Source organism: Psychrobacillus sp. FJAT-21963 (assembly GCF_001420585.1).
Taxonomy (GTDB): domain Bacteria; phylum Bacillota; class Bacilli; order Bacillales_A; family Planococcaceae; genus Psychrobacillus.
In genome coordinates, this window is sequence record NZ_LJIY01000001.1 from 416,654 (window position 1) to 515,790 (window position 99,137).

The window sequence follows — 99,137 nt, forward strand, 5'->3', positions numbered from 1 at the left end:
TGAATAGTAACAACATCGTTAAATTATTATTTTTTAGGTAATATTAATTAAAAAGGAATCATTGATAATGGTTCAAATTACATGATATACTTCTTTTGTAAAGGGGTGGAAATATTGAGAGAAATAAGTGGACTTAAAAAGTACAAATTCTATCTTGTTTTTCAAGGTGGAAAAGAGTTAGCTTTTGAAACAAATACAGATATTAGAACTGCAAAAAGAGAATTTGTTAACGGGAATATTTTTGTTACTACTGAAAATAAATACACAATCAATATTTCCCAGTTAAAAAGCTTAAAAGTTAAAATTCTGCAATAAAAATAAAGAAAAAGCATTTCATTCATAAAGGAATGAAATGCTTTTTTATTTTCTCGTAACTATCCTTCACTTCTCAATGCATTTTTTAGGACTTTTCCGCTTGCATTTCTAGGAAGACTATCGATTATAACTACTTCTGCAGGTAATTTAAATTTTGCCAGTAGTTTTGAACTAAAAGATAAAACATCTTCTTCCGTTAATGTTTGACCTTGTTTTATTACAACGAAAGCTTTTGGTACCTCACCATAAATCTTATGGGGCACCCCCACTACTGCTGCTTCAAGAACTTCGGGAATTTGATATAACACTTCTTCTACTTCTACAGGATATACATTTTCCCCTCCTCGAATGATCATGTCTTTTTTACGATCTACTATATAAAGTAACCCATCCTCATCAAATCTACCTAAGTCTCCACTATATAACCATCCATTTTGTATCGCTTGTCTGGTTTCCTCTTCATTTTTTAAATATCCCTTCATAACTTGTGGACCCTTTACTACAATTTCCCCAACTTGGCCGACAGGGAGCTGTTCGCCAAATTCATTCACTACTTGCACCTCTGTCTGAGGTAATGCCTCTCCAACTGAGCCAACCTTATCTAAAGCAAAATGGTCTTTCAAGGTGGTAGCAGCGGGAGAGTTTTCTGTTTGCCCATAAAGGTTTTGCACCTTGACATTAGGATAGAACGATTTCACTTTTCGAACGAGCTCATACGGCATTGGGGCAGCTCCATATGTAAAGAGTCGTAGATGAGGAAGCTCTAATTCAGACATTTTAGGTGTATTCAATAAAATCATATACATCGCCGGTACCCCAAAGAAAATAGTTATTTCTTCTTTCTCCATTGTATGGAGTGCTTTCTCAGGTGAGAAAGCTTCTTCAATGACAATAGTCCCGCCTGCATAAATGACAGGAATACAGAAAACATGACTAGCTGCACAATGAAATAAAGGAGTAACAATTTGAACACGATCACTGTCCTTATACCCTACCGCTTCGCCCCAAATCTCTGCTGCCGCTTTTACATTAGCAGCTGTCAACATAACCCCTTTTGGTTTTCCGGTTGTTCCTGACGTATAAAAAATAACTGTCGTATCCTCTGGATGAATAGGCGTATCATTAAATGGAATGGTTTCATTCATTAAAACAGCTTGTAAACTATCATCTTCTCCAACTCTTAAATAATCTTCAAATTGTTCAAACGTATCTTTAATTTCCTCTAAAACAGAATTGAAAGAAACATCATATATAAGTACCCTTGCTTCGGAATGTTTAAAAATATAATCCACCTCTGGAGCGGTTAGCTTCGTATTCACTGGCAATACTGTAAATCCCCCAAGCTGACATGCATAGTAACAAGTTAAAAAGTAATCGGAGTTATTCAAATAAACAGCTATAATGTCCTCTTTTTTATATCCCTTTTCTTGAAAATACCCTGCTAAACGCTTAGCCTGTTCAAAAAACTTTGCATATGTCGTTTCTCTTCCTTCAAACTTCGTAATTACTTTTTCAGGCTGATTTAAAGCATGTAGTGCCAACTTTTCAGAAACAAACATCTCCCAAACCCCTTTGTCGTGTAATGTGAAACGCGTAATAATTATCTGAAAATTAAATCATTTAAAACTATTATACTTCCAACAATGTAAAAATAAAAGTATGGAGATCGAGCCTTTGTTGCAGGAGTACTACAGGTGCCTGGCACCCGTAATACTCCTGCAACATAAAAAAGCCCCAAATATTTTAGTTATTTTGGGGCCGTTTTTTCTATTCTATTTACTTTTCGTTCTTTTTATCTTTCTTCTCTTTTAATAGAAGTTTTTTATTTAGCACATCTGCTTTTAACTCATATACTGCCACGGTGCCCGATACTTCATGGGTAGCAGCAAGAAGTGCGTTTCCTGTTGGACTTTTTTCTGCGGATATAAAACGAAGTCCCTCAGGTGAAACATCCCCTTTAATATCTTCACTGTAATCTCTGCTTGAAATCAGACGAACAAATTCTGGTTCAAACGGATTGGATAAGTCATACACCATGATACCACTCACACGCTCCAAAGCAATAAAGGCATATTTCGTCCCATTCACTTCACCACTTACTACAGTTTCCGGTTCTGGCCCTTTTGCAGAGCTTCGTTTATCGTATGCAATTTCTTCATTATCTGTATTAAATACTTCCGGCATAGCTTTTGCTGTTATTTTTTCAAATTCATTTCCACTATCATATACAAGTTCCATCGATTCAGCGTCGAAAATAGAGAAACTCCTTCCACCAAATGAATATAATGCCTCGTATGTTCCATCAGCTGCTAATCCATTTTCCATCGTGACTTTTGTTTTTTTCATGTCATTTAAAAGCCCATCTTCTACCATTTTATCTAACTCTTCTTGCGTAAATCCAGCATAATTTTCAGCTCTTATTTTTATCTTATCTGCGATGTCACCAATTTCAGCTTCCTCGGAGTATGCCTCATAGTCTCTTGCATCTCCTTCATTCGGCGTTAATATATATGTTTTTCCTCCTGAAGTAAAAGTATCAATCGCATCAGGCATATATAAACCTAGTAGTGGCAGTCGCTCAATGACTGTTTTTCCATCACGCTTACCATCAAGTTCATTTTCAGTAGCAGAATGATCCTTCACCCCAAGTCCCTTCACGTGAAGAATTTTTCCTTCTACTAAATCTACAGTTGCAATTGCATTATTCTCTTGCATCGAAATATAAGCAAGTTTACTTTCTTCAGATACCGTCACATATTCCGGCTCTAACTGTTGCATAGTCGTTCCTTTTGAACTAACTCGCACCTTGTCATCTAGTTGTACACCTTGGAAAGATAACGTATTTGCCTTAAATTTATCTGCTGTCATCGTAACATCTATTATGGAAACCGTTCCTTCTGGATCCACTTTATAATCTGTACTTGGCTCTCCTTCATTCGCAACAATCGCTTTCGATCCATCAGGTGTGAAAGTCACCATGTCAGGTAAAGAACCAACTTGCACTTTATTTAAATATTTACCATCCTTGGTAATAAAAACGATGTACCCTGGATCGGTTTTCGGATTAGCCACAGCCGAAATCGCAACTAAATCTTTCGTAGGATGTGCTGCAATGCTTGTAATATCATCTACATTCTTAATTCCAAAATCTTTTAAAAGAATACGCTTCTCTAATTTTAACTCTGTATACTTTTCTGACTTGAGTGATTTAAAAGAAAGAATATCAATGCCTGATTTTGCACCATTCGTTACGAAAGCCTTTTTCGAGGATTCATCATAAGCTAAGATTTCCGTACCACCAATTCCAGATTCACTATCATATTGACCAATCTGGGAAATCTTTAAATTATCCGCTCGATACTCAAAATAAGGACTTTGATCTTTCGCTAATACATTATAAGACTGACTTCCTGCCAATAAAATACTTGCTGCCGTAACTCCAGTAATTAACTTTGTTTTAAAGTTCAACATTCATTCCCCCTAAATAATTTTTCTTTTAGAGATTCATTGTAACCACCTACTATTAATCTAGCGTTAATAAATTGTGTTATTTCTGTATGCAAAACAATTTCTGGTGCCAGGCACCCGTAATATACCTGTAATACTCCATAACAAAAAGTCTTGAACTTGGTAAGCACATGAAAAAACGCACTTTCATCATAGGATCTCTATGACAATAGTGCGTTCTTATTAGCTATTATTTTTGAATGCCAGAAAAATATATATCTACTAGAACTTTTGCAAGATCATCTGGGGTACTACGACCAGTTAATATCTCATGGAGAGTTAACCTTTCAATAGATCCTACAAGGCTCTCTGCTACTATGTTCATCGGATAATTTTGAGAAAAATATCCTAGTTTCTTTTCTGCTTCCAAATTTCCCGTCACATGTTTGACCATATTCATTTTCAACTCCCTGGCTGACTCAGCTTCATAAAAACCAATTTGGGTCAACATAGGATTTTCGGAGAAAAAGGTAAGCATATTGATTAAACCGGACTGTATTTCTTTTTTTAATGAACTATCTTCTATGTTTTCCTCTAAGAGGCTTTCGGATGTTAAAATTCTAAGCTGTTTTTGAAAGGATTCTATAATTTCCTGAAAAATAGCTTCTTTACTTTTAAAATACAAATAAAAAGTAGGCTGAGTGACTTTTGCTTCTTTTACAATTTCACTTATTTTCGTATCATGGTAACCATACTCAGCAAACTGCTCAATTGCTATATCAAGGAGTAAGCGTTTAGTAACTGCCCCATCAGAATCTACTTTTCGACCTCTTGCCATACAAAAAACACCTCGACTTACATCTCTTTTTCACATACTCATCTTTTAAGTATATAAGACTCTAACAAAATCGTAAATTCTTTTACTACAATAATTTACGAAGATCGAATTAGTTTTGAATTGTTAAGATATTGTTACTGGTGCCAGGCACCAGTAACAAATTTTCAATAATTCCTCACTCCCAGATAAATTGAAGAAAAGCTCTGGCATTTTATTGACCAGAGCTTTTTCATTTTTGCTTTATTTATTTGTATCAGGTCGATCATTTGTTGGAGGAAGATCGTCATAAGGATACAAATCATCGGTAGATGGAATGTTATACCCCGTATCTCCAGGCTCCACTCCGTTGTTGTTTGAATTTCCAATCCCGCTATCATTTACTGGATTAACTTCATCTACATGTGGTCTTGTTCCTTTTAGACTCTTTTCAGCCTGTGTACGTCCTTTGAAATTCTCTTTGAATGATTCTTTCATTGTTTCTTTTTGTACTTTATAATTTTCCTTCGTTACTTCCGCGTTTTCTAAACTTCTTTCCATTTTACTTAAGTATCGAGCAGCATGCTCTCGTCCGCCGAGGCCAAAAGCTAGACCAAAAGCCAACGCCACGCCACCTAATATTAAGATAAACGCTGAGTTAATAATAGAAGCAGCAATTCCTAATTGATCTAAAGCCATGAAGAATGCAAATGCTAAGATAGCATATTTTGCAACATAGCGTAAGAAATGCGGTGTTCCTGATGCATGTTTCATTAAACTTCCAACAAGTTTTTCAACTAGGTTCGCTAACCAAAATCCTACCGCTAAAATTATTATTGCAGCGATAACGGATGGCAAATAAGCGAAAATACCAGTAGCTAAAACAACCATAAAGTCTAGCTCTAATAACTGAAGTGCTTCCACAACAAACAATAAGATTATCACTACTTGAACGACTGTTCCAAGCAATGCTGCAAATGAAGGAGCAGCTCCCGAAGTCGAATTGAATCCCATTTTACCAAAGATTGAATTTACGCCAAGTTTTTCAAGCAATGAAACGACAATATCCTTCACCCATCTTGCGGCTACAATACCAACTAAAATTAGCAATATTGCAATCGCAATCTTAGGAAGCATTGCCATAATGTCGTTTAACATAGCAACTGCCGGTTCTGAAATTCCGTCTATATCTAAAATATCCAATGCAGAAATAGTAACAGGAATCATAATTAAAACAAATGCAATAATTCCTACAACTTTTGAAACGCTCGTCCCTTCAAAGAATGATGAAAGCTTCAGCTTATGAGCTAAACGATCGGCACCTGCGGATTGTAAAAACTTCTCTATTAAATTACTAACAAGTTTCGCAACAAACCAACCAATCGCAAAAATGATAGCAGCAGATATTAACTTAGGAATAAAGTGAAAGAAACTAGCAACCATTCCTTCAAAAGGTCCGCTCAATCCATCTATTCCAAGAGCACTTAATACAGCAGGAATAAATAGCAAGAAAATTAGATAGTATGCAACATTAGCTGCCGTATCTGTCCATTTTGCTTGGTCTTCCTCTTTCGCTTTTACTCCCGTCTTTTCAACATACTTATTTAAATTAAGCTTGTTGCCAGCAGCTTTAATAACTTTTTTCACAACTGTTGCTAACACCCAAGCAAATAATAAAATCAATCCAGCTTTCAAAATATTCAAGAAAGCTCCTGTTAAACCTGAATACATCGAAACAAATGGTGTCGCAATAGAATTCAAGTTCAAAATATTAAAGAATAAAACAAATGCTAACAATAAAACGATAATAAAAACTACTTTACTTATTACCTTTTCAACTGTCCACTTGGATTTTGTATTACCGAGTTTTTCATTGACATGAAACTTTCGCAATACTTTATATGTCACATTTTCTAAAAATTTTGCTATAAAAAAACCAATTAGTAATACCAATAAAGCTAATAAAAGCTCAGGTAAAAATGAAAGAGTACTTCTCCAATAAAAATCATCGTCAAATCTCATATAACCTGTCATCTCCTTTTTTATACATCATTCATAATTCATCACAATATTTAGCTACCCTTGTAAATTATTGTTTAAACTTCGGAAAAAAAGGCTAAACACGATGTAATAAATAAAAGGGAGTGTAAACAAGATGGATAATATTCAAGGAAAAGTACAGGAAGAAATGAATAACGTTAACCCTGAAAAGAAAGAAGAAATCTTATCAAGTTTTTCAACCTTTAAATCTTATTTAGGAGACAAAGTGGCAAAAGGAGAAAGCCTTGGTCTTAGTGAAGAACAATTAGCAAAGACAGCCGAAATGGTTGCGAATTACTTAGCCAACAATGAAGAACCAAGAAATAGAGAAGAGAATCTATTAAAAGAATTATGGAAATCTGGAAATCAAGAACAACAACACGGACTAGCTCATATGCTAGTGAATATGGTAAAACAATAATAAAAAATCCAGTCCCTCCTAAAAAGAGAGACTGGATTTTTTATTGTCCATTTTTGATACTATCAATTGCATGTTTCACGCTACCGTATGTATGAAAGGAAGTAAAGTCTATACCTCCATGGACAACAGCCATTGATATTTGAGGACGCATTCCAGTTAACATTAAATTAATTCCAAGTAAATCTAGTACGTTATGAATAACAAAAATATTCTGAGCAACTTCCTTATCAATTGTAAGAATTCCTGAAAAATCGATAATTAAATGCTCGACGTCTAAACTTGGAATGGTAGGCACAACATGATTTAATAAATGCTGTACCCTCGGGTAATCCAACACTCCAATTAAAGGTAATACGGCAATTCCTTTTTGAATTGGAACAATAGGTGCGGACAGTTTATTTATTTCTTTTTGTCGCTCATGCATTAAATCATCTCGGTATGTCTCATAAGCTAAAAGAGTTTCGGTTAGACTAACATCCATTAAATAACAAATCCGATTATTGATCATCGCCACTTCTTTAGTTGCCAATCCATGATCAATGGATATTTGAGTAATATAGTCTAAATACAATAAACGATTTTTAGCATAAGGCTTAATAAGTGTTGAAAAACGACCAAAAGCAGCTGCTTGTTGTTCTCCTGAGTTTTTACTCCACTTAATTAACTCCTCAGCTGCCTTTTCATCCGACTCTTTAAAAGATTTTGCTAATAACACTAAAAACTCAACATTTTGTTGTATAGACTGTTCCAGCAGCTCATCTGATATTTCAAATTCGACATTTTTAAGCGCCATATCCGTAATCTCACGAATAATCTTCTCCGCATTATCAATTAAGTATTGTTCTACCTTCAATATGGCTTCCATACTCCTACACTTCCCTAAATAGTTTCCACTGCTTTTGTTAATTCTTTGCTAGTAATTTTGCGATGAGAAGCATGCCAAACCGCTTTCCCATCCCGAATCAAAAATGCTTGAGGAGATTCATGACGAATACCTAAATCACTTTCAATTCCATTCGACACTTCTCTACTTTCAATCACTTTTACTAAATACGTATCAATCGGTGAATCAAAAGAATTGAACTCTCCATATGCAAATGCACTTATTGGACAAGTCGTGCTATGCTTAAAAAGCAGAAATGGCTTTTCATTGGAATTCTGCAAAAGCTCCTCCCATTCATTTACCGAAACAACCTCTTTATAAGTCGACATCAAACTCATCCTCCTAAAAAAATTATAATATATTCCCCACTATATATCCTATTATAACGCATTAAGACAAAAACACTCATACAAATCTTACTTACTAAAATTCTACATCGGTTATTTCAAACTTATATTTCCACAAGATTTCCTGCTTATTTTCAAGGTTTGTTTCTTCTTTTTTTCTTCTTTTTTTCTTCTTTTTTTCTTCTTTTTTTCTTCTTTTTTTCTTCTTTTTTTCTTCTTTTGTTTTTCTTTGTTTCTGGTGCCAGGCACCCGTAACACTTTTGTAACATTGGCTTTTGTCATGATCATACTGTTTATATTCAATTAATATTGGATATTTATTAGTAAGGGCTTTTAAAGTTCTGAGAGGAGAGTTTATTTATCAGATGAAGAAATACTCTTTAACAACAACGACATTTTTGACGGCGACACTTTTACTTGGAGCTTGTGGAACGAACAATAATGAGGAAAGAGTGGAAGAAAAAACACCTAATGGTACAGTATCCAACCCGCAACAAGATGAAACTGTAAATCAATTACAGACCGATGAGAATTCTCAAAAAGAAATAAGCTTTCAATATTTTAATTTAAATATAGGCACGACTGAAAACGAAAATATCATACATGCAGAAGTTGATATAAAAGATTCGAAAGCAGATGCCATATATAAAAATATACTTGCTTCTACAGATTTAAAAGGTGATGCTGCTTATGCATTGTTAGAGCCTATTTTTGTAGAGTTGGAGCTAACAAAAGACATGAGAGAGGAAGAAGTAATCAATCGCGTCACAGAACAATTTGGAATAAACGAATTCACCAATTTTGAATTAGAAATTGAATTTAAAGATGGAGACAATAAAAAGTACTCAAAATCAGTAGAATAACAAAAAAAACAAAAAGAGCATGAATCCGTATAGTTAGAATCATGCTCTTTCTTTGTGACAAAGTGGTTACTGGTGCCAGGCACCCGTAATAATACTGAAACAAAAAAACCTCACAAGCCTATAGACTTATGAGGTCCTTACTTATCGACGTATTCCTTTTCGCTCATCACGTTCATTTTCAAGTTTTGCACAAAGTAAACCATAAGCTGTTCCTAACAGAGCACCGGCTGCAACTTCCACAGGTTGATGCCCGAGAAGTTCATTCAATTCCTCTTCCCGTTGAATGTATTCGAAACTTGGAAAGTTCCCCGATAAAGTTGCTATATTATCTTCCAAATCATTTACCAACTGTGCAATTTCTCCGGTATGTCTTCTTATACCTTGTGCATCGTACATTACGATAACACCGAACACAACTGCAAGAGCAGTTTCCGTATGGCGTGTTCCTTTATTCGCAGCAACATAAGCAGCTAGTGCGGATACCCCTGCAGAGTGAGAACTTGGCATTCCACCGGTCGTTAATGCTTGCTTCAAATCCCATTTACCAGTTAGTTTTTTGTGTGTTAATATTTTTAATCCTTGCGCAATTCCTATCGCGGATAACGCAGTTATTATTCCTTTATTCATTTTCGTCATGAGCTACCTCCAACATAGATCGTGATAATATGTATTTTCTTCATTACGATACCCTATTAAGTAAAAAATAATCGAAAAATAGACAAAAAAAGTTTTTATCCTTTCAATATTACCGGTGAAAATACATAATCCCCTTTTTCTACTGGATTACCTATTTCAATCGGAACCCTCTCTGAAAAAATCGGACCATCCACAACGATTGTATGAAACTCTCCATTTTCTCCACACGAATCAAAACCGGCAGCTTCCAACTCTTTCACAATTTCTTTAGTAAAGCGTGATCCGACGTAGTTTGCAGGCATCATCTTTGTATTTACTACCACAATATAAGCCTCGAAGTTAGCATCCAACAATTCTTTCACAATCGATTTACGTTGCTCCTGCCATAAAGGATGTACAGCAACTATATCTGATTTTGCACATGTTTTCTGCACCCATTCCAAATGCCCTTCTAAATCAATGTCACCGAATACTCCATGTGTAATTCCTTCGGATCGACATTCATTCATTGCCTCGATAAAGCGTTCCTCATACGAATTCCAACTTGCCCCTTTTATTAAGAAAGGCACACCTAGACGATTTGCTTGGGCTTGTACCACCTCATAAGGTAGCGCATGCGATTTAGAAATCTCTCCATCCTCTTCAAACATCGTTAGTATCTTTTTCGGAACCATCCCGCTTTTTAATGCCCGATAAAAAGCCATCGCAGAATCCTTCCCACCACTCCAAGAAGAAACAAACGAAACATTTTTCATGTTAATCTCCACCCTTTGAATAAATAAGATTTCAACTTCTGAATAAAAACCCAACCAATAACGTATAATTCAACACCAATTTCCGCATAATAAAACTGTAAAATCACTTGGCTAAATATGGAAGGAAGAATATAAAAAACTATGAATCAAAAGAATATGTATTATACAAACAATACACTAATCACAGCGTCCATCTATTTATTAGTATTAGCCATACTTGATTCCATTTTCACCGACTACGGCATTAGAAACAAACATATATCAGAAGCAAATCCACTAATGAAACTCTTATACGATACTAGTATTGTTGGTATTGTTGGATTTTATTTCATAAAAATTTCTCTTCCTCTTCTATTAATATACATTATGACTAAAGTGCAACCCAAAAGATATATCCAACTTTTATTAGTCGTAGCTCTTCTCATCTATAGTGGTGTCTTATTCCAACATTTTTTCTGGATATCAATGCTTGTCTAAATATTACAGAGTTGTTACTGGTGCCAGGCACCAGTAACAACTCTGTAACAGTAATTACTATCTTTTCTTCGCTTTTCGTTCTTCTTGTTCCCAGCGTTTCAATGAAGGGAAAGGATCATACGCCCATTCAATTCGGCCGTTGAACTTGTAAATACCATAGTGTAAATGGGGTGGAAATTTTCCAGAGGTCCATTTTTTCCCGTATCCGGTACTTCCAACGTATCCAATTATAGTGCCGGGTTCAAGGATATCGCCTTCCTTAATCCCTTTATTATAATTTGCTAAATGGGCATAATAATGATAGTTGTTGTGCATATCACGAATACCAATTCTCCACCCACCATAATCATTCCAGCCCATCGTTTCCACCATTCCATACGTTGTTGATTTAACTGGAACGCCATGAGATGCAAACAGGTCGGTACCTTCATGCATTCTTCGGCCACCCCAACCTCGCCTATCCCCCCATGTACTTCGATAGCTATAATTATATTGAAGCGCCAAAGGGAAGGCATTTTTATCTAAATTGATTGTTTCAAACTCTTCATAAATTTTTGCAATTGTAAGAATTTGTCTAACGGTTTCATCCTTATGGTAATAATCCTTCAATGCTCGTTTAAAATCTTTTTCCGAAGGTCCGTATTCGCTTAAGTGCTCAGACATTGTGTACATCACATCATCATCATTTTTTCGATCCGCATACCCGTCTTTATTGCCATCCGCCCCGTTTCCTTCAAATAAAACAATAGAGGTCATGTCAATATCGTCTTTTTGAGGATTGAGTATACCTGTCCAATAATTATCCGAAAACTGAATAGCCACAATGCCATCTCGTTCAGGAATATCGTTCCTAACTTGTTGAATGTTTCGTTCATATTGATCGACTGCTGCTAAATAGTACCATGGCAACGTTAAACTCGAGTACTTTATATAGTAATCCATGCGCATTTCTAATATTTGCTCTCGTGTCGGCTCTTCAGCAGCCATAGCAACGGAGGAATTAAGAAAGAAAAATGCACATAAGGAGCTCATGAGAGTAATCAAACGCCACATTTGCAAAAAAACCTCCTTTTTTAATACTCCATCTAGCTTCCCCAATTTGAAAACATTCATGACTAAAAAATATTACCTTTCCTACAATTAAATAATTATTAACTTCGCGAGCATAATAAAAACGACTGCTCCAAAACAGTCGTTTCCCTCGAGAGTTATTTAACACATGCTTCTATAAATGCTCTAAAAATAGAAGCGGATGTCATGTCATTTTTCAATAATAAACATTCAGGATGCCATTGGACCCCAAGGACAAACTGGTGACTTTTACTTTCAAATGCTTCTATAATCCCATCACTTGAAACAGCACTAACCTCAAATCCAGTTGGGACCATGCGGTTTGCCTGATGATGGAAGCTATTTACTTTAAACTCTTCCGATTGTGTAATTTCATGTAATAAGGAATTCTTCGTCACTTGCACATAATGAGAAGCATGCCAACGAGGTGCTTTTTGATCATGCTGCAAAAGCTTACTCTCCGTTTGCGAATAAATATCTTGATACATATCTCCACCAACTGCAATATTTAAAATTTGAGCACCACGGCAAATCCCAAATATCGGCTTATCTAGAGCAAGCATTTTTTCAATAATAGCTATTTCAAAAGCATCTCTTTCCGGAGTAATACTTCCAAGACCTTCAAAAGGCTCTTCCCCAAACAAAGTCGGGTCAATATCTCCTCCTCCCGTCAAAAGTAAACCATCCAACTTTTCAACAATGGAATCAATCCCGTCACCGATTAGATTCGGTAAAACAAACGGAACCCCACCAAAAGCAACAACCGCTTCAATATTGTCCATAGAAACAGTAATAGCTTCCTCTTTCAAACTAGAAGAAACACCAATAATCGGTTTCACAAAAATCCCCCTATGCCATTTTTCTCTCATTCACTTAACCCATCGCCCGTTATATGACAGTAGTATTTCTGGTGCCAGGCACCCGTAATAATATTGTCATAAATCATTTATCCGTTTGTTTCTTCCATAATGTCATTGGATTTCTAAATTCTTCTGGAAGTGTCATATGTTCCATTACAAAAGTGCGTTCTTTTTCTGTTTTCTGCAAATCCTCATAAATGATTGCTGATTTACCAAGCCCCACAGCTTTAGCCTCTTCTAGTGTTGCACAATAATATGCTTTATCTAAGCCTGCAAAGTTCATTGCTGCAAAACACATAGGACAAGGCATACCACTTGCATACATTGTAAAACCAGACAAATCATTTGTTTGTAACTGCTCTTGGGCACGGCGAATTGCAAGTAGCTCTGCGTGTCCGCTCACATCATGATTGATATGTAATTCATTTACACCTTCGCTTATTATTTCTCCATCTTTCACAAGCACGGCTCCAAATGGCTGTCCACCGTTTTCCACGTTCTCAACCGCAAGCTCCACTGCTCTCTTCATAAACTGATCCATCCGATTGTCTCCCCCCTTTTGAAGCAATTTTAGCACAATTCAAGGCGCATACGGTAGTTAATAAAAAATGGCGATATAACCCCAATATATGGAGTTTCTATACTAATAATGAAGACCATTTACATGTCAAATCCTAGAAATTCGGTATCCAAAGGCCATAATAAAAAGCCAAGAACTAAACGAATTCTAAAAGATCCGCCGTTCTTGGCTTAATAATTTATATTATTCTGCGTTACGCATTTCGTCTAATACACGATTTACACGTTTTTCTAACATTTTCATGCCGCTTCCGCCTGCTTGAAAATGACGAAGTTGTCCATCTTTGTCGAAGACATAATAAGCTGGTACGTATTGATTTTCAAACGTGTCTGTAAGCTTCATTTCGCTATCAACAAAAATAGGTTGTGTAATATTGTGTTCTGCTGCTACTTTTTTAATTTCATCCAAATCCACGTCTTTTTCAGAACGAGGCATGTGTACAGCAACAACATTTAGTTCGTCTTTATATTGATCACGAAATTCGTTTACATTCGGCATTGCTTCCTTACATAATCCACAACTAATTGACCAAAAGTGAACCAAAGTTGGCTTTTCACCGACTAATTCGCTAGTGGAGACTTCTCCATTTAACCATGTAGTAGCACCTGTAAGTTCAGGCATTGGTGTACGTAATTTCATTTACAGTTCCTCCGTTACATAATTAGTCAAATTCTCCTTGGGGCATTTCTTGCAAAATACAAAATCTGTGACACCCACCGGAGGCTTTAATCTTTATCAGTAATTACAACTACTTAATAAGATTAAAGTGTTTTTTGACCTGGACGCCAGTTTGCTGGGCAAAGACCGCCAGTTTGAAGAGCTTGTAATACACGAAGTGTTTCATCTACGTCACGGCCAATGTTGTTGTGGTTTACTACTTGATATTGAAGTTCACCTTCTGGGTTGATGATGAATAGACCACGAAGTGCTACTCCTTCTTCTTCAATTAGTACGCCATATTCACGAGCAACTTGATGGTTGGGATCTGCTGCAAGTGGATATTTTAAATCACCTAAACCGTTGTCTTCACGAGCTGTGTTGATCCAAGCTAAATGCGTGTGAATTGTATCTGTTGAAACTCCGATAACTTCTGCATCTAAATCTTGGAATTCATCGTAACGATCTGACATTGCTGTAATTTCAGTCGGACAAACAAAAGTAAAGTCCATTGGATAAAAGAATAATACTGTCCATTTATCTTCTTTCATAATCTCTTCTAAGTTTACTTTTCCAAAAGATTTGTCCGCCATTACTGCATCCATTGTAAATTTTGGTGCTTGTTTACCTACCATACGTTCTGCCATGTAAATCCCTCCAAAGTGTTATTTATATAAATTTACTCACGCATTAAAGGATAGCAAAATATCCCTTCCAAATCAATTTTTCGCACTCACAATTTGTCGAAACAAATATTTTTTTGTCTTCTATGTGACTATTTATAAAGAGGAAAAATGTTATTCCAACAGTATTTCCTGGGGAATAACATTTTAATTTGTCAAAAATGAAGTTATTAAAAACTATTTAAAAATCGAAATTAATTAAACAAGTGAACCACCATTTTTACTATAATTCACAATTCCTTCCGCACTTCTATAAGCAAGTGCAGCTACTGTTCCTGTAGGATTATAACCACCATTATGAGGAAAGTTTCCTGCCCCGACTACGAATAAATTCTCTGCGTCCCAATGTTGTAGATACGAATTCACTACACTATCCTCTGGGCTACTTCCCATAATTGTTCCACCAGTATTATGAGTAGTTTGGTAACCTACAATATCGTAGTCCGTAATTGGCTTTTTAATATCTACCGTTTTAGCACCCATTTCCTTCATAATATTGGAGCATACCTCAGATAAATGTTTATGCAGAGCACGATCTTGATCCGTAAAATTATAGGTCATTTGAAGAAGCGGTACGCCATAAGCATCCTTATAAGTACTATCCAATGAAAGGTAATTCTCTTTATGAGGCATGGATGCACCTTGTCCCCCAATTCCTAATGTACGTGTGTAATTATAGATAGAATTCTTTTTAAATTCTGCTCCCCATGTAGGTGTATCAACTTGTATCGGGTTTGTTTCAATCGGTCTATATCCCGTCTGTGTGATGGAAATACTTCCGCCATGTATAAAGTCTAAATCACTATGGTCAAAGTTGTCCCCGTTGAAATCATCGATCGTCATACCAAGTGCCCCTGCACCCATGAAAACATTCATTTGTTCTTCAAAATAACCAGTTGCTCCAGGAAGTATTTGGTAGCAATAGTTTTTCCCAAGTGTTCCTCTTCCTGTATCAGGATTATATTGTTCCCCTATATTAGAAACCATCAGAAGTTTCGCGTTATTCATAACATAACTAGCCAACACAACTACTTCTGCTTCTTGAATAAATTCTTCCCCAGATAGAGTATCAATATATTTAACACCAGTTACTTTATTTCCATTTTTCATAACTTCCACTACATTTGCATGAAATCTCTCTTCAAAATTACCAGTTTTTCTAGCAGTCGGAATAACCGTTATTTCAGGTGACGTCTTAGCGCCATATTCACATCCGAATCTTTCACAGAAACCACAATATTGACATGCATTAATAACTTCGCCATCAGGATTAGTATAAGCTTCAGACAAATTTGCAGATGGTAACATAAAAGGAGTATAACCGAGTTTTTTAGTTGCCCCTTCAAACTTTTTCAATATAGGTGTTTTCTTCATAGGTGGAGTTGGGAACTGCTGAGCTCTTTTCCCCCAGAAAGGATTTGTATCTTCTCCAGAAATTCCAGCTGTTTGTTCATATTTATAAAAATACGGCTCTAAATCGTCATAGGTAACTCCCCAATCTTGCAGGAGATAATCTTTAGACAATTTATTTGGACCATATTTTTGATCTGTCATTGTTTTAATTTGGAAATCATAAGGATAAAATCTCCATGTATGGCCATTCCAGTGCGTTCCAGAACCTCCTAGTCCTTCACCAAGTAAAAAAGAACTTAATTGACGCATTGGCAATGCAGGCATTTTTCGGTTATTCCGAATGGTGATAGTTTCTTTGGATAAGTCTTGCATCAATTCATAGCGAAGGGCATATCGATATTCATCATGAATTCTCAGGTAGTCTTCAGTCCCTCGTGATCTGCCTCTCTCTAAACCAATAACTTTTAATCCGGCTTTAGCACATTCAGCAGCAATGATACCACCAGTCCATCCTAAGCCAACTACAATTACATCTACTTTTGGTAACGTTTTAGCCATAAATAGTACCCCTCTTCTCTCCTACATTTCGCCAAGTGACATTGGCTCAATTTTTTGGAATTTATCACTTTCAATTAATTGAATATAAGCCATCTGATGACCAGGGAATTGTTTCATTCTCCAACCATCCATGTTATTATTTCCACCGTACATAGGATCTGCATAAGCACCTTCCAAGGTAGCAGATCTTAGCAAACGAAAGAAAAATGCTGAAGTTGTTCCAGCCATAGGGATTTCATCATTTTGAAAAGCAGTTAAAATTTCATCCATTTGCTCGCCTTCTAAACTAGAAAACCCATTTTCAAATCTTTTATTCGCCTCAGCTTCTAACAATGTAATTCCTTGCCTAAAAATTGCACCTCGTGTTAAACGACTTTGATACCCTTGCGTAGCCGCTCCCACTGCAAATGGACCGTGCATATATTCCCTCGAATTACTTCCATACTGCCCTGCTAATTGATTGTCAATAAAATAAGGTACACCTAACTCAATTGCCCCTGGTCCTAAATCATCTTTAGGAAAAATACGCTCCGTCGCATTAGACAGCACCTGGAAATCACGAGTATTTTGAAAGAATTGCATTCCTCGCGGTGTTGCCATTACATGATTTTCCTTGCCTGCATTGGAAACATCCTGGTCATTCTTATCCATATTAAAGCCAACTAATCCACCAATGAGCCCCCCACCGATTAAAGCCCCAGTAGCAACTCCTGTCGTTTTTAAAAAGTCTCTTCTTGTAATGTTTTTCTTTCCTTCTGACATACTCATAGTCTCCTTAAAAATAATGATTTGGAATTTTTCTTCTATACCAAAGCATTGACAATTCTAACCAAACTCAATCATCCAAGCTAAATTTTTCTTATCTTTTTCTTATCTTTTTCTTTCTACGCGTAAGAATGAATTGTTATAGGGTTGTTACTGGTGCCAGGCACCAGTAACAACCCTGTAACAAACAGTAGAAAAAACTCGAATATCTCCTTCAAAATTCCCATAGAATAGTAAATCTGCTGTGTTTGGGAGGAATCTAATGGGGTATTACGTGAGAGTAGAAAAAGGTGTGAATGTTTTTGTGGAGGATGTTAACCCGACAGGAAGAAAAACAATTGTGTTCATCCACGGCTGGCCCGCAAATCATCAAATGTTTGAATATCAGTTCAATCAGCTTCCAGCTATGGGGTATAGGTGCATTGGAATCGACTTGAGGGGGTTCGGTAAATCGAGCAAACCATGGGAAAGTTATTCGTACGATCGTATGGCGAATGATATTCGGATAGTTATTGATACCCTGGACCTCGAGGATATTTCATTAGCGGGGCATTCGATGGGAGGTGCCATTTCGATACGATATATGGCTCTTCACGGTGGACATAAAGTGGCAAAGCTTGCACTGATTGGAGCTGCTGCACCTGTTTTTACAAGACGCTCCGATTTCCCGTATGGAATAACTGTTGAAGAAGTAAATAAATTAATAGAAGAAACTTACGAAGATAGACCAAAAATGTTAAGTGATTTTGGAGATACCTTTTTCGCCCGTTATTTGACAAAAGACTTTATCAACTGGTTCCATGGACTTGGTTTAATGGCATCTGGAAATGCAACCGCAAAATGTTTAGTTTCTCTACGAGATGAAGACCTACGTAATGATTTGCCTTTAATACAAGTTCCCACCGCTATTTTGCATGGTAAACAAGATAAAATATGCCCTTATGTTTTAGGAGAATTATTGCATCAAAGTATTAGCAATTCCGTTTTGATTCCTTTTGAATATAGTGGTCACGGATTGTTTTATTGCGAGGTTGAGAAGTTTAATCAGGAGTTAAAGCGGTTTATTGGATAAAGTCTACATAACAAAATATTTTCTACTTATTCTGATATGATAAAAAGCATCCCAAAACAATTTAAATGTTTTGAGATGCTTTGTTAAAACTATGCTTACATCGGTGGTGGAATCGTTAATGTAGCCTTTCCATTTGTTTCATAATCTGAGGCAAGGTTCACACTATTATAATTTGCATTAACAAAAAAGGTAACTGACAACATCAAAATAAACAAAATTAATTTTTTCATCCATTTTCCCCTTTATCAATATATTGAACTGCCTTTTCAAATTTCCCTTCTCTTTTGTAATAATTCGCCAGTATAGAAGAGTAATGTTCTTTTGCTCCTATTAACACTGCAAGTTTTGAAGTGGATGGCAATATTTTATTTTCCAGAAGGTCCATTGCTTTTACTTCTTGATCACTTAGTAATAGTAAATAAAATGTTGCGAATAAACGAAAATGTACAACTCTCATTTGCGTCGCTTCCGCTTTTAACAATTCAAAGCTATCTTTGCTATCCTCCCACAGTCCTAATTTATATTCCGTATAAGCCAAATTATATAAACTTAACAGATAGAAATCAGTATCCTTTGACATAAGTGATACGCTTTTTTTAAAATATGCAAGGGCTATAGAGTGATTTGCCATGCTATCATGAAGATCGCCTATATTGTTGTATATATGTGGTAACAATTCAATCTGATTGAACATTTCTGCATTTCTAAGTAGATGACTATATATTTCAAGTGCCTCATCATAAAGTTCCGCACGAGAGTAATTAATTGCTAGCATCATCATTACATGTAGAATCCTTTTTAAATTGTATTCTTCATAATAAGACTCCAAAGACTTTTTTCCATAAAAAATTGCTTGACTATGCTGATGTAAATGACCCTTTACTAAGCCTAAATGGTAGTAAAACTCACCTTCTAAATGGCTAATTCGATTATCCGCCTGCACTAAGCGAGTTAACAGTTCATCTCCTTCTTCGTATCTCCCTCTTAAGACTAAAAATAGCGCCTTAAAATAAGTAAATAAATACTCTTCATGTTGGGAAAAATTCTGCTTTTGTGCCTGCAACCACTTTGACTGTTCTGCTGCCTTATTAAAATCACGAATAAACACATAGTATCTTAATCTATACAGTTCATACACATAAGCGTAGTCAGTAAATACTATAATATCCACATAGTTTTCTAATTGATTAAATGCTTCTGTAATTTTGTCTTTCTCATAAAACTGAATATGATCTAAAAACTCTTTAAGCAAATGTCGAATATTCTGCTCGCTTTTTTCCACATCCTGCAAGTTAATCTCCAAGCGTTCTAGCAACAATCGTAGCGTTTCTTTGTTTGCATCCTTCGCATTATTCTCTATTTTACTGAGATGAGGAATTGAACAAATCCCCATCGCTAGCTCCCTCTGCGTTATTCCCTTTTTCGTTCGGTGATACTTAATCAATGAGCCAATTTGCACAATCTCAACTCCTAAACTTTCAGTCTACTATCATTATATAATAATCGAAATTTTCCCAATAAACAAAAGGTATATTATGTGATAGTTTAAAAGTGTACTAAAAAACAAACCGAAAAGGAGTCAAGAAGAATGAGAAAAGTGAAAATGCTCGTACTAAGTGCACTAATTGTAGGGACTTTATCTGCACCAATTCAAGTTGCAGGCGCTACACCACCTAGTGAAGACAAAAACTCCTCGGAAACATTCCGCGTTTACGTGGAAGCAAACAACAAAACAACGAAATCTACTTTAAAAGGACAGTATGAAGCACGCTGGGAATTGACAGAGAACGGATTCTCTACAGATATGAATCAAAAACAATTTGAAGCATTGCAAAAGAATAAAAATGTGACGGTAACGAAAGTGGATATCGTAACATTGGATACGGATGTACGTGCATCCGAATTTGAAGCACTTGCAGGAGAATACCCAACTCAACAAGTACCATGGGGTATTAAAGCAATTTACAATAATAGCAATCTTACTACCACTTCTGGTGGACAAGGTATCAATATTGCAGTTCTAGACTCGGGAGTAAACACTAGCCATTATGACTTAGTTAACACAGTTGAACAATGTAAAGACTTTACAGGTTCTACCCCTCTAGTAAATGGTAGCTGTACCGATGGAAATGGTCACGGTACCCATGTAGCTGGTACTGCATTAGCAGATGGTGGTAGTGACAAAGCAGGTATTTATGGAGTAGCTCCTGAAGCTGACCTATGGGCATACAAGGTCCTTGGAGCAAATGGTTCTGGCTATTCCGATGATATCGCTGCGGCTATTCAACACACAGCAGATCAAGCAGTGGCAACAGGTACAAAAACTGTTATCAATATGTCTCTAGGCTCTTCAGTAAGCAATAGCTTAATTACTAACGCTGTAAACTATGCATACGGCAAAGGCGTGCTTATCGTTGCAGCAGCTGGAAATTCTGGACCAGCTCAAGGCTCCATTGGTTATCCAGGTGCACTTGTAAATGCAATAGCAGTTGCGGCACTTGAAAATCGTCAGCAAAACGGAACATACCGTGTAGCAGACTTTTCATCTCGTGGATACAGTTCTACTGATGGTGACTATGTCATCCAACAAGGTGATATTGAAATCTCTTCACCAGGGGCTTCCATTTATTCTACTTGGAATAATGGTGGCTATAACACAATTAGTGGTACATCCATGGCAACTCCTCACGTTGCTGGGCTAGCTGCTAAAGTTTGGGCTCAAAATCCAACTTGGTCCAATACACAACTTCGTACAAATCTACAAAACCGTGCTAAAGCAGTTGATATTAAAGGTGGAATCGGCGCAACAACTGGCGATGATTACGCTTCCGGTTTTGGGTTTGCTCGTGTGCAATAAAAGATTTACTTAAATAACCCCCCCTCCCTCCACTTTACCGAAGTGGAGGGTTAATTATTTTACCACCTTCATTAAATCCTCTACTAAATCAGGTAAATACTTCTTCAACTCTCTAAATTCAAACCTTAATTCTTTTGCCTTTTCATTGCTTATTAACCAAGTCTCCGAAATATTGTATGGAGAAATAGTATCTTCATTATCAGTAGAAATTATTTTCGCAGCAGCTTTTGCCTTTTCTTCTATTATATAAATCATCTCTTGTAGTTTAACGCTCCCATTGGAAGTTGCATTTATCGGCCCAGTAAAATCAGAAAGACCGATCCAAGCTAGAAATTGTCCAGCTTCCTCTTCCGATATAAAATCCATTGCAGCTTCTAAATTCACCAGATGAATTTCCTCTTGATTGACTACTTTCTCCACATAGAATTTAAGTCGTTCTGTATAATCATTCACACCAATAACTATTGGAAACCTGACAGCCACGACGGGGAAAGGAGCCTTTTGAAATAACACCGCTTCCGCCTGGCGTTTTCCTTCATTATAAGTAAAGTCTTCTTTAGGACCAATTACAATAGGATGCTCGGTTGGAATAAAATCCTCTTCTACATATCCAGTTTCTGCATTCCCTATGTCATATACAGATTTAGAAGAAGTGAAAACATATTTCTTCGTATTATCCTTGAAAACTTCTATAGCAGCCAATGCCTCCTGTGAGGAATAACAGATTTGGTCAAAAACTATGTCCCAAGTCTCTTTATCTAGAAGTTGTTTAAATTCTTTCAGGTTCAATCGATCCACAATGATTCTATTCACTCTAGTTGAAAATGAATCTTCTGTTTTCCCTCTTGTCGCTATCGTAACCTCAAACCCTTTTTCTAATAATGCTTCTACTAAATGCACCCCAAAAAATCGTGTGCCTCCTAAAACTAAAGCCTTTTTCAACTTTTCATCCCCTTATCGTATTCTACTATCAATTATATTATACTAATTTGCTTGGTATTACTGTAACAACTAAATTGGTCTCGGTTATCTCTAAATTAGTCTCGCTGTCTACCATTTTAATCTTGGTTATTACATTTTTGGTCTCAGTTTCAATGTAATTAGTATCCAAGTCACAATATATGTAAATTAATTTCCTGATTTAATTAGATTCTTCCCCCTTGAATTTTCAATTCTATTAAATTATTTTATAAACTAATCATTTTGACTAGCTCTCTTTTTAAATAAACCATAAGTTACTGTATGCCAACTTTGGTAAATCTATTAAAATCTTTCACAACCCATGAACTACCAAAAAGAGCTGTACCCAGAGTCGATCCGCTAACCGACTCTGGGACAGCCCCTTTTTTATTACTAGGATCGCTTCCATCTTACCTATGATTTTCTTATGACAACAGATTATGTTACAGGATTGTTACTGGTGCCAGGCACCAGTAACAAATCCTTTTATTAAAGGTGAAATTAAAATAGCTCTGAATACAATTTACGTTCCCATTCATCCACACGATAGAAGTGTTTGTTCCACTCTTCCTCTTTTACTTTGATGAACTCTTGCCAGATTGGTCGTCCAATTCTATCTGCCAATACAGTATCCTTAGACAGATGGTCTAGAGCTTCTTTCAAATTACGCGGAATCCATTCAATGCCTAGTGCTTCAAGTTCCTGTTCGGATAAAGATCCGGCATCTTTCTCTAATGGAGCACCTGGATCCATTCTTTGTTGAATCCCATGTAAGCCTGCAGCGATAAGTGCGGCAGATAATAGGTATGGGTTACATGTGCCATCTGCTCCACGGTATTCAAATCTTCTCTCTCTTCGTGGTTCTAAAACACGAACGAGAACAGAGCGATTTCCAGCACCATAGCATACATGTGCAGGCGCCCATGATCCTGGAACCATACGTTTATAGGAATTCATCGTCGGTGCCCCAATAGCAGCTAACGATTTCCCATGATGCAAAATTCCTCCCATGAAATGATACGCTTTTTCTGAAAGTGCTAATCCTCTTTCGTCATTCAAATCCTTGAATAAATTCTTTGCTCCATCAAACAGACTAATATGTATATGTAGTCCGCTTCCCGCTAAATCGTTAAATGGCTTAGGAGCAAGCGTCCCGACCATACCCATGTCTCTTGCCAAATGTTTGAACAATTGCTTAAACGTAACCTGATCATCTGTTGCTTTTAAACATTCGTCATATTTCAAGTTAATCTCCACTTGTCCCGGTCCAAATTCACTAGACATTTGTTCCGTTTCCACTCCCATTTTGGCCATTGTTTCAATAAATTTTTGTGTAAACTCTTCTTGAATATCTAAACCGTCGGAAGAAAAACATGCACTGCTATCAGCAGGTATTAAACTTCCATTTTCTTCTTTTAATAAGTACGCTTCTTGCTCATACACCATAAACAATTTTCCGCCTAATACTTCCTCAGCTTCTTTTAATAATTTTTTCAGAACTCCTCGAGGGCAACCTTCCCATGGATTTCCGTTTTCATCTACTAAATCACAAAACATTCTTGCTGTTTTTCGGCGGTGTGGTAAAACGACGAACGTATCAGGGTCAGGTATTGCAAAAAAGTCACCATCATTCGGTCCATACATTGGATTTGGAACATACGTATCAAACATAGTAAAGTCCATGATCGCTGCACTAAAATTCACACCATCTTCCATGGCACTTTTAACGCTTGCTTTATTTATCGTGCGAGCTCTTGTTACGCCAGTATAGTCTAAAAACTCAATGCGAATATATTCAATGCCTTCTTTTTCAATTCTATCAAGTACTTCTTCTCTAGTTGTCACTTTATTCATCACTCCATAAACCAATTTTTCATCTAATATTCTTTAATAATTTTATAGCAAAATTAACATAAAGATTTACCCCTGTAGCTAAAACCTTATCGTCAAAGTGAAATTTAGGATGGTGTAGATCATAGGAAATTTCATTTTCTTTTTTAATTCCTAACCGAAAATACAAACTTGGAACAGCCTCAGAGAAATAACCAAAATCATCTGCTCCCATGGAAGGATCTTTTAATTCAAATACATTTTCAACCCCAAGTAATTGCGTTGCCAATTCTTCAAACTCTTTTGTGATAAAACGATCATTTTCAATCGGTGGTGCACCAAAAATAAAATTCACTTCCACTTTTGCATTCCACTGAGCTTCAGCAACTTTACATACTTTCTCTATTTCCGTTCTTAGCTTTTTTCTTACATCTGGTTGTAATGCTCGCACAGTACCTTCTAAAACCACTGTATCTGCTACAACATTACTTGCTTCTCCACCAGTTATTTTCCCAACATGTATAACCATAGGATGTACGGGATTAAAGCTTTTGGCAGTAATAGTCTGGAGATTTTGGATCAATTGGGCAGAAATTGCAATTGCATCCACTGCTTGATGAGGTCTAGCACTATGACCTCCTTGCCCCTTGATAATGATTTTAAAATCATCACAAGAAGCAGTAATACTTCCTTCTTTTATTCCAACTGCTCCAAAAGGAATATACGGCCAAACATGTAATCCTACTACGGCTTTAATAGTAGGATTTGCCAATACTCCTTTTTCAATTAGAGCTAAAGCTGCTCCATCGGCCTCTTCTCCAGGTTGGAAAATACATCGGACCGTGCCATTTAGAAGCTCCTTATGCTTATCCAATTCATAAACTGCTCCCAGTAAAATGGCTGTATGACCGTCATGACCGCAAGCATGCATAATATGATTTTTTTTTGAAATAAAATCTACATCTGATTCTTCGTTAATTGGCAATGCATCAATATCTGCTCTTAACCCAATTGCAGGACCATCACTTAATCCGACAATATCGACATAAATGCCTGTCTCCCCAATTGTTTGATAAGAAATTCCCCAGTCATCTAGCACACTACGAATATATTCCGAGGTTTCAAACTCTTGAAAAGACAATTCTGGATATTGATGCAAATGTCTACGTATTTTAATAATTTCATCACTTATATCAGTTAAAATTGGTTGATTCATTTGAAACTTCCTTTTCTTTCTTATCTTTAAAGGCATTTTTATTAAAAATAATANTTAATAGTATTTAAAAATATTACTAGCCTCCAAAACACATTAAATGATTTAAAAGAAGCAAATAACCAAATACGACTATTTCATAGTATTTTAGATAAAGTGGAGGAAGGAGTCTGTTTTATTGATAACAATCAAAAAGTAATTTTTTATAACAAAAAGATGGGAGAGCTAGATTCTAGAGAACCTTCGGGGGTAAGAGAAGAACTCTATGGATCGGTGTTTCAAAAGGCAAATTTTAAAGTGGACCCTCTGCTAAACTCTTTAGTGAAAGAAAGAAAAATAATACAAAATGAGTCTTTTTTTTCGAATAGCGGCAAAAAATACACTGTAAACAAAACGAGTGAGCCTCTTTTATTGGGAAACAAAAAAATAGGTGCATTATCCATTGTCCGTGACTTGTCAAAAACAGAAACAATCATTAGTGACATGGTTCAAATGAAATTTGAAGGAAACAATACACTAGCTATAAAAGAAGAAAAGAAAATACTCTCTGCACCTTCACTTACAAGTAAAAATAAAACAATGTTAAAAATTTTTAATGATATAGAAAGCGCTTCCAGTTCTACAACGAATGTACTCATATACGGGGAAAAAGGTGTCGGAAAAAATTTTGTCTCAAGTCACATAACGAATAAAGTTATAACAAAGAATACACCTTTCTTTAACTTGAATTGTGGTGCAATACCCAGTAATTTATTGGAAAAAACATTATTTGGAGATAGTAACTCTAAAGGATTATTAGAACTTGCAAATGGTGGAACTATTTTATTGGACGAGGTAAATACTATCGATGTTTCAGTGCAAGAGAAACTATTAAGAGTATTACGTGACAATAAATTAATTATAGGAAATGGCATTTCCGAGATACCAATTCAGATTCGTTTTATTTCTTTAATGAACGAAAAACCCGAGGTAGCCCTTAAGAATAATCACTTGTTAGAGGAAATGTTTTATATATTAGCCGGAGTTTCAATGAGAGTTCCCAGCCTTCGTGAAAGAAAAGAGGATATTCCATTACTAATCGAATACTTCCTAAAAAAGCAATTTATGCTCAATGAGAATTTTTCCTATAACATCTCAGAAGAAGCTCTTGAAATCTTATTAAAATATAATTTCCCAGGCAATGTAAGACAGTTAGAATACATCATTGAAGGTGCTATTGCTCTATTAGATAACAGTACAGTCATTTCTGCTGATCATTTGCCAAGCTATATATCGAAAGAGCAAGTCACATATAACGAAGTGGATTTCCCTAGAGACTATCTTCCTTCTTCCCTATCTTTAACAGAGCAAGTAGAAGCTTTTGAGAAAGAGATAATAGCTAACACATTAGCAAGTGCTAATTTTCATATTACAAATGCCGCTGAAATGCTGGGTATTACAAGGCAAAGTCTAAACTATAAAATAAAAAAATATGAAATTACCATTACGCGAGGAGAGAGTTAGAATGAATCAAAAAGAGTTACTAAAAAAAGATAAAGAGCTTATCTCAGAAGGTTTAAAGCTTCGTTTCTTTCCTCTTACAGTAAAAGAGGCAAAAGGTTGTTACATAACGGATATTAATGATCAGCGATACCTAGATTTAACAGCTGGCTGGGCAGTAGCAAACGTTGGTTATGGAAGAGAATCTATCGCTAAAATTATTCACGATCAATATATAAAGCTCTCCTTTACGACACAATTAAGTGCTCCAAGCGAAACAATGATTCAATTAGCGGATAAACTTGTCGAGATTGTTCCAGGTAATTTCGAGAAAAAGGTATGGTTCGGACACTCTGGTTCTGATGCAAATGACTTAATTAGTAAATTTCTCCCTGTTGCTACTGATCGAAATAAAATCATTTCGTTTATCGGTTCGTATCACGGCCAAACGATGGGTGCTTCTTCTCTTTCGGGACATAGTGCGCAATCAAAATTTGAAGGTAGAGGAAATGTAGTAAAAATCCCTTACCCAAATGTATATAGACCTTTCAGCGGAATAAGTGAAAATCTAACTGACCAAACAATGCATTTCTTAGAAGAAGTATTTACAACTATTTGCCCTGCTGAAGATACTGCAGGTGTCATTATAGAAGCTATACAAAGTGATGGAGGAATGATTCTTCCACCCGAACAATTTTTAAATGCACTCCGTAACATCTGTGACCAACATGGAATTTATCTGATAGTGGATGAGGTAAAGGTTGGTATGGGGCGTACAGGAAAATGGTTTTCATTTGAGCACTCCAGTATTGTTCCAGACGCAGTCGTATTAGGCAAGTCACTGGGGGCAGGACTTCCAATCAGTGCGGTAGTTGGTCGAAAAGAAATTTTAGACACGGTTGCAGCTGGTCACATGTTTACAACAAGCGGAAACCCGATTTCTACTTCTGCAGCGATTGAAAACATCCAAATCATCGAGGAGGAAAACTTGCTAGAAAACGCAGAAAAACAAGGCGTTCTGTTCTTAAATGGCTTAAATAAACTAAAAGAGAAATACGAATGCATTGGAGATGTGCGAGGTAAGGGGCTTTCCATTGGTGTGGAAATTGTAACTGACAGAGACTCTAAAAAACCAGACGCAGTAAAAACTGCAGCTCTTTGTTACCATTGCTATGAAATTGGACTACTAATCTATAATGTAGGAATTTACGGAAATGTGTTAGAAATAACACCTCCACTTACAATAACGACCGCAGAAGTGAAGGAAGCATTAAGATTATTAGATAAAGCGTTCCATAATATTGAAAACGGGAACTTCCAATATGAAAAACTCAAAGAATACGCTGGCTGGGGATAAACAGTAGAATGTATGACAGGAGTGTTACTGGTGCCTGGCACCAGTAACACTCCTGTCACATTTAATCAAATCTTTATATTGTTAGGAAGCTTTTTGAGTGTTGGTGGATACTGATTTTTTCCAGATGAGGTTAGCCCATTCTGGGTGATCAATGAACGGATTACGGTTACCTTGCCATTTTTCAATGACATTGTTTCTATTTCTCTCGAATTCATCTACTGGATCTAACTCATTCCACTCTAATAAAACGGATAGCTTGCCATGAAACGGAATACTTCCATTATCTACCTTATCGTTTAACTCTAGGTCCACTTTATCGCCTTGTTCATAACGTGTCGCCATATAGAATAGAATACGCGCAACGTCACCTTTTACTCGATCTGGTGGTTCGAATGAATTTGAATCCTTATAACATCCGTTACAACCACTAACAGGGCTTCCACCATTATCAAAATCTAAGTTTCCTCTAGAACTATTCACTTGTACGTCAGTTGGGCGTAAATGGTGGATATCCGTTCCTGGACCCATACTTGTTCCAAAACCTCCGTGTGATTGGGCCCAAGTATGTTCTCGGTTCCATTGACCAACGTTACCACCATTACTATTTTTAGAACGTGAGATTCCGGAATAAAACAAAATGACATTGTTTGGATTTTGAGGATCCTCGTCAGTTTCACGAAGTGCTTCCCATGCTTTATCATAAGATATTTGAGTATGGTCATCTATAATCTCATGAAGTGCTGCTTTTAAAGATAGCCCTTCTTTACCGAATGCATCTTTATAATATATATCAAGTGGTGTTTCTCCTTGTGAATCCGTTTTAAATGTTACTGTAAAGCTCAATGTAGTAGTATTTTTCCCATCACTTGCAGTAACCCCTACAATGTGGCTTCCTTCAGCAAGATTTAGTTTTAACGTATTATTTTCTATTGTTCCTTTAGTAGAAGTATAAGTAAGTTCTTCATTTTCTGGATCCGAGAAATGATTCGTTAATAAAATGGATAAAGTTTCTCCAGTTTTCATAGTAGAGTTAGGAATAGTTTTTTTTACAATTGGTGCATTGTTTTCACTAGGCAAAGAAGGAACCACAATGGGTTCCCCTTTTGTATTTGTGTATGAAACTGTCTCTGCACTTGCTTCGTTTAAATATTCTATTTCTTGGATATTTTCTGCTCCACGGATTTCCTTAACGTTTTTACCATCTATAATGACTTTTTGCACTTTCGTTCCTTTAAAATCAACGATAGCTCCAGCTTGAGAAGGCTTTAATGTTACAGTTGTATTTTCAAACCCAACTCCTGTAAATTCTGCATAAGTTGCACCATTAAAAAATACACCATCTATAATTTGTGAATCGCCATCCAATGCTATGGACACACTTGGTTTACCGATAGTTAATTTTTTTGTATGAAGCTTCTTAAAATTATATGTTTTTTCAGCTGTAATTGGAGTTACAACTTCGTCATCAGCTAATAAATCAATTTGTACCATAACTGGATCATGGTCACTGGCACGTCCAGCCATATCAGTAAAGTCTGCATTAATATGAAGAATATCAATTTTAGTTTTATTTTCTAAATTCTTCGTAACTAAAATATGATCTAATACTTGTGAGTTACCTTGATACAAATACGTGTAGCGATCAGAAGTATCCACTTTATTAATCATATTCGTCATTAATGCACCTTCATGAATTTTAAGGGTTTCTGAGAATTGGTAATCGTTAAAGTCACCTAGCGAAACAATATTTGCATCTGGATTTTTAGTTTTAATATCTTCTACAAAGTTATAAACGACATTTGCAATTTTATGACGTTGTATTTCACTATCGTAAACTGGTGGTTGAATTGCTCCAAATAAAGGTGTATCGCCAGATTTAGAGTTCCAGTGGTTAGCAATAACGATTACACTCTCACCTTTGAAGTCAAATTGAGCCGCTAAAGGTTTACGACTGCTTGTGAAAGCCTCATTAGTAGGATCAATACGACCTGGATTATGCGTTAACTTACCATTTTCGTAACCAACCGCAATAGTAGCAGTTCCCGCAGAAATACCTTCAGTAAGTTTTACACGCTCCGGATTGTAAAGGAACCCAACACGAATATTTGCATTTGGTGCTCCACCGTCTTGATTGTTGACTGGGTCGATGTTTACATACTTGTAATCAACACCGCCAGCAGCTTTAATAGCAGCTATTAATCTTTCATAGCTTTGATTTGCTTTTGAGTCACCAGAACCCTCCCCGTTATTATCTTGAACTTCCGTTACACCAATAATATCAGGATTTTTCATATCGTGAGCAAAGGCTCTTGCTAGTTTATTCGCTTTGTCATTAGATGTTTCGCTCGTGTTATTCGAGAAATTTTCTAAGTTATAAGAAGCAATTGTTAACTTATCTTCCTCTTTTTCAATAATAGTTCTTTCAGGTGTTGAGGTACCTTTTGTATGAGCTTTTTTCATTTCGTCTAAAGAAACATAGATTTTAAAGTTTTGGAATGAATAACCAACAATCCCCGTAATTTTCCCTTTAAATTTATCGCCAGTTGCTACTTCAAAATCACGACCAGGTCCATTTGGTTCTAATCGGAATTGTATGCGATTTGGATTTTGGTTCCCCTCTTCATACAATACTCCGCCATGAAGTGAATTTGTTGGAGCATTTTCCAGTACGGTAATCAAGTCGCCATGCTCTTGAGGTGCAACAGCTTTCACATTACCTACTTCTACTCGCATTCCTTCAATGCTTTCCCAGAAATCAATTGCATCAACAGTTGGATTGAAAACGGAAAGATTATCACTATCAATTTTCTCTAATGACATTTTTGCCTTATCGATAATGATTGGAGTTGGTAATGCTAAACCACTTTGTTTCACTACAACTTTACCACCTTGATCATTACGAACGTTGATTTGCGTAGTTTTCAAATCAGTTTGTTGACGATCCGCATAACCATCATAAGCGTATTCATCAACCTTACCAGTAACAGATACCAAATCTCCTGCTTGAATTGGCCAAGCATTATTTCCACTGTAAAGTATAATTGCTTCAGAAGTGTTTGGATTATTATCTGCAAATTCATCAGGAGTTTGAACCGTATAATAATTTGCATTTCCTAATTTAAATGAATAGGTTACGATTCCCTCAATTCCCTCAACTGTTTGATCATCAAATTCGGAAGTATGCCCTTCTCCTTGAATATCGTGGATTTCCAATTTACCAGTAACAGTATAGTTAAATGTTGAAACCTCACTTAAAGTACCATCTTGCCCTTTCACAATTGCCTTCAGTATTTTGTTTTCTTTAATTTCAATTGGATTAACATATTTAGTACTAGCAACTGTTGGTTCAGTGCCATCCAATGTGTAATAAATTTCTGCATTAGCAGTAGAAGTTGATAAAGTTACAGTAGTTCCACCAATAAATGTCCCACTTCCTGGAGTGGCAATCGCTGGTTTTAATGTGGAACTGTCTACTATAATATCTTGAATCGAACGAGGAATAATTTGATATGCTGTATCAAATTGCTGCACGATTCCTATAATTGATTCATACGTATTTCCAACTTTTAATCCTAAATCTCCTCTTTCATCACGAATAACAAAATTTACAGTTCCATCGGTAGCAGTATAGTTATTATTAGAATCTACAGCAGTTAATGTAACATTTTTTGCTTGAACTAGAAGTGATTCGTTTTCTTCTTTCACATCTGCACCTGTTACAACTTTTGGTGCTGGTACGCCAACATTACCTTTGTTTTCAACTACTGTTGCACTTTCTAATTGCAGCAACCCACGAAATTCTGCTAATGTACCAGAAAGAGTTACTTCTTCACCTGCTTTTATTGTAAGACTTGTAGGACGTACAGCAATTCCTCCTGTAGCATCTTGTACAGAAATAGAATTTTTCAAATTAGCAGCTACAATTCCCTTAATTGATACTTCTGAACCTAATGTAGCTGAGCGAGCATCTGCAATTGAAAGAATGTTTGATTCGCCAATCACAGTATAAGCAAATTCTGCTATTGGACTATTTTCAAATCCCTCTTTTACCGCAATAGCTTTAATTGTCATGTTTTTATCGATGACAATTGGAGACTCATATTCATTACTTGAAGTAGTAGGCTCTGTTCCATCAGTGGTATAGTGGATAACAGCTCCCTCGGTTTTTGTAGATAATGTAATTTCAGTACCTGTTGCAACACTAGAAGCTGGAATTGATGGTGTAACTGCTTCTACTTTGTTTTCGTCCGGAGTTGTTCCACCGTTATCCATTGTGTGAGAACCTAAATTCGAAGAATCATCTTTTGGAAGTGACGCCCATTCAGCCGATGCAGAAAAGGAATCATTTATTATTTTATCGCCATTTGTAATGTTACTATTTCGAACTAATGTAATATCTGATCCAAAATTGCTTCTTTGTCCAACTTGGCCAAAGGAATCGACAACTTCACCTGATTTTCTTAATACAAGAGCATCATCACCACTAAAATTTATAACGCTAATATTTTCTAAATTTCCTTTGCTTTTAATATCACTATTTGCATCTTTGTGATATAAAACATATGTCTTCTCATTTTCCAATGCACCTGATAATTTTAATGTAGCGGTAGCTGCCGAAGCACCATTTGAATAAAGCTCGAGTGAATAATCGCTTAAGTTAATAGATGTACCTGTGCCGTTATAAATTTCAATCGCTTTATTAAAACTACTTCCCTCAATATACTCCGAAATAATTAAATCTGTAGCATTTGTTGCAGCAATAGTAGTTGATGGAAACGCTGGTAAGACTAGACCTGCTATTAAACTAGCAGATAAAAAAGCATTTAAGGGTTTTTTCCAAGTACTTTTCCTCATCTATATAATTCTCCTTTTATATTAGCGATTTTTGTAATCCATTTGGAAAGCCGAATCTATAGAATCATTTCCCCGTCTACTGTTAAATCTTCTAAGTCAAAGTTTATTCCTTCTATCCCTGAGAGGTCTACATTTCCAGTAACCTTTACGTTTGAAATAGATAATGTTTCTTTTGGAGTACCAATTAATATTAAATTGCCATTTATGATTGCATTTTCTAGTTTCTCGGCATCTGTAACAATTACGGTAACGTCACCTTCATAAACTTTTGGTGTTTCTACTGTTCCAGAGAAATCTTCAGCAGCAATCGGTTCTTTAACTTGACCAGCAACATCTACAATTCGTCCTTCAGTTTCAGTAGGTATTTTATCTAAGGATTTCAAATGATCTCTAAAGTTTTCCCAATCGGAAAGGCCAAGGTCATTTACTTTACCAGCATCGTAGAGTTTTTTGAAAACTGTGTAATTGTCTCCACCTTGTGCTGTAAAGTAGTTAGTTGCAACTGTGTAAGTTTCATTATCTTGAATTTCAACATATTCACCTTTACTTTTTTCATAAGAAATCGACACAACACGTTGTCCTTTTGACTTAGATGAATCGAATTCTACTTTTGCTCCTGCTACATGTAAGAAGCCACCATTTTCTAATGGATATACACCAAAACTAGTTTCAAATGCTTCTTTTAATTCAGCACCTGTAATCTGCATAGTTGATAATGTATTACCAAAAGGCAGTACTATTATTACTTCACCAACCGTAATTGGACCTGCACCAATTTCTGAGCGAATTCCCCCACCGTTTTGGAATGCCATTATTACTTCAGGATTAAGTGATTTAGCTTTTGCCAACATACCATCTGCAATAAGGTTTCCTAAAACAGTTTCATTTTTGCGTACACTTGGTTTTGTATTATCCCCATTTGTACGCGGATTTTCTAAAACTTTATCTGTCGATACACCAATTTCAGTTTTAGCTACTTTATCTACTTGTGGTTTGTACTTTCCAAGGATTGTTTTAGCCTCTGGGTCCTCTGCTAATTTTCCGACCTCAATCAGTTTTCCATTTTGACTAATAATTTTACCTTTATTATCAAATTCCACATTAAGCGTTCCTAAGAAATCCCCTTGAGAAGACGCTTGAACAATAATTGTTTTGTCTTTCGCAGCACCCTTCTCATCTTTATCTACAACAACTGGAGCAGCCAATTTTGTATGACTATGTCCACCAATAATGACATCAATTCCATTAACATGAGCAGCCAATGATAGATCATTATCCACTTCAGGATTGTCATCGTATCCGATATGAGTCACAGCTACAATTTTGTTCACTCCCATTTTTTCAAATGCTTTAACAGCTTTTTCTGCCTCTTCAATATAGTCTGTAAAAGTTACTTTTCCAGGGCTTGAAAGACCTTTTGTTTCAGCAGTAGTTAAACCGAAGAAACCAACTTTTTGCCCTTTTATTTCTTTAACAATTCCATTGTAAATTTTTCCATCTTCAGGCTTACTTGATATCAAATCACTGAACAATCCTTTGAATTTATCATCTGCTGAAAAATCTGCATTTGTACTAACAAATGAGAACTCAGCTCCTTTAATGAATTCTGCTAATGCTTGATGTCCTTCTGGTGTAGAACCAAGATCGAACTCATGGTTACCAAATGTCATCAAGTCATAGCCTGCGAGATTCATAAACTCTAAATCTGCTTGACCCTTATACTCGTTAAAATAAAGTGTTCCGGAGAAAACATCTCCTGCATCTATAAGAAGTGCATTCGGTTTCTGCTTACGAAATTCTTTTATCGCTGTAATTCGTTTTGTAGCAGTTTCCACTTTTGCGTGGGTATCATTAGTATGCATTAATGACAATTCAAAGTTAGAACCGTTGTTTCCACCGCCATTATTGCCTCCACCATTATTACTTCCGCCATTGTTTCCAGTAGGAGGAGTAGGTTTAATTTCTTCTCCAGCTTTTTTTGCGACTTCTTCCACTTTCTCTAATAACTCTTTAACAATTGGTAGATTACTAGTTGATGGCAATCTATCTTGTAGTGCTCTAATAGATTCTAAAACCTTTGTAGCTTCGGCTTGTTTTCCATCAGCTAATAATTTTTCTGCTTCTTGTACTTTCATATAGATAGTTACAGGAACCATGAGCTGATCACGCTTTAAATTTGCAGGTTCTTTATATTGTTCTAGCAATAGATCTCTAGCAGCTTTTCCAGAGAAGCGATATAGAATTACTGTGCGACTTTTCAACTGAACAGATAACTTATGATATAGTTTTTCTACTTTCGCCCAATCTTTTTCTGACTCTGCCTTCTTAATTTCATCCATTATGGGATTCAGATACTTGTCCACGTAATTGTAAGCATCAATGTAAGGAATAATTCCTTTTGTAATTCTTTCATTATATAAATCATTTAAATCTTTTAATAAAGCATCCTTATTTTTATCCTTAGACTTTACAACTGCATTTTTAGCTTTTTGATAATTCTCTTTAGCTGTATTCAATGCTTGATACAGTTCTTCACTTGTAGGAATCTTCCCATTCTGAGATGGTACTACGTAAGCATAAGCAGCCTCTTTCATATCTTTTCTTGCCTGGTCCACCAATTCTTGTAACGTGCTATTTGCATAGCCAACGTTTGTAGAAGTTAATAGGGATGTAGCAAGAACTGTAGCTATTACAGACTTTTTAATCGTATTTTTTTTCATAGTTTCCCTCCTACTGGTATTTGTAAATCTTATTCATAGAAATTTAAAATAGTACAGAACTTCTTAAAGATAGTTAAATTAAATATTAAGTACAATCTTAATATTGTTAAAAATTAGTAAACCAATCTTTGAAATTGTATAAACTAAGGAAATTTTATAGGATTTTTAGCACAAAAAAAGTGCTACTCTACTGGATTTTCAACAGTAGAATAGCACTTTTCATTATTAGTAATTATTTACAAACGCTTCATAACCAAAATAGACAGATAGTAGAGATAATGCAGCAAAAACTAGATACTCTATCTTTCCACCGGTTCTAGTCGTAAGTGGGAAACGAATTGTTACTTTCAAAGGAAACAATAGCTTGATCCCATTTTTAGTTGCCATATCCAAAATATAATGACTAACCATTCCAACTAATATCCCTGCTGTCACCGACTCGTTTTTCATGAATGTTGTTAATAAAACCCCTATTAGAATTAAAAATAACAAACTATGCGTAAAAGATCGATGCCCAAAGATTGTATTGATAACCTTTGAAACGATTGGAAGCTTCCGACCGATTGTGCTCCCTCCATGGCAAATATCAGGGATCAGTGCGCCAACGACACCTGCCCCCAACAAAATAACCGGATCATAATGGGAGATTTGTGCAAAAGCAAGACTTGCTGCAATACCGCCTACGATGTGTGTGTTTCCTGTCATGCTAGTAATTCTCCTTTAGTTAATAATTCAATTATCACTTTACACTATGCTAACAAAAGAAATAAAGAGCCATCGAACCTATATTCGCATTATTTTTATAGTTCTCCGTTCTCCATATGACAAAGATGTTACTGGTGCCAGGCACCAGTAACATCTTTGTCATATAACTCCTTTCTCTATATTTTCTTTATAATACAAAAACAAAAAAGCGACCGAAGTTAGTATCTTCTAGTCGCACGTCCTTCTATTTCTTTTCAAATCTCTATCTATAACACTTCAACATTCTCATTTAATATAGGAGACAATTTTTAGTGGTAGATGTTTATGTGAAATGTATCGTGACAATTCTTTTTAATAGGATCATGTCCTATGTATTTTTAATCACGATGGATCGTGCGGTAGGTGTCGATCGTGGCGTGAAGCCTCTGCTTTTGTTTTAATAATACATTTTTAGATACATGAACGATATAAGCTTCGCCATTACTAAAGGTCACTTTAGATTTCCCTTTTCCAAGAGATTCAACTTCAAAATGATGATTAAAGATCCAAACACACTCCAGGTTTTTATAGGAAATCGTTGGGAAAGCAGCTATCCCATTCGGATCAATGAGAAGAGGTGTCTTCACAAAATAATTCATCATCCTTTTAATCGCTTGGATTCGCCCTTCTAAAGTAGATGCATATGGAATACAAGCATTTGCCAATAGTTGTTGAACGGACAATGGTGAATAATAGACTCCAGACGTCTTTATGATTTTAGATTTGTGAACTCCAGTAAATACTGATTTAAGCATTAACGTGTTTTTATCAATTAAAAAACATTTTTTCAATAATATCCTCCTTTTCCTCCTATAGCAACATCCTACCAAATATCCATTTACTTGTATAGTCTAATTATACTGAATATATGTAATTGTTTGAATTATTAATAGTTATTAGGTATTTCTTCCAATATAAAACAATTCGTTTAAATAAGGAAAACGTATAGTTTATCTTTAACAAACGCTCTTATAAACGATTAGATAAGAATACCAATCACATCTATGCTAAGGCTACCTAGGAATAAACGAATCGTGCACGACTCCAAAGGAAAACCCATTGAACTCGTTCGAAAAAATATTAACACAATATGAGCCCATGATTTCATCCTGCATCCGAAAATTAAACATTTACAAAAATCATGATTTATACAAACAAGCAAGCAGAATCGCCTTATGGAAAGCATGGGTAAAATTTGATGAAGCTAAAGGAGAATTTGCACCTTATGCATACCGCTGCATTTATGGATCCATCCTGGACGAATTAAAGAAAGAAAAACATGTGGAGGAAACAATAAATCCAATGGAAGATGAAAAACTTTCCTTTCTTTTAGAACATGTATTAGAAAGAAGTATACAAAATGAGGATCTAAGTCTTGCACTTGAACAGCTTACAACAAACGAACGCGCATTAATTCTTTGGATTTTCGTCGAAGGTATCTCCCTCCAACAAGCAGCAACAAGAGCTGGAATAACCATTCCTGGAATTAAAAAAAGACGTGAACGGATGCTGAGAAAATTAAGAGAAATGATGCAGAGCAAGAAATAAATGAAGTCTCATCGGTATGTAACTTGCGATTTTAGAGAATATCTTGCGATATTATTGATTTTATTGTGATTAGGACACTTTAATTTGCGATAATTGAAGTTAATCTTGCGAATTCTGTCAAACTCAAAAACCAGCTATAACCAAAGCACAATAGAACCGCCTCCATATCATTTTGATATGGAGGCGGTTCTTGTATATATTTCTAGTTTAATTCGTCGGTTTAGATGAAGTAAGTGGAATCTTCTCATAGTCTGCCGGGTTCAAGTTTTCAACGGTTCCATCTGCAACCCCTTTAATAATTGCGTCAAGGCCACGTTCAACCGATTTCACAAGTTGTCCTTTTTCTTTCTGTCCCATCATTTGTGTCTGCCCTCTCACCTCAAACAGCACCGTTCCACTTCCATTTAGTGCATAACTTCCAAGTGCTGTGCCCGGAAGATCAAGTCCTTGGGAATAGAGTGATATGTTCTTAAACTTTGAGTTTCCATAGGATTGAAGTTCATTATATGCAGCAACGTTCAATTGTCTTGAAAAGTCATAGTTATAGTTATCGGCAAATTGAGCATATTTCGCCCCTTCTGGTGTATTCGGATCTGGAACAAACTGTGCGGATAACGATAGTGTCACTTCATCGGAAGTACCATCCACATAATACATGCCTTGATGGTGAAGATCTATGAAGACATCTACGTTTCCATATTCCGATTTCAATGCCTTGTATACATCACGTGAAGTTTGAGATTCAGGTGTGATAAACCATCCAGGCTTATTGGATGCCCCAGGGAAATCTTGAGCTGTTGGAACATAATTGAGATCAGGATTGAAATCCCTATTTACATCAAACCCAGGATTTTCGCCATAGTTATAGCTTTGGCTAATCCCTCGATCTAGGTAGTTCCAAGAAGGTTTAGCGCTCGCTAGCTGTGGAAAGTCCTCTACTACCTCTGCCCATGTCATGCTGTTTCGACGCTTATCGGCTTCAGATGCATCTGGGTTCATCATCGGCATAAAAACAAGTGTGACTTCATCTCTTATTTGTTTTGCTTCCTTGGAATTGGCGGAAAGATTTTTGAGTAGATTCAAAATTGCTACCGTTCCAGTTTTCTCGTTTCCATGAATTTCACTTTGAATAAGAATTACCTTATCTCCAGTTCCAACCTTCACAGTGTATATATCTAGTCCTTTATGAGATTGACCAGCAACATCAACCTCTAAAAGCCCTTTACTGGAAGCTTCCATCTGATATAAACTTTTTTTCAGTTCACTGTGACTAATAAAACCAGAAATTGAAAACTCATGATGATGTGTTTCTGAATCCACCTTTTCAGCCGCATAGGTAGGGAGAGCCAAACTTGTACACAAACCTAATATTCCAATTGCACTAACTATTTTCTTCTTCAATCACATTCACTCCTTCTATTTATCTATTTTCGTTTATAGATTATCAAAAGATTATTAAATAGTAAATATATTTTGAATATTTGAATAGTTAGTAATGTAAATAGATTTTCATCCTGTATCTTTAGAGACACGAAGGACTAATTATTTCGTCTATCGAAATGATAAAATTATTAGGTAAAATTAACCATTAGTTTTTTATTTAACCATCAACAACAATAACTTCCTAAACAAACAAGCGTCCTTTACAAAAAGGACGCTTTGCTTTGTTTTACTTCAAGCAATAAATCACTTATCTCCTATCACTTCACTCGTAGCAATTATTTCAATGCCATTCAAAGCCTGCGTAGCCAACCGATCGGCTTCTGCATTCGCTTTTCGTTGAACCAATTCATACTCCGGTTGAATACCGATGTCTTTGATTTTTTTCTCAATTTTGTCTGCCCAGCTGGACAAATCTTTTTCGACAACAGGCCATTCCTCGCTCAGATGATTAATTACTACCTGAGAATCTCCAATGAACCTCACAGGTAAATGGTGAACATTCAAATTCTCCAGCTCCTGTAATCCCAAATGAAGTGCCGCATATTCCGCCTCGTTATTCGAAGTGAGCCCCACAACAGGAGCATTCCGTCGTAATCTGTACGATTTACCACTCTTCTCATAATAAATAACACAGCCTAACCCAGCCCTACTCGATTCCCGATCATATCCACCGTCGAAATAGACAGTCACATTATGCGGCTCTGTTTCAATTCCCTTTAGATATTTTTTCAACTCTTTGATTGTCCAACTACTATCAAAATTATCTAGAAACACCAAACTTTTCGTACGACCAGTTCGCTCCATATCTTCTGCTAGCATAAGAGCCTGTGCAGCTGGCATTTCATCAGTGCGAAAGATTGTTTCTGCTCCCTTCGGTGTTTTATATGTCCATTCCATTCGAATCTTCATTTTCATCCTCCTTACTCTAGTATATCTATGTATAATTCATACTACCCTTTCCATCGTCTACCCAATACAACCTATTTAAAAAAATATGCAATCCACATGTATATAGAGTCATATATAAAATTATTTTACACTTCGTTAAATATTGAAATTAAAGGTTTATAACATAATTTATAACAACAGGAGTTTAATATTATAGCAACTGCTGTACTATGCAATGTCAGAGATTGATGGATGCAAGATTCGACAAATTTCAACTAATGGATGAGGATAAAAATGATATTACTCTAGCAACAATTAACGGATTTTTCAATTTAGAAATTGCGGGAAAATAAAATAATATTTTTCCAAAGAACAAAAATGCAGCCGAAGATGTAAAATCGGCTGCTCATTTCACTCAATTACTTATTCCCTTTACCAGGGTTAACCACCACTACCTCAATTAATACTTCTTTCCCACCGTATTTAACTGTAATAGTGGTTGATTTACCTGCTCCTTTTGCTTTAACTAAACCACCATCCGTTACGGAAGCTGCATTTTTACCCTCAACTTCATATGTCGCTAATTTAGTAACATCTTTTTCTGTTACTACGCCATCTGCCGTTGTTGTTACTTCTTTAATAGTTAGTTGAACCTCTTCTGAAGGTTTCAACTCAATTCTTGTTGTATTTGAAGTTAATGTCACTATCGGTTCCACCACTACAGTTTCTGTAACCGTAACTTTAACAGCAACTTGATTTTCACCATAAGAAACAGTAATCGTTGTGGATCCTTTAGCTACTGCAGACACTACCCCGTTAGTAACTGTTGCTACACTTTCATCTGCCACAACGTATGTTGCTAATGTGGTTACATCTTTGACTGTTGGATCACCTTCAGCAGGTGTAGTAGTTTCCGTAACTGCAAGTTGCGTTGTTTTTCCTACTTCTAAGTTAAGTTCAGATGGATTTACAGCTAGTGTGACTACTGGTTCCACTTCATCTTTTTCATAAATCAAAGCTTCCCCTACATTGCCTGCTGCATCTTTAACAACAACTTTAATAGAATCTGTCTCCGCTGTTATTGGGAACGTAAATGATCCATCTTGTTGTAAATCAAAATCCACTGCATTAGCTGGTTGGCCATTAACAGTCGCAATATAAGAAGCATTTAGTTTTTCATTCAAATCAAATTGTAAATCATACAAATATAGTTCCTCATTATACTCAATATATTTGTCAGTCACTTGCCCTGTTGCTACTCCGTCTTTCACAGAGCCTGTAATTGCAGGTTTCGTTGTTTTCACAACAACTGGTCCAACATAGTCCCCAATTACTCCTGTAGCTGCCTGTGCAGTGAAGTCAATTGTATATAATCCATCTGGAATAGTAGTTGCAGGCGCACTGCCCCATGGCTTATATTGCCCTGCCACATTTAGTGTATAAGAACCTTTTCCAAGTGAAGAACCTGCATGCAAGTAGCCAATATAGCCATCTCCGTATTCCCCACCTTCAGGATTCATGATATCCCAAATTTCGATATAGTTAGTTGCTACATCTCCTGTTAATGTGAATGAAAGTACAGCACTGTCTTTCACACCATCTCCATTAAAGGACAGGTCTGTTCCTGTAATAGCCATATTTCTAATTTCAGTAGCAGCCACTCCACCAAAATCTGCTGCGAATGGCAATGAAACCTCTGATCCGCCACCGTTAATATGGATATAGCCTAGAATTTCAGAACCATTTGGTGCTGTCGCTTTGGAAGCAGTCAATGTAACATTTAATAATTGCTCCCCTGCCAACGTGAATGTTGGTTTATCAACAGTTAGTTTTGCATCACCGAAAGTTTTTGTAGTATCAACCGTTACATTATAATTTCCACCCTGTCCCTTTATATCTTTCACAAGAATTTGTTTCGTAACAGAGATATTACTTTCCTTAAGAGATTGCGGACCAAATGTTACAGTACCCTTCAAGTTTTCAACTATTGCTCCACTTGCATCTAAAACAGCTGTGTCTAAAGCATAAGCAAGTGCATTCGGGCGAGCAGCTGCATAAGCATTTACACGGCCAGCACCTTGAGCAAATACATCGTATTTTGCTGTATTGAGCACTTTAGCTGTATTAGAAAGTGCTACTTTTACATCGAATGCATTCCAATTAGGATTCGCTTGTTTTACAAGAGCTGCAATTCCCGCGATGTGTGGAGTAGCCATCGAAGTTCCCGTTTTGCGATCATATGCTTCATTATAAACAGCATCTGGGAAATCTGCTTTGTACATTGGAATAGTAGACATAATATTTGTACCAGGTGCACTTACATCTGGCTTGATATCGAAGTTAGGAGTAGTTGGTCCACGGGAACTTGAGTCGTTTACTTCGTCACCAGTTGTATTAGCAGAGCCAAATTTACCGAATGTAACTTTTCCTGTTCCATTTGCTAATGCAGCTCGAATTGCATCCCCATCTGTTTGGGACATATCAAAAGTTGGAAGGAATGCAAATGAGTCACCTAAAAATGTTCCAGATGCATTCGGTGCATTCGTACCACCAGCAAAGTTATGGATAATAGTTGCAACTGCTCCGTTTGCTTTCGCATGTGCAATTTTATCTACAAATGCAATGCTACCACGAGAGATCAGCGCAACCTTTCCGTTTACATCGATTCCTTGATAATCCTTTGCTTCACCATTTCCAGGAACAGCAACTAAGTCAAATTCCCCTTGAAGTTGTGTTGCTAGATCTTTCCCAAAGGTAGTTCCCATCAACTGTAATTGCTTAGTAAGGTTATATTGACCAACCTTAACATACACTTCTCCGTTGTACATTGTTTCTGGGTTCGTTGTGTTACCAACTGCAATACCTAAACGGGCTGTAGATGGAGTTCCTATTGTTCCTCTGTTTGGACCTGAGTTACCTGTTGCTACAACTGCGATTGTCCCAGCCATCATAGCGTTATTGATTGCGAAAGATCCGCTATCCGTTTCAGAGTTATTCTCCCCACCAAGTGATAGGTTAATAACATCCATTCCTTCAATTACAGCTGTGTCAATTGCTTTTACGATTCCAGAATTAGACCCACTTCCATAAGCTCCAAGCACACGATAAGCGTAAAGGTCCACTTTAGGTGCAATCCCTTTAATGCCGTATTGATTTGCACCAATTGCTGCGATAGTACCAGCAACATGCGTACCGTGAGATGTATAGAACGCACTTCCTCTAGCATTAAATTCTGGTGTTCCTGCAGGACGTTCTACAGGAGAAGTTTCCGATGCGTCATCAGCCGACCGTGTTCTTGTATAGTCAGATGAATTCGGGATAAAGTTCTTTCCACCTTTATAAATACCAGCAAACTCTGGATGGTCTCCATCAATTCCTGTATCTAGTACAGCAACTTTAATACCTTGTCCTTCAAATCCCTCGTTCCAAAGCTTTTCAATTCCTAGAAATGAAATACTCGTATTCATCTTTGCTTCAACTTTATCGTCTTTTATAAGATCAGATGATTGAGGTGTTACCGTTTTTTTCGGACTTTCCATTGCATAAACAATCGCGTCAGGTTCTACTAGCGTAACACCTGGGATTGTAAGAAGTTTAGGCAGGTCTTCAGCTTTTACCTCTGCCGCTATCCCGTTCAAAACTGTATCAAATGTATAACCTTGTTTGAGGGAAATATTCTTTTTGCTAATTTCCTTTTTCACCGATGATTGTTGCGCTTGTACATTTGCTCTTACTGAATTTGCTCGTGCATTTGAGAATTTTTGGCCTTTTAGCTCGCTCATTCCCTTTTCTAGAGCGACCGGTTTTTCGGATAAATGAATAATAACTGCAACTTCCTGATTACCAGAGAGGTTTTGTAAATCTTTGTGTAATTTTGGTCCACCATCCAACAAACTTAATTGTTCCGCAATTGCAGCTTTTAATTGTAAATTACTTTCGCTCTGTACATTTTGTTTAAACAGCTGCTTTGTGTCAGTGTTTGCAAAGGCATTCATTGGAGCTAACATCGTGAAAATCATAGCTAGTACCATAAATGCACTAAATAATCTATTAATCATTTTTTTCTTCACTATATTTCCCCCTTTTCACATTTTACTTTCAATAAATCAATAGTTCTTAAAGACCGATCCTCCCTATTAAAATATTTTAAGAAATCGAACCTCATACGCATATTTACATGCTGCCCTATTGTATGTGCTAGTCCTCTCTACCATGACAAACAAGATAAAATAATTAGATATTCCTAGAAACCAAACTCCATCAAATGTGTTTAGGAATCAAAATATACTATGAAAACATAGTACTAATCACAAGCAACAATAAGCTCTATGCCAGAGTGAACAAAAAAAGCTTTTCGCACAGGCGAAAAGCTAGATGATCAAACTCAAATTACGTATATAATTATCCTTTTTATACCTCAGAAGAACTACATTGGATGCCAATTACAATAAGAAGGATTATATCCTTCTACCGTTAGCTTTTCTCCTTTTCAATGCTCCAATAGCAAAATCTATACCAATCCCTACACTTGCTCCATAACTATCAATTAATACATCTATCACTTGAGCCCCTCTGCCAGACACAAATAACTGATGTACTTCATCCGATATCGCATAAAAAACACAAATAACCAAAGCAACCCCAATTTTCTTATATCCAGTCAATCCACTAAATTTCAAGGAATTCATTACTAACACACCTAGCATTAAGTAAATGAAGAAGTGAGCATTCTTTCGAACTAGATGATTCCAATTTCCACTGATGAAATCATAACTTGAAGCAACTTTTTCAACGGTCGTTACAATGACTTCCGTTATACCTTCGCTCAATTCGTTAGAATTTGAAGCAGGTTGATGTGAAAAAAAGAATATTAAAGCCATCCATAAAAGTACGGCTAAGTAAGAAAAGAGTTTTTTCATTTATATAATCCCTTTATAAAAGATTAGCAAAGAGCTCTTATCCTTTGAGATAAGAGCCGCATTTTAAATAGATGAAGTTTATTTTTGTGCAGATAAAATTTCTTTAGTTGCTTTATAAAGATTTTCAATGCTGAGTTCATGATTACCTTTTAATAATTTTAATGCTACCTCTTCACACATTTTTTGCAATGCTTCCACATCACATCCAGCAACTGCTAGCGGTAACAATCCTACGGGAGAAATCTCCAAAGGTTTCTTTATCCTTGGAATCACGAATGTACGGTTTTCCCTCTCTGTCGCCAGAACCTTGTAGGCATCATCATGGCCATCAGTAGTAACAATGACTCGGGAAGTCGATTCATACCTATAGCGTCGTTCCATGTAAGCCCGTAATAGTCTATAGGCACTGGGTGGTCCGTTTACAGAACCTGAATTGGATATAAACATAAATGTATACGTCTTTGTATGCAATGTACTGGATCAATTGATTTATATAAAGTCCACTCCTATGTTCCCCAGCAAAAATAATCTCTGGAATATTTGCATCCGAGTTGAAATAGGCTTTTAATCCTTCGTAATACATCTTAGTGGCATAATATAATTCTCCAAACCCTGTGACGATTAGAATGGATGAATTATTTCGTATTTCTTCCGCCAACTCATTAATTGAACTTATAACTTGGTCATGATTCTCCCAAAAAACTAGATTAGGTGGAATATTAGTTCCATTCATGCAATAACCTCATTTTTGTGGAGTACAAAATACTATATAAAGTATGTTTGCCTTTATAAAATATAATANAAATAAAGACAGAGCTTGCGTGTATACTTCTTTTATTTCTTTAAAGGGAAAATCCATTTTTTCTAAGCATTGCCCTTTATAATATAAGAATTGTCCTGCTAAGGAGATAATACCTGTTTCTTTGGATTTGCTTATTCCTTGATTAGCAGTATCAAGTGCTTCTTCAATATTATTTATGTCATACAGTACTTTAACTTGTTATATAGTACTGTAATAAGCGTTTCATAAATCTTATAATCATTATAATTTTTATGAATATGTTCCTTAAGGATTTTATTATAGTAATATAAGCTTTTGTTAGCTTCACCGTTTTCTGCATATACGATGGCAATCGTATTGTTAATTTTTATATGCAAAAAACGGAACTGGATGGTAGTTTGATTGGATGAAATTAAAATATTCTTCAAATTGGTGATACATTCTTCTGGAGAAATCATTTTTAAATTATAATGAGCTGTTTGTAAAAGATAATCTAAATAAAAATTTAACCAAATATTGTCCGAGGATATTTTATTTTTATTTATAATTGAAATTATCTTTTTATAGTCATGCTCTTTTAAGTGAAACTCAATATTTTTTATTAATCTTTCACATTCTAATACGTTCTTATAAAATAGCATTTCAATTAAATATTCAACAGGGACCTGTAGCTTTAATGCAATCTTTAATAAAGTATCTATTGCAGGATAAACTTCACCTGCCTCAATTCGACTAATTGTAGACTGAGTACAAATATCTTTTGCAAGCTCCTTTTGAGACATTCCCAATTCAGCTCTAAGTTTACTGATTTCTAGCCCTAAGTATTTCATTTCCAAACAAATCACCTCATATTTGGATTTTCTAAAATTACTATGTAGATAATAGCAAATCTTGCTTCATTTAACCCATCGTTATTTGAGCATAGCTTTGATTTTATTAATTTCAAAAAGATACTTTGCAATTGAATGATACTAAAAGATTAGCAGCTGAAAATATTTACTTGGACTGCTTATTACTTTCTAATTTTCAATATAGAATTCGCTCATTGTCATTGCTTGATTATTCAAACCTCAAAGCTTTACTCGGATTCATCCTTGCTGCTTTCAAGGCTGGATAAATCCTAATCAATCTACCACATCAGAACTTGTGCAATTTTATATTCTCTCATGCAAGATTCGACAAACATCTTCATATACCTTTTAAAATAAACAGCAAAAACACTTGAACACGACAAACAGCAGAATTCTACTAAGTTAGTATTCCTTTGAAACTCTTTGGCCAATACTCTACTATATATATATCAATACTTTCTCTCCCCCATTAGACACCCCCTCTGCCATACTTTTTAGTTCCTTTTAATCTATAATTTACCAAAATAGCATGTTATGATAGTTGCTCACTTACTAAACGTAAAGGAGAGATCTATAGTGAAAAATTTATTAAAAATCGTCGCATTAACAGTCCTATTAGTTTCATTGTCTATTGCATCTGTTGGTTCAGCAAGTGCAGCTACGCCTTCAAAAATAATGTGGGGCAAAACAGAATTAAAGATTGGACAAATTGGTAAAGTAACGGTTTTACAAGATACCCCTTTAGTTAAACTTGCATCTGATGGTACCCTTACAACTGTTCGTACGTTGAAAAAAGGCGACGAATACCGAGTCTACAGCTACAAATCTAATTTAAATGGATTATATGGTGTAGGTGCGGGAAGCTTTGTACAAAAAAATGCGAAGATCAAATACGAAACACCTTCTAAGAGAAAGCTTGAAATCTTATCCTTTCAAAAACTTTTCCAAGAAGCTGCAGCAAAACAAGAAAGCACGACAAGTGGCTACCATACAAAACAAGAGATTCTGACACTTTTCAGCCCTCATTTCGCTGAAGAGTTTACATCACGATTTATTTCTAACAGTATGTTGAAAAAAGATATTGACGGTGAAACACATTATTATTTCCCACAAAACACGGATAACATTAACTCTAATTACTTTGTAGTGAGTAATTTAACATGGACGGATAAAACATCTATCACCCACTACCAAGCTCCAACTGTAGATAAAGACAATAAAAAAGGCATATCCAATCTTGTGAAAATCAGTGAACACAAAAAATATGATGGCCTCGTAGATGATCATACGTACACAATTACATTGCTAAAAACAGACAATGGAAGCTACAAAATTATAGAAGTACAAAGACAATTTTAACTAATAAACAGTCATCTTCTATTCAAAAATAGAGCCGTCGAAGATACAATTTCGACGGCTTTTAGCATTCAATCTGTGAACTGGTGCTGCTCCCCCTACTTCCAACTGCAGAATTGTCAAGATTCTCACAAAGAAGGCATTAATAAAAGTTGTTTCCCTGCATTTAACTCCCCGATAATCATCACAATAACTGGTTCCTTAGCATTCTTGCATCAATCTAGTTAATTTAGAGATTTCTTCCTCTATAATCAGTATAAGCATCTAGTAATTGCCTCTGCCATTTTCGAAGCAATAGTCCTCTCTTAACATCAAAATTATACCAAAAATGAGATTCTTTTTTCATAGACTACACTATTAGTTATTTGAAACACAACTGATGAAATCCTTTAAACTTCCAGATTCTTATTGAATTCTGGCCATAGATGTCAGGGGACAGGAGAACCTTCTACTCGTTTCCTCTGACATTGAATTTAACAATGTTTTGCGGTAAAGTTAGTACCATTGGGAATTCTTTCTATCGGTCATTTTGTATTAAATTAACCAGAGCGGAAACGAATTCCTTTTTACTATAAAAAATATCAACTCTTTTAGACTAAGGGTATAAATTATATATAAAGGTTTAAGGAGGAAAACATGAAAACGACGGAACCGAACTACATTACAGAATCTAAGAGAAAGTGTATAGAGGCCGGGATGGATCCGAATGTGGTATCAAGACCAAAGACCTTTTTAAGCGAAGTAGAGTTTGAACAGAAGAGAAAATATTATAGCGAAATACTGTCAGTTGTGAGTTTTTTCTCGAATAAGCTACTGGATTCCTTAAAAGGTACTCCGATACTTGTTGTTGTTTCGGATGCAACTGGTTACCTTCTTGAAATTGAAGGAGATGAAACGATAAAGTCTACCATTGAACAATTCGGTATCAAGTCTGGCAGTCTATTCACCCAAGAAGATACAGGTACGAATGTTATTAGTCTATCGTTGCAACAAAAGCATCCGATCAGTATTATTGGAGAACAACATTATCATACGTTTCTTCATGACATTGCTTGTTATGGGACTGCATTTCACTATACCGATGAAAATAACTTGCTTGGTAGTGTATGTATCATGATGCCTATCCAGTTTCAGAATGAACTTTTCTTAACGATGCTAACCCAGGCAGTTGACTCAATCGAAAGAGAATTATTATTAAGAAAACAAAATAAGAAGCTTAATATTATGAATCAGATTATGTTAAGTAGAACAAGAAACGGAATTGTTATTACAGATGAGAAAGGGATCACTACCGAGTTTAATAGCTTTGCCCAAAAAATTTCGAATATTAGTAGAGATTCGGTAGTCGGAAGAAATATTCTTGAATCTGATCTAACGGGTGAATATTTTAAAGAAGTGCTTGAACAGAAAAAGATATTTAAAAATGAAGAAATAAAATTTAAAGATGACGCGGGCAACCTCATTGTCTGCCTGTTCGATGCACAGCCCATATATGAAGAAGACAATATGATTGGAGCCTTTGGTCAGTTTAGGGACATCTCAGATCGTTACATACTGCAGGAGAAGTATAACTACTTAGCCTATCATGATGATTTAACAAATCTACCAAACAGACGATATATTAATAAGGAAATAGAATCCATTATTAAGGAATTAAATGCTGGTCGCAATAGAACTTTAGCCCTTTTATTTATAGACCTGGATCGTTTTAAAATCATTAATGATAACTTTAATCATTCATACGGGGATAAACTCTTGATCGAGGTAAGTAAACGTTTGAGTGGTTGTCTTGGGGAAAAGGATATGCTCGCTCGAATGGGTGGCGATGAATTTATTTTCCTACTGAAAGATTTTGATGATCCGGATTATGTCACGAAAAAAGCGGAAGAGATACTCCAACTGTTGCTGCAACCTTTTCATGTCAGCGGAAAAGAATTACATACGACAGCGAGTATCGGGGTTGCGATTTATCCCAACCATCCAATTACAATGGAACAGCTCATGGTTTATGCCGATAATGCGATGTACCAGGCAAAATCTCAAGGGAAAAATCGCTATGTCGTTCATACCTCCGAATTATTAGATGCAATGATGGACGAATACATGCTCGAGGTAGATTTAAGAAGAGCATTGGAGAATAATGAGTTTGTTCTCTATTATCAGCCCCAGATTAATAACGACACCGGTAAATTGGTTGGATTTGAAGCGCTAATTCGTTGGCAGCATCCTACGTTAGGTCTGATACCTCCAGGTAAATTTATAAAACTAGCAGAAGAAAACGGATTGATTACTCAAATTGGAGAGTGGGTCATCGATGAGGCCTGTACTCAAAACAAAAAATGGCATGATGCTGGAATGACACCTGTGAAAATGTCCGTTAACCTATCCACGCAGCAATTTCTTACCGGAAATCTGATACCATATATGGAAAATGTATTGAAACGTACAGGTATCGATCCAGCATATGTAGTCGTGGAAATAACCGAATATATGGCGATGGAGTACGACTACTCCATTCAAGTATTGGAACAACTAAAAGCTCTCGGTATTGGCATCAGTATTGATGATTTTGGAACAGGCTATAGCTCGTTCAATTATCTTAAAAATTTTCCAATTGATTATATTAAGATCGACAAATCCTTTGTGAGTGAATTAATGAACAATGAGAAGGATGCCATCATTGTAAAAGCAATTATCTCATTAGCACATAACCTTCATAAAGAGGTAATCGCAGAAGGTGTGGAAACAAAAGAACAGCTTGATTTTCTGAAAACTCATCAGTGTGATATCTCACAAGGTTATTTCTTTAGCAAACCACTTTCCGCGGACGAAATTGAGAAGATTTATATAGAACAACATTAATCATAGGGAGAGAATGACAGCATGAAAACTACTTCATCTGTATTAGTAGCAAATTTTAAACATTGGGGAATTCATCATATTTTTGGCATTCCAGGAAAGGCTGTATCCCCTATATTATTCGAGATATTACACCATGAAATGGAATTTGTATTAAGTAAACACGAAGCAGCCGCAGGGTTTGAAGCTTCCGGCTATGCCTTGATGAATCAGAAAATCGGGGTCGCAGTTGGTACATCTGGACCTGGTGGGACTAACCTGCTTACAGCTGCCGGCCAGGCAAAAGCTTCTAATCTACCACTATTAATCATCACTGGACACCCTTCGATGAAAGATACTGGAAAAGCAATGGGACAGGACTCTAGCCTATTTGGTGCTGATCTTGTAGATATGTTTAGATCTGTTACGAAGTTTAGTGCACGGGTAGAACGAGGCGATATGCTAAAGCCGTTCCTGCAGCATGCACTGGAAAAAGCTCTATCGGGTGTAAAAGGACCTGTACATCTGTCTATCCCGTTTGATATTTTATTAGAAGAGATTGAACCGTTCCAACTAGAGTTACCAGTATCCTATGAAATGATTTCACCTAAAACGAGTGAAGTAATCGACAAACTGAATGTGGCCAAACGTCCCCTTCTATTCCTAGGAAAGGGCGTTCATTCGAGTAAAGCCTATGAAGAAGTTCAGCATCTTGCAGAACATTGGAACATCCCTGTCATTACCACACCAGGAGGAAAAGGAGTTTTTCCTTCCAATCATACGCTTTCATTAGGTGCATTCGGATTGGGGGGTACCGACGAAGCAACCGCATACTTAAAAGAGAATGTTGACCTACTGTTAGTCATCGGATCAAAGCTAAGTGATATGTCCATCGCTGGATTATCGGAAGCGATGTATCCAGAGCATATTATTCACTTCGATTATGACCCAACCTTTATCGGGAAATCAATCCAAGTACCAACTACTCCAGTTCTAGGAGATATAAAAGCAAATCTAACGGCTATTTTAAAAGATATACCGAAAACCGACAGCGAAGCATTTATAGCACCAATCGAGTTAAGTCCACTTGAAGATAATAATCCAGGAGAGCGAATGTCAGCAGTCCAAGTATTACGGGCGATGCGTTATGCGCTTCCAGATGAAGCGATTATTTTCGGAGATGATGGAAGCCACTCTTTTTACGGTATCAAATACTTTGATATATACAAGCCTGGGACTTTCTTCTTTGATGACATATTCGGTGCAATGGGCAATGGAATTGGCTATTCCATCGGTGCGAAACTAGCAGCCCCAAATGAAACAATTGTATGCTTAGTTGGGGATGGATGTATGTTCATGCACGGTACAGAGCTTTCCACGGCGTACAATTATAACTCCCCTGTCTTGTTCATCGTTTTGAATAATGGACGATTGGATATGGTGGAAAAAGGGATGCAAAAAATGATCGGCACATCTATCGGTGGTGTATACGAGACTCCGCTCAATGTCGCTCGATTTGCCGAATCGATGGGACTGGAAGCATATACTTGTTATAATCCATATGAATTAACTGATCGAATTAAAGAAGCATTACATAGAATCGAAGAAACAAACAAACCAATCGTGATTGAAGCATTAGTTGATGAAAACGAAATACCACCAACAATGGGGAGGCAGTAAGATGGAAAATAACGAACGATTCGAGTCCGGTTTACATGCAATGGAAGAATTATTCTCCGAAGAAGTACGTAATGGCATGGCCGGGATTAAAAATATTTCACCAGATTTTTGGGAGATGATTGTGTCCTTCGGATTTGGAGATCTCTACGGTAGAAATACTCTTTCCCACGCACAACGAGAAGTCATCACACTCACGGCACTTATCACACAAGGAGCGTTCGATCAGCTGAAAGTTCACTTACAAGCAGCTCTAAACGTTGGGCTCTCCAAAGAAGAAATTATTGAGCTCATCATGCACTGTGCCGGATACGCCGGGTTTCCAAAAGCCGTTCAGGCAATGGGAATAGCTGGGGAGATATTTAAGGAGACAGAGGAAACACGGTAAGGGTTTAGCGTTTTATTTTAAAGTAGGATTACTTCAAACTAGGTGGGTATTAAACGAAGAAAGCAGCCGGATTCAATTTCGGCTGCTTTGTCTTTTTCAGAACATGTATAATGCATTTTATTTTGTTTCTAACACAGGGACTCGTTTTATATCACTGCCCATTACTCATGCCGTTCTATTCTAATAATGTCATCCATTTTTTGTCGTTCAAAATATTTAATAATACTATGTTTTATTACCCAATTTACCAGTATTTCTTTTAACCAACTGCCACGTTCCCGTGACAACGCCCAAAAACAATTACTTGGTGTTTCAGCCTTATTTCTGCCGTCATCTGCTTTAGTGTCTTCTCCAATTCCTCACTGATCGGCACAATGATCATAGGCTGGACTAGGTCCATTTCGTCAATAAAGGAATCAAACAAAAGTAATGATTTTTAATAATTTTTCTAATAGTTACATTGTAACAAATCTATTTATTATTGGTTAGTCTGTGTATAGGCAATAATTATCTACAATGAATCAAAAGAGATTTATCAAAGGTAAACGCCAACCCACCTCTTCTTAGGTGAATGTTATCTACCGCTTACTTATTTAATAGTGAATTGTAGTCAATTATCAAAACTGTCCTTAACACATGGATGCATTTTTAAAGAGTATACAAAAAACAGGTGTAGAAAAAGATTCATTTTCTATACCTGTTTCAATTTAGGGGTATACGGCTCACTGGATAACCCTATTTGTTTCCTGTATGTCCTAAGTTTATACACAGGTACACGCTCAACAAAAAACCATCCTATAACAACCCATCACGCACCATCTGCAGAATATCACTGTGGGCACTTAATATATCATCTTTAGCACGAATAGAAATCTGCTCAGCTGCTGCTTGTGCTTTTCGTATTTCTTCTTTCTCATTTACTGTTAAAATGACTCGGTTTTCCATCACGATGTTTCCATCAATGATTACCGTTTCGACTTCATCCCCACGTGCAGAATACACGAGGTTCGGAACAATATTACGAATAGGTGTTGTTAACACTGGGAAAAAGGTAGGTGTGGACAAATCTAGTAAGATAACGTCTGCTTTTTTACCTGCTTTTAACGTACCAACTTGGTCGTCAATACCCATCACTTTAGCTGCTTCGATTGTTGCCATTCGAAGTGCCTGAGTTGCATTAAATACTCGTGGATCTTTATATTTCACTTTGTTTAAAATGGCTGCCATTTTCATCTCATTAATCATATTATTACAGTTATTCCCTGGAGCTTGGTCAGACCCAAGACAAGCCGTTCCCCCTGCATCCAAAAACTTCTGAACTGGCGGGACCATACCATCGATAATACCTATACTACCTGCACAGTATATTAATTTTGCTCCACTTTTTGCAACAACTTCCGTTTCCTCATCTGTTGCCTCAGTTAAATGCACAGCGATGAGTCGCTCATTTAAAAGACCTTGTTCTTTTAGAAATTCAATCGTTCGCTTACCGTACCGTTTTTCAATTTGAAGTACTTCACGGTCGCCTTGTGCAACATGCATATGCAATTTTGTATCTAATCTTTCGGCATGCGCTTGAATTTCTTTTAATAGCTCCAAGCTCATCATATCCGGACCATGTGGGCCAAGGATAACTGTAATTCGTCCATTTTCGGTATTATTATGTTCCTCATATAGATCTAGATTTCGTTGAAGCTTTGCTTGACCAATAGAAGGATCAAACGGATATAACTCTCCTACTGGCAAATCTCCAATATTATCCGGTATCTCGTTTATCAATTCGGCAAGTCTTGCCCGTGCACCAATCTTTTTATAATTGTGTACAAGTAAGTCCATACGCCCATCGTAATCGCAAAAAGTAGTCGTTCCTGCCTTCAAACCTTCTATAATATTGACCATAGACCCAACAACACTTTCTTCTGGACGTAAGTGTTTCTGGAAAGGCCAAAGACCTTTTTGCATCCAGTTTGACATATCTTGCGCCACTCCGCGGAAAATACTGATGCCCGTATGGATATGTGCATCGATCAATCCTGGCATAATTAATTTGTTGGTAGCATCAATCATCTTTTCTGCCTCATAATTAGCCAAAATTTCTGTCGATTCTCCAACTGCTTCTATTAAATTACCTTTTATCGCTATAGCTCCGTTCTCAATAAATCCAACACCTTTACCTTCCATTGTCAGAAGATGCCCATTATGAATAATCATATCAACCTTCAACATAAATTATCACTTCCTATCCACTTATATTAAGAGACTACTTGCTTCTTCATAAGCAAACTTGAATCTCTTCCTTTTACCCGACGATTCAATAAATATAACGCTACTAATAGAACAATTGCCGTCACAATTAAACCAACAAATACATTTTGCGTAAGCCCTGCGGAAAGAAACCCGATTGCGGAGGCGATTGCAATAACTAAAGCGTATGGTAATTGCGTTCGAACATGTTCAATATGATCAGCAGCTGCCCCTGTAGAGGACATGATCGTCGTATCGGAAATCGGTGAACAATGATCCCCAAATAAGCCCCCACTAATTACAGCTCCAATCGCTAAAGCTAAATTGATATCCATAGAAGCAGCCATTGGAACAGCTATTGGAATCATAATAGCAAAGACACCCCAAGAACTACCCGTCGCAAAAGCTATCAAAGCCCCAATGATAAAAATAACTAATGGAACAAGGAATGCTGGCAAGTAGCTTCCAACAAATTCCGTAATAAACGTGCCTAATCCCATTGTAGATGCGATGGAACCAATCGACCATGCCATGACCAAAATAAGAGGTACAATCATCAGCTTTAAAATACCGTTTGTTAATTCATCAAAGAGATAAATTAAGGATGTTTTATATTTCAATTTTGCATAGACAATTCCGCCAACAGCACCTGCTATAAATCCGCAAATGATCGACAACACAATATTAGAATTTAAAAAAGCACCCCGAAATCCATTCTCACCAATATTCCCCGTCCAAAAAATTACGGTAAAAATAGTGCCCATTAATAAACCCATAGGAATCAAAAAGCTAAAAATATCCGCTTTTGTGTTGGATACCATCATCTCTTCTTCGATTGATTCATCTATCATCAACTTATCTTCTTTTCCATACAGTTCCCCAGTTTCTACCGCTAACATTTCGGCTTTATACATCGGACCAATATCTAAATTCAAATTCACTACAAATAGCACACCAATCATCGCGAACAGACCATATAAATTATAAGGAATCATTTGGATAAATAATGACCATGGATTATCGCTTAGACCAAGCACAGCAAGTTGCGTGGCAATAAGTCCAGTAATAAAAGGTCCATAACTACTTATTGGCGACATAGCAGCAAGCGGACTTCCCATCGAATCCAAAATATAAGCCAATTTAACACGCGATACTTTTAACTTATCCGCGATTGGACGAGTGACCGTGCCTAAGATCAAAACTGGCTCCGTATAAGAAAATAGGAAAGAACTACCCCATATAAAGTTTTGCGCTTTCTTGCGCGTATTCACTTTTTTTGTAGCCACTTCAGCAAACGCACGTGCACCACCCGTAACGCGTAGAATATTGACAAATCCTCCTGCCAGCGTCACAAGCAATAATAGTCCCGCATTCCAAGGATCCGCAATTGATGGAATGACAACATCCGTAATTGAATATGTAAAACCAACGAACGGATTCCAATTGCTAATAATTGTAGAACCCAACCAAACCCCAATAAATAAAGATAAAATTGTCTGTCTAGTAATGATAGCTATGACAATTGCAAGAACCGGTGGTAATAACGATAATATCCCATACTCCATTTTCTCGTCCCCTTTATAAAACTATTAATTGGTAACGCTTTGAATCAGCTTTTGGATATGACTTTTCGTAAGTAGAATTGCTCTCTCCACATCTCGTGATTTTACTGCCTCTAAAATTAGTTCGTGTTCAACAAGATGATGTGCATCCCTTAACTTAGTTGCAATCTCAGGAAACTTCTCTTCGAGTCTTAACTCTTCATGTATTAAAAGTTTTAACACAGAATTAAGAAAGCGGTTACAAGAGAGCGTACATAATACTTGGTGAAAATTAATCGGGAGTAATTCAGTATCTTCCCCCATACTTACACACTGTTTATGGCGCTTAACCGAATCCTCTAAACGACCTATTTCTTCGTCAGACGCATTTTCAATGACTGATTTTATAACCTCTGACTCGATGATCACACGGACATTTAGTAAATCAATAATGTCTTGCGCATTCTCAGGATCAGTTGCTTCTTTCATTTCCGCCTCAATCTTTAGTCTTTCTACATCAATTTGCAAAGCTTCTAGTTGCCGTTGCCCTTTTGCTGTAAGGATTCTTCCTTGTGAGGATACTAACTCTGTCCACCCAAGCCCATCTAACTCCTTTAATAATCTACCGACAGATGCCAGACTAATCGAATCACCTAGGCTCTCCATCTTTTCTTTCATAATCCATGATCCAAGTGGTTTTTCCGAATCAGAAAGACACTGTAGAGCAATCAAGTAATGAAAATCCGATTCATTGGAAAACAGCTCTTTACTCATCTTCATTTAAACACCTCCTCCTCATTGATGAGTAGCTATTTGAATTATAATTTATTTTTCTAGTAAAAACAATCTATATTTTCAGAATTAATAATTTTAAAGAGTACAGATTAGATATTAGTTCCCCTCCTAAAAAAGATACCCAGACCGTTGATTGTTCGGAAATCTAGATTATATACTTTATTTGATTCAGTAAAAAGCAGACCTTCCAACTCCAAAAGTAATATCGCCTCTCGTACAAAAGTTCGGCTCACATCTAAATCTTGTGCCATCTGCAATTCATCTTCAAATATCTATTTTTTTATTTTGCTGTACGATTTCATATTATATCGAGGCAGCCCTAAACGTTGGGCTCTCCAAAGAAGAAATTATTGAGCTCATCATGCACTGTGCCGGATACGCCGGGTTTTCAAAAGCCGTTCAGGCAATGGGATAGCTGGGGAGATATTTAAGGAAACAGAGGAAACACGGTAAGGGTTTAGCGTTTCTATGTATTTTAGCAGTAGAAAAATACTTTTTGTTTTAACAAAAATGGCAGCCGAATATTTATGATTTGCCCCGTAAATGTTAGAGACTAAACTAACATTTGCGGGGTTTTTTTGGGCTAGATTTATAGGCGAAGAAGCAATTTAATCTATTATACTTACAAATGGGCTAAAATTTGAAATCACCATTGTAAGTACAAGTAATAAACTGTGAGACGATTCGTTCTTTTTCTTTTTCTAAAGCATTAATCTATTATTACGGCAACTTAAATCGCAAGTGCGACAACATCCACTCTAACAAGACAAAGCCCACGCTCAACACGACAAACAAACTATCAAGACTTTCCTCCGGATTGTAAATTGATGCCATCTATAAAATACTTTTGGAAGAAGAAGAACAGGATGATAACGGGTAGTAGGACAAGCAACGAACCTGCCATTAAGTAGTTCCACTGGGTATTCATCTCTCCTTTAAATACCTGAAGCCCTAACTGAAGTGTATAAAGTTTCTCATTGTTCACATAAAGGAGTGGCCCTAAAAAGTCATTCCAAGCTCCATTGAATGAAAAGATTGCTACTGTCGCTAGTGCAGGCTTCGTCAATGGGATTCCGATCTTTCTCCAAATCAAAAAGTGACTTGCCCCTTCCATCCTCGCTGCCTCGATCATTTCGTTCGGAATCGTCATATAAAATTGACGAAGCAAGAAAATATTGAACGCACTTCCGAAGAAAGCAGGAATTACGAGTGGGAAGTATGTATTGATCCAACCCAGTTTTGAGAACAACACATACTGCGGGATCAGAGTCACGAAACCTGGAATCATCATTGTCGAAAGTACAATCGTAAATAAAACATTCCGCCCTTTAAATGGAATTTTTGCAAAGCCATAGGCAATGAATGAGTTGACGAACACTTGACTAATCACAACCAGCACCGTAATGGTCAACGTATTAACCGTGTACAAATCAAATGGCGCAGACTCCCAAGTCTTAACGAAGTTCTCCCACTTCCAATCTTTCGGGAAGAAAGTCGGCGGAAAACTCATTACTTCTTGCATTGTCTTTAGTGAAGTTGAAATCATCCACCAAAGCGGAGAAAGGAATAATAGACTGCCGACACACAATAAGATGAAGTTGACAATTTTCAGTAATTTCTTCCGATTTGCCATGCTATTAAAATAGGATTCTCTCATCGTTTCGACTCCCCTTCATAATGAACCCAGCGAGGAGCTAGCTTCAAATTAATCATCGTGAGTATGAAAACGATGATGAACAAAATCCATGACATCGCCATTGCATAGCCCATATCAAATACTTTAAAAGCTTTATTCCACATGTAGTAATTATAGAAAAGCAGTGAATTTACTGGTCCACCGCCTCCATTGGTCATAACGTATGCTTCCTGGAAAATTTGAAAACCACCTATTAGACTCGTCACCACATCAAAAAAGATTACCGGTGTAATCATCGGGAGGGTTATATAGCAGAATTGCTGCCATTTACTTGCTCCATCGATTTCCGCTGCTTCATAAAGTGACTTTGGAACTCCCTGCAGACTTGCCAAGTACAGAAGCATCCCACCGCCGACACTCCAAAGCTTCATTAATATAAGTGAAGGCTTTGTCCATTCTGGATCAAACAGCCAATTTGGCCCATCAATCCCGAACCAGCCAAGAAACATGTTGACGAAACCTGTACCCGGGTCGAGCAACTGCATCCAAAGAAGATAAACACCTACGCCCGATAGGACTGCCGGTAAATAATAAATGGTTCGGAAGAATCGTAGACCTGGTACATCTTGATTGAGTAGGACGGAAAGGAATATTGCCCCAATTGTCGTGAGTGGAACAGAAAAGGCTACGTAATACAACGTATTGTAGAGCGATGTCCAAAAAAGCTGATCGTTAAATAGTAATTTCTCGTAATTATTAGTCCCGATAAAATCCATCTGTGAAGTAATATTATAATTCGTGAAACTGGCAACTAAAGAAAATAAAAGCGGCCCTGCGGTAAAGACGAGGAAACCGATGATCCAAGGAAGGATGAATATGTATCCGACAAGACCTTCTTGTCGCTTATAGTTGAACTTTCTCTTTTTCAATGCAACTCTCCCCTTATTAATTAGAAAAGGAGGAGAGCATTTCTGCTCCCTCAGACGTTGACAAACGCTCGCATTCTTCGTTACTTGCGCATCGTTGTAAGCTCATGACCTCAAGGTCTATTCCGCTTCCGCCTCGCACTGCGTGTCTCGACTGACAAGCGTTTTCATCAGTCTGAGGTTCTGTTTTCAAAGATGGAGTGTATCTAATCTGAGAGAGCATTTCTGCTCCCCTTTTATCTATCTTTATTTGTTTTCTTGCACTAATTGTTCGACAGCTGCTTGTGCATCCTTCAATGCTTGTTCAGGAGTCTTATTCCCTAGCATTACATTATCAATCTCTGGATTGATAAGGGTTGGGAAGTCTGGTGCGTGAAGAGGCGTTGGGGTCAATAATGTATGTTCCATGTTATCAACTGCCATTTGATAAACAACTTGGTCTTTCTCCGGCATTTCGGAGCTCTTTGCTGCTGCTTCGGCTGCTTCTACATTTGCTACATTGTCATAGTTTTTAACTGCCCAGTATTCTTGCGCTTCCTTGTCAGTCAAGTATTTGATAAATTCCCAAGCTTCTTCTGGGTGGCTTGAACCTTCAGGAATTTCTGCTACAAAGCCTCCGCCCCAGCTTGTATGGCCGTTACCTGGTTCACGTTCCGGCAACATCGCTACACCAAAATCAAGTTCAGGTGCATAGTCTCTAATTTGTGTATAGAATGTTGGCGTGTTGATAAACATACCCAATTTCCCTGTAAAAAATGGATTTGACTGTTGGCTGTCAATTTGTGATTTATAGGAATTGACCACGTTATCGCCATAACGTTCCTTCCAATTTAATAACCAATTTAATGTCTCTCGATTTACATCTGTATCGACTTCGACATTTCCTTCAGCATCGACAAAGTTCTTACCAGAAGCGTTCAACATCCATACGTCGTAATTGATACCGAATAGCGGATAGAAACCTAAACGGTCATATGTATTGCCGTTCTTCTTATCCAATTTAGCTGCATACTCTTCAAGCTCTTCCCAAGTAGTTGGTGGCTTTTCTGGGTCAAGCCCTACTTCTTTGAAGGCAGCTTTGTTGTAATAAAGAATACGTGTATCTGTATTAAACGGAATTCCATATGAATCCCCTTCATATAAAGTTGCATCCCAAAGTTCCGGATAGAAACGCTTCGAAATATCATCTTTCTCCAAGAACTTCGATAAATTCATCGCCTGCTTTTTCTCTCCGCGGAGTGCAGTCGCATTAATATCATTAATGACTACATCTGGCGGATCTCCCGCTGCAATAGCCGCAAGCTCTTTCGTCCAAATATCTCCCCAAGGGATAAAAGTATGTTTAACAACAATTTCATCCTGCGATTTATTGAAGTCCTCTATAATCTTTTCGATTACCGGCCGTCTAATTTCCGATCCCCAAAAACTCCAGAAATCGACAACTACCTTTCCTTCTGCATCCGCCTCAACAGTTGTTTCATTATCGCCCCCAACCTGGAAGCCAGCACAACCCGAGAGCATCAACATCATAGCAACAAGGGAAAACAATATTCTCTTTTTAAACAACCCATTCTCCTCCTCTAGAATAATAGAAAAATAGAAATACACACCCCCTTTTCCCATTTTTATCTGAATATAAACTTTATTTCGCTAAAATCTTTGAAATCAAAGAAAAAACCGTTCCGACATGTCGGAACGGGAAGAAAAAATCCTTATTCTGTTAGAATTTCTCTTAGTTTTGTTTTATATCTAACGGGTATACCGTAAGTGAATCGTATGCAATTAAGTTGCTAGATATGAGTGTATCTCTTCTTTGATAGGAACGATATATTTCTTGAATTTATTTGAATCCCTCGTTCCACTTTTTGATAATTTGTTCTTTTATTTTTCCGATAGAAAGTCCATGTGCTTCTAATAACTCATCATCTGTCCCACAACCAGAGAACGCATCAGAAACTCCGATTCTGTAGACTTTTTTAGGTAAGTGTTCTGATAAGATTTCCGAAACAATGCTACCTAAACCCCCACGTATATAGTGTTCTTCCACTGTAATGACAAGGTGCACGGCTTTTGCACCTTCCAATAACAGTTCTTTGTCGAACGGCTTTATCGTTGGAAAATGTTGATGCGCAATAGAAACACCATTGATTTTTTCAATCGCCTCAGACACTCGATAGGTCATACTCCCTGTACTTACAACTAAAATGTCCGTACCTTCTCTAAGTGTTTTACCCTTTCCAATCTCAAAATCCAGATTGGTTAAAAAAGCAGGTATCGTTTCATCTCGGGTTAATCTTAAGTAGATTGGCCTTTTTGTTTGATACATGGCATTCATTGCAGCAACTGTTTCATTGGCGTCGCCAGGAGCCAGGACCGTCATGTTCGGGATTGTTGACATCATCGCTAGATCATCTAAAGCATGATGTGTTTTGCCTGTGTTGCTTGTCAGTAGTCCACTATAACTTCCTACTAATTTCACATCAAAATTTGTTTGAGCAACACTGACCACAATTTGATCGAATGCTCTTTTTGTTAGAAAAGTGGCAAAGCTACATACCCATGGCTGAAGTCCAACCGATGCTAACCCTGCCGCAACCCCTACCATATTTTGTTCTGCAATCCCCATCTGTAGAAAAGAATCCTTTGTTTCTTTTTCTACTGTATCAAGGCGAGTAGAGTTTCCAAGGTCTCCATCTAATGCTAGAACTTTTGAGTCTTCGTTCGCTAATTGAGCCAAGTGCTTTCCAAATTGATCTCTTACACTTAATAACATGCTTAGTCGAATCCTCCCTCTAGTTCGGTTAAAGCCATTCGGTACTCCTCATCATTAGGTGCTTTTGAGTGCCAATTATAATTATGTTCCATGAAACTGATTCCTTTGCCTTTTACCGTATTCGCGATAATTGCTTTAGGGAGTCCATTCGAGCTCTTCTTAGCAACCGTCAAAACTTGCACTAAATCCGCTATAGAATGTCCATCTACTTCCCATGTTTCAAATCCAAAACTATTAAATTTTCTTTTTGCCTTTTGTTCAGGAGGCATACGATCCGTTTCATTTTTCCACCCATATTGTTGAAGACCATTTTGATCCATCACGACAATAAGGTTATCTAAGTTGTACTTTTCAGCAATGTTGGCCGCTTCCCAAATTTGGCCTTCTTGGGACTCACCATCACCGATTAAACAATAGACATGAAAATCTTTTTTTAATCTTTTAGCGCCTAATGCCATTCCTACTGCGGTTGATAATCCTTGACCTAGTGAACCAGTAGACATATCAAGCGCATCTAATCGAGTCATATCCGGATGAGCTTGCAGTCGAGATTCATATTGATCGAAAGTTTTTAATTCCTCTTCTGGAATATAGCCTCTAAGAGATAGTATTCCGTAAAGACCAAGTGCGGTGTGCCCTTTTGATAACACAAATCGATCTCGATCCTCCCATTTAGGATTCGATGGGTCAATAGCTAACTGATTAAAAAACAAAACTGTTAAAATATCAGCACATGATAGAGACCCACCTACATGTCCCTGTTTTTTATAATGGGCTGTAAATAAAATTCTTTTTCTCAGTTCATTTGCCGTTCTTTTTAATTCGTCGACCGTTTGGATAGAATTATTCAATTCATTTTCCCCTTCCGGAGTTATGTATTCATTAAGTTAAAAGTAGCCCTCTAATTGGATAAAAAAGAAGGCTACCAATAATATTTTAGCTAAATAGACTTGCAATGAATCCTATGATAATACCAATTACACCAAAGTCCGCATCACCGAATGTTGTATTCGCAAAACCAAGGTCACCCAACACTGGTAATAAGAAGGCTGGCAAGAAACTAATCAAGACCCCATTAACGAAACCTCCAGCAGCAGCTCCAACTCGACCACCCGTCGCATTACCAAATACTCCAGCACCTGCTCCAGTGAAGAAGTGAGGCACAAGGCCCGGAATAATAAGTGGTAAGGACAATACGCCTAAAACTGTCATACTAATAAGCCCACCAGCAAAACTGAAAAGGAAACCAATCATCACTGCAGTGGGTGCATACGGAAAGACAATCGGCACATCAAGAGCTGGTTTTGCACCAGGAACAATCTTATCTGCAATTCCTTTGAAAGCAGGAACGATTTCATTTAGAATCATACGTACACCAAGTAAGATAATACTTAAACCAGCCGCAAACGTAATACCTTGCATGATACTGAACATAATGTAGTTTTGATCACCAGCGAAATTAGACACTACATCCGAACCAGCTAATACAGCTAAAATAATAAAAATCGCTACCATTGTTAAAGCAGTGGAAATTAATGAATCTTTTAAGAATGACCATTTCTCGGAGATTTTGATATCTTCCGTGGACTTTTCTTTATTTCCAAACCACTTACCAATTAGAGCAGCAGAAATATATCCAAACGTACCGAAGTGTCCAATTGCTATGTCGTCACTACCTGTCACTTGCTTCATAAATGGTTGCCCTAGTGCTGGCATCAAGACCATGAAAAATCCTAATAGCAAGGAACCGACAATAACTAATGCTGCACCGTTTAATCCTGCTGTCCCTAAAACTGCAGATAATAAGGCTGCCATAAAGAATGTGTGATGACCGGTTAAAAAGATATATTTCCAAGGAGTAAAACGAGCAAATAAAATATTAGCAATAAATCCAAAACCCATAATGAGTGCTGTTTCCGCTCCAAACAATTGCTGTGCCAAAGCAACAACTGCTTCGTTATTCGGGATCACTCCCTGAATATCGAATGCTTCTTTAATAATCCCTCCTAACGAATCGAGAGAACCTACAATTACCCCTGCACCTGCTCCTAAAATAAGGAAGCCAATAATGCTTTTTAGAGTACCAGACATAACTTTTGTAGAAGCAGCTCGTTGAGAAACAAGACCGATGAAAACAATCAAACCAACTAATACCGCAGGAATGCTTAAAATCTCATTCATTAAGAACTCAAAGAAAGCCATACTTCCATCCTCTCATTTGTTTTATAACACAGACTCCAATCCAGCTCTCACTTCATTGGCATCGGCAATGTTTTTAATACTAACGACTTTAACTTTCCCATTATTCAGCTGTCTGGCAAATTCTTCATTTGTAAAAATGATATCTGCATAGGTACTAGATGCAGTAGTAAAGTCGGCTGTTTCTACATCTGCTTTAATACCTTTTTCCTTTAGAATTTTTTCAATGGTCATTTTCAACATCATACTTGATCCGAATCCCATTCCGCATACAGTTAATATTTTCATCGCTCCAGCTCCTCCTTTCCATTAAATAATGTCAGAACCTCCTGTAGCCCTGTTGCATTTTTTAGTTGCTCTATCGTTTTCTCTTCTGAAATCACCTCCGCAATTTTCCTTAAAATATTTAGATGGGATTCTTTATCTCTAGCGGCTAGACCAATTAATACCTTAAACTCTTTTCCAGGCTCAAAAGCTACTTCATCTTGTAAGTGAACAATACAAATTCCTTCTTCTTTAACACCATCTTCTGGACGAGCATGAGGTAATGCAACACCAGGCGCTATTAATATATAGGGACCATACTCTTTAATATTATTTATCATTGCATCGACATAAGTCATTTCTACTTTTCCATTATCCACAAGCACTTCCCCACAAATCCTCACTGCTTCTTCCCAGTTTTTCGCCGAGACGTTTAGTTGTATTGAACTTTCTTCTATTATTCTTCGATTCATTTTCATTCTCCTTCGACAAATGATTGTATACGCTTTCATTACTGTTTTCAGCTAAGTTCTTTTTTCTCATATTGTATGTTTAGCTATCTTCAATAATGAGCACATTGAATAGCACTGAAAAAGAAAAAATGCTCACTTCTTATATGCTATTTTCCGTATTATGGATGATATAGTTAAGAGGAAAGGACTATTACTTAATGTCCATTAAAGTCTCAAACAAGCTGTACAATCTCATCGAAAACTCAAAAAACCAATATTATAAAATAACTTTTATGGTGATGCGGTTTTCTTTAAATGAAAAGTGGGTATTATAATAGAAAACCAAAAAAGGGAGTGTTGGAAATGGAAAGAGGAAGTAAACGTGCTTTTCTATTGGGTGGAATAACTGCCTTTGCGCTTATGTATATAAATAAAGAGAGTTCGAAAACAAAAATGAAAAACACAAAGACTAAAGCAAAATCCTATATAGATTCTCAAAAATTTAAACCAAACTTAGCAACGAAAACAGGCTTCTCCGACCCACAGGATCCAGATGACAATCGAATGGTTGAAGAAGGTGCTATGACAAGCGTTCAATACTTCAATGAAAACGTACAAGACAACAACTCTAAATCAGAATCGAAAAAAGCATATCCTAAATCACACAAGAAAAAATTACCTGAAACAGAAGAGTCATTGCCTGGGGATAATAATGATTCACCCGCTAAACAGGAAAATCATACGCAATTAGAAGGTACTACGCAGAAATCATAATTGAGAGAGTCCTTTGCTTAGGCAGAGGGCTTTTTTGTGTTTTACAGATTAATTTGGTAGTTAATGGCTGTTCGAGACAGAATGGTCTGTGAGCGAGACAATTTATAGAACGAGCGGGACAAAGAACACCTTGAACACGACAAACTAGCTGTCTAAAGTTAAAAAATCTGTTCGCTCCGGGCTATAATGAATGGTTAGGACTCTTTGCTACGTAAAGAGCTATTATTTATCGTGTGAGTTACCAGTAAATGGCTATACAAGACAAAGTATGCTGTAAACGTGACAACTTATTGAGCAAGCGTGACAAACATAACCTTGAACACGACAAATCAAAGTTACGAAGAGACAAACAGACTTTACAGTTTTATAGTTTTCATTCCATTAGTGGATTCCTACCTACCTTTATGCTAATCTACTGATGAGGTGATCATTATTGATAGCGAAGCAATATGCAAATACACTCCACGCAGATGCACTTGTTGCTTTCTCCAAACGACTACGCAAAACACATCCCAAATACAACTATATTCGTGACGAAATGATGCAAAAAATCGCTGGTAATATCGGTGAAAAAGCTGTCATGAGAGAATTAGAAAAATTGAAATTATCCCATAAGTTTTATATTTTTCACAACCTCCATCTTTACTCAGAAATTAGTTTTCAAGTTGATATCCTTATAATCTCCCCCAACTTTGCACTTATTTTAGAAGTCAAAAATATCTCTGGAGAAATTGAAATTCTTACTAATCCTAGCATACTAGTTCGAACAAAAACGAACGGTGAAAAAAATTCTTATAAAAGCCCTATTCCCCAACTCGAAGAATACAAATACCAACTATCCCAACTTTTTAAAAGCCTCAATATAAAAATCCCAATTTACGGCGCAGTCACATTTGCATTTGCGAGCTCTTATGTTAAAACTGCTCCAGACGATACAGTTTTTTTATTAACAAATGAAATTCGGAATTTTATTAGAGAATTAAACACGCCTAATTCTATCTTAACCAATGAAGAACTCGACAAGATTAAGAATTGGATTCTAATCAAAAACAGAGAATACAACTCTTTTCCATTAAGCAGATACTATTCTATAGATCCGTCAGATATTATGACTGGAGTAGAATGTCCTGCTTGTGCATACATTGGCATGAAAAAAGTGAGCAGAAACTGGGTTTGTCCAAGATGTAGAAATTTCAGCAAGTTAGCACACGAACAAACTTTAAAAGACTACTTTCTAATTTACAAAGATACTATTAACAATCAAGAATGCCGGAGATTCTTTCATTTACAAGACAAACACGAAGCCACCAGGATTCTAAAAAATAATAAGCTAATAGCTAGTGGTAAATCTAGAAAAACTGAATATACTATGTCTCTATTTAAGTAAAAGCTATTTGCATTGGCAAATAGTTTTTATATTTATTCCCAGTAAATGTCTATACGAGACAGAGTACACTGTGAACGCGACAACTTTCCAGGCGAGTACGACAAACAACACCTCGAAGACAACCAAACAAAATGCCCAAAGCAACAAACCCATTAAATTGAATCTTTTCACTAGCGTGAAAAGCAAAAGCCTCTAAACCATCAAAAGGTTTAGAGGCTTCTCTTTATTTAATTGAATACTTCCCAAATCCATCGGTGCCTTCACCAATGTATTTTATATTACCATCTGCAGGGATTACTTTCTCAGCTTGTTTCGATGATTCAAATACTACGTTCGCATTAGCAGGTAATGTAGCGAATTTCCAGTTGCCGTCCGCAGTTGGATCGATTGTTTTCTCTGCTAGAATGTAGTCGATGATTGCTTGACGGTTTTCATCTGGATATATTTCGATAGCTGTTGCATTGCGCACTCCTGGGAATGTTCCGTTTGCACGGTAGTTGTTTGTTGCAACCATGAATTCTTGTTTTAAATCAATTGGTTTGCCATTGTATTGTAAGTTTTTAATACGAGATGCACTTTCATTTTTCAGGTTACCATCTGCATCGTATTTTGCAGGTTGTGTAACGTCTATTTCATAAGTTACGCCGTCAATTACGTCATAGTTGTATGAACGGAAATCAGCGTTGATTAGCTGTTGCTCACCTGTTTTTGCTGCATCAATTTGATTGAATTGACCTGCTGACATTTCCAACCATTCTTTTACGTCTGCTCCTGTTACTTTAACAGTCGCAAGTGTATTGTCATATAGGTATAGATCCGCTACGTTTTTAATTGCCAGTTCGCCTTTTGGAACGAATGTGTAGTATTCAGGATCACTTCTAGTTCCAGCTTTAAATGGTGCACCAGCAGAAAGCACCGGAAGGTTTTCATTTGCTGTACCTTTCAGTTTTGATTTCACATAAACTGTTTGAGCGTTTGTTACGATTTGGATGGATGGATCATCTTGCACTTGTGAGAAGTAGCTATGAATGTCTGCTGTTGTTGTTCCAACGGCTTTACGAACATAACTGATTGTACCTTCGTGTGCTTCTTTCACTGCATTTACAACGGTTTGATCCACGTCTGTAGCATCCTTCGCAATTGTACGAACTTCTGCTTTAGAAGACGCTACTGACCACTTATTTCCTTTTTTCTCAAGCGTTAAATCAATTACACCTAAATGGCTACCGAATTTACCTGGCATTACTACTGGAACACCATTGATCGTTCCATTCGCTACATCAACATTCGTTAAAGAAGCGTCCACTTTACCAGGGAAAACTTGGTGAGCATGTCCAGTAATAATCGCATTTACACCTTTAACCTTTGTCAATAAATACGTAACGTCTTCTTCTCCAACTTCATGCTTCGTATCGCCAAGACCAGAGTGAGATAGAACAACGATTACGTCTGCTCCAGCTTTTTGCATTTCAGGAACGATCGCTTCTACAGCTTGAACAGAATCGTCGACCGTTAATTTTCCTTCTAAATGAGATTTATCCCATTTCAGGATTTGTGGAGGTACGAGACCAGTAACCCCTACTTTAATCGTTGATTTTTTACCTTTTGCATCAACTACTTCTTTGTCAATTAATACATAAGGTGTATAAGCTAATTTTTTTGTAGCTGCATCGCGGATATTTGCATTTACATAAGGGAAGTTCGCATCATCTGTTACTTCATCTAAATAATCAAGGCCATAGTTGAATTCATGATTACCAAACGTTGCTCCATCATATTTCAGTAATTCCATCGCCGTTACAGATGGATGCTCTTCTCCATCAACGAGCTTGTCTACCGCTTGCTTGTAAGAACCAAGTGGAGTTCCTTGGATTGCATCTCCGTTATCAAACAATAGAGTATTGCTGTTTTCCGTACGTGCATTTTTGATTAATGTAGCTGTTTTAGCAAGTCCAAGGCTATTAGAAACTGTATCTTTGTAATAATCATAGTTCACGATATTTGTATGAATATCAGATGTACCTAAAATACGTAAAGAAACTGTGTCACCAGTTGGAGTTGAATCTACACCAGCTGCTTTCAATACTGCCTCTACTCTTTCAAGTAAATCTTTCACCATTGGCAGGGTGCTAGTAGAAGGTAATTTATCAAGCAATGGCTTCATTGTTTCTAATACCTTTACTGCTTCTTCTTTCTTACCTGCTGCCAATAAATTTTCCGCTTGAACTACCTTCATATAAATAGTGACAGGTACTCGTAACTGGTCACGCTTTAGATCCGCTGGTTTTTTGTAATGCTCTAACAATAAATCTCTTGCGGCTTTACCTGTAATTCTATATAGAATAGCCGTACGATCTTTTAATTGATAAGAAAGTTGATGGTATAATTTCTCTACTTTTGCCCAGTCTTTTTCAGCCTCTGCCTTCTTGATATCTGCCATAATTGGATTCAAATACTTGTCCGCATAATTATAAGCATCAATATAAGGAATAAGACCTTTTGCAATACTATCATTATATTGTTTGTTCAAATCTACTAACAAAGCAGCTTTATTTTTTTCTTTAGAATTAAAAATGGCATTTTTCGCTTTTTCGTAATTTGCTTTCGCCTTGTTTAGCGCAGGATATAAATCCTTACTAGTAGCTAATTTACCCTTTTGCGCAGACACTACATAACCATGAGTAGCTGCTTTCATTTCTTTTTTCGCCTGATCCGCTAAACCTTGCATCGAACTATTAGCAAATCCTACATTCGTAGAAGCCAACAAAGACGTCGCAAGTGCCGCAGCCACTACAGACTTTTTAATCGTATTTTTCTTCATAATTCCCCTCCTGTTTTTGGTTGTACAATTCTCACCTTATTACTCTATTTTCAGAATAATAAGACCCCTATTTAAAGATAATCTAAATCAATATCTACGACAATCGAAATATTATTAATTTTATGTAAATAGTTAAAATATCCCTTGTTATTTTTATCCACAAATTTTACATTATATGGATTTTAGATATTATTACAGGGTTGTTACTGGTGCCTGGCACCAGTAATAACCCTGTAATAATAATTCCTTTATTCCTTTATTCCTTTAAATGACTATTACTAGACAAACTTTTATGCGAATGAAATAGTTTATCGTAGAACTCGACTAAGTAACCCCTTATATCAAAAAAACTGGACTTCCAGTTGTTAGATAGTTTCTAACAAACGAAAGTCCAGATCTGCCGAATAGAGATTTTTACTTGTTACTCTAAATGCTATCTTGATTGTTTAATATTCTATTCAAATCGGATTTATGGATTCGTTGACCAAAGGCCAGCTTCTTTAATAAAGATACGTTTGTTCAGCTTCAATTGTGCAACGATAAATTCTGCAATATCTTCCGGTTGCATCACTTTGTCTGGATTGCCGTCGGTTAATTTATTTTCAAGAGCTAAATCTGTTGCGACAGTACTTGGTGCTAAAGCTGTCACACGAATATTATGCTTACGTACTTCCATCGCTAAAGACTCAGTTATTCCAAACACCCCGAATTTTGAAGCGCTATATGCACTTGTCAAAGGTGCTCCCTTTTGTCCTGCTGAAGAGGAGATATTAATGATGTCGCCTGACTTCTGCTCGATCATTCCTGGTAGAACTGCACGTGTCACATAATACACGCCCATCAGGTTCACTTGAATGATTTTCTCCCATTCCGCTACATCCAAATCCATAAAATTACCGAACTTCGCTATTCCTGCGTTATTAATTAAAATATCCACCTGACCGAGTTCATTCGTCAATGAATCAATTGCCTGATTCACTTCATCAATTGATGACACATCCGCTTTTGCAATTGTTGCTTTCACTCCGAGTGCTTCTACTTCCTTTGCAACGTCCTGCAAAGTTGCTTCCGATTGTGCCAGAAGACCCACATTGACTCCTTCAGTAGCCAGTGCAAGAGCAATTGCACGTCCAATTCCTCTTCCAGCACCGGTAATTATAGCGTTTTTGCCTAATAATGTTTCACCCATCATGTTACCTCCCATTGACTGTAAATACTTCAAAACTTAAAGTCAGTATATCTAATAATGGGGATAGTTGAAACAAATCCGACTTTAAGATAAGTATCTTTTGCAACTGACAGACAATTTAGCATTCAGCAGAAGTAACTGAATAGGTGAAGTATATTTCTATTTAATCGTTTCAATAAAATGTTTTAAAATCCTAGCGGTTAAACCCCAAATTGTATAATGCTCATAGTCATAAAACCATTCCTCTATTTTTCTCGCTCTCCATTGATACTGATTTCCATTAGCAATCTTATCATAAGGAAAATCAGTTGGTGGCATCGGTTGCACGGGTACATAATGAACGTAAGGCTCATGGTTTAAAAGCCATTTGACTGGTATCGTGAATGTTTCCTCTACTTCTTGTTTGTTAAGAGAATATTCTTGTTGATCAATAGTTGCTACAAATGGATAGACGATAAACGAGGAGGTTGGAATATAGACACTCAATTGTCCAAGAACATGGATGGATACTGGATCGACACCTAATTCTTCATGTGTTTCTCTGACTGCTGCCTCTAATGGAGATGCATCCGATGGATCTATTCGTCCCCCTGGAAAACTAATATCCCCTGGTTGACTTCTCATCGTCATCGAACGCACTTCAAAAAGTACATGCCATTCGTCATCTATTTGAACAAGCGGAATCAAAACTGCAAACCGCATCGCTGTCTCCTCGCCAATAAATAAAGGTTGATCTTTTAGTCCATTCTTCATTTTATCGAGAAACATGAAATTCCTCCTTACCGCTTTATTTCATATACTTCCATCGTATCATGAAAAAACTGTAGCCGGTATTAGAAAAGGATTCTACTCATTTTTGTCTTACACAATTCCAGTAAATGGTTGAACGAGACAATCTCTGCTTTGAACACGACAAACTGCACTGCAAGCGCAACAAACCACCCCTCGAACACGATAAACCACCTACTCAAAGCGACAAAACAAAAAAAGCCTCTTAGAAGAGACTTCCTTTCTACATATCTACCTATTTTTCTTTTAGTTGATTGATTCTTTCTATTACATTAATAATCTCTGCAGTTTCTTCTAATGAAACTGGTGTAACCCCTGTTTCAAAAAATTTAACGACATACTCAAGCAATCCTGCATAGTAAGGTTTTTCTTCTTCCCAGAGTTTCAGTGTATGCACCTGATCTTTTGAATGAAGTACTGCTCCAAATCTGTTATGCCAAGCGTTTTCTCCACGGATGATCACGTGATTGCCACTTGAAAAAGTTAAATGTAATTGCTCACAATCTGGCAGAACCTTCAATTCCATATGATCCACAGCTGTTCCAAAAAGGGTCACAATCATTTCTACTAAATGAATTCCATACCAAAAATAGCCAGGCATTTGCTCTTGCAATGGAGTCGGCCCAAAGAAATAACCGCTAAGAAGATCTTTATTAGACGCCGCTGCCATAACTGATTCTGAGAATCTTAAAGAAGAGGAGCTCATTACAGGTGTATTAAACTCTTTACTTAGCTTAATCACTTCTTTCATCTCCGTACTGCTCATCACAATCGGCTTATCAATAAAAACCGGTTTGCCATAACCCACAACTCTCTTGAACCAATCTAAATGATTTCTACCATCAACCGTTCCAATAATTACTGCATCGACCAGATTCATAAATTCATCAGCATCATCAACAGGTACTACTCCATACTTCGTAGTAACTAATTCAAAATACTGCGGGAATCTATCCGTACTTATTGGCAAATCCTTAGAAAAGGTAGGAATAACATGAGTTATTCTAGCACCCTTGACATGATGAGGGTCACTTGAATCATTCAGTAATCTCGTAAAAATCTCACTATGAGAAGTATCTAAGCCGATTAAACCGATATTCATACGCTACTCTCCTCACCTTTTAGAAGAGAGAATACTTGTCGCGGTCGTCCTCTTCTTGATATTTTTTCCATACCTATTACTTCTATTAATTTGCCATCCAACCAAGACTGGATAATTCGGTGGGCACTCCTTGGTGTAATTCCTAAAACGGAAGCAAGTTCATGAGCTGTGAACTCGTTTTTCTTTTTTCGTTTTATTAATGCCATTGTTTTCTCCATATTTGCTGCACTCATACCGATAATCTCGGCTTTGTTTATTAATAATTGATCTGTCATTGCTAATGGATATTTTAATGGTGCAATCAAATCGATCGGACCAAAAACACTTCGGTCTTCCCTCACGATAAAGCAGCAAGATCCTCCACTATCTCGGGCTTGAATAAGCGCTACTCTTGCGTGGGAACCAGCCTCCAAGGCAGAAAAACCAAATCCAATCCCAATGGATAAGTGAACACCTAATTTTTTCTTTACTTCATCTACAATAGGCAAAAATTTATATCCTTCTGTAATTCGCTCAAAAATTCCTCTATTCGTTACAAACAAATATTCATTACTGCTGAGAGCGATTAAGTATCCACTCATTTGTTCCGCAAAATGAAGGAGCATACGATAAATAGCATGGTTTCGTTTTTGTAGCTGATGCTCCGTCATAAAATCATTGATGGGAGAAGCGGTATTTTCTATAAAGATTCTCCCTATAATAATCTGCATTTCTTTTTGTTTTCGTTGGTTCGTTCCTAACAGCATTCTTTCGATTGCAACAATAATATCTTCCTCTGAAGGCTTTAACCATTCGTTGAGAACATTTTTATTTGTCAAAGATTCACTTACTAATTTCAAACTTGTTATTACAACTGTATCCGGATTTTTTGCTATGTTTTCAAGATGATAATTAACCAAATCCTCTACATTTTCATTGGAGACCATGTCTTTAAAATTACAATGCGTAAATGTTTCTTCTAAATTATTTTTAACTATTTCTATATATTCATTTTGAATCCCATCAAAACTTATTTGAGTGAGATTCTTTTTAGCTTTCAATTTATAAAGTGCTTGATAGAGTCCGGAGCCCTTTAAAGGAATATAAAATGCAGGAATATCCATCGGTACTTCTTCTTTAGCAACTAGGTACGGTATTCTGCCCGAATAAAATAAACAATCTACCTGATCTCTAAGTTCTATTGTGAAATCTTTCGCTTCCTCCAGCACATCCGACAATCGAAAAATAGGCTGAATAGTAGGAAAGAGATCAAAGCACCTTATGAGCGTTTCGCGAATCCAAAGTGGCCCAATTACCCCAACCGTTATATTTGTTTTCATAGCATCCTGGCCTCCAACGTGAAAAGACACATCTCATCATGTGTCTTTTCCTCTTTCTTAATTTTCACTTTCCCTATTAAGAAAAGACTGAACGAATTCATCGTCATTTAACTCGGGATAGGTCACATAGACACGGTCAATTTCTTCTGACTGTCCAGAACTTAATACTTCATGATCCATTAAACACCAATTCCCTTGTAGAAGTCCTTGTCTTCTTAGAACCTCATTGATTCCAGCAATGCTTCCTTTAAAATCATTTTTGGAATCAAAGAATGCAGCGTTCGCATCTGTTACATTTTGAGCAATAGTAAACCATTTCTTATCGACTTGATTACTTTCACGAGCAAGTTTTTGTTGTTCAAACAATTTTACTGCTTCATGCGTCCATACGGACCAATGCCCCAAAAGTCCACCAACAATTTGTTTAGTTACTATTTTACCTTCTAGTTCAAAAGCATATGACGTAAACAAATCCGCAATAATATTATCGTCATTTCCTGTATAAAGCGCAATTTCATCTCTTCTGGAAGAAGCACACACAGCACGTAATACATCTAAAGTAAGATAACGATTGAATGGAGCAATCTTAATTCCTACTACGTTTGGTATTTCCGCAAACGATTCCCAAAAATCATAACTGAAAACTCGGCCACCTACAGCTGGTTGGAGATAGAATCCAAACACCGGCAACTCATTTGCCACTTCTTTCGTTCTTTCCAAAAGCTCCTTTTCAGAATATTCATTTAATCCACCGTTACTTAATAATACCATATCGTACCCAAGAGCTTTAGCTATTTTTGATTCTTCTATTGCTTGCTCAGTACCTCCACAAACACCTGCAATTTTTAAGAAGGGGCGTTGTAATTGTGCTTTCTCTACTTCCTCTATCGCAACTCTAAGAACCGTTTCATACAAATTAAAAGCAGGATCTCTAATTTCAAATTGAGTCGTATGAACACCTACAGCAATTCCACCTACACCAGCTTCCATATAGTATCTTGTCAATCTTCTCTGCGCCTTCTCATCCAGCTTTTTATCTCTAGTCAAGGCTAGAGGATGAGCTGGAATAAATGCTCCATCATGTAAATGCTTTATTAACTCAGGTGTTAATGCCATTAAAACTCCCCCTTCCTCTCTTGGAAGTGAGTTGGTTTATTAATCGTCTCTCCATCATTCGCAACCCAATCAGCTGTCCATTCAATCATTTCTCTTATGGAAACTCGCGGATAACCAAATAATTTATGCGCTTTGCTTGCGTTATTTAACAGTGCATTATCTTGCTCTGCTCCAACAAAGACGGGCTTTTTACCAAACAAGCGACCAAATTCGTTAGCGAGCCATCTAACGGAAAGTGTTTCTGGACCAGTTACATTAAGAATAGTTGGAGGTGTACTTGCCAGCAATAACGAGCGAATCGCATATTCATTTGCATCCCCTTGCCAAATAACATTTACATGCCCCATCGATAAATCAAGCGGCTTTTCGTTATAAACGGATCTAGCGATTTCAAGTATTACTCCATACCGCATATCAATCGCATAATTTAATCTAAAAATAGTAAGAGGTGTTTGATCCTTTTGGGAAAAATAAGTGAAAACTCTTTCCCTACCTAAAGAGGATTGGCCATATTCCCCAACTGGGGCAACTGGATGAAGCTCCTCACACCCTCCAAAATATACAGGCACTAATGGATATACATTCCCTGTTGAAAACGCAACAATATTGGAACCTTTAAAATGTTCTGCTACTCTACCAGGTAAATAAGCATTCATTGCCCATGTATAATGCTCATTACCAGTAGTCCCGAATTTATTACCAGCCATATAAATCACATTTTTCTCTACAGGTAGACGCTTCAACTCTTCTTCGTTTAGTAAATCTGCAGCAATTGTCTCGATTCCCGCGCTTTCTAAATCCTCTTTCAATGTCCCAGATGAAAAACGAGAAACACCGATTACTTTTTTATCAATACCAGCCTTTTCAATTGCTCTTTTTGCCATCACTGCAAGCGTTGGTCCCATCTTCCCACCTATACCTAGAATAATGATATTACCTTCTATTTTAACCATATCCTCAATCAAGGCTTCTGATGGTTCTGTCATTAAATTTTCTAATTCTTCTACTGTTTTCAACTTGTATCCCCCTTAAGAAAAAAAGATGTTTTTTACATTGTTAAACGCTAGATAGAACAAAACGAGCAGTCCAATAATCCCTAAAACATTACTTAGCATCTTATTCTTAAGCTCGCCCATCACTTTTTCATCATTTGCAACGACTAAAATGGAGATAGCGATGAAAGGTACAACAAAAATCGTCACTGCTTGTGCAAAGATAATTAAATTCAATGGTGCTGATCCAAAAACAATCCCAATCACAGAACCAAAGAGCATAACGAGAATGATTAAAAATTTTACTTTCATATTCGATAAGTTATTTCCTACTCCAAAACCGTCCGCCAATAAAGATCCACCGATTGTTGCATTTCCCATAAGAGATGAAAAGGATGCACCAAACAAACCAAGCATGAAAACAAATGTAGACCAACTTCCGAAAAGCGGTTCTAACGCCAACCCCATTTCAGTAGCATCATTTACGATAAGCCCCTGTGGTTTTAAAATTGTTGCAGCAGTAATCATAATAAGAAATGAAATAAAACCTAGAAGAAAAATTCCTAAGAATGATTCTTTTCTGCCACTACCAGCATCTGAAATCGTCCAGCCTTTTTCTTTTACTAAATAAGATTGATACAAGGCACCTACAATAGAAAAACTCGTTGCAAATAGCGCAATAATCAACCCTGTACTTCCTTTTGGAATCGTTGGGATGAACCCTTTAAAAATATCTACTAATGATGGCTGAACCAAAATTACTGTGATAAGAAAAGCAAGAAGCATAATGACTACTAAAACAAGCATTAGCTTTTCTAGAATTTGATAAAATTGTTTTGCAAACAACAAAGCAATGGATAAGAGCGTAAAAATGACAATCCAAACTGTCGGATTCAAATTAGTAACTGTAGATACGGCTATACCTGTACCAATCGCATTTCCTGCTTGAAAAGATGCAGTTACAAGAAAAGCTCCTATACCTATTAATAATCCTGCTGCAAATCCCCATTTTTCCTTTATGACTTCTATGAAACTCGATTTTGCCGCTATTCCAATTCTCGTACTCATTTCTGTGTAAACCATCATCAAAATGACAGCCAAAACGAGCGTCCATACTAATTGAGACCCATAAATCGCCCCTATTTTGGACGACAACGTAACACTACCGGGACCAAGCACCAACGCCGAAGTGATTAAAGCAGGACCTAGATAATTAAAAATATTTTTCTTTGTACGCACCTTACTACTTGTTACAGCTCCCAATTTTGCCCCTTCATTCAAACTAATTCCCCCTCAGATTAATTATTCTGAATACTCTATAATTATATTAACTTACCAAAACAATTAATGACATGACTTAAATTCGTCTTTAATTCTGCATCGAAAAATCCCAAAATATGGCTCATCGAGACAACTGATGGTGTGAACGCGACAACTTTCACTCCGAGGACGACAAACACCACTTGAACACGACCAAGCACTCGTCCAAAGCGACAAACTAAAAAACCTCTTCATCATTTATCGATAAAGAGGTTGCCTAAGTTTGTATTCATTTAAATTCCTTACTATATTCCTCATCATACATATGGCAACGAACAAATCTTCCTTCACTGACTTGTATTTCACGAGGTATAACACTTTCACACACAGCTTTTCGAAACTTGCAACGAGTATGAAAAGCACAGCCATTTGGTGGATTCGAAGGACTTGGGACGTCCCCGGATAAAATAATTCGTTCCTTTTTTACATCAGGATCAAGTGATGGAACTGCTGACATTAGTGCCTGTGTGTAGGGGTGGAGTGGATGTTGAAATAGTAGTTTTTTATCAGACAGCTCCACAATTTTTCCAAGATACATGACACCAATTCGATCACTTACGTGTTTAACTACACTTAAATCATGGGCGATAAAAATATAAGTAAGTCCGAACGTTTCTTTTAAATCTTGAAATAAATTTAAAATTTGTGCTTGAACAGATACATCTAAAGCGGAAACCGGTTCATCCGCGATGATTAATGCTGGATTAACCGCTATTGCCCTTGCAATCCCAATTCGTTGCCTTTGTCCACCACTAAACTCATGTGGATAACGGCCAATGTGGATTGGACTCAAGCCAACCTTTTTTAATAGTTCTTTTACCTTTTCTTTTCTTTCGTTAGCACTCTGACCGATTTGGTGGGTAGAGAGGGCTTCTCCTAGAATTGCTCCTACAGTCATTTTAGGATTGAGAGAGGCAAAGGGATCTTGGAAAACTATTTGCATATCGCTTCTCATTTTTCTTAAATCTGTTTGATTTAATGTTGTCACTTCATTTCCCTGAAACTTTACCGAGCCTTCCGTTGGTTCAATTAAGCGAAGGATACTTCTTCCCATTGTTGATTTTCCGCATCCACTTTCCCCAACTATACCAAGCGTTTCCCCTTTGCTCACAGAAAAACTAATACCGTCCACTGCTTTAATGACCTGAGTTCCCTTGTCAAAAAGGTTTTTCTTCATTGGAAAGTGAGTTTTCAAGTTCTTTACACTTAGTAAGGTCTGGTTCAAACAGTCACCCCCTGTTCCTCATACAACCAGCATCTAACAAATTGAGATTCTGTCTTGAATAATGGCGGGTTTTTCTCACGACATTTAGCATGTGCATGCTGGCAGCGAGATAGAAAAGGACATCCAGATTTAATTACACCTAGGTTTGGGACATTCCCTTCAATTGGAGTTAGTCTTTCCTCGTTTTCACTATCGATATTCGGAACGGATTTTAACAGACCAATCGTATAAGGATGCTTTGGTTGCTTAAAAATAGTACGTACGTCTGCTTGTTCCACAATCTGTCCATAATACATGACAATTACTCGATCTGCCATTTCCGATATTACGCCTAAATCATGGGTTATCAATAAGATGGCAGTATTATATTCTTTCTGCAATGTATTCATCAAATCTAATATTTGAGCTTGAATCGTTACATCAAGCGCAGTGGTCGGTTCGTCTGCAATTAGCAATTTGGGATTACAAGCCATAGCCATGGCAATCATAATTCTCTGCCTCATCCCCCCTGATAATTGATGGGGATACTCATCCACTATGCTTTCTGCCCGAGGTATACCAACCTTCTTTAGGATATCTATCGTTTTTTCCTTACTATTTGTTTTATTTGCTAGTCCATGTAAATAGAGGACTTCGCTAATCTGCTTTCCAATTTTATGCACTGGATTTAATGAAGTCATAGGCTCTTGGAAGATCATAGATATCTTATTTCCACGTATGGAACGCATCTTTTTTTCTGAAAATAAGTTCAGGTCTTCCCCTTCAAATATTATTTCACCTTCTATAAAACTAGCGCTTTTCTCTATTAGCCTCATCAAGGAAAGAGCAGTAACACTTTTTCCACAACCAGACTCCCCAACTAACCCTACTGTCTCTCCGTCATTAATATGAAAGGATAGATTCTTTACCGCTGAGATTCGACCTGCTTCCTCATCCTTAAAAGAAATATGAACATTTTCAACTTTTAATAATTCTGATTCCATTGGTTTGATTGTCAATAATCTACCTCCTAGCTCCTAGTTCGGAACCTATGCCTTTTATGGACGATTCATAAAATGTTGATAGGCTATTTCAGAAATACGAGCGATTGGTTCATCCCCTTTATACTCCAAGGAACTGCCAGCAGAATACACCGTAATGACAAATTCTCCTTTATCCTCGGGCAAATAAACGATACCAGTATCATTGAACATTGTTCCAAGACTGCCTGTTTTATTTGCTACTTTTTTATTTCTAGGCAATAACCCTCCAATACGTTGTTGAAAGTGCTGTTTAAACAAAATTTCGCGAATATCACTAGAGCACTCTTCTGACACAAATTCTCCTAAAGCAATTTTTTCGAGTAACAGGCTCATATCTTTAGCAGAACTTACATTATTCTCGGTGCTGTCTTGAAAAACAATGCTTTCCCAATCATATTCACCTTCTATGAGACGTCGTATTATTTCATCAAATAGTTCAAAACTATATGGCTGAGAAGGTATACCTACACTTAAACTGAGTAGCTCCCAAATAGTGTGTTTAGTGTATATATTACTTAAGCCTAGTTGATGCATTCTGTCTTGAACACGATCCGCTCCACCTACAATACTTAGCACCTTATCGGTAGCTAAATTATCACTCACAATAATCATCATTGTAGCTAAATCTTTTATTGTTGGTTGCACTCCATAATCCATTTCTTGGAACACACCCGAGCCCGGAACATAGTCTTCTTCTACTAACTTTATTCGTTCCTGCAAATCTATCTCGCCTTTATACACTTTTTCATATAATGTAGCTAAGATAGGAACCTTACAAACACTGGCCATTTGGAATAGTTGATTTTCTTGGATATTTACTTCCTCATTCGTTCCTAAATGTTTAATATATATGCCAAATGTAGCATCGATGTTTTCGATATAAGATTCTATTTTTTGTTGTAAACTCATACAAGTTCTACCCCCATCATTTAGTTCGACTTGGGATCTAAGGCATCCCTTAGTCCATCCCCCAATAAATTAAAGCCTAATACAACTAACATAATCGCAAGTCCTGGAAATAGTGTCATCCACCAAGCTTGACTTAAGAATGACTTTCCTACAAATACAAGTGCACCCCACTCTGGATTTGGAGGTTGCGCACCTAGTCCGAGAAAACTTAGAGAAGCAGCAGATAATATCGAGCTACCAAATTCTAACGTTGCTAATATAATAATAGGTGAAGTGACGTTCGGTAAAATGTGTTTACCTATTATCTTCCAATTTTTCACACCCAACGCTCTCGCTGCTTCTACATACTCTGATTCACGTATAGACAGAACAGAGCCTCTTACTACACGAACAAATGATGGGACAGTGGAAATAGCTACAGCTATCATTGCATTCGTTAATCCAACTCCTAGAACTGCTACTATAGCTATTGCCATAAGTAACGAAGGAAACGTCATGAGGATATCTATAAACTGCATAATATATATATCAAGTTTACGGTAATAACCTGCAATTACTCCCAAGATTACCCCAATTGTTCCTGAAAGAGTAACCGCGAAAAGCCCCATTAGTAAGGAAACTCGGCCTCCATGAAGCATTCTAGTCCAAATGTCTCTTCCAAACTCATCCGTACCTAACCAATGCTCTAGGCTTGGCCCTTGCAAACTATCCTCAAAACTCATTTCGTTCACTGGATACGGGGCAATAATTGGTGCTAAAGCCGAAGTTAGAATGAAAAAAAGTAATATGACTGAACCAATTATTGCTCCCTTGTTTTTCATGATTTTATTTAAAAAATTGAAAGATGATTTTGATTTAATATCTATTGAATCAGGATCAACAAATGAAAGATTATTGTCTTCTATCGACTTCAGCATGCTCTCTCCTCTCAAACGACCGCAATTTGTTTTGGTTATTCGTATTGAATACGAGGATCTAGTTTTGTATATAAGAGATCAACTACAAAGTTCACAATTATTATCATCGCAGCCATAAACAGTAGCAAGCCTTGAACCGTTGGGATATCTCTAGTAGAAATTGCAGATACGATTAAACTACCAAGCCCAGGAAGTGCAAACACTGTCTCAGTAACTACTGCACCTGCCATTAAGTAGCCAAATTGCATTCCGATTAAGGTTACAACAGGGATAATAGCATTTTGTAAACTATGCCTAAAAACCAAACGATATAAGCCCGCTCCTTTTGCTTTTGCAGTTCGGATATAATCCTGTTTAATGACGTCTAGCATACTTGATCTAGTCATTCTTGCTATACTACCTGCAGTACCCAACCCTAATGTAAGGGAAGGAAGAACGAGTGAATAAAATCCGCTATATCCTGAGATTGGGAAAATACTCAATTGATATGAAAATAGAAGTATTAAGAAAAGAGCAATCCAAAATCCAGGAGCGGAAATTCCAACTAAAGCAAGTAACATTGCAAGCTGATCGTAAATCGTATTTTTTTTAACTGCCGCTAGGACACCAATTGCAATTCCTGTTACGGATCCAAAAATCATGCTATATAATGCTAATTGTGCTGTAATAGGAATTCGATTTAAAATCTCTTCCACTACTGTATAACCTGTAATATAAGAAGTACCAAGGTCTCCTTGAACGGCGTTCAACATATAGGAAAAATATTGGGCTGGAATAGAACGGTCTAATCCTAATCTCACTTCTAATTCCTTTATCGATTCTTCCGTCGCATAGTCTCCTAATATATGATTAATAGGATTTCCAGGTATTAAATGAATAATTAAAAATACTAGAACTGATACCCCGATTATAGTGATTATCATTGTTAACATTCTTTTGAATAAATAGGATGACAAGTTAACGCCTCCTCTGCTAGTGGATTAGAAAACCTATTTCTAACTCCTTATTCCTTTACTTTTACAGTAGTCCACTCTATTGAACCGTCAATTGGATGTATTTCAAAACTTTCAAAATTGCGAATGGCAGTAATATTTTCCTTCACGTATAGTGGTACAAATGGAGACTCTTCCACTAACATTTCTTGTGCTTCTTCATATAGCTTTAAGCGAGCTTCTTGATCCATCTCAATTGCTCCTTTTTCCAAAATGCTATATATTTTTTCATTTTCATAGTGTAATCTTTTGGATTTGTCTTTACCGAAAAGTAAGAAATTCAATACATCTGCATCCGGCCAACCGAAGCTCCAAAGTAACATTTCATGTGCTCCCTTAGGTGTTTGCTCGATGATAGTAGCAGCTTCTTTTACTGAGATCGTTATTTTAATTCCTATTTCCATCAACTGATTTTGTATGACTTGTGCAGCCCTTTGATTGGCTGGATCATCATCGACCCATAAGTCTACTGAAAATTCCTCGCCGTCTTTCATCACAACTCCATCTTTATTTTTTTCATTCCATCCCGCGTCAGATAATAGCTTTTTCGCAGCGTCCGTATCCCTCGTATATTTGTCGATAGCCATTGTTTCTATTTTTTCACTGTATCCAAATGCTGCTTTTGGTAATGGACCAAATACTGCTTTTGCCTCACCGTCTAATGTATTTTCAATAATGGAATCTCGATCAATTGCAAGTGCAATTGCTTGTCTAACTTTAACGTCTTGGAAAATAGGTAGCTTATTATTCCATCCCAAGTAGCTTAAAACGTCGCCTGGAACTCTTTTAATCGTTACTTCCGAATCTTTTTCGAGATCTTCAATATATTGATAAGGAACATTTAACAAGACATCCACATTCCCTTTTTTAAATTCTAAAATTCTTGTCTCTTCATCCGGAATAAATCTGAACTTCACCCGATCAAAACCAGGTCCTTTATCTGCCCACTCAAAATCCTTATAAGGCTCATAAACAAGGGAATCGCCTCTTTTAATTTCTACTAGCTTCAACGGACCTGAACCACTTGGATTTTTCTCAAAACCTTCTCCGTCCGCTCCTAATACTGTTACATCTAAAGGTGCTAAGAACGGAGTCGTAGCATTAATAAAAAATGGTGCAAATTGATTCTTCCATTTAATTTTAAAAGAGTGTTCACTTAAAACCTCTATGTTTTCTATTTCACCTGCATTGGTGCTAAAAGGAGACGATGCTACTAATCTTTCAAATGATAGCTTAACAGCTTCTGCATTCACCGGTTTCCCCGAATGGAATACTGCATTTTCTTTCAGATTGAAAATAACTTCCTTCCCATCACCAATCACTTCGTAATCAGTAATTAGATTAGGAACAATGTTTCCATCGTTATCAAGTTTTAATAAAGTATCATATAAAGGTATATTCGCTTCGCCTGTAGATGAAGTTCTATGAATATCAACAGAGTCTGGCTCAGATACTAAACCAACAACGACTTCTCGGTTACTTCCCTCTTTCGAATTGCTATCCGATTTCTTCCACCAATTACACCCCGATAAGACAATCGTGACAATAAGCAACATCGTAAAAATTACAATTGACCTTCTCTTCATGAATTCTTGACCCCCGTATTTTTAATTTATATAACAAGAATGTCCTTTCCTTTATCCAGTTCTATCAACCCCCTTTGTTGAATTTAATAACATTTATATAATTGGAAAATAAAATCCTAGCTTGTACATTTTGAATTACAAATAATATATTCGTAATTTTCAAAATTTATGTACAGATACCTATCTAATTCCAATAAAAAGACTCTTAATCGATAATTCGATTAAGAGTCTTTTACACTTTGATTATTTCCACTGGCTCAGGTGGTTCCACTGGGTTCGTTTCACCTGGATTAGGATCTATTGGTGTTACAATTATTTCTGGTTTGCCTCCATTTAATAATCTTAACTTTACCTTGGAAGGTGTTTCATATTTAAAGGGCAGCATTCTTTTGAACAAATGCTCCAGCACCTACCCCATATAATCCTGTATCTGTTCCACTTGTCATAAACACCTGAGTATTTTCTGACAAGTACTATTTGATTAGATAAAAAATGTTGTGAATATAAGATTTATAGTTTTCATATAATCTGTATAACAGAGCTCACAAAGGGGGAAATTCGATTAAATGTTCTAATTGTGATCATGAACAAGTTTTTGGGAAGTTTTGCAGTATATGTGGAACTAAATTTGAGGAACCCATTTTGGATACCGAAAGTGTTGTATCGAGAACACGATCAGTGAAACAAACAAACGTCCATGTAGAAAATATTAAACGAAAAACAAAAATATATAGCTCATATTTTATGAAACAATTAAAAAAGCCCTCTCATGCAAACAACCCTGGAGAAAATGAGTTTACAAACAGTCTTGTTAGTATGATCTTATTTGTGGCACTTGTTACGATTTCACAATATTTATTTACAAATAATTTATTTTGGAGCAATTCACCAAGTTTTTTACCCTTTTTTATGGAAGTATTTTTACTTACATTCTTTATGATTGGGGTAGTTATTCTTTCTTTATTTCTCATTAGCAACTTTTTTGGTCCACAGCATTCATTTAAAGCAATTATTAGTTTTTATGGGGGTCAATTATCTCCACTCATAATTTTATCTATCGTTTCTATATTTCTAATGCTCGTAGAATCATTTACATATGGGAATGCCATTTTAACTATATCCCTAATTTTTGGTCTTTTTATACTCCCACTTTATGTAATTAGTTTTTTGCTTACAAGCAACCAATCTAGTGTTGACCCTCTCTACGGATTTATTTTATATATAATCACTTTTACTATTTTATTTATGCTTTTCGTCATCATTGTTGGTGATTCCAAGATAGGTGGATATTTTGATAATATGAACTATTTATTTTAAGATTCTGTTTCCTATCGCAAAACCTAAATTACACAACTAATTGCAACGCCATTAGTTAGAAGTAGCCAAATTTACAACTTTGGCTACTTCTTTTAGCGTTTAGCATAATACTAAAAACGGTAATTGGTTATCAAAATGGTAGCTCAATAATGACATTACAAGATGTAGCACTTTTACAAAATGATACAATCTATGGATCTACTCAATTGTGAGCAGGAATATCCTATTTGAATTATTATAATGAATAACGTAGACAAGAAAAATTAGACTACCTGAAACACTTAAATATAGTGTAATGGTAGCCTAATAAATGTGTTTTATATGTTGTCTCATATCGCTATGTCAGTCTATAAAGAGTCTTTTTTAATTAATTATTCTACAGAGATTACTTCCACTGGCTCAGGTGGTTCCACAGGGTTCGTTTCGCCTGGATTAGGATCTATTGGCGTTACAATTATTTCTGGTTTGCTTCCATTTAATAATCTTAACTTTACTTTGGAAGGTGTTTCATATTTTATGGAAGAACTCTTTTGAACAAATGCTCCAGTACCTACCCCATATAATCCTCCATGAACACTTTTATAGCTGTAAACCCGATATTCTTCTCCTTTTTTCAAGTCACGGATTTTTATTAAAGAGCCATCACTATTTAATTTCCACAGACTTGTGTTCGAAAGAATTGTGACTTTACCAAGTTGACCAATCTTTAGCTCTGTTTTACCCCACATCACTTTGGTAGCAGCACTTGCTTGATTAATACTTACAAATATCATGAGAATTAAAAGAATAAATGTTATAAAAAATTTTTTTATCAATTCATATTCCTCCTTTTATAATTATTCAAAAGTTCAGATACTNTTCTCTTTTTAAAATTTCTTTTATTTTCACATCTCATGCTCTCCCAAATTAAACTAAGAAGCTAATTTCTATTATTAATAAAACCTGTTAATAAAAAGCAGTTGAAGATATAACTTCAACTGCTTTGATTAATAAGTATTTGTATTTGTTTGTTGATCTTTGAAAAAAGAGTGTTAGAAAAAAGAAACTAATTACTACCGCAACAGACATTTCAACTATCATTGAATTGTATCCACTTGACAGCTTCATTATATATTCTAACTTTGTTTATGTACTTACCAAAAATACAAATTTTTTTAAAAAAATCCGCAAGGACTAATGCCCAAGCGGATTCTGTTATCGATTTTCTAAAACTTTGTTTAATAAACTAACAAGCCGAGTTTTTTTCTTACTTCGTATTCTTCCTTAAAACTTTGTGCATAAGATTTATCAAATCCATTCGCAACCAGGTCTATTTCTACTGTCCGCCAATTCCAACCGAATCAGGCGTTGTTGTAGATGGTTCATCAATCCCTACCGAATCAGGCGTTGTTGGAGTGACTGGAGGAGTCACTGGTGGCGTGATTGGTGGCGTTGGAGATGCATTGACTGCCTCTCTCACTTTTGCTACTTCAGCTAATAATGCAGCAATAAATTTATTTGTTGAAGCATTTGGAAGCTCCGTCAATAAGGCATCGATTTCTACAAAAGCAGCTTTTGCTTCTGCAGTTTTCCCCTCGGCTAATAAATTATTAATTTCTTTAATCTTCATATAAATTGTTACTGGCACCATTAATTCATCACGTTTGGAATCTGCAGTTTCTTTGTATCTATCTAACAACAAATCTCGTGCAGCTTTTCCAGAGAAGCGATATAAAATGGCTGATCTACCTTTTAATTGATAAGACAATTTATGATATTCTTTTTCCACTGTAGCAAAATCATTTCTTTCTTGTGCAGCATTGATGTTATTTAGGATTGGTGCTAAATATTTGGTTGCATAGTTATATGCATCAATATAAGGAATTAAACCTTTTAAAATTTTCTCGTTATATAAAGTATTAATCTCATCCAATTTCGATAGCTTTTGTCCAGAAGAAAGTTTAGAAGAAACTATCAATCCTCTATTTAGTTGATAATTTTTCTTTGCACTGTTTAGAGCTGGATATAATAAGCTACTTGGCACAAGGTCACCCGCCAGTGCTGGATACACATAATGCGTGGTACTTTTGTTTAATTCTGCCTTCACTTTGTTAATAGATTGATCTAGTGTAGTGGTATTCCCATAGGCAACTGATGAAAATGATAAAACTGAAGATGTTAACAATACCGCTGCTGCTGTTTGTTTCATAAATCTTCCTCTCATAATACTCCTCCTCTTGTGATTAGGTTAGTCGTTGAGAAATTATCAAATATTTCAACAATTACATGTTACTATCTAAGATTTAACATTTCAACTTTGAGTTCGATAGTCCTCGACATCTTTCGTCAAAATTTTCAATAAACTATTTACAAATGAATATTTTTGAGGTAATAAATGTCAAAAAATATAAAACTTTTTCCTTATAATAACATAGACTTTTTCGCTTATTTATTTACTATCTACCTGTAATACCAAATGTTTACTGAAAGGTCCATAAAATATCTTAGAGAATATCTTAGAGAATAGAAAATGGAGAGCCGGATATATGGACTCTCCAAAAATTTTTTTATGCTACCTAGAAAGCAAAGTCCCTTTCCATTGTGATTGTTCAACATTGTATGATAGTTGATCTTGGTTTACTAGACCCTCAGTACCTATAATAATTAACGAAGCAGAATTATAGGAGAAATTAGATTCTAAAGAAATAAAATCAATTACTTTAAGTGTATCACTATCAACATATTCAACTTTTAATTCAGCAGATTTACCATAACCATCATTAACCGTAATGGTTCCAGTTATATCTTTTTTGAATTCATGACCATAGGTTGGATTTAAGAAAGTGAAATCAAATGTATCATATATTGTTAATCCGTTATTATCTAGATCATTTAAAGTAATTTCTGTAGAAGCAAATGCTCCTTCGTTAATGATAGCTGTAGATGGAGTCGTTGGATTTTCAGAACCTTCACCATTCTGCCCATAATTACCAGGGGCATATTGATATGCTTCAAATGTATTTGCTTCATTTTGTAATAAACTAACTGAGCCATAGGTCCATTCCCCATTATCATCTACTTCTGTAGTACCAAGAAATATGCCATTAAGATATAGATGGACTGTATATTCGGCTTGAGCTGTACCACTGATGATATAACTAGAACCATCGTATGTCACAGGAGTATGCGCTGGGTTTGTAATTTCCAATTTAGCTGCTTCGGTTATGTCTGATGTTAAATTCCAAGTAGAATTGTTTTCTGGTTTTATTTCATAACCAATAGTAAGTGCATCACCATTTGAAATTGCCTTTTCAAATACTTCTTGTGGTACATTTTGTCCACGAATGAAAAATAAATCGTTGGAATCCCATTTATATTTATATCCGTCTGAATACACATAGTCACTCTCTAGATATATGTGTGTGCCATTGATAACTACCGTATAGAAATTACTTGTATTCTGTAACTGGAAAAAGTGAGTTATTGGTGCTTTTTTACTCGTTTGATTTCCATCTAGTTTTTGTATTGTTGGCTGAACATGTGTGACAGAGGTTAAGTTTCCTGCTTCAATAATAAAGGCTAAATTCCCGTTTGGATCGGTGTAGGTTGTTGCTTCTTGTCCCTCTATTCCAAAGTTACCATTTGCAGAAGTAATCCTCGCAGTTGTAGAAGTCGTATCATTGTCTGGATTTGCATCACGCAAACTTATAAGTACTCTCCCGAGATAAGGAGAGCCGTCCGAATTTGTTAATTTAGCACTATATATACGATTATTTGTTGTTTCAAGGTATGCAACATCAGATTCACTTAACAATATACCAGTAGTATCAGGTTTTGCCTCTGTAACAAAATTCACCTTATAATCTTTCCAAGTGATCGTATAGTTTGTAGAACTGTTAAGATCAGAAGTTGTTAATATTACTGATTTTTTGTCATCCGATAATTTTGCATTTTGTATTGTTTCTCCTGAAATTTTAAATTGCCCCGCTTCTAGCCCAACTAATGGAATGGAATATTCTTTTGAGAAGTTAATAGTTACACTATTTTTTCCGTCAGTAAAAACGGAAAGTGGTTTAAGTGGTAATGACGCTAATATATCATTGTATGTTCTTGTTAATTGGCTTTCAAAAGTAAAGTTTGCAGCATTAAGATTTAAGTAGAAAACGGCTTTGTCTAATTCAAAAGCAGCTTCTTCTAGCTTGTTTTCTTTAATATAATTGGAAGCCTTATCTAAATGCATTTTCACTGTTACATCATAATTTACTTGATTTATCAACTTTTCCATAGCAAGCTTCACAGCATTTCGGATGCCATCTCGAGTGGATTGCCCATAGACTCGGTCTAGGAGTTTCACTTGTTTCCGATATTCAGCAGTTACTGTGTGATAAGCGGATTCTACTTGTTCAAGGTCTTTCGAATTAATAGCTTTTCGAAGGTTGTTTGTTAGGCTTACAATCTTTTCACTTGATGTAATCGCATCTATGTAAGCTTGCGCACGCTTTACTTGAATTTTGGGCTCTACTAGTTTAGATTGAATGCTTAATTTTTCAGAGTTTGACAGTTTGCTAGCTGCATTTTCTGCTGCGAGGATAGTTATTTTAGCCGTATTGTATTGATTATAGGGGCGAGTTTTAAAATCTGCAGAACCTTCTACTGAAATAGCCCATTTTAATATCGTTCCTGCATTTTGTGCGTCTGTTACTAATTGGTTTATATTCATCGCTGCACCAGCTTGTTCTGTTGGTGATAATATAAAAGCAACAATAGTAATTAAACATGCAATTTTTATAGCAATATTTCTCATTTTATTCTCCCTTAACTAGTATCTCTCTAGATGTTTCTTTCTATATTTAAGTCTAACATGAATATATTGCCTTCTTACTGTCCAAAAACAACGTAAATTGTAAAAAACATACAATGTTAATTACCATAGATTGGATCAGATGATTAAATCTTTTAATATGCTATAATAATAGTATGTTATCTAGAAAAGAAAGGAATTTACTCATGACAAATTCTCCTAAAACATATAAAACAGAAATAGATTTTTCGGTTGATTGGGACATCCCAACACAAGAAAAATATATATTTCAATTCTACCATCAGCAATTAGAAGACTTAGTGGCTAATCAGTTACACGTACACGGCGTGAAATTATACACAGTAGATTCTGGAATTGTTGTAACTGCTATTATTAGACACTCATTACCAAAGAAATTACGACTAGACCAGGTAGTATTAGTAGTAAAAGATACTAAAGGAAAAGAACTTGCGAAGAAGCAATTTGATATGCAGCTATTTGGAGAGCTTGAGCCATGTACAGCTAGACCATGGAACTTCTTATTTGAAATGGAGGACTTATTAGTTCCTTATGATGAAATAAAAAATGAAATGGAATTTGAAATGGCATTTGAGTATTATGAAAAAGTTGTGAAAGACTTCGAATTATTCTTAGATGAAAATTGGTCTAATGGCCTTTCAGAAGATCAAAAAAATTATGTACACGCTCTAGTTTCGACTTTAGAGCCCCTTAAGGAAAATGAAATATCAATTGTCGGATTCCATTTTCATGAATCAGAGGATGCAATTAATATTTATATCATTATTCGTAATTCATATTCTCAGGACTTAACAATCGATAACCTACCAATTCAACTGTTTGATGCACTTGGGGATTTAGTATGTAAACTTGGCTTCCCACTCGGACAATTTAGTATTGCATCAAAGCAAGCAAGACCGATTAGTTTGTCTTTCTCGAAAGAAGTATTCCAAAAAGAAAATCCTGATTTCAGTACTTGGAAGATTGAAATGATTCCACAAACTTTATAAAAATATCTATCTTATTAAACTGTACATTCTACATTATTAGATATAATTTAAATAAGAAACCCCTTATGCTTCTTTTGTTTGCATAAGGGGTTTTAAAGATTTTACAGCCATAAGATCCATCATTGTTAATATGGGTACACGAAAACAAAAAAGCCCCTTAACCGATCTTTCGTTAAGGAGCATAGAATTTATACAGCTTTCTCGGTTTCCATGGCTTTCACTAATAACAGTTCTCCATATAATATTTTTTAGGAATCATCTGTATTTCTCTCGAAGATTAGGAAGATTGCAATTATTTAATAAATACTCTTAATATTCCTTCACTTGGAATCCCGTATTCACCTTCAAGTTTAAACCATAGGTATTCGTTATACCATCGATTGCGACTACGTCTAGTGGGCCAGATAATATTGCATCCTTACCGTTCACTAAAACGTTGCTAGCATTTCCAAATTTAATTTGAAAACCGTTTGTTGCGTTTGCGAAGACAGATCCACCCATATTATTTGTATATTGAGCTTTTGTTCCGTCCTCATCTAATACCGTGATAGTAGCATTCGCTGCAAGTACTACTTGATCCTGCACTAATGCCACACCATTTGTATTTTTAACAGGAGCAATTGTAAAGGTTATCGCTTCGTTTGTTAAATTATTATCAGCAGTTGCGCCATTACTAATAGATAAGAGATCAAATGGTCCTTCAATAATTCTTAGAGACATCCCACTAGCATATGCAGTTGGTGTTGCACTACCTGCAACTTGCTGAACAATATAAAAGTCATTGATTGCATTTTGATCTATTGTTACTCCAAATTTCCATGCTCCTGATGTACTAATTCTTGCTTTTCCAAGATAGGTACCCGTATTTTTAAAGATGAAAACATCATAGTTTGGTTGACCAGTACCAGACAACTCTATTTGTCTTCCAATCATTCGATAACCAACAACCGATTTATAAGCAAATTTAGAATCAAACAACAATGGAACCGAATAAAAGTTTTGTGTGATATCAAATTCAGAGGAAGCTGTTGAGCGATAATTTATACTTACTGAATCATCTGTGTTTAAAGCTGCTTTAAAAGTATCAAGGGGTACCGCGATTCCTTCATTTTTAAAAATATCACTTGATCCTTTTAGATTATATTTTAATCCATCTGTTGTGATAAAATAGTTGCCATTTGCATTCACAAAAAGGATTTTTTTATTTGAAACAGATCCATCTTTAGCAAGAGCGTAAAAATTCATATATGCAGATGTTCTTGTTTCTATGACCTTATTATTCTCAATTCGGTTAAAACTAATTACTTTGTCAATTACGGGAGTATTTATATTATTTGCAGTAAAAGTAATCGTAATAACTCCATTTTTATCAGGCAGAGCATTTACACTCTTTGAACCCGCAACGACATTTTCTATACCATTGATCGTTAACAATTTTATTCCTGCTGGTATATCAATACGCACAGGATTACTTCCATATGTGCCTCCAAAAGTGCCAACTAATGAAAGGACTTCAGATGTTTCTCTATATTGAGTAGTCGTATTTCCAATTTGAATTGGCACAATGCTACCTGGAACTGTAAAGTTAGCAGAACTTCCTTTATATTTCAAAGTGTATTTTATTCCAGGGTTTTGAGCAGTAGTCGTTAATGTAACTGTTGTTCCGTCTTTACTTAAAGAAGAATTTGTAACTGTTAATGAGTTATCGAATGAAAACTCAGAAGTTTGGATATTAGAAACAGTTTTATTCAACTTCACCGTTACAGTCGTGTTATCTACTCGAGAAATAGAAACTATTTGAACAGGCAAAGAATTAGATACATCCACAATATTTTTTCTTAGAGTACTTTCCCAAACCATTACATTTGAATTAATAATCGATTGAGCATTCTCCAATTTTTTAGACGCATCTTGATACTTTCCAACTCGGATATCAGCTGCAGCCGCCTTCGTATACATATGAACCGTTACATCATTCTTCAAATAGTTTATTAACTGTTCTGCTGGTCCTTTTACGACATTACGGATTTTATCACGTGTTGACTGACCATATACTCGGTCCAATAAAATCGTTTGTTTACGGAACTCCGCAGTCATTTCATGATATTTGGTTTCCACTTGTTCTAAATTATTTGTAGTGGCAGCTTGAGAAAGTGCAGCCCTTTTTTCTTCTATTTTAGTACTTGCCGTAATTGCATCAAGATACCCTTGAGCTCGTTGAAGCTGCGTTTTTGGCTCAATTAACTGAGCCTCAAATTTTAACTTATCCGAATTGCTTACTCCTTTAAGAGCAGCCTCCACATTGGCAATCGCTGTTTTGGCAGCATTAAATTGACTCCATGGCTGCGTCACTCCATCCGCAGAACCCTCAATAGAAATAGCCCACTTTAATACAGTACCCGCTTTTTTCGCATCACTTACTAGTTTTTCAATGTTTGTTGAAGCATCTGCCTGTTGCTCTGGTGCCCCTGCAACAAATGCCGATGCAGCTATCGATGTTGCTACTATAATCTTAGTTGTTTTATTGTTCATAAGTAATCTCTCCCCATTCTCACATTCCCATTGACTCATATATAATTATACAATATTGCATTAATAAATTTTGGACATGTTTCTATATATTTCTAAATTTGATATTACACACTATTTTATTCTACATGGAATTATCATTATCCTTTTTTAAAATTTAAACTATTTTGTACGACATATAAAAATAAATTTTTTCACTTATATAAGGAAAAGACACCATAGATTGAGACATATAAAAACACCTTGAGTTGAAAAAAGGGTATACATTACCTAAAACTAACTTTGAGGTGTTATTTTTATGGGTACAAGAGTAAGTTATCCAGTAGAAATTAAATTAAGAGCAGTGGAATTACGATTAGCAGGAGTACCTGTGAAAGAAGTGATGGAACAATTAAATATACGAAACAGAACACAACTCAAAAAACATCGATGCGATGCTATCGGAGTGGTGGAACACATCGTTTTGAACAACCTGTTGGCAAGCAGTATTCCTTCGGAAAAGGTCCAAATAATGTAAACGAAACAGCCCAGTTACAAGTTAAGAATCGTTATTTACAATATCAGATAGAGGTACTAAAAAAGTACATAGAGTTGGAGAGGAAGTGGTACGAGAAGTAGCGGTTAAATAGTGGAGGAATTGAAAGGAACGATGTCGACTAAGGAAATTTGTAAGCATTTTGAAATTACTTGCTTCATATATTATCGTTGGAAGAAGAATCATCAAAAGGAAGCTTCTAAACAATCGATGGAACGTAGAATCGGTGAGCTATGCGGTCAGTTAAACTTTCGATATGGGTATCGCAAAATTATGACTATTTTACGCAAAGAAATAAGCATAAATCATAAAGTAGTGCAGCGTGTCATGCAAAAATATAGTTGGAAATGTCATGTGAAAGTGAAGAAATGGAAACAAATAGGACACCCTTCTTTGTATAACTATGAAATCATCGTATTTACAATTGGCGACTATCAAAATACAGATTTTGTATTGGATACGCAACACCAGATACCGACTTTGCCAAAAGGTTGTACTTTGCATAGTGATCAAGGATCTCTTTACACCTCGTATACGTATCAACAGATGTAAAAGAAAAAGGCATTATCATGAGCATGTCCCGTATGGGGACACCCGCTGATAATGCTCCAGTTGAGTCGTTACACGCATCACTAAAGTCGGAAACATTCTATCTCGAAGACTTGAAACACACTACGTCGTCAATCGTAGAGCTCACTGTCAGAGATTATATTAATTATTATAACAATATCCATATTCAAACAAAACTAAAAAAGGGCACATAACTATATTCTTAGTTACATGTCCTTCAGTAGAAAAAATATTATTTTAGAGTGTTCAATAAAACATTAATCACTTTCTCTTGTTGCTCAAATGTCATTTTAGAATCAGAAGGTAAACATATTCCTTGTTCAAATAGAATCTCACTCACTGTTTCATCTTCAGAATGAGGATAGAACTTGCATCCTTCAAATACTGGTTGCAAATGAAGTGGTTTCCATACTGGTCGTGCTTCTATGTTTTCTCCATTTAAAACATCAAGTACTTCATAAGGGGATATTTTAATCTTATCAGGATCTAGCAACATCACACTCAACCATCTATTAGAAAATGTCTCCTCTAATTCTGGCATAAAAGTAACTCCATCTATTAAACTTAGAGCTTTTTCATATCTCTCAAAAATCGCACGTTTTTGGGATACACGTTCATCGAGCACTTCAAGTTGTCCTCTACCTATCCCAGCCAGCACATTACTTAAACGATAGTTATACCCAATGACACTATGTTGATAATGCTTTGCTGTATCTCGGGCTTGAGTCGCTAAGAAGCGAGCGTGTTTTAATGCTTCCAAATCATCTGAAACAAGCATGCCTCCACCAGAAGTTGTGATGATTTTGTTTCCATTGAATGAATAAATACCGTACTTACCAAAAGTTCCACTTTTCTTCCCTTTATATGTAGAGCCTAATGATTCTGCAGCATCTTCCACGACAGCAACATCATAGCGATTACAAATTCCCATGAGATCATCCATCTTTGCACTTTGTCCATATAAGTTAACGATAATAACCGCTTTCGGAAGCTTTCCTTCTGAATCAGCTTCCATAAAAGCTCTCTCCAAAGCTTGGGGGGACATATTCCATGTATCCCATTCGGAATCAATGAATACCGGTGTTGCACCACGATAAACAATAGGATTCGCACTAGCAATGAAAGTCAAACTAGAACAAAAAACAGAATCCCCTGTTCCTACTCCTAGTAGATTAAGTGCTAAGTCAATCGCAGCAGTCCCCGAGCTAACAGCAGCTGCCCCATTAACGCCTACATACTCAGCAAGCTCTTTTTCGAACTCATCCACATTCGGTCCAAGTGGAGCAATCCAATTCGTTTCAAATGCTTCATTTATGTACTTTTGCTCGTATCCACCCATATGTGGGGAGGATAATAAGATTCGTTCACTCATTTATAAGCCTTCTCTCTTAATCACTTTAGCTGGAACTCCAACTGCAGTAACATTGGATTCAATATTAGATATTACTGAAGATCCTGCCCCAACAGTTGTCCATGAGCCAATAACAATGCTAGGTATAATAGTAGTACCAGCTCCAACATGACTACCTTGTCCGACTTTCACATTTCCAGTTAATATAGCTCCTGGAGATATATGCGTGAAATCCTCGACTACGCAGTCATGCTCAATTACACTATTCGAGTTAATAATAGTATGGAAGCCAATAGAAGCATCTGCATTTACAACAACCCCAGGCATTACAACCGTCCCATGACCAACTTTTACAGAACCACTCAATATTGCACTACTGTGTATAATTACTGCATATTTCTCATTTGAAATACCTAGTCGTTCCACAATACTCTTCCTTATTGGATTAGACCCTATAGAGATAACTACTTTTACTTCATCGGTCAATAATTCCTCAATAAGTGCAACAGGTCCTTTAACAATATGGGCCTCATAAAACTTCACTTTGTATCGATCGTCTAACATAGCAATAACACTTCCACCTTGAGAACGTATACAGTCTTCAATTACCTTTGCGTGTCCACCATCCCCAATTAGGATAATTTTCTCCAAGATGCATACCTTCTCTCCGTTAGTCTTTACTTCCTTCAAACTTTGTCATCGTAGCCTGTCCTTCTTGACTAATCCCTTCACTTACAAATACTTTTTTCATAGTTATTAACAATATCTTCATATCTAACCAAAATGATCGATTCTCCACATACCAAACATCTAACTCGAACTTCTCTTCCCATGAAATTGCATTACGACCATTTACTTGAGCCCAGCCTGTAATGCCTGGACGAACATTATGTCGTTTCGCTTGTCGTTCATTGTATAAAGGTAAATACTCCACTAATAACGGGCGTGGCCCAACAAAGCTCATATCGCCTTTTGTTACATTCCATAACTGTGGTAACTCATCTAAGCTCAATTTCCGAATCATCTTACCGAATGAAGTTAGACGAACATCATCTGAAAGTAACTCCCCATTCTTATCCCGTTCATCTGTCATTGAACGAAATTTATATACAAAAAATGATTTTCCATTCAAACCAGGTCGTTCTTGTTTGAATATAACCGGAGAGCCTATACTTCGATAAATAAATAACACCAAGATCCCAATAATAGGTAACAAAAATATAAGTACTATTAAACTAACAACAAAGTCAAATAATCTTTTCATAATAACTCTCTCAATTCTAATTTTTTCAAATTTTCAGAATTCATCTACTTGGATAAAATCCTTAGCCACATATTAAGGCAGTTTCCTAAACAACTTACCAAACCGTTTTTGCACAATGACAATACTTATACTTCATGAAAACAATAGATATAATTTTTTATTATTTTATAACA

At 36.4% G+C, this 99,137-nt stretch carries 82 protein-coding genes and 2 pseudogenes; 19 read left to right on the forward strand and 65 right to left on the reverse strand.

Going from position 1 to position 99,137, the window contains the following annotated elements:
- Positions 1–114 precede the first annotated feature (114 nt).
- Positions 115–315, forward strand: a complete 201-nt coding sequence (locus AN959_RS01905) for a hypothetical protein (protein ID WP_053590398.1) — start codon at positions 115–117, stop codon at positions 313–315.
- Between the two features lie 59 nt (positions 316–374).
- Here the strand turns inward: AN959_RS01905 and AN959_RS01910 are convergent, their stop codons facing one another.
- From AN959_RS01910 to AN959_RS01925, 4 genes are all read right to left on the reverse strand, one after another.
- The gene (locus AN959_RS01910; RefSeq protein ID WP_056827824.1) at positions 375–1,874 is read right to left on the reverse strand and encodes a class I adenylate-forming enzyme family protein; all 1,500 of its coding nucleotides are present in this window, start codon (positions 1,872–1,874) and stop codon (positions 375–377) included.
- A 217-nt stretch (positions 1,875–2,091) separates the two neighbouring features.
- On the reverse strand, positions 2,092–3,786 hold the full coding sequence (locus tag AN959_RS01915) for a choice-of-anchor I family protein (RefSeq protein WP_056827826.1): 1,695 nt from the start codon (positions 3,784–3,786) through the stop codon (positions 2,092–2,094).
- A gap of 226 nt (positions 3,787–4,012) precedes the next feature.
- Positions 4,013–4,600, reverse strand: coding sequence for a TetR/AcrR family transcriptional regulator (locus tag AN959_RS01920; protein WP_056827828.1), 588 nt, complete (start codon positions 4,598–4,600; stop codon positions 4,013–4,015).
- Between the two features lie 240 nt (positions 4,601–4,840).
- Complete coding sequence (locus tag AN959_RS01925; RefSeq protein ID WP_056827830.1) at positions 4,841–6,598, reverse strand: mechanosensitive ion channel; 1,758 nt, start codon at positions 6,596–6,598, stop codon at positions 4,841–4,843.
- Between the two features lie 133 nt (positions 6,599–6,731).
- On the opposite strand from AN959_RS01925, the gene AN959_RS01930 reads away from it, so the two are divergent.
- Entirely contained in the window at positions 6,732–7,037 is a 306-nt protein-coding gene (locus AN959_RS01930) for a DUF3243 domain-containing protein (RefSeq protein WP_056827832.1), read from the forward strand.
- A gap of 40 nt (positions 7,038–7,077) precedes the next feature.
- Here the strand turns inward: AN959_RS01930 and AN959_RS01935 are convergent, their stop codons facing one another.
- The 3 genes from AN959_RS01935 to AN959_RS01945 all read right to left on the reverse strand — a co-directional run bounded on the left by AN959_RS01935 (position 7,078) and on the right by AN959_RS01945 (position 8,549).
- Positions 7,078–7,890, reverse strand: a complete 813-nt coding sequence (locus AN959_RS01935; protein ID WP_216598625.1) for an STAS domain-containing protein — start codon at positions 7,888–7,890, stop codon at positions 7,078–7,080.
- A 26-nt stretch (positions 7,891–7,916) separates the two neighbouring features.
- Positions 7,917–8,249 (reverse strand): bacillithiol system redox-active protein YtxJ, encoded by a 333-nt coding sequence (gene ytxJ, locus AN959_RS01940; RefSeq protein ID WP_056827836.1) that lies wholly within the window; start codon positions 8,247–8,249, stop codon positions 7,917–7,919.
- 111 nt (positions 8,250–8,360) lie between these two features.
- Complete coding sequence (locus tag AN959_RS01945) at positions 8,361–8,549, reverse strand: hypothetical protein (RefSeq protein WP_156350708.1); 189 nt, start codon at positions 8,547–8,549, stop codon at positions 8,361–8,363.
- 83 nt (positions 8,550–8,632) lie between these two features.
- Between AN959_RS01945 and AN959_RS01950 the strand changes: the two genes are divergently transcribed.
- The gene (locus AN959_RS01950; RefSeq protein WP_056827840.1) at positions 8,633–9,130 is read left to right on the forward strand and encodes a YusW family protein; all 498 of its coding nucleotides are present in this window, start codon (positions 8,633–8,635) and stop codon (positions 9,128–9,130) included.
- A gap of 141 nt (positions 9,131–9,271) precedes the next feature.
- Here the strand turns inward: AN959_RS01950 and AN959_RS01955 are convergent, their stop codons facing one another.
- Positions 9,272–9,766 (reverse strand): divergent PAP2 family protein, encoded by a 495-nt coding sequence (locus tag AN959_RS01955; RefSeq protein ID WP_056827842.1) that lies wholly within the window; start codon positions 9,764–9,766, stop codon positions 9,272–9,274.
- A 95-nt stretch (positions 9,767–9,861) separates the two neighbouring features.
- On the reverse strand, positions 9,862–10,521 hold the full coding sequence (locus AN959_RS01960) for a diphthine--ammonia ligase (protein ID WP_056827844.1): 660 nt from the start codon (positions 10,519–10,521) through the stop codon (positions 9,862–9,864).
- A gap of 141 nt (positions 10,522–10,662) precedes the next feature.
- On the opposite strand from AN959_RS01960, the gene AN959_RS01965 reads away from it, so the two are divergent.
- The gene (locus AN959_RS01965; protein ID WP_082460721.1) at positions 10,663–10,998 is read left to right on the forward strand and encodes a DUF5658 family protein; all 336 of its coding nucleotides are present in this window, start codon (positions 10,663–10,665) and stop codon (positions 10,996–10,998) included.
- Between the two features lie 57 nt (positions 10,999–11,055).
- Here the strand turns inward: AN959_RS01965 and AN959_RS01970 are convergent, their stop codons facing one another.
- From AN959_RS01970 to AN959_RS02000, 7 genes are all read right to left on the reverse strand, one after another.
- The gene (locus tag AN959_RS01970; protein ID WP_056827846.1) at positions 11,056–12,051 is read right to left on the reverse strand and encodes a M23 family metallopeptidase; all 996 of its coding nucleotides are present in this window, start codon (positions 12,049–12,051) and stop codon (positions 11,056–11,058) included.
- 155 nt (positions 12,052–12,206) lie between these two features.
- Positions 12,207–12,908 carry a gamma-glutamyl-gamma-aminobutyrate hydrolase family protein gene (locus AN959_RS01975; protein WP_056827848.1) on the reverse strand — a complete coding sequence of 234 codons (702 nt, stop codon included), beginning with the start codon at positions 12,906–12,908 and terminating at the stop codon, positions 12,207–12,209.
- A 103-nt stretch (positions 12,909–13,011) separates the two neighbouring features.
- Positions 13,012–13,470 carry a nucleoside deaminase gene (locus tag AN959_RS01980; RefSeq protein ID WP_056827850.1) on the reverse strand — a complete coding sequence of 153 codons (459 nt, stop codon included), beginning with the start codon at positions 13,468–13,470 and terminating at the stop codon, positions 13,012–13,014.
- A gap of 222 nt (positions 13,471–13,692) precedes the next feature.
- A complete protein-coding gene (locus AN959_RS01985) occupies positions 13,693–14,148 on the reverse strand; it encodes a TlpA disulfide reductase family protein (RefSeq protein WP_053590412.1) in 456 nt (151 codons plus the stop codon).
- A 122-nt stretch (positions 14,149–14,270) separates the two neighbouring features.
- Positions 14,271–14,813, reverse strand: a complete 543-nt coding sequence (locus tag AN959_RS01990) for a peroxiredoxin (RefSeq protein WP_053590413.1) — start codon at positions 14,811–14,813, stop codon at positions 14,271–14,273.
- A 234-nt stretch (positions 14,814–15,047) separates the two neighbouring features.
- Complete coding sequence (locus AN959_RS01995; protein ID WP_056827852.1) at positions 15,048–16,760, reverse strand: GMC family oxidoreductase; 1,713 nt, start codon at positions 16,758–16,760, stop codon at positions 15,048–15,050.
- 21 nt (positions 16,761–16,781) lie between these two features.
- Complete coding sequence (locus AN959_RS02000) at positions 16,782–17,522, reverse strand: gluconate 2-dehydrogenase subunit 3 family protein (RefSeq protein ID WP_053590415.1); 741 nt, start codon at positions 17,520–17,522, stop codon at positions 16,782–16,784.
- Between the two features lie 265 nt (positions 17,523–17,787).
- Here AN959_RS02000 and AN959_RS02005 point away from each other — a divergent pair, with 265 nt between their 5' ends.
- Positions 17,788–18,597 carry an alpha/beta fold hydrolase gene (locus tag AN959_RS02005; RefSeq protein WP_056827854.1) on the forward strand — a complete coding sequence of 270 codons (810 nt, stop codon included), beginning with the start codon at positions 17,788–17,790 and terminating at the stop codon, positions 18,595–18,597.
- 95 nt (positions 18,598–18,692) lie between these two features.
- Here the strand turns inward: AN959_RS02005 and AN959_RS21845 are convergent, their stop codons facing one another.
- Both AN959_RS21845 and AN959_RS02010 read right to left on the reverse strand, forming a co-directional pair.
- Positions 18,693–18,827 carry a hypothetical protein gene (locus tag AN959_RS21845; protein WP_256363911.1) on the reverse strand — a complete coding sequence of 45 codons (135 nt, stop codon included), beginning with the start codon at positions 18,825–18,827 and terminating at the stop codon, positions 18,693–18,695.
- Positions 18,824–20,056 (reverse strand): helix-turn-helix transcriptional regulator, encoded by a 1,233-nt coding sequence (locus AN959_RS02010; RefSeq protein WP_056827856.1) that lies wholly within the window; start codon positions 20,054–20,056, stop codon positions 18,824–18,826. The genes AN959_RS21845 and AN959_RS02010 overlap by 4 nt, the downstream gene beginning before the upstream one ends.
- A gap of 129 nt (positions 20,057–20,185) precedes the next feature.
- On the opposite strand from AN959_RS02010, the gene AN959_RS02015 reads away from it, so the two are divergent.
- Positions 20,186–21,454 carry a S8 family peptidase gene (locus AN959_RS02015; RefSeq protein WP_056827858.1) on the forward strand — a complete coding sequence of 423 codons (1,269 nt, stop codon included), beginning with the start codon at positions 20,186–20,188 and terminating at the stop codon, positions 21,452–21,454.
- A gap of 54 nt (positions 21,455–21,508) precedes the next feature.
- Here AN959_RS02015 and AN959_RS02020 read toward each other — a convergent pair whose 3' ends face one another.
- The 3 genes from AN959_RS02020 to AN959_RS02030 all read right to left on the reverse strand — a co-directional run bounded on the left by AN959_RS02020 (position 21,509) and on the right by AN959_RS02030 (position 25,496).
- Positions 21,509–22,396 (reverse strand): NAD-dependent epimerase/dehydratase family protein, encoded by an 888-nt coding sequence (locus AN959_RS02020; protein WP_056827859.1) that lies wholly within the window; start codon positions 22,394–22,396, stop codon positions 21,509–21,511.
- 519 nt (positions 22,397–22,915) lie between these two features.
- Positions 22,916–24,268, reverse strand: a complete 1,353-nt coding sequence (locus AN959_RS02025; RefSeq protein ID WP_056827861.1) for a glutamine synthetase family protein — start codon at positions 24,266–24,268, stop codon at positions 22,916–22,918.
- Between the two features lie 19 nt (positions 24,269–24,287).
- The gene (locus AN959_RS02030) at positions 24,288–25,496 is read right to left on the reverse strand and encodes a M20 family metallopeptidase (RefSeq protein ID WP_371256497.1); all 1,209 of its coding nucleotides are present in this window, start codon (positions 25,494–25,496) and stop codon (positions 24,288–24,290) included.
- A 453-nt stretch (positions 25,497–25,949) separates the two neighbouring features.
- Here AN959_RS02030 and AN959_RS22000 point away from each other — a divergent pair, with 453 nt between their 5' ends.
- Both AN959_RS22000 and AN959_RS02040 read left to right on the forward strand, forming a co-directional pair.
- Positions 25,950–26,960: a sigma 54-interacting transcriptional regulator gene (locus tag AN959_RS22000; RefSeq protein WP_371256498.1), complete on the forward strand. Its 1,011-nt coding sequence runs from the start codon at positions 25,950–25,952 to the stop codon at positions 26,958–26,960.
- A gap of 1 nt (position 26,961) precedes the next feature.
- Positions 26,962–28,293 carry an aspartate aminotransferase family protein gene (locus AN959_RS02040; protein ID WP_056827866.1) on the forward strand — a complete coding sequence of 444 codons (1,332 nt, stop codon included), beginning with the start codon at positions 26,962–26,964 and terminating at the stop codon, positions 28,291–28,293.
- 81 nt (positions 28,294–28,374) lie between these two features.
- On the opposite strand, the gene AN959_RS02045 is transcribed toward AN959_RS02040, so the two are convergent.
- From AN959_RS02045 to AN959_RS02060, 4 genes are all read right to left on the reverse strand, one after another.
- Positions 28,375–33,147 carry an endonuclease gene (locus AN959_RS02045; RefSeq protein WP_056827869.1) on the reverse strand — a complete coding sequence of 1,591 codons (4,773 nt, stop codon included), beginning with the start codon at positions 33,145–33,147 and terminating at the stop codon, positions 28,375–28,377.
- 56 nt (positions 33,148–33,203) lie between these two features.
- Positions 33,204–35,867 (reverse strand): 5'-nucleotidase C-terminal domain-containing protein, encoded by a 2,664-nt coding sequence (locus AN959_RS02050; RefSeq protein ID WP_172794291.1) that lies wholly within the window; start codon positions 35,865–35,867, stop codon positions 33,204–33,206.
- Between the two features lie 225 nt (positions 35,868–36,092).
- Positions 36,093–36,572: a metal-dependent hydrolase gene (locus tag AN959_RS02055; RefSeq protein WP_056827870.1), complete on the reverse strand. Its 480-nt coding sequence runs from the start codon at positions 36,570–36,572 to the stop codon at positions 36,093–36,095.
- A gap of 377 nt (positions 36,573–36,949) precedes the next feature.
- On the reverse strand, positions 36,950–37,402 hold the full coding sequence (locus AN959_RS02060) for a competence protein ComK (RefSeq protein ID WP_082460723.1): 453 nt from the start codon (positions 37,400–37,402) through the stop codon (positions 36,950–36,952).
- A gap of 268 nt (positions 37,403–37,670) precedes the next feature.
- On the opposite strand from AN959_RS02060, the gene AN959_RS02065 reads away from it, so the two are divergent.
- Positions 37,671–38,159: a sigma-70 family RNA polymerase sigma factor gene (locus AN959_RS02065; RefSeq protein WP_056827872.1), complete on the forward strand. Its 489-nt coding sequence runs from the start codon at positions 37,671–37,673 to the stop codon at positions 38,157–38,159.
- 207 nt (positions 38,160–38,366) lie between these two features.
- Here AN959_RS02065 and AN959_RS02070 read toward each other — a convergent pair whose 3' ends face one another.
- The 7 genes and pseudogenes from AN959_RS02070 to AN959_RS02095 form a co-directional block, all read right to left on the reverse strand.
- Positions 38,367–39,560: a M14 family zinc carboxypeptidase gene (locus AN959_RS02070; protein WP_056827875.1), complete on the reverse strand. Its 1,194-nt coding sequence runs from the start codon at positions 39,558–39,560 to the stop codon at positions 38,367–38,369.
- Between the two features lie 285 nt (positions 39,561–39,845).
- Positions 39,846–40,511, reverse strand: a complete 666-nt coding sequence (locus AN959_RS02075) for a ribonuclease H family protein (protein WP_056827877.1) — start codon at positions 40,509–40,511, stop codon at positions 39,846–39,848.
- Positions 40,512–40,909: 398 nt separating this feature from the next.
- Positions 40,910–44,509, reverse strand: a complete 3,600-nt coding sequence (locus tag AN959_RS02080) for a S8 family serine peptidase (protein ID WP_082460808.1) — start codon at positions 44,507–44,509, stop codon at positions 40,910–40,912.
- 438 nt (positions 44,510–44,947) lie between these two features.
- Positions 44,948–45,409: a VanZ family protein gene (locus AN959_RS02085; RefSeq protein ID WP_056827882.1), complete on the reverse strand. Its 462-nt coding sequence runs from the start codon at positions 45,407–45,409 to the stop codon at positions 44,948–44,950.
- Between the two features lie 78 nt (positions 45,410–45,487).
- Positions 45,488–45,790, reverse strand: a complete 303-nt coding sequence (locus AN959_RS20890) for a hypothetical protein (protein ID WP_156350709.1) — start codon at positions 45,788–45,790, stop codon at positions 45,488–45,490.
- Between the two features lie 16 nt (positions 45,791–45,806).
- Positions 45,807–46,142 carry a hypothetical protein gene (locus tag AN959_RS02090; protein WP_056827884.1) on the reverse strand — a complete coding sequence of 112 codons (336 nt, stop codon included), beginning with the start codon at positions 46,140–46,142 and terminating at the stop codon, positions 45,807–45,809.
- Positions 46,143–46,211: 69 nt separating this feature from the next.
- A pseudogene (locus AN959_RS02095) lies at positions 46,212–47,020 on the reverse strand (helix-turn-helix domain-containing protein); the annotation flags it as partial.
- A gap of 597 nt (positions 47,021–47,617) precedes the next feature.
- Here AN959_RS02095 and AN959_RS02100 point away from each other — a divergent pair.
- From AN959_RS02100 to AN959_RS02115, 4 genes are all read left to right on the forward strand, one after another.
- Positions 47,618–48,400: a hypothetical protein gene (locus AN959_RS02100; protein WP_056827888.1), complete on the forward strand. Its 783-nt coding sequence runs from the start codon at positions 47,618–47,620 to the stop codon at positions 48,398–48,400.
- A gap of 633 nt (positions 48,401–49,033) precedes the next feature.
- Positions 49,034–51,259, forward strand: coding sequence for an EAL domain-containing protein (locus AN959_RS02105; protein ID WP_056827890.1), 2,226 nt, complete (start codon positions 49,034–49,036; stop codon positions 51,257–51,259).
- A 21-nt stretch (positions 51,260–51,280) separates the two neighbouring features.
- Entirely contained in the window at positions 51,281–52,915 is a 1,635-nt protein-coding gene (locus tag AN959_RS02110; protein WP_056827892.1) for a thiamine pyrophosphate-binding protein, read from the forward strand.
- A 1-nt stretch (position 52,916) separates the two neighbouring features.
- The gene (locus AN959_RS02115) at positions 52,917–53,300 is read left to right on the forward strand and encodes a carboxymuconolactone decarboxylase family protein (protein ID WP_056827893.1); all 384 of its coding nucleotides are present in this window, start codon (positions 52,917–52,919) and stop codon (positions 53,298–53,300) included.
- A gap of 795 nt (positions 53,301–54,095) precedes the next feature.
- Here the strand turns inward: AN959_RS02115 and AN959_RS02120 are convergent.
- Genes AN959_RS02120 through AN959_RS02130 form a run of 3 tightly spaced genes read right to left on the reverse strand, consistent with a single transcriptional unit; the run spans position 54,096 to position 57,865 of the window.
- Positions 54,096–55,526: an amidohydrolase family protein gene (locus AN959_RS02120; protein ID WP_253278853.1), complete on the reverse strand. Its 1,431-nt coding sequence runs from the start codon at positions 55,524–55,526 to the stop codon at positions 54,096–54,098.
- 26 nt (positions 55,527–55,552) lie between these two features.
- Entirely contained in the window at positions 55,553–57,109 is a 1,557-nt protein-coding gene (locus tag AN959_RS02125; protein ID WP_056827895.1) for a Na+/H+ antiporter NhaC family protein, read from the reverse strand.
- A 24-nt stretch (positions 57,110–57,133) separates the two neighbouring features.
- A complete protein-coding gene (locus AN959_RS02130) occupies positions 57,134–57,865 on the reverse strand; it encodes an FCD domain-containing protein (RefSeq protein ID WP_056827897.1) in 732 nt (243 codons plus the stop codon).
- Positions 57,866–58,124: 259 nt separating this feature from the next.
- Here AN959_RS02130 and AN959_RS22005 point away from each other — a divergent pair, with 259 nt between their 5' ends.
- Positions 58,125–58,295 (forward strand): carboxymuconolactone decarboxylase family protein, encoded by a 171-nt coding sequence (locus tag AN959_RS22005; protein WP_172794292.1) that lies wholly within the window; start codon positions 58,125–58,127, stop codon positions 58,293–58,295.
- Positions 58,296–58,679: 384 nt separating this feature from the next.
- Here AN959_RS22005 and AN959_RS02135 read toward each other — a convergent pair whose 3' ends face one another.
- The 8 genes from AN959_RS02135 to AN959_RS02175 all read right to left on the reverse strand — a co-directional run bounded on the left by AN959_RS02135 (position 58,680) and on the right by AN959_RS02175 (position 66,151).
- Positions 58,680–59,537 carry a carbohydrate ABC transporter permease gene (locus tag AN959_RS02135; RefSeq protein ID WP_056827899.1) on the reverse strand — a complete coding sequence of 286 codons (858 nt, stop codon included), beginning with the start codon at positions 59,535–59,537 and terminating at the stop codon, positions 58,680–58,682.
- Positions 59,534–60,445, reverse strand: a complete 912-nt coding sequence (locus tag AN959_RS02140) for a carbohydrate ABC transporter permease (protein ID WP_056827901.1) — start codon at positions 60,443–60,445, stop codon at positions 59,534–59,536. Before AN959_RS02140 ends, AN959_RS02135 begins: the two co-directional genes overlap by 4 nt.
- Positions 60,446–60,688: 243 nt before the next feature.
- Entirely contained in the window at positions 60,689–62,008 is a 1,320-nt protein-coding gene (locus AN959_RS02150) for an ABC transporter substrate-binding protein (RefSeq protein ID WP_253278854.1), read from the reverse strand.
- 274 nt (positions 62,009–62,282) lie between these two features.
- A complete protein-coding gene (locus AN959_RS02155; RefSeq protein ID WP_056827905.1) occupies positions 62,283–63,215 on the reverse strand; it encodes a transketolase family protein in 933 nt (310 codons plus the stop codon).
- 2 nt (positions 63,216–63,217) lie between these two features.
- Positions 63,218–64,066 carry a transketolase gene (locus AN959_RS02160; protein ID WP_056827907.1) on the reverse strand — a complete coding sequence of 283 codons (849 nt, stop codon included), beginning with the start codon at positions 64,064–64,066 and terminating at the stop codon, positions 63,218–63,220.
- Between the two features lie 85 nt (positions 64,067–64,151).
- Positions 64,152–65,417, reverse strand: a complete 1,266-nt coding sequence (locus AN959_RS02165; protein WP_056827909.1) for a PTS ascorbate transporter subunit IIC — start codon at positions 65,415–65,417, stop codon at positions 64,152–64,154.
- Between the two features lie 21 nt (positions 65,418–65,438).
- Positions 65,439–65,702, reverse strand: coding sequence for a PTS sugar transporter subunit IIB (locus AN959_RS02170; protein ID WP_056827911.1), 264 nt, complete (start codon positions 65,700–65,702; stop codon positions 65,439–65,441).
- Complete coding sequence (locus AN959_RS02175) at positions 65,699–66,151, reverse strand: PTS sugar transporter subunit IIA (RefSeq protein WP_056827913.1); 453 nt, start codon at positions 66,149–66,151, stop codon at positions 65,699–65,701. Before AN959_RS02175 ends, AN959_RS02170 begins: the two co-directional genes overlap by 4 nt.
- Positions 66,152–66,493: 342 nt before the next feature.
- Here AN959_RS02175 and AN959_RS02180 point away from each other — a divergent pair, with 342 nt between their 5' ends.
- Positions 66,494–66,904, forward strand: a complete 411-nt coding sequence (locus AN959_RS02180) for a hypothetical protein (protein WP_053590437.1) — start codon at positions 66,494–66,496, stop codon at positions 66,902–66,904.
- A gap of 433 nt (positions 66,905–67,337) precedes the next feature.
- On the forward strand, positions 67,338–68,291 hold the full coding sequence (locus AN959_RS02185; RefSeq protein ID WP_056827915.1) for a nuclease-related domain-containing protein: 954 nt from the start codon (positions 67,338–67,340) through the stop codon (positions 68,289–68,291).
- 223 nt (positions 68,292–68,514) lie between these two features.
- Here the strand turns inward: AN959_RS02185 and AN959_RS02190 are convergent, their stop codons facing one another.
- The 15 genes from AN959_RS02190 to AN959_RS20900 form a co-directional block, all read right to left on the reverse strand.
- Positions 68,515–71,112 (reverse strand): bifunctional 2',3'-cyclic-nucleotide 2'-phosphodiesterase/3'-nucleotidase, encoded by a 2,598-nt coding sequence (locus tag AN959_RS02190; protein WP_172794293.1) that lies wholly within the window; start codon positions 71,110–71,112, stop codon positions 68,515–68,517.
- A gap of 469 nt (positions 71,113–71,581) precedes the next feature.
- On the reverse strand, positions 71,582–72,301 hold the full coding sequence (locus AN959_RS02195) for a 3-ketoacyl-ACP reductase (RefSeq protein WP_056827917.1): 720 nt from the start codon (positions 72,299–72,301) through the stop codon (positions 71,582–71,584).
- Between the two features lie 159 nt (positions 72,302–72,460).
- Complete coding sequence (locus AN959_RS02200; protein ID WP_056827918.1) at positions 72,461–73,069, reverse strand: CoA pyrophosphatase; 609 nt, start codon at positions 73,067–73,069, stop codon at positions 72,461–72,463.
- Positions 73,070–73,325: 256 nt separating this feature from the next.
- The gene (locus AN959_RS02205) at positions 73,326–74,192 is read right to left on the reverse strand and encodes a Gfo/Idh/MocA family oxidoreductase (RefSeq protein WP_056827921.1); all 867 of its coding nucleotides are present in this window, start codon (positions 74,190–74,192) and stop codon (positions 73,326–73,328) included.
- Complete coding sequence (locus tag AN959_RS02210; protein ID WP_056827923.1) at positions 74,189–75,511, reverse strand: hypothetical protein; 1,323 nt, start codon at positions 75,509–75,511, stop codon at positions 74,189–74,191. The genes AN959_RS02205 and AN959_RS02210 overlap by 4 nt, the downstream gene beginning before the upstream one ends.
- Positions 75,512–75,568: 57 nt before the next feature.
- Positions 75,569–76,627, reverse strand: a complete 1,059-nt coding sequence (locus tag AN959_RS02215) for a dihydrodipicolinate synthase family protein (protein WP_056827925.1) — start codon at positions 76,625–76,627, stop codon at positions 75,569–75,571.
- Positions 76,627–77,643 (reverse strand): NAD(P)-dependent oxidoreductase, encoded by a 1,017-nt coding sequence (locus tag AN959_RS02220; protein ID WP_056827927.1) that lies wholly within the window; start codon positions 77,641–77,643, stop codon positions 76,627–76,629. Before AN959_RS02220 ends, AN959_RS02215 begins: the two co-directional genes overlap by 1 nt.
- A gap of 12 nt (positions 77,644–77,655) precedes the next feature.
- On the reverse strand, positions 77,656–78,900 hold the full coding sequence (locus AN959_RS02225; protein ID WP_172794294.1) for an Nramp family divalent metal transporter: 1,245 nt from the start codon (positions 78,898–78,900) through the stop codon (positions 77,656–77,658).
- A 268-nt stretch (positions 78,901–79,168) separates the two neighbouring features.
- Complete coding sequence (locus AN959_RS02230; protein ID WP_056827929.1) at positions 79,169–80,164, reverse strand: ABC transporter ATP-binding protein; 996 nt, start codon at positions 80,162–80,164, stop codon at positions 79,169–79,171.
- Positions 80,161–81,147 carry an ABC transporter ATP-binding protein gene (locus tag AN959_RS02235; RefSeq protein WP_056829095.1) on the reverse strand — a complete coding sequence of 329 codons (987 nt, stop codon included), beginning with the start codon at positions 81,145–81,147 and terminating at the stop codon, positions 80,161–80,163. The genes AN959_RS02230 and AN959_RS02235 overlap by 4 nt, the downstream gene beginning before the upstream one ends.
- A 54-nt stretch (positions 81,148–81,201) precedes the next feature.
- A complete protein-coding gene (locus AN959_RS02240; RefSeq protein ID WP_056827932.1) occupies positions 81,202–82,095 on the reverse strand; it encodes a serine hydrolase in 894 nt (297 codons plus the stop codon).
- Between the two features lie 20 nt (positions 82,096–82,115).
- On the reverse strand, positions 82,116–82,916 hold the full coding sequence (locus AN959_RS02245) for an ABC transporter permease (protein WP_056829096.1): 801 nt from the start codon (positions 82,914–82,916) through the stop codon (positions 82,116–82,118).
- Between the two features lie 131 nt (positions 82,917–83,047).
- On the reverse strand, positions 83,048–83,968 hold the full coding sequence (locus AN959_RS02250) for an ABC transporter permease (protein WP_156350711.1): 921 nt from the start codon (positions 83,966–83,968) through the stop codon (positions 83,048–83,050).
- A 47-nt stretch (positions 83,969–84,015) separates the two neighbouring features.
- On the reverse strand, positions 84,016–85,590 hold the full coding sequence (locus AN959_RS02255; RefSeq protein ID WP_056827934.1) for an ABC transporter substrate-binding protein: 1,575 nt from the start codon (positions 85,588–85,590) through the stop codon (positions 84,016–84,018).
- Between the two features lie 232 nt (positions 85,591–85,822).
- Positions 85,823–85,987: a hypothetical protein gene (locus tag AN959_RS20900; RefSeq protein WP_156350712.1), complete on the reverse strand. Its 165-nt coding sequence runs from the start codon at positions 85,985–85,987 to the stop codon at positions 85,823–85,825.
- 245 nt (positions 85,988–86,232) lie between these two features.
- Here AN959_RS20900 and AN959_RS02260 point away from each other — a divergent pair, with 245 nt between their 5' ends.
- Positions 86,233–86,907: a hypothetical protein gene (locus tag AN959_RS02260; protein WP_056827936.1), complete on the forward strand. Its 675-nt coding sequence runs from the start codon at positions 86,233–86,235 to the stop codon at positions 86,905–86,907.
- A gap of 371 nt (positions 86,908–87,278) precedes the next feature.
- Here AN959_RS02260 and AN959_RS02265 read toward each other — a convergent pair whose 3' ends face one another.
- The 3 genes from AN959_RS02265 to AN959_RS02275 form a co-directional block, all read right to left on the reverse strand.
- Entirely contained in the window at positions 87,279–87,722 is a 444-nt protein-coding gene (locus AN959_RS02265; protein WP_056827937.1) for a hypothetical protein, read from the reverse strand.
- A 500-nt stretch (positions 87,723–88,222) separates the two neighbouring features.
- Positions 88,223–89,110, reverse strand: a complete 888-nt coding sequence (locus AN959_RS02270; protein WP_056827939.1) for a hypothetical protein — start codon at positions 89,108–89,110, stop codon at positions 88,223–88,225.
- Between the two features lie 348 nt (positions 89,111–89,458).
- The gene (locus AN959_RS02275; protein ID WP_056827941.1) at positions 89,459–91,690 is read right to left on the reverse strand and encodes a hypothetical protein; all 2,232 of its coding nucleotides are present in this window, start codon (positions 91,688–91,690) and stop codon (positions 89,459–89,461) included.
- A 203-nt stretch (positions 91,691–91,893) separates the two neighbouring features.
- On the opposite strand from AN959_RS02275, the gene AN959_RS02280 reads away from it, so the two are divergent.
- Positions 91,894–92,715, forward strand: coding sequence for an SLAP domain-containing protein (locus AN959_RS02280; RefSeq protein WP_056827943.1), 822 nt, complete (start codon positions 91,894–91,896; stop codon positions 92,713–92,715).
- Between the two features lie 309 nt (positions 92,716–93,024).
- Here the strand turns inward: AN959_RS02280 and AN959_RS02285 are convergent, their stop codons facing one another.
- A complete protein-coding gene (locus AN959_RS02285) occupies positions 93,025–95,247 on the reverse strand; it encodes a hypothetical protein (protein ID WP_056827945.1) in 2,223 nt (740 codons plus the stop codon).
- A 295-nt stretch (positions 95,248–95,542) separates the two neighbouring features.
- On the opposite strand from AN959_RS02285, the pseudogene AN959_RS20520 reads away from it, so the two are divergent.
- Positions 95,543–96,543 (forward strand): annotated as a pseudogene (locus tag AN959_RS20520) (IS3 family transposase).
- 38 nt (positions 96,544–96,581) lie between these two features.
- Here the strand turns inward: AN959_RS20520 and AN959_RS02300 are convergent.
- Genes AN959_RS02300 through AN959_RS02310 form a run of 3 tightly spaced genes read right to left on the reverse strand, consistent with a single transcriptional unit; the run spans position 96,582 to position 98,964 of the window.
- Positions 96,582–97,721: an aminotransferase class I/II-fold pyridoxal phosphate-dependent enzyme gene (locus AN959_RS02300; protein WP_056827947.1), complete on the reverse strand. Its 1,140-nt coding sequence runs from the start codon at positions 97,719–97,721 to the stop codon at positions 96,582–96,584.
- Positions 97,722–98,351 carry an acetyltransferase gene (locus AN959_RS02305; protein WP_056827949.1) on the reverse strand — a complete coding sequence of 210 codons (630 nt, stop codon included), beginning with the start codon at positions 98,349–98,351 and terminating at the stop codon, positions 97,722–97,724.
- 19 nt (positions 98,352–98,370) lie between these two features.
- Positions 98,371–98,964: a sugar transferase gene (locus tag AN959_RS02310; protein ID WP_056827951.1), complete on the reverse strand. Its 594-nt coding sequence runs from the start codon at positions 98,962–98,964 to the stop codon at positions 98,371–98,373.
- Positions 98,965–99,137: the final 173 nt, after the last annotated feature.

Coding starts and splice junctions, on each gene's coding strand:
- AN959_RS02275 (WP_056827941.1), bottom strand. CDS start 91,690: ATGAGAAATATTGCTATAAAAATTGCATGTTTAATTACTATTGTTGCT.
- AN959_RS02030 (WP_371256497.1), bottom strand. CDS start 25,496: ATGCCTTTAAAGATAAGAAAGAAAAGGAAGTTTCAAATGAATCAACCA.
- AN959_RS02075 (WP_056827877.1), bottom strand. CDS start 40,511: ATGAAGATTCGAATGGAATGGACATATAAAACACCGAAGGGAGCAGAA.
- AN959_RS01920 (WP_056827828.1), bottom strand. CDS start 4,600: ATGGCAAGAGGTCGAAAAGTAGATTCTGATGGGGCAGTTACTAAACGC.
- AN959_RS02085 (WP_056827882.1), bottom strand. CDS start 45,409: ATGAAAAAACTCTTTTCTTACTTAGCCGTACTTTTATGGATGGCTTTA.
- AN959_RS01955 (WP_056827842.1), bottom strand. CDS start 9,766: ATGACGAAAATGAATAAAGGAATAATAACTGCGTTATCCGCGATAGGA.
- AN959_RS02280 (WP_056827943.1), top strand. CDS start 91,894: ATGACAAATTCTCCTAAAACATATAAAACAGAAATAGATTTTTCGGTT.
- AN959_RS02270 (WP_056827939.1), bottom strand. CDS start 89,110: ATGAGAGGAAGATTTATGAAACAAACAGCAGCAGCGGTATTGTTAACA.
- AN959_RS02015 (WP_056827858.1), top strand. CDS start 20,186: ATGAGAAAAGTGAAAATGCTCGTACTAAGTGCACTAATTGTAGGGACT.
- AN959_RS02110 (WP_056827892.1), top strand. CDS start 51,281: ATGAAAACTACTTCATCTGTATTAGTAGCAAATTTTAAACATTGGGGA.
- AN959_RS01950 (WP_056827840.1), top strand. CDS start 8,633: ATGAAGAAATACTCTTTAACAACAACGACATTTTTGACGGCGACACTT.
- AN959_RS02155 (WP_056827905.1), bottom strand. CDS start 63,215: ATGTTATTAAGTGTAAGAGATCAATTTGGAAAGCACTTGGCTCAATTA.
- AN959_RS02080 (WP_082460808.1), bottom strand. CDS start 44,509: ATGATTTTCACGATGTTAGCTCCAATGAATGCCTTTGCAAACACTGAC.
- AN959_RS02125 (WP_056827895.1), bottom strand. CDS start 57,109: ATGGAGTATGGGATATTATCGTTATTACCACCGGTTCTTGCAATTGTC.
- AN959_RS02190 (WP_172794293.1), bottom strand. CDS start 71,112: ATGAAGAAAAATACGATTAAAAAGTCTGTAGTGGCTGCGGCACTTGCG.
- AN959_RS02000 (WP_053590415.1), bottom strand. CDS start 17,522: ATGTCAGAAGGAAAGAAAAACATTACAAGAAGAGACTTTTTAAAAACG.
- ytxJ (WP_056827836.1), bottom strand. CDS start 8,249: ATGTCGACTTATAAAGAGGTTGTTTCGGTAAATGAATGGGAGGAGCTT.
- AN959_RS02130 (WP_056827897.1), bottom strand. CDS start 57,865: ATGAAGATGAGTAAAGAGCTGTTTTCCAATGAATCGGATTTTCATTAC.
- AN959_RS02255 (WP_056827934.1), bottom strand. CDS start 85,590: ATGAAGAGAAGGTCAATTGTAATTTTTACGATGTTGCTTATTGTCACG.
- AN959_RS01970 (WP_056827846.1), bottom strand. CDS start 12,051: ATGTGGCGTTTGATTACTCTCATGAGCTCCTTATGTGCATTTTTCTTT.
- AN959_RS01915 (WP_056827826.1), bottom strand. CDS start 3,786: ATGTTGAACTTTAAAACAAAGTTAATTACTGGAGTTACGGCAGCAAGT.
- AN959_RS01990 (WP_053590413.1), bottom strand. CDS start 14,813: ATGGCAGAACGTATGGTAGGTAAACAAGCACCAAAATTTACAATGGAT.
- AN959_RS01930 (WP_056827832.1), top strand. CDS start 6,732: ATGGATAATATTCAAGGAAAAGTACAGGAAGAAATGAATAACGTTAAC.
- AN959_RS01960 (WP_056827844.1), bottom strand. CDS start 10,521: ATGAAAAATGTTTCGTTTGTTTCTTCTTGGAGTGGTGGGAAGGATTCT.
- AN959_RS02200 (WP_056827918.1), bottom strand. CDS start 73,069: ATGTTTCTCGATAAAATGAAGAATGGACTAAAAGATCAACCTTTATTT.
- AN959_RS01980 (WP_056827850.1), bottom strand. CDS start 13,470: ATGGATCAGTTTATGAAGAGAGCAGTGGAGCTTGCGGTTGAGAACGTG.
- AN959_RS02195 (WP_056827917.1), bottom strand. CDS start 72,301: ATGGGTGAAACATTATTAGGCAAAAACGCTATAATTACCGGTGCTGGA.
- AN959_RS02105 (WP_056827890.1), top strand. CDS start 49,034: ATGAAAACGACGGAACCGAACTACATTACAGAATCTAAGAGAAAGTGT.
- AN959_RS02175 (WP_056827913.1), bottom strand. CDS start 66,151: ATGAATCGAAGAATAATAGAAGAAAGTTCAATACAACTAAACGTCTCG.
- AN959_RS02170 (WP_056827911.1), bottom strand. CDS start 65,702: ATGAAAATATTAACTGTATGCGGAATGGGATTCGGATCAAGTATGATG.
- AN959_RS02245 (WP_056829096.1), bottom strand. CDS start 82,916: ATGAAAAACAAGGGAGCAATAATTGGTTCAGTCATATTACTTTTTTTC.
- AN959_RS01910 (WP_056827824.1), bottom strand. CDS start 1,874: ATGTTTGTTTCTGAAAAGTTGGCACTACATGCTTTAAATCAGCCTGAA.
- AN959_RS22000 (WP_371256498.1), top strand. CDS start 25,950: ATGAAATTTGAAGGAAACAATACACTAGCTATAAAAGAAGAAAAGAAA.
- AN959_RS02285 (WP_056827945.1), bottom strand. CDS start 95,247: ATGAACAATAAAACAACTAAGATTATAGTAGCAACATCGATAGCTGCA.
- AN959_RS02300 (WP_056827947.1), bottom strand. CDS start 97,721: ATGAGTGAACGAATCTTATTATCCTCCCCACATATGGGTGGATACGAG.
- AN959_RS01945 (WP_156350708.1), bottom strand. CDS start 8,549: ATGACAAAAGCCAATGTTACAAAAGTGTTACGGGTGCCTGGCACCAGA.
- AN959_RS02120 (WP_253278853.1), bottom strand. CDS start 55,526: ATGTTGAAGGTTGATATGATTATTCATAATGGGCATCTTCTGACAATG.
- AN959_RS02115 (WP_056827893.1), top strand. CDS start 52,917: ATGGAAAATAACGAACGATTCGAGTCCGGTTTACATGCAATGGAAGAA.
- AN959_RS02310 (WP_056827951.1), bottom strand. CDS start 98,964: ATGAAAAGATTATTTGACTTTGTTGTTAGTTTAATAGTACTTATATTT.
- AN959_RS02045 (WP_056827869.1), bottom strand. CDS start 33,147: ATGAGGAAAAGTACTTGGAAAAAACCCTTAAATGCTTTTTTATCTGCT.
- AN959_RS02165 (WP_056827909.1), bottom strand. CDS start 65,417: ATGGCTTTCTTTGAGTTCTTAATGAATGAGATTTTAAGCATTCCTGCG.
- AN959_RS02235 (WP_056829095.1), bottom strand. CDS start 81,147: ATGGAATCAGAATTATTAAAAGTTGAAAATGTTCATATTTCTTTTAAG.
- AN959_RS01995 (WP_056827852.1), bottom strand. CDS start 16,760: ATGGCTAAAACGTTACCAAAAGTAGATGTAATTGTAGTTGGCTTAGGA.
- AN959_RS21845 (WP_256363911.1), bottom strand. CDS start 18,827: ATGAAAAAATTAATTTTGTTTATTTTGATGTTGTCAGTTACCTTTTTT.
- AN959_RS01965 (WP_082460721.1), top strand. CDS start 10,663: ATGAATCAAAAGAATATGTATTATACAAACAATACACTAATCACAGCG.
- AN959_RS02050 (WP_172794291.1), bottom strand. CDS start 35,867: ATGAAAAAAAATACGATTAAAAAGTCTGTAATAGCTACAGTTCTTGCT.
- AN959_RS02180 (WP_053590437.1), top strand. CDS start 66,494: ATGGAAAGAGGAAGTAAACGTGCTTTTCTATTGGGTGGAATAACTGCC.
- AN959_RS02090 (WP_056827884.1), bottom strand. CDS start 46,142: ATGAATGGAACTAATATTCCACCTAATCTAGTTTTTTGGGAGAATCAT.
- AN959_RS02055 (WP_056827870.1), bottom strand. CDS start 36,572: ATGACAGGAAACACACACATCGTAGGCGGTATTGCAGCAAGTCTTGCT.
- AN959_RS02135 (WP_056827899.1), bottom strand. CDS start 59,537: ATGAGAGAATCCTATTTTAATAGCATGGCAAATCGGAAGAAATTACTG.
- AN959_RS02210 (WP_056827923.1), bottom strand. CDS start 75,511: ATGAAAACAAATATAACGGTTGGGGTAATTGGGCCACTTTGGATTCGC.
- AN959_RS02040 (WP_056827866.1), top strand. CDS start 26,962: ATGAATCAAAAAGAGTTACTAAAAAAAGATAAAGAGCTTATCTCAGAA.
- AN959_RS02215 (WP_056827925.1), bottom strand. CDS start 76,627: ATGGCATTAACACCTGAGTTAATAAAGCATTTACATGATGGAGCATTT.
- AN959_RS01985 (WP_053590412.1), bottom strand. CDS start 14,148: ATGAAATTACGTACACCAATGCCTGAACTTACAGGTGCTACTACATGG.
- AN959_RS02025 (WP_056827861.1), bottom strand. CDS start 24,268: ATGAATAAAGTGACAACTAGAGAAGAAGTACTTGATAGAATTGAAAAA.
- AN959_RS02205 (WP_056827921.1), bottom strand. CDS start 74,192: ATGAATATCGGTTTAATCGGCTTAGATACTTCTCATAGTGAGATTTTT.
- AN959_RS02005 (WP_056827854.1), top strand. CDS start 17,788: ATGGGGTATTACGTGAGAGTAGAAAAAGGTGTGAATGTTTTTGTGGAG.
- AN959_RS01925 (WP_056827830.1), bottom strand. CDS start 6,598: ATGAGATTTGACGATGATTTTTATTGGAGAAGTACTCTTTCATTTTTA.
- AN959_RS02240 (WP_056827932.1), bottom strand. CDS start 82,095: ATGAGTTTACAACAAAAAATAGAATCTTATATCGAAAACATCGATGCT.
- AN959_RS20890 (WP_156350709.1), bottom strand. CDS start 45,790: ATGGAACGACGCTATAGGTATGAATCGACTTCCCGAGTCATTGTTACT.